The 112771-nt window shown below is 70.3% G+C and carries 103 protein-coding genes, 1 pseudogene and 2 riboswitches (1 of these 106 only partly in view); of the genes and pseudogenes, 59 read left to right on the top strand and 45 right to left on the bottom strand.

Annotated features, from left to right (window positions below):
• The 5 genes from urtB to E0493_RS02815 all read left to right on the top strand — a co-directional run.
• Positions 1-1121, top strand: the 3' portion of a protein-coding gene (urtB, locus tag E0493_RS02835; RefSeq protein ID WP_160935401.1) for an urea ABC transporter permease subunit UrtB. It extends 445 nt beyond the left edge of the window; 1121 of the gene's 1566 nt are visible here — the last part of the coding sequence; its start codon lies beyond the left edge, outside the window; the stop codon is at positions 1119-1121.
• On the top strand, positions 1118-2218 hold the full coding sequence (urtC, locus tag E0493_RS02830; RefSeq protein WP_160935400.1) for an urea ABC transporter permease subunit UrtC: 1101 nt from the start codon (positions 1118-1120) through the stop codon (positions 2216-2218). The genes urtB and urtC overlap by 4 nt, the downstream gene beginning before the upstream one ends.
• Positions 2215-2952 carry an urea ABC transporter ATP-binding protein UrtD gene (gene urtD, locus E0493_RS02825; RefSeq protein ID WP_160935399.1) on the top strand — a complete coding sequence of 246 codons (738 nt, stop codon included), beginning with the start codon at positions 2215-2217 and terminating at the stop codon, positions 2950-2952. The genes urtC and urtD overlap by 4 nt, the downstream gene beginning before the upstream one ends.
• Before the next feature lie 3 nt (positions 2953-2955).
• Positions 2956-3648 (top strand): urea ABC transporter ATP-binding subunit UrtE, encoded by a 693-nt coding sequence (urtE, locus tag E0493_RS02820; RefSeq protein WP_160935398.1) that lies wholly within the window; start codon positions 2956-2958, stop codon positions 3646-3648.
• 127 nt (positions 3649-3775) lie between these two features.
• Positions 3776-5326 (top strand): DHA2 family efflux MFS transporter permease subunit, encoded by a 1551-nt coding sequence (locus E0493_RS02815; RefSeq protein WP_235913549.1) that lies wholly within the window; start codon positions 3776-3778, stop codon positions 5324-5326.
• A 16-nt stretch (positions 5327-5342) separates the two neighbouring features.
• On the opposite strand, the gene E0493_RS02810 is transcribed toward E0493_RS02815, so the two are convergent.
• A complete protein-coding gene (locus E0493_RS02810; RefSeq protein ID WP_160935397.1) occupies positions 5343-6875 on the bottom strand; it encodes a UxaA family hydrolase in 1533 nt (510 codons plus the stop codon).
• 125 nt (positions 6876-7000) lie between these two features.
• Here E0493_RS02810 and E0493_RS02805 point away from each other — a divergent pair, with 125 nt between their 5' ends.
• Positions 7001-7990 (top strand): sialic acid TRAP transporter substrate-binding protein SiaP, encoded by a 990-nt coding sequence (locus tag E0493_RS02805; protein WP_160935396.1) that lies wholly within the window; start codon positions 7001-7003, stop codon positions 7988-7990.
• Between the two features lie 87 nt (positions 7991-8077).
• Here the strand turns inward: E0493_RS02805 and E0493_RS02800 are convergent, their stop codons facing one another.
• A complete protein-coding gene (locus E0493_RS02800) occupies positions 8078-8716 on the bottom strand; it encodes a YqgE/AlgH family protein (RefSeq protein WP_160935395.1) in 639 nt (212 codons plus the stop codon).
• A gap of 103 nt (positions 8717-8819) precedes the next feature.
• Here E0493_RS02800 and E0493_RS02795 point away from each other — a divergent pair, with 103 nt between their 5' ends.
• Complete coding sequence (locus E0493_RS02795) at positions 8820-9302, top strand: peroxiredoxin (RefSeq protein ID WP_160935394.1); 483 nt, start codon at positions 8820-8822, stop codon at positions 9300-9302.
• A gap of 305 nt (positions 9303-9607) precedes the next feature.
• On the opposite strand, the gene E0493_RS02790 is transcribed toward E0493_RS02795, so the two are convergent.
• The gene (locus tag E0493_RS02790) at positions 9608-10240 is read right to left on the bottom strand and encodes an NUDIX hydrolase (protein WP_160935393.1); all 633 of its coding nucleotides are present in this window, start codon (positions 10238-10240) and stop codon (positions 9608-9610) included.
• A gap of 119 nt (positions 10241-10359) precedes the next feature.
• Here E0493_RS02790 and E0493_RS02785 point away from each other — a divergent pair, with 119 nt between their 5' ends.
• Genes E0493_RS02785 through E0493_RS02750 form a run of 8 tightly spaced genes read left to right on the top strand, consistent with a single transcriptional unit; the run spans position 10360 to position 16882 of the window.
• Positions 10360-10821, top strand: a complete 462-nt coding sequence (locus E0493_RS02785) for an SUF system Fe-S cluster assembly regulator (protein ID WP_160935392.1) — start codon at positions 10360-10362, stop codon at positions 10819-10821.
• A 14-nt stretch (positions 10822-10835) separates the two neighbouring features.
• Complete coding sequence (gene sufB / locus E0493_RS02780) at positions 10836-12332, top strand: Fe-S cluster assembly protein SufB (RefSeq protein ID WP_160935391.1); 1497 nt, start codon at positions 10836-10838, stop codon at positions 12330-12332.
• Between the two features lie 16 nt (positions 12333-12348).
• Positions 12349-13092 carry a Fe-S cluster assembly ATPase SufC gene (gene sufC, locus E0493_RS02775; RefSeq protein ID WP_160935390.1) on the top strand — a complete coding sequence of 248 codons (744 nt, stop codon included), beginning with the start codon at positions 12349-12351 and terminating at the stop codon, positions 13090-13092.
• Positions 13089-14396, top strand: coding sequence for a Fe-S cluster assembly protein SufD (sufD, locus tag E0493_RS02770; protein WP_160935389.1), 1308 nt, complete (start codon positions 13089-13091; stop codon positions 14394-14396). Before sufC ends, sufD begins: the two co-directional genes overlap by 4 nt.
• Positions 14396-15649, top strand: a complete 1254-nt coding sequence (locus E0493_RS02765; protein ID WP_160935388.1) for an aminotransferase class V-fold PLP-dependent enzyme — start codon at positions 14396-14398, stop codon at positions 15647-15649. Before sufD ends, E0493_RS02765 begins: the two co-directional genes overlap by 1 nt.
• Entirely contained in the window at positions 15649-16116 is a 468-nt protein-coding gene (gene sufU / locus E0493_RS02760; protein ID WP_160935387.1) for a Fe-S cluster assembly sulfur transfer protein SufU, read from the top strand. The genes E0493_RS02765 and sufU overlap by 1 nt, the downstream gene beginning before the upstream one ends.
• Positions 16109-16489 carry an SUF system Fe-S cluster assembly protein gene (locus E0493_RS02755; protein ID WP_367614445.1) on the top strand — a complete coding sequence of 127 codons (381 nt, stop codon included), beginning with the start codon at positions 16109-16111 and terminating at the stop codon, positions 16487-16489. The genes sufU and E0493_RS02755 overlap by 8 nt, the downstream gene beginning before the upstream one ends.
• A gap of 24 nt (positions 16490-16513) precedes the next feature.
• Complete coding sequence (locus E0493_RS02750) at positions 16514-16882, top strand: HesB/IscA family protein (protein ID WP_160935385.1); 369 nt, start codon at positions 16514-16516, stop codon at positions 16880-16882.
• Positions 16883-16978: 96 nt separating this feature from the next.
• On the opposite strand, the gene E0493_RS02745 is transcribed toward E0493_RS02750, so the two are convergent.
• From E0493_RS02745 to E0493_RS02730, 4 genes are all read right to left on the bottom strand, one after another.
• Positions 16979-17980 carry an MBL fold metallo-hydrolase gene (locus E0493_RS02745; protein ID WP_160935384.1) on the bottom strand — a complete coding sequence of 334 codons (1002 nt, stop codon included), beginning with the start codon at positions 17978-17980 and terminating at the stop codon, positions 16979-16981.
• 59 nt (positions 17981-18039) lie between these two features.
• Complete coding sequence (locus tag E0493_RS02740) at positions 18040-19341, bottom strand: class I SAM-dependent RNA methyltransferase (RefSeq protein ID WP_202396870.1); 1302 nt, start codon at positions 19339-19341, stop codon at positions 18040-18042.
• A 92-nt stretch (positions 19342-19433) separates the two neighbouring features.
• Positions 19434-20624: an acyl-CoA dehydrogenase gene (locus E0493_RS02735; protein ID WP_160935383.1), complete on the bottom strand. Its 1191-nt coding sequence runs from the start codon at positions 20622-20624 to the stop codon at positions 19434-19436.
• A gap of 137 nt (positions 20625-20761) precedes the next feature.
• Positions 20762-22453 (bottom strand): DEAD/DEAH box helicase, encoded by a 1692-nt coding sequence (locus E0493_RS02730; protein WP_408888409.1) that lies wholly within the window; start codon positions 22451-22453, stop codon positions 20762-20764.
• A 167-nt stretch (positions 22454-22620) separates the two neighbouring features.
• Here E0493_RS02730 and E0493_RS02725 point away from each other — a divergent pair, with 167 nt between their 5' ends.
• The 10 genes from E0493_RS02725 (at position 22621) to E0493_RS02680 (ending at position 38502) form a co-directional block, all read left to right on the top strand.
• Entirely contained in the window at positions 22621-23325 is a 705-nt protein-coding gene (locus tag E0493_RS02725; protein WP_160935381.1) for an alpha/beta fold hydrolase, read from the top strand.
• Between the two features lie 216 nt (positions 23326-23541).
• The gene (locus E0493_RS02720; RefSeq protein ID WP_160935380.1) at positions 23542-24594 is read left to right on the top strand and encodes a glycosyl hydrolase family 8; all 1053 of its coding nucleotides are present in this window, start codon (positions 23542-23544) and stop codon (positions 24592-24594) included.
• Positions 24595-25180: 586 nt separating this feature from the next.
• Entirely contained in the window at positions 25181-25579 is a 399-nt protein-coding gene (locus E0493_RS02715; RefSeq protein WP_160935379.1) for a hypothetical protein, read from the top strand.
• Positions 25580-25586: 7 nt separating this feature from the next.
• Positions 25587-26402, top strand: coding sequence for a cellulose synthase operon protein YhjQ/BcsQ (locus E0493_RS02710; RefSeq protein ID WP_160935378.1), 816 nt, complete (start codon positions 25587-25589; stop codon positions 26400-26402).
• A gap of 2 nt (positions 26403-26404) precedes the next feature.
• Positions 26405-31060, top strand: a complete 4656-nt coding sequence (bcsA, locus tag E0493_RS02705) for a UDP-forming cellulose synthase catalytic subunit (protein WP_160935377.1) — start codon at positions 26405-26407, stop codon at positions 31058-31060.
• Positions 31057-34836, top strand: coding sequence for a cellulose biosynthesis protein BcsC (locus E0493_RS02700; protein ID WP_160935376.1), 3780 nt, complete (start codon positions 31057-31059; stop codon positions 34834-34836). Before bcsA ends, E0493_RS02700 begins: the two co-directional genes overlap by 4 nt.
• 60 nt (positions 34837-34896) lie before the next feature.
• On the top strand, positions 34897-35367 hold the full coding sequence (gene bcsD / locus E0493_RS02695) for a cellulose biosynthesis protein BcsD (RefSeq protein ID WP_160935375.1): 471 nt from the start codon (positions 34897-34899) through the stop codon (positions 35365-35367).
• Positions 35368-35499: 132 nt separating this feature from the next.
• A complete protein-coding gene (locus E0493_RS02690; RefSeq protein ID WP_160935374.1) occupies positions 35500-36663 on the top strand; it encodes a Re/Si-specific NAD(P)(+) transhydrogenase subunit alpha in 1164 nt (387 codons plus the stop codon).
• A 17-nt stretch (positions 36664-36680) separates the two neighbouring features.
• Positions 36681-37085: an NAD(P) transhydrogenase subunit alpha gene (locus E0493_RS02685; RefSeq protein ID WP_160935373.1), complete on the top strand. Its 405-nt coding sequence runs from the start codon at positions 36681-36683 to the stop codon at positions 37083-37085.
• A gap of 4 nt (positions 37086-37089) precedes the next feature.
• On the top strand, positions 37090-38502 hold the full coding sequence (locus E0493_RS02680) for an NAD(P)(+) transhydrogenase (Re/Si-specific) subunit beta (RefSeq protein WP_160935372.1): 1413 nt from the start codon (positions 37090-37092) through the stop codon (positions 38500-38502).
• 66 nt (positions 38503-38568) lie between these two features.
• Here E0493_RS02680 and E0493_RS02675 read toward each other — a convergent pair whose 3' ends face one another.
• From E0493_RS02675 to E0493_RS02665, 3 genes are read right to left on the bottom strand one after another with little or no spacing between them, the layout of a single operon-like run.
• Positions 38569-40041, bottom strand: a complete 1473-nt coding sequence (locus E0493_RS02675; protein ID WP_160935371.1) for a M81 family metallopeptidase — start codon at positions 40039-40041, stop codon at positions 38569-38571.
• Positions 40038-41378 (bottom strand): aspartate aminotransferase family protein, encoded by a 1341-nt coding sequence (locus E0493_RS02670; protein WP_160935370.1) that lies wholly within the window; start codon positions 41376-41378, stop codon positions 40038-40040. The genes E0493_RS02675 and E0493_RS02670 overlap by 4 nt, the downstream gene beginning before the upstream one ends.
• A complete protein-coding gene (locus tag E0493_RS02665; protein WP_160935369.1) occupies positions 41375-42268 on the bottom strand; it encodes a MurR/RpiR family transcriptional regulator in 894 nt (297 codons plus the stop codon). Before E0493_RS02665 ends, E0493_RS02670 begins: the two co-directional genes overlap by 4 nt.
• A 78-nt stretch (positions 42269-42346) precedes the next feature.
• On the opposite strand from E0493_RS02665, the gene E0493_RS02660 reads away from it, so the two are divergent.
• Positions 42347-43351 (top strand): Bug family tripartite tricarboxylate transporter substrate binding protein, encoded by a 1005-nt coding sequence (locus E0493_RS02660; protein WP_160935368.1) that lies wholly within the window; start codon positions 42347-42349, stop codon positions 43349-43351.
• 66 nt (positions 43352-43417) lie between these two features.
• Here E0493_RS02660 and E0493_RS02655 read toward each other — a convergent pair whose 3' ends face one another.
• The 9 genes from E0493_RS02655 to E0493_RS02620 form a co-directional block, all read right to left on the bottom strand.
• Positions 43418-44794: an L-serine ammonia-lyase gene (locus tag E0493_RS02655; protein ID WP_160935367.1), complete on the bottom strand. Its 1377-nt coding sequence runs from the start codon at positions 44792-44794 to the stop codon at positions 43418-43420.
• Positions 44795-45945: 1151 nt separating this feature from the next.
• Positions 45946-46779 (bottom strand): Bug family tripartite tricarboxylate transporter substrate binding protein, encoded by an 834-nt coding sequence (locus E0493_RS02650; protein WP_235913548.1) that lies wholly within the window; start codon positions 46777-46779, stop codon positions 45946-45948.
• The gene (locus E0493_RS23845; protein ID WP_160935365.1) at positions 46721-47485 is read right to left on the bottom strand and encodes an FAD-linked oxidase C-terminal domain-containing protein; all 765 of its coding nucleotides are present in this window, start codon (positions 47483-47485) and stop codon (positions 46721-46723) included. The genes E0493_RS02650 and E0493_RS23845 overlap by 59 nt, the downstream gene beginning before the upstream one ends.
• 3 nt (positions 47486-47488) lie before the next feature.
• Positions 47489-47650 carry a hypothetical protein gene (locus E0493_RS02640; RefSeq protein ID WP_160935364.1) on the bottom strand — a complete coding sequence of 54 codons (162 nt, stop codon included), beginning with the start codon at positions 47648-47650 and terminating at the stop codon, positions 47489-47491.
• An 81-nt stretch (positions 47651-47731) separates the two neighbouring features.
• Entirely contained in the window at positions 47732-47947 is a 216-nt protein-coding gene (locus E0493_RS02635) for an FAD-binding oxidoreductase (RefSeq protein ID WP_160935363.1), read from the bottom strand.
• Positions 47944-48126, bottom strand: a complete 183-nt coding sequence (locus E0493_RS23025; protein WP_202396869.1) for a hypothetical protein — start codon at positions 48124-48126, stop codon at positions 47944-47946. The genes E0493_RS02635 and E0493_RS23025 overlap by 4 nt, the downstream gene beginning before the upstream one ends.
• Positions 48126-48542 carry an Ldh family oxidoreductase gene (locus E0493_RS23020; RefSeq protein ID WP_202396868.1) on the bottom strand — a complete coding sequence of 139 codons (417 nt, stop codon included), beginning with the start codon at positions 48540-48542 and terminating at the stop codon, positions 48126-48128. The genes E0493_RS23025 and E0493_RS23020 overlap by 1 nt, the downstream gene beginning before the upstream one ends.
• A 204-nt stretch (positions 48543-48746) precedes the next feature.
• On the bottom strand, positions 48747-50291 hold the full coding sequence (locus E0493_RS02625) for a UxaA family hydrolase (RefSeq protein ID WP_235913546.1): 1545 nt from the start codon (positions 50289-50291) through the stop codon (positions 48747-48749).
• Between the two features lie 14 nt (positions 50292-50305).
• Positions 50306-51829 carry a UxaA family hydrolase gene (locus E0493_RS02620; RefSeq protein ID WP_202396867.1) on the bottom strand — a complete coding sequence of 508 codons (1524 nt, stop codon included), beginning with the start codon at positions 51827-51829 and terminating at the stop codon, positions 50306-50308.
• A 149-nt stretch (positions 51830-51978) separates the two neighbouring features.
• Here E0493_RS02620 and E0493_RS02615 point away from each other — a divergent pair, with 149 nt between their 5' ends.
• Positions 51979-52875 (top strand): LysR family transcriptional regulator, encoded by an 897-nt coding sequence (locus E0493_RS02615; protein WP_160935361.1) that lies wholly within the window; start codon positions 51979-51981, stop codon positions 52873-52875.
• Between the two features lie 58 nt (positions 52876-52933).
• Here the strand turns inward: E0493_RS02615 and E0493_RS02610 are convergent, their stop codons facing one another.
• The 4 genes from E0493_RS02610 to E0493_RS02595 all read right to left on the bottom strand — a co-directional run bounded on the left by E0493_RS02610 (position 52934) and on the right by E0493_RS02595 (position 59268).
• Positions 52934-54487 carry an aldehyde dehydrogenase family protein gene (locus tag E0493_RS02610; RefSeq protein ID WP_456316340.1) on the bottom strand — a complete coding sequence of 518 codons (1554 nt, stop codon included), beginning with the start codon at positions 54485-54487 and terminating at the stop codon, positions 52934-52936.
• Positions 54488-54520: 33 nt separating this feature from the next.
• Positions 54521-56260, bottom strand: coding sequence for an L-arabinonate dehydratase (gene araD / locus E0493_RS02605; protein ID WP_160935360.1), 1740 nt, complete (start codon positions 56258-56260; stop codon positions 54521-54523).
• A gap of 28 nt (positions 56261-56288) precedes the next feature.
• Complete coding sequence (locus E0493_RS02600) at positions 56289-57365, bottom strand: mannonate dehydratase (protein WP_160935359.1); 1077 nt, start codon at positions 57363-57365, stop codon at positions 56289-56291.
• 247 nt (positions 57366-57612) lie between these two features.
• Positions 57613-59268, bottom strand: coding sequence for an IclR family transcriptional regulator domain-containing protein (locus E0493_RS02595; protein WP_202396866.1), 1656 nt, complete (start codon positions 59266-59268; stop codon positions 57613-57615).
• Between the two features lie 133 nt (positions 59269-59401).
• On the opposite strand from E0493_RS02595, the gene E0493_RS02590 reads away from it, so the two are divergent.
• The 4 genes from E0493_RS02590 (at position 59402) to E0493_RS02580 (ending at position 61684) form a co-directional block, all read left to right on the top strand.
• The gene (locus tag E0493_RS02590) at positions 59402-60196 is read left to right on the top strand and encodes an RraA family protein (protein ID WP_160935358.1); all 795 of its coding nucleotides are present in this window, start codon (positions 59402-59404) and stop codon (positions 60194-60196) included.
• A 5-nt stretch (positions 60197-60201) separates the two neighbouring features.
• Positions 60202-60654, top strand: a complete 453-nt coding sequence (locus E0493_RS02585; RefSeq protein ID WP_160935357.1) for a nuclear transport factor 2 family protein — start codon at positions 60202-60204, stop codon at positions 60652-60654.
• 118 nt (positions 60655-60772) lie between these two features.
• Positions 60773-60952: a hypothetical protein gene (locus E0493_RS23015; RefSeq protein ID WP_202396865.1), complete on the top strand. Its 180-nt coding sequence runs from the start codon at positions 60773-60775 to the stop codon at positions 60950-60952.
• Between the two features lie 6 nt (positions 60953-60958).
• Positions 60959-61684, top strand: coding sequence for an MFS transporter (locus E0493_RS02580; protein ID WP_367614444.1), 726 nt, complete (start codon positions 60959-60961; stop codon positions 61682-61684).
• Here the strand turns inward: E0493_RS02580 and E0493_RS02575 are convergent.
• From E0493_RS02575 to ispH, 4 genes and pseudogenes are all read right to left on the bottom strand, one after another.
• A pseudogene (locus tag E0493_RS02575) lies at positions 61681-62472 on the bottom strand (IS5 family transposase). The gene E0493_RS02580 and the pseudogene E0493_RS02575 overlap by 4 nt on opposite strands.
• 234 nt (positions 62473-62706) lie before the next feature.
• Entirely contained in the window at positions 62707-63192 is a 486-nt protein-coding gene (rnhA, locus tag E0493_RS02570; RefSeq protein WP_160935356.1) for a ribonuclease HI, read from the bottom strand.
• Complete coding sequence (locus E0493_RS02565) at positions 63182-64156, bottom strand: homoserine kinase (protein ID WP_160935355.1); 975 nt, start codon at positions 64154-64156, stop codon at positions 63182-63184. Before E0493_RS02565 ends, rnhA begins: the two co-directional genes overlap by 11 nt.
• 20 nt (positions 64157-64176) lie before the next feature.
• Entirely contained in the window at positions 64177-65154 is a 978-nt protein-coding gene (gene ispH, locus E0493_RS02560; RefSeq protein ID WP_235913545.1) for a 4-hydroxy-3-methylbut-2-enyl diphosphate reductase, read from the bottom strand.
• Positions 65155-65250: 96 nt separating this feature from the next.
• Here ispH and E0493_RS02555 point away from each other — a divergent pair, with 96 nt between their 5' ends.
• The 5 genes from E0493_RS02555 to E0493_RS02535 all read left to right on the top strand — a co-directional run bounded on the left by E0493_RS02555 (position 65251) and on the right by E0493_RS02535 (position 70962).
• On the top strand, positions 65251-65784 hold the full coding sequence (locus tag E0493_RS02555; RefSeq protein ID WP_160935354.1) for a hypothetical protein: 534 nt from the start codon (positions 65251-65253) through the stop codon (positions 65782-65784).
• A 207-nt stretch (positions 65785-65991) separates the two neighbouring features.
• Positions 65992-66091: riboswitch (glycine riboswitch) on the top strand.
• Positions 66092-66094: 3 nt separating this feature from the next.
• Positions 66095-66191: riboswitch (glycine riboswitch) on the top strand.
• Positions 66192-66239: 48 nt separating this feature from the next.
• The gene (gcvT, locus tag E0493_RS02550) at positions 66240-67349 is read left to right on the top strand and encodes a glycine cleavage system aminomethyltransferase GcvT (RefSeq protein WP_160935353.1); all 1110 of its coding nucleotides are present in this window, start codon (positions 66240-66242) and stop codon (positions 67347-67349) included.
• 12 nt (positions 67350-67361) lie between these two features.
• Positions 67362-67739, top strand: coding sequence for a glycine cleavage system protein GcvH (gene gcvH, locus E0493_RS02545; protein WP_160935352.1), 378 nt, complete (start codon positions 67362-67364; stop codon positions 67737-67739).
• A complete protein-coding gene (gene gcvP / locus E0493_RS02540) occupies positions 67736-70636 on the top strand; it encodes an aminomethyl-transferring glycine dehydrogenase (RefSeq protein WP_160935351.1) in 2901 nt (966 codons plus the stop codon). Before gcvH ends, gcvP begins: the two co-directional genes overlap by 4 nt.
• Positions 70637-70773: 137 nt before the next feature.
• On the top strand, positions 70774-70962 hold the full coding sequence (locus tag E0493_RS02535) for a YgaP-like transmembrane domain (RefSeq protein ID WP_202396863.1): 189 nt from the start codon (positions 70774-70776) through the stop codon (positions 70960-70962).
• 77 nt (positions 70963-71039) lie between these two features.
• Here E0493_RS02535 and E0493_RS02530 read toward each other — a convergent pair whose 3' ends face one another.
• Positions 71040-72053, bottom strand: a complete 1014-nt coding sequence (locus E0493_RS02530; protein ID WP_160935349.1) for a DUF2891 domain-containing protein — start codon at positions 72051-72053, stop codon at positions 71040-71042.
• A gap of 131 nt (positions 72054-72184) precedes the next feature.
• On the opposite strand from E0493_RS02530, the gene E0493_RS02525 reads away from it, so the two are divergent.
• Positions 72185-72760: an NUDIX hydrolase gene (locus tag E0493_RS02525; RefSeq protein WP_160935348.1), complete on the top strand. Its 576-nt coding sequence runs from the start codon at positions 72185-72187 to the stop codon at positions 72758-72760.
• 16 nt (positions 72761-72776) lie between these two features.
• Here E0493_RS02525 and E0493_RS02520 read toward each other — a convergent pair whose 3' ends face one another.
• Complete coding sequence (locus E0493_RS02520; RefSeq protein ID WP_160935347.1) at positions 72777-73901, bottom strand: DNA topoisomerase IB; 1125 nt, start codon at positions 73899-73901, stop codon at positions 72777-72779.
• A gap of 170 nt (positions 73902-74071) precedes the next feature.
• On the opposite strand from E0493_RS02520, the gene E0493_RS02515 reads away from it, so the two are divergent.
• Complete coding sequence (locus tag E0493_RS02515; protein ID WP_160935346.1) at positions 74072-75094, top strand: SDR family oxidoreductase; 1023 nt, start codon at positions 74072-74074, stop codon at positions 75092-75094.
• Between the two features lie 12 nt (positions 75095-75106).
• Here E0493_RS02515 and E0493_RS02510 read toward each other — a convergent pair whose 3' ends face one another.
• The 3 genes from E0493_RS02510 to E0493_RS02500 all read right to left on the bottom strand — a co-directional run bounded on the left by E0493_RS02510 (position 75107) and on the right by E0493_RS02500 (position 78195).
• On the bottom strand, positions 75107-75838 hold the full coding sequence (locus tag E0493_RS02510; RefSeq protein WP_160935345.1) for a Crp/Fnr family transcriptional regulator: 732 nt from the start codon (positions 75836-75838) through the stop codon (positions 75107-75109).
• Positions 75839-75943: 105 nt separating this feature from the next.
• Positions 75944-77068: an FAD-dependent oxidoreductase gene (locus E0493_RS02505; protein WP_160935344.1), complete on the bottom strand. Its 1125-nt coding sequence runs from the start codon at positions 77066-77068 to the stop codon at positions 75944-75946.
• Positions 77069-77214: 146 nt separating this feature from the next.
• On the bottom strand, positions 77215-78195 hold the full coding sequence (locus E0493_RS02500) for a TerC/Alx family metal homeostasis membrane protein (protein WP_160935343.1): 981 nt from the start codon (positions 78193-78195) through the stop codon (positions 77215-77217).
• A gap of 336 nt (positions 78196-78531) precedes the next feature.
• Between E0493_RS02500 and E0493_RS02495 the strand changes: the two genes are divergently transcribed.
• From E0493_RS02495 to E0493_RS02470, 6 genes are all read left to right on the top strand, one after another.
• Positions 78532-78801: a twin-arginine translocase TatA/TatE family subunit gene (locus E0493_RS02495; RefSeq protein ID WP_160935611.1), complete on the top strand. Its 270-nt coding sequence runs from the start codon at positions 78532-78534 to the stop codon at positions 78799-78801.
• Between the two features lie 175 nt (positions 78802-78976).
• Positions 78977-79594 carry a methylthioribulose 1-phosphate dehydratase gene (locus E0493_RS02490; protein WP_160935342.1) on the top strand — a complete coding sequence of 206 codons (618 nt, stop codon included), beginning with the start codon at positions 78977-78979 and terminating at the stop codon, positions 79592-79594.
• Entirely contained in the window at positions 79591-80130 is a 540-nt protein-coding gene (locus E0493_RS02485) for a 1,2-dihydroxy-3-keto-5-methylthiopentene dioxygenase (protein ID WP_160935341.1), read from the top strand. The genes E0493_RS02490 and E0493_RS02485 overlap by 4 nt, the downstream gene beginning before the upstream one ends.
• On the top strand, positions 80127-80852 hold the full coding sequence (gene mtnC, locus E0493_RS02480) for an acireductone synthase (protein WP_160935340.1): 726 nt from the start codon (positions 80127-80129) through the stop codon (positions 80850-80852). The genes E0493_RS02485 and mtnC overlap by 4 nt, the downstream gene beginning before the upstream one ends.
• A gap of 28 nt (positions 80853-80880) precedes the next feature.
• Positions 80881-81870, top strand: coding sequence for a magnesium transporter CorA family protein (locus E0493_RS02475; RefSeq protein ID WP_160935339.1), 990 nt, complete (start codon positions 80881-80883; stop codon positions 81868-81870).
• Between the two features lie 310 nt (positions 81871-82180).
• Positions 82181-84583, top strand: coding sequence for an Ig-like domain-containing protein (locus E0493_RS02470; RefSeq protein ID WP_160935338.1), 2403 nt, complete (start codon positions 82181-82183; stop codon positions 84581-84583).
• A 53-nt stretch (positions 84584-84636) separates the two neighbouring features.
• On the opposite strand, the gene E0493_RS02465 is transcribed toward E0493_RS02470, so the two are convergent.
• A complete protein-coding gene (locus E0493_RS02465) occupies positions 84637-85818 on the bottom strand; it encodes a M20 family metallopeptidase (RefSeq protein WP_160935337.1) in 1182 nt (393 codons plus the stop codon).
• A 276-nt stretch (positions 85819-86094) separates the two neighbouring features.
• Between E0493_RS02465 and E0493_RS02460 the strand changes: the two genes are divergently transcribed.
• Complete coding sequence (locus E0493_RS02460) at positions 86095-86556, top strand: response regulator (RefSeq protein ID WP_160935336.1); 462 nt, start codon at positions 86095-86097, stop codon at positions 86554-86556.
• Here the strand turns inward: E0493_RS02460 and E0493_RS02455 are convergent.
• The 3 genes from E0493_RS02455 to E0493_RS02445 form a co-directional block, all read right to left on the bottom strand.
• A complete protein-coding gene (locus tag E0493_RS02455) occupies positions 86553-87422 on the bottom strand; it encodes an alpha/beta hydrolase (protein WP_160935335.1) in 870 nt (289 codons plus the stop codon). The two genes, E0493_RS02460 and E0493_RS02455, sit on opposite strands and share 4 nt — an antisense overlap.
• 78 nt (positions 87423-87500) lie before the next feature.
• Positions 87501-88922 carry an amidase gene (locus tag E0493_RS02450; protein WP_160935334.1) on the bottom strand — a complete coding sequence of 474 codons (1422 nt, stop codon included), beginning with the start codon at positions 88920-88922 and terminating at the stop codon, positions 87501-87503.
• 127 nt (positions 88923-89049) lie between these two features.
• Positions 89050-89241, bottom strand: coding sequence for a hypothetical protein (locus E0493_RS02445; protein WP_160935333.1), 192 nt, complete (start codon positions 89239-89241; stop codon positions 89050-89052).
• Between the two features lie 345 nt (positions 89242-89586).
• Here E0493_RS02445 and E0493_RS02440 point away from each other — a divergent pair, with 345 nt between their 5' ends.
• Positions 89587-90486: a polysaccharide deacetylase family protein gene (locus E0493_RS02440; protein ID WP_160935332.1), complete on the top strand. Its 900-nt coding sequence runs from the start codon at positions 89587-89589 to the stop codon at positions 90484-90486.
• Positions 90487-90608: 122 nt separating this feature from the next.
• Here the strand turns inward: E0493_RS02440 and denD are convergent, their stop codons facing one another.
• Positions 90609-91586 carry a D-erythronate dehydrogenase gene (gene denD, locus E0493_RS02435; protein ID WP_160935331.1) on the bottom strand — a complete coding sequence of 326 codons (978 nt, stop codon included), beginning with the start codon at positions 91584-91586 and terminating at the stop codon, positions 90609-90611.
• A gap of 68 nt (positions 91587-91654) precedes the next feature.
• Here denD and E0493_RS02430 point away from each other — a divergent pair, with 68 nt between their 5' ends.
• The 6 genes from E0493_RS02430 (at position 91655) to E0493_RS02405 (ending at position 98300) form a co-directional block, all read left to right on the top strand.
• On the top strand, positions 91655-92854 hold the full coding sequence (locus E0493_RS02430) for a diaminopropionate ammonia-lyase (protein WP_160935330.1): 1200 nt from the start codon (positions 91655-91657) through the stop codon (positions 92852-92854).
• A 68-nt stretch (positions 92855-92922) separates the two neighbouring features.
• Positions 92923-94263, top strand: coding sequence for an extracellular solute-binding protein (locus tag E0493_RS02425; RefSeq protein ID WP_160935329.1), 1341 nt, complete (start codon positions 92923-92925; stop codon positions 94261-94263).
• 73 nt (positions 94264-94336) lie between these two features.
• Positions 94337-95221: an ABC transporter permease subunit gene (locus E0493_RS02420; protein ID WP_160935328.1), complete on the top strand. Its 885-nt coding sequence runs from the start codon at positions 94337-94339 to the stop codon at positions 95219-95221.
• Positions 95222-95235: 14 nt separating this feature from the next.
• Positions 95236-96150: an ABC transporter permease subunit gene (locus tag E0493_RS02415; RefSeq protein WP_160935327.1), complete on the top strand. Its 915-nt coding sequence runs from the start codon at positions 95236-95238 to the stop codon at positions 96148-96150.
• A gap of 4 nt (positions 96151-96154) precedes the next feature.
• Positions 96155-97276: an ABC transporter ATP-binding protein gene (locus tag E0493_RS02410; RefSeq protein WP_160935326.1), complete on the top strand. Its 1122-nt coding sequence runs from the start codon at positions 96155-96157 to the stop codon at positions 97274-97276.
• A 31-nt stretch (positions 97277-97307) separates the two neighbouring features.
• Entirely contained in the window at positions 97308-98300 is a 993-nt protein-coding gene (locus E0493_RS02405; RefSeq protein ID WP_160935325.1) for a Bug family tripartite tricarboxylate transporter substrate binding protein, read from the top strand.
• 3 nt (positions 98301-98303) lie between these two features.
• Here the strand turns inward: E0493_RS02405 and E0493_RS02400 are convergent, their stop codons facing one another.
• Positions 98304-99533 carry an ABC transporter substrate-binding protein gene (locus E0493_RS02400; RefSeq protein WP_160935324.1) on the bottom strand — a complete coding sequence of 410 codons (1230 nt, stop codon included), beginning with the start codon at positions 99531-99533 and terminating at the stop codon, positions 98304-98306.
• 195 nt (positions 99534-99728) lie between these two features.
• Here E0493_RS02400 and E0493_RS02395 point away from each other — a divergent pair, with 195 nt between their 5' ends.
• The 3 genes from E0493_RS02395 to E0493_RS02385 are packed head-to-tail and all read left to right on the top strand — an operon-like array spanning position 99729 to position 102391.
• The gene (locus tag E0493_RS02395; RefSeq protein ID WP_160935323.1) at positions 99729-100745 is read left to right on the top strand and encodes an NAD(P)H-quinone oxidoreductase; all 1017 of its coding nucleotides are present in this window, start codon (positions 99729-99731) and stop codon (positions 100743-100745) included.
• Positions 100745-101608 (top strand): DMT family transporter, encoded by an 864-nt coding sequence (locus E0493_RS02390; protein ID WP_160935322.1) that lies wholly within the window; start codon positions 100745-100747, stop codon positions 101606-101608. The genes E0493_RS02395 and E0493_RS02390 overlap by 1 nt, the downstream gene beginning before the upstream one ends.
• A 12-nt stretch (positions 101609-101620) precedes the next feature.
• On the top strand, positions 101621-102391 hold the full coding sequence (locus E0493_RS02385) for an alpha/beta fold hydrolase (RefSeq protein WP_160935321.1): 771 nt from the start codon (positions 101621-101623) through the stop codon (positions 102389-102391).
• 123 nt (positions 102392-102514) lie between these two features.
• Here the strand turns inward: E0493_RS02385 and E0493_RS02380 are convergent, their stop codons facing one another.
• The 4 genes from E0493_RS02380 to E0493_RS02365 form a co-directional block, all read right to left on the bottom strand.
• A complete protein-coding gene (locus E0493_RS02380; protein ID WP_160935320.1) occupies positions 102515-103189 on the bottom strand; it encodes a DNA-3-methyladenine glycosylase family protein in 675 nt (224 codons plus the stop codon).
• Positions 103189-104466: a TRAP transporter large permease gene (locus E0493_RS02375; protein WP_160935319.1), complete on the bottom strand. Its 1278-nt coding sequence runs from the start codon at positions 104464-104466 to the stop codon at positions 103189-103191. The genes E0493_RS02380 and E0493_RS02375 overlap by 1 nt, the downstream gene beginning before the upstream one ends.
• Entirely contained in the window at positions 104463-105041 is a 579-nt protein-coding gene (locus E0493_RS02370; RefSeq protein WP_160935610.1) for a TRAP transporter small permease, read from the bottom strand. The genes E0493_RS02375 and E0493_RS02370 overlap by 4 nt, the downstream gene beginning before the upstream one ends.
• Positions 105042-105162: 121 nt before the next feature.
• On the bottom strand, positions 105163-106140 hold the full coding sequence (locus E0493_RS02365) for a TRAP transporter substrate-binding protein (protein ID WP_202396860.1): 978 nt from the start codon (positions 106138-106140) through the stop codon (positions 105163-105165).
• A gap of 140 nt (positions 106141-106280) precedes the next feature.
• Between E0493_RS02365 and E0493_RS02360 the strand changes: the two genes are divergently transcribed.
• Positions 106281-107732: an MFS transporter gene (locus E0493_RS02360; RefSeq protein ID WP_160935318.1), complete on the top strand. Its 1452-nt coding sequence runs from the start codon at positions 106281-106283 to the stop codon at positions 107730-107732.
• A gap of 119 nt (positions 107733-107851) precedes the next feature.
• Positions 107852-109072: an MFS transporter gene (locus E0493_RS02355; protein ID WP_160935317.1), complete on the top strand. Its 1221-nt coding sequence runs from the start codon at positions 107852-107854 to the stop codon at positions 109070-109072.
• A gap of 134 nt (positions 109073-109206) precedes the next feature.
• Here the strand turns inward: E0493_RS02355 and E0493_RS02350 are convergent, their stop codons facing one another.
• Positions 109207-109383, bottom strand: coding sequence for a hypothetical protein (locus E0493_RS02350; protein WP_160935316.1), 177 nt, complete (start codon positions 109381-109383; stop codon positions 109207-109209).
• 97 nt (positions 109384-109480) lie between these two features.
• Here E0493_RS02350 and E0493_RS02345 point away from each other — a divergent pair, with 97 nt between their 5' ends.
• Complete coding sequence (locus E0493_RS02345; RefSeq protein ID WP_160935315.1) at positions 109481-109870, top strand: GFA family protein; 390 nt, start codon at positions 109481-109483, stop codon at positions 109868-109870.
• A gap of 200 nt (positions 109871-110070) precedes the next feature.
• On the opposite strand, the gene E0493_RS02340 is transcribed toward E0493_RS02345, so the two are convergent.
• A complete protein-coding gene (locus E0493_RS02340) occupies positions 110071-110400 on the bottom strand; it encodes a YnfA family protein (protein ID WP_367614443.1) in 330 nt (109 codons plus the stop codon).
• A gap of 6 nt (positions 110401-110406) precedes the next feature.
• Entirely contained in the window at positions 110407-111840 is a 1434-nt protein-coding gene (locus tag E0493_RS02335) for an aldehyde dehydrogenase family protein (RefSeq protein WP_160935314.1), read from the bottom strand.
• Positions 111841-111971: 131 nt separating this feature from the next.
• Here E0493_RS02335 and E0493_RS02330 point away from each other — a divergent pair, with 131 nt between their 5' ends.
• Complete coding sequence (locus tag E0493_RS02330) at positions 111972-112760, top strand: enoyl-CoA hydratase-related protein (protein WP_160935313.1); 789 nt, start codon at positions 111972-111974, stop codon at positions 112758-112760.
• Positions 112761-112771 lie beyond the last annotated feature (11 nt).

Raw genomic sequence — 112771 nt, 5'->3', positions numbered from 1 at the left:
GCGAGACCGTGCCTGATCTGCGCGACCGGCTGGCGCTGGCGCTGGCCGCCACCCGCCTCGGCGCGCCGGACACAACGGCGAAGCAGCAGGGAATCGAACTGCTGGCCGAGAGCGGCTCGGCCGAGGCCCGCGCCGCGCTGCTCGAAGCCCGCGCCGCCAATCCCGACCTGGCCGGCGCGATCGAAAAGGCCGTGGCCGCCATCGACCGCAAGCTGGAACTGCGCCGTGCCGCCGAGACAGTGTTCCAGGGCCTCTCGCTCGGCTCCATCCTGCTGCTCGCCGCGCTCGGTCTTGCCGTCACCTTCGGCGTCATGGGCGTGATCAACATGGCGCATGGCGAGATGGTGATGCTCGGCGCCTATACCACGGTGGTGGTGCAGGAGGCGGTGCGCGGCATTCCCTGGCTGCAACCCTGGTCGTTGCCGCTCGCCGTCCCCGCCGCCTTCCTCGTCACGGCGGCGGTGGGCGTGGCGCTGGAGCGCGGGCTGATCCGCCATCTCTACGGCCGGCCGCTGGAGACGCTGCTGATGACCTTCGGCGTCGGCATGATCCTGCAGCAGGCGGTGCGGCTGATCTTCGGCGCGCAGAACCAGGAGGTGGTCAGCCCGGCCTGGATGCAGGGCACGCTCGCCTTGCCCGGCGGCGTGCTGGTGACGCAGAACCGGCTCTGGATCATCCTCTTCGGCCTGCTGGTGCTGGCGCTGGCGGTGGCCGCCATCCGCTTCACCCGCTTCGGGCTGGAAATGCGGGCGGTGGTGCAGAACCGGCGCATCGCCTCCACCATGGGCATCCGCACCGGGCGGGTGGACGCCATGACCTTCGCCTTCGGCTCCGGCATCGCCGGCATGGCGGGGGTGGCGCTGAGCCAGATCGACAACGTTTCGCCCAACCTCGGCACCGGCTACATCATCGACAGCTTCATGGTCGTTGTGTTCGGCGGCGTCGGCTCGCTGGCGGGCACCATGATCGGCGCCTTCACCCTTGGCCTTGTCAACAAGCTGCTGGAGCCCTGGGCGGGCGCCGTGCTGGCGAAGATCGCCGTGCTGGTCGGCATCATGCTGTTCATCCAGCGCCGGCCGAAGGGGCTGTTCGCGCTGAAGGGAAGGGCCGCCGAGCCATGAGCGCCACCATCACCGGGGCGCCTTGGCTGCGCCCCAGCCGCGCGCTGATCCTGCGCGGCCTGCTGCTCGCCGGGCTGGCATCGCTGGCCCTGCTGCCGGTGCTGAACCGCCTGCCGGCCGATTCCGCACTCCATGTCTCAGATTTCGTGGTCGCCGTGTCCGGCAAGTGGGTCTGCTACGCCGTGCTGGCGCTCGCGATCGATTTGGCCTGGGGTTATGCCGGCATCCTCTCGCTCGGCCATGGCGCCTTTTTCGCGCTCGGCGGCTATGTCATGGGCATGCACCTGATGCGGCTGATCGGGCCACGCGGCGTCTATGGCAACCCGATCCTGCCGGACTTCATGGTCTTCCTGGGATGGAAGGAACTGCCCTGGTACTGGTGGGGGTTTTCGAGCTTTCCCTTTGTCCTGCTCATGGCCCTTGTCGTGCCGGGACTGCTGGCGGGGGTGGTGGGCTACCTGGCCTTCCGCAGCCGCATCACCGGCGTCTATTTCAGCATCATCACCCAGGCCATGACCTATGCGCTGATGCTGGCCTTCTTCCGCAACGACATGGGCTTCGGCGGCAACAACGGCTTCACTGACTTCAAGGAGCTGCTCGGCCTGCCGCTGAACACCGCGGAGGCGCGCGCCGCGCTGTTCTACGCCGCGCTGGCGGTGCTGGCCGGCGCGCTCTGGCTCTGCCGCCACATCACGCGCTCCAAGCTCGGCCGCGTGCTGGTGGCGGTGCGCGACGCCGAGAGCCGCGTGCGCTTCCTGGGCTACGACACCACGCAGGTGAAGCTCGCCGTCTTCGTGCTTTCCGCCATGCTGGCGGGGCTCGCGGGGGCGCTCTACGTGCCGTTGATCGGCATCATCAACCCCGGCGAGTTCAGCCCGGGCAACTCCATCGAGGCGGTGATCTGGGTGGCGGTCGGCGGGCGAGGCACGCTGGTGGGTGCGGTGCTCGGCGCCTTCACCGTGAACGCGGTGAAGACCTGGCTGACCTCCTTCGCGCCGGACCTCTGGCTTTTCGTGCTGGGCGGGCTGTTCATCGCCGTCACGCTGTTCCTGCCGCGCGGGCTGGTCGGGCTGCTGCGCAAGGGGGAGGGGCGATGACGCCGGGCAGCCTCTACCTCGACGGCGTCTCTGTCGTGTTCGACGGCTTCCGGGCGCTGAACAGCCTTTCGCTGATCATCGAGCCCGGCGAGTTGCGCGCCATCATCGGCCCCAACGGCGCCGGCAAGACGACGATGATGGACATCATCACCGGCAAGACGCGCCCAAGCGAAGGCACCGTCAGCTTTGGCGACCACGACTTGACCAGGCTGGACGAGGCCACCATCGCCAATCTCGGCATCGGCCGGAAGTTCCAGAAGCCCACCGTCTTCGACGCGCTGACGGTCTTCGAGAACCTGGAGCTGGCCCTGAAGGCGCCGCGCGACCCCTGGTCCTGCCTGCGATGGGCGCTGAGCCAGGAGGCGCGTCGCCGCATCGAGGCCGTGCTGGCCGAGATCGGCCTCCCCGAGCGGGCGCAGGACCGCGCCGCCATCCTCTCGCATGGTCAGCGGCAATGGCTGGAGATCGGCATGCTGCTGATGCAGGACCCGCAGCTCTTGCTGGTGGACGAGCCGGTGGCCGGCATGACCGACCAGGAGACCGAGCACACCGCCGCCCTGCTGCGCCGCATCGCCGGGAACCGCTCGGTGGTGGTGGTGGAGCACGACCTCGAATTCGTCCGCGCCCTCGGCCAGAAGGTGACGGTGCTCTGCGAGGGCAGCGTGCTGTCGGAGGGGTCCATCGACCATGTGCAGAACGATCCGCGCGTGATCGAAGTCTATCTGGGGCGCTGAGCCATGCTGCGTGTCGAGGGGATCGACCTGTTCTATGGCGCCAGCCGGGCGCTGCGCGGCGTCTCGCTGGCGGCGGACCCGGGGCGCGTCACCTGCGTGCTGGGGCGCAACGGCGTCGGAAAGTCGTCGCTGATGCGGGCCATCGTCGGGCTGGAGCGCATCCGCGGCGGCAGGATCCTGTGGGAGGGAAAGGACGTCGCCGGCCTTTCCCCCGCCGACCGCGCCCGGGCCGGCATCGGCTACGTGCCGCAGGGGCGGGAGATCTTTCCCTTCCTGACCGTGCGCGAGAACCTGGAAACGGCGCTGGCCGCCGCCCCGCGCGGCTCCAAGGTGCCGGAGGATGTGTTCGAGCTCTTCCCCATCCTGAAGCAGTTTCTGCGGCGCCGCGGCGGCGACCTCTCGGGCGGGCAGCAGCAGCAGCTCGCCATTGCCCGTGCGCTGGCCGCGCGGCCGCGCCTGCTGATCCTCGACGAGCCGACCGAGGGCATCCAGCCCAACGTCATCAAGGACATTGCCCGGGTCATCGCGCTGCTGGCGCGCAGCCGTGGCATGGCGGTGGTCCTGGTGGAGCAGTACTATGAATTCGCCCGTGAGTTGGGCGACCAGCTCGCCATCATGGTGCGCGGCGAGGTGGCGCTGGCGGGGCCGTCCGGTTCGCTGGACGAGGACGCCGTGCGAAGCCTGCTGACCGTGTGAGCCGCACCCCCTCCGCATGACGCCAGGCTAAGAACCCGCAGATTTCATGGCACGGCCTCCTTCCTGTGGCGCCGATCTGCGTTACAGCCTTCCGGGCCAGGGTCTTCACAGGGGGGAGTGACGCCAGATGCTGCAGCGCCGGAGCGAAGCCGGAACCATGGAGCCGGTGGACGACGCCGCTCCGCCCGGCCGGCTTCCCACGGCCCAGCTCCGCATCGTCATGGGCGGCGCGCTGCTGACGATGGCCCTGGCCGCGCTCGACCAGAACATCGTCAACACCGCCCTGCCGCGCATGGTGGGAGACCTCGGGGGGATGGCGCACATCTCCTGGGTGGTGACGGCCTTCATGCTCACCTCCACCGTCACCTCGCCGCTCTATGGCAAGCTGTCGGACCTGTTCGGGCGACGGCGGCTGTTCTTTGTCGCCGTGCTGACCTTCCTGGCCGGTTCGCTGCTCTGCGGCATGGCGCAGTCCATGGCGCAGATCATCGGCTTCCGCGCCTTGCAGGGGCTGGGCGCGGGCGGGCTGCTGGTGCTGGCCCAGGCGGCCATCGGCGACGCCGTAACCCCGCGCGAGCGGCCGCGCTACCAGGGCCTGTTCACCGGCACCTTCGCGCTGTGCAGCGTGGCCGGCCCGCTGCTTGGCGGCGTCATCACCTCAGCGCTGTCCTGGCGCTGGGTGTTCTACGTGAACCTGCCGATCGGCATCCTGGCGCTGGCGCTGATCGCCGCCGGGCTGCGCACCCCGGTGGAGAGCCGCCGCCGGCGGATCGACTATCCCGGCACGCTGCTGCTGGCCGCCACGACCACCACCCTGCTGCTGCTGATGGCCTGGGGCGGCAGCGAGTTCCCCTGGCTCTCCGCCGCAAGCCTCGGGATGGTGCTGGCGATTCTGGTGCTGTTCGCCCTCTTCCTGCTGCAGGAGGCGCGCGCGCCGGAGCCGCTGATCCGCCTCCGGCTGTTCCGCAACAAGGTCTTCGCCCGCGGCGTGGTGGTGGGCGGGATGATGACCTTCGCCATGCTGGGCTCCACCGTCTTCCTGCCGCTCTACTTCCAGCTCGTGCTCGGCATGAGCCCGGCGCGGGCGGGGGCCATGCTGCTGCCGCAGGTGATCGGCATGGTGCTGACCTCGGTGCTCGGCGGCCGGATGGTCTCGAAGCTGGGGCGCAACAAGGCTTTCCTGCTCGCCGGCCTGGGGCTGGAGGCGGTGGCGCTGGCGGGCCTCGCGGTGCTGGCCTGGTGGGCGGCCCCGGCGGTGGTGTTCCTGGTGCCGATGGGCCTGCTCGGCCTCGGCATGGGAATGGGCATGCCGAACCTGACCACCGCCGTGCAGAACGCGGTCCATCATGCCGAGCTGGGCGCCGCCACCGGGGCGATGACCTTTCTGCGCTCGCTCGGCGGCTCGGTGGGGGTGGCGGCCTCGGGCGCCATCATGTCGGCCAGCCTGGCGGAAACCAGGGCCACGCTGGGCGGGCGGCTGGACATGGAGGCCATCACCCGCCAGGGCGCCGAGGCGCTGGCGGCGCTCACCCCGGCGCAGCACCAACTGTTCAGCGACGCCTACCGCACTGCGCTGACCGGCTGCTTCACCATGAGCGGCGTGGTGATGAGCCTCGCCTTCCTGTTGGTGCTCGGCCTGCCCGAGCAGGTGTTGCAGGGCCGCGCGCCCGGCCGCTGACCAGGCGCGGCGGCGGTCACATCGTCGCGCCGATCGGCCAGGGCGCGAACTCCGCCGATCCGGCGTCGTAGCTCTCGCTCTTGGTCCGCTCGCCGCTGGCGACGCGCAGGATCAGCTCGAAGATGCGCTGGCCGCATTCCTCGACCGTCTCGCGCCCGGAGAGGATGGTGCCGCAGTTGACGTCCATGTCCTCCTCCATCCGCTCATACATGGCCGAGTTGGTGGCGAGCTTGATGGAGGGCGCGGGCTTGCAGCCGAAGACGCTGCCGCGCCCGGTGGTGAAGCAGACCATGTTGGCGCCGCCCGCGACCTGGCCGGTGGCGGCCACCGGGTCGTAGCCAGGCGTGTCCATGAAGACGAAGCCCTTCTCCGTCACCGGCGCGGCGTAGTCATAGACGGCAGTGAGGTTGCTGGTGCCCGCCTTGGCCATGGCGCCGAGCGACTTCTCCAGGATGGTGGTCAGCCCGCCCGCCTTGTTACCGGGGGAGGGGTTGCTGTTCAGCTCGGCCTGCCCGCGGGCCGCGTAGTCCTCCCACCAGCGCATCAGCGAGACCAGCTTCTCCCCCACCTCGCGGGAGACGGCGCGGCGGGTCAGCAGGTGCTCGGCGCCGTAGGTCTCCGGCGTCTCGGAAAGGATCACGGTGCCGCCGTGGCGCACCAGCAGGTCCGAGGCGGCGCCGAGCGCAGGGTTCGCGGTGATGCCGGAATAGCCGTCCGAACCGCCGCATTGCAGCGCGATGGTCAGGTGGCTGGCCGGCACCTTCTGGCGGTGCACCTGGTTGGATTCCGCCAGCACCTCCTTCACGAAGGCGATGCCCGCCTCGACCGTCTTGCGGGTGCCGCCCATGGACTGAATATCCATGTTGCGCAACCGCCCGGCGAGGTTCTGCTCCTCCAGCAGGCCGGAGATCTGGTTGACCTCGCAGCCCAGGCCGATGGCGATGACATGGCTGAAGTTCACGTGCCGCGCATAGCCGGCGAGGGTGCGGCGCAGGATGCGCAGACCGTCATTGTCGCCCATGCCGCAGCCGGTCTTGTGGGTCAGCGCCACCACGCCGTCCACGTTGGGGAACTCGGCCAGCGGATCGCTGCCGATGAAGGGGTTGCGCTTGAAGGCGTCGGCGATCAGCGAGGCGACATGGGCCGAGCAGTTCACGCTGGTCACGATGCCGATGTAGTTGCGCGTCGCCACGCGCCCGTCCGGCCGGACGATGCCCATGAAGGTCGCGGGCTCCGGCACGTAGAGCGTCGGCTTCGCATCCTGCCCCCAGGCGTAGTCCTTGGCGAACTCGCCCATGCCGCAGTTGTGGGTGTGCACCCACTCGCCCGGCGCGATGGGCTGGGTGGCGAAGCCGATGATCTGCCCGTAGCGCCGCACCGCCTCGCCCGGCGCGTGGGGCCGGATGGCCACCTTGTGCCCGGGCGGGATGCGGTTGCGGGCGACGATGTTGGGCCCCACCGGCGTGCCCTCGGCAGCCGCCCTGCGCGCGATCAGGACGCTGTCTTCCGGGTGCAGGCGGACGAAGGGGGTCTCGGCGACGGCATCCATGTTGGGTCTCCTCCAGCGAGGGGCTATCCTACCGCAGCGGAGAGGCTTGCGAAGTGCAAAGCCCGCATCGTAGTGTCATCGTACAACAACATGTGCGCCTTTTAGGGCGCCGGAAGGGAAACGGAATGATCCGAGGGCTTCTCGCCGCGGCCACGCTGGCCGCCTGCGCCCTGCTGGGCAGCGAGGCCCAGGCGCAGCAGAAGCTGCGCTGGGCGCATGTTTACGAAACCAACGAAGCCTACCACACCGAGGCGCTCTGGGCCGCCGAGCAGATCAAGCAGCGGACGCAGAACCGCTGGAACATCGAGGTCTTTCCCGCGAGCGCGCTGGGCAACGAGCCGACCATCAACCAGGGCCTGACGCTCGGCACGGTGGACATCATCTACACCGGCGTGGCCTTCGCCGGCGCCACCTACAAGCCCATCTCGATCGGCAACGCACCCTATGTTTTCCGCGACTACGGGCACTTCGCCGCCTACCGGCAGAGCGACCTGCTCAAGGAGCTGATGGGGGGCTACGACAAGCAGACCGGCCACCATTCCGTCGCGCTGACCTATTACGGCGCCCGCCACCTCACCGCCAACCGGCCGATCATGAAGCCGGAGGACGCGCGGGGAATGAAGCTGCGCGTGCCGCAGGCGCCGCTCTTCCTGATGTTCACCAAGTCCATCGGCGCCAATGCCACGCCGATTGCTTTCGCCGAGGTCTACCTGGCGCTGCAGCAGGGCACGGTGGATGGGCAGGAGAACCCGCTGCCCACCATCCAGGCCAAGAAGTTCTACGAGGTGCAGAGCCACATCATGCTCTCCGGCCACATCACGGAGAGCCTGCTGACCATCATCAGCCGGTCCACCTGGGCGCGGCTCAGCGATGATGACAAGAAGGTCTTTGAAGCCGTGCTGCGTGAGGCCTCAGACCGTGCATCCAAGGAGATCCGCGATTCCGAGCTGAAGCTGCCGGACTGGTTCCGCCAGCAGGGCAAGACGGTTGTCACGCCCGACCTGGCCGCCTTCCGCGCCGCCGCCCTGCCGCTGCACAACGATGCATCCGCTGGTGCCGGCTGGACCAAGGAGCAGTACGACCGGCTTCAGGCGATCCAGTCCAAGGCGGAGTAGGAAGGCCTCCGGACCGGCTTCAACACGGTGGAGCGGGGTTACAGCCCCGCTCTCCTCGCATCCCCGCCCAATCCGGGCGAAGCAAGCTCAGGCGTGTCCGGCACTGCCGGACAGCAGCAGCGGATCGATATGCAGCTTGGCCAGCGCCATGCGCCATTTCTCGTTCAGCGCACCTTCGAAAAGCAGGGCTTCATCCGCCGGCACGTTCAGCCAGGAGTTGCGCTGGATCTCCTCTTCGAGCTGCCCCGGCCCCCAGCCGGCATAGCCAAGCGCCAGCAGCCCGTGCCGAGGGCCGCCGCCGCCGGCGATCGCCTTCAGGATGTCAACGCTGGCGGTCAGTGCCAGGTCGCCGGTGACGCTGAGGCTGCCTTCGCTGGACCAGTCCGTGGTGTGCAGCACGAAGCCGCGCCCGCCCTCGACCGGGCCGCCGGCCAGCAGCCGGATCTCGCGCTGCGGCGGCAGCGGCTGCACGTCGAGCTGCTTCAGCAGGTCCTCGAAGCTGAGATTGTCGAGCGGCTTGTTCAGGACGATGCCCATCGCGCCGTCAGCGGAATGGGCGCAGAGGCAGATCACCGAGCGGGTGAAGCGCGGGTCCTGCATGCCTGGCATGGCGATCAGCAGTTGCCCGCTGAGATAGCCGCTCTGCAGCCCACGGCTGTGGCCACCCCCCGCACCGGCGGTGCGGAAGCTCTCGGGAAGTTCGTTCTCGCGTGCGCGTCGTGCCATCGTGCCATCAAGATGGCGGTGGGAGGGGAAGGGTGCAAGCACCGCGGTTGACAGCGCCGGCGCCAGCGTGAAATGCCGGAGCCTCCACCTGGAGAGCACGTCCATGTCCATCAAGGCCGGCGATACCATTCCTGCGATGACCTTGACCCAGGCCACCGCCGAGGGGCCGCGCGAGCTGAGCACCGAGGCGCTGTTCGGCGGCAAGACCGTGGTGCTGTTCGGCGTGCCGGGCGCCTTCACGCCCACCTGTTCGGCCAAGCACATGCCGAGCTTCCTCAGCAACATGGCGTCGCTCAAGGCGAAGGGCGTGGACGCCGTCGCCTGCATGGCGGTGAACGACGCCTTCGTCATGAACGCCTGGGCCAAGGACCAGGGCGTGGGCGACGAGGTGGTGATGATCGCCGACGGCGCCGCCGCCTTCACTCGCGCGCTGGGGCTGGAATTCGACCTGACCGCCCGCGGCATGGGGGTGCGCTGCCAGCGTTTCGCGCTGGTGGCAAAGGACGGCAAGGTGACCCATGTCGGCATCGAGGCGCCGGGCGCCTTCGAGGTATCCAGCGGCGAGGCGGTGCTCGCGGCGCTCTGAGAAGCGGCTGGAACGACGGGCAGAGGGGGCCGGGGAGGCGACTTCCCGGCCCCTTGCTCCGGCTTCCGGCAGCGGCATGGCGGCAAGGGTCCCGTTCCTTGCCTTGAGGTAGCCAGAGCTTGCCGCCGGCTCGCCAAGCCCGGCAGGGCGTTGATCCGCTCCGCCGCGGCGTCCGGAGGCATGCAGGGTGCCTGCTCGGGCGGCAGGAGGACGCAGGCGCGCGGTGCCGCGCGTGCCCCGGGCCTGAACGAGCTACGCCTGTCCCAGCGTCGTCGTCGTGCGCCGCGCGCCAGCCTCTCGCCAGTTCAGGATGGTGGGAGCGGCTCCGGGCAGCGCGTGCCGGCACCTTGGAGGCAGATCAGCGGCCGGGCTGTTCGCGCCGCGGGCGGCAGCGCCATCCAGTCGCCGAACTCGGCCAGCACGCAGGCGGTGATCGGCGCCACCGGCAGGTGGCGCGCCGCCTCAGGGGTGACCCAGGCCAGCCGCTCCAGTTCGCCCGAGCCCGCCAGGGTACCTGTGACCGCCTCGGCCGGGGCGGTGAGGAAGCGGGCGTTGAAACGCAGGGAGAAACTGCGCGGCGTCACCGCCCGGCAGAGATAGTCCAGCCGGTCCAGCGTGGGATGCGGGCTGCCCAGCATCAGTCCGGTCTCTTCCTCCAGCTCGCGCGCGGCGGCCATGGCCAGGGCCCGGGCGAGGCGGGGCGGGGCACGGCGTTCCAGCGCGGCGCGGGTTTCCGGGCGCAGTTCGGTGAGGGCGGGGGCGCTGCGGTCGGCGAGGTCCACCCGGCCGCCGGGAAAGACCATGCGGTTCGGCATGAAGCGATGCCCGGCGGCACGGACCCCCATCAGCACCTCCACGGCACCGGAACGGGCCTGCCGCCAGAGAATGAGGCTGGCGGCATGACGGGGGTGAACCAGGCGCAGGCGGATCGTGGGCATCCGGCCAGCTTCGCATCCTCGGCGCCATGCGGAAAGGAGGGGGCTCCTTGACAAGCGAGGGGCGCGGGCGCATCTGCCCGAAACTGGACAAGACAGGTCCGCTTTAAGGAGAGGCTCGCGTGTTGCGGCTGTCGAAGCTGACGGATTACGCCGTGGTGGTGCTGGCCCGGCTGGAGGCCGAAGGGGGCCTGCAGACCGCGCCTGGCCTCGCCGCCGCCACCGGAATCGCCGAGCCCACGGTGGCCAAGGTGCTGAAGCACCTCGGTCATGCCGGGCTGGTGGAAGGCTTGCGCGGCGCGCGGGGCGGCTACCGCCTGGCACGGCCGCTCGCCGCCATGCCGCTGTCCGAGGTGATCTGCGCCATTGATGGCCCGATCGCCCTGACAGCCTGCGTGGATGGCGCCAGCGGGAGCTGCGAGACGGAGACAATCTGCCCCGTCCGCGGCCGCTGGGACAAGGTGAACGAAGCCATCCGCAGCGCGTTGTCCGACATCACCCTGGCCGACCTGGCGCCCCCCGCCGCCACCGCCTGCCGCCGCCTCACCCTGCCGGCCCAGCCGGCCCACCTGCCAGCCGAGTAGGGAAGCAGAACACCATGCCCGCCGTCACCGAAACCATCGACGCCGTCCAGTCCGTCACGCACAGCACGTACAAGTACGGCTTCGAGACGGAAATCGACATGGACTTCGCCCCCAAGGGGCTGAACGAGGACATCGTCCGCTTCATCAGCGCGAAGAAGGGCGAGCCCGCGTGGCTGCTGGAATGGCGCCTGAAGGCCTTCGCCCTGTGGAAGACGATGGCGGAGCCGCGCTGGGCCGCGGTGAAGTTCCCGCCGATCGACTACCAGGACGCCTACTACTACGCCGCGCCGAAGAAGAAGGACGGGCCGAAGTCGCTGGACGAGGTCGATCCCGAGCTGCTCCGCACCTATGAGAAGCTCGGCATTCCGCTAAAGGAGCAGGCCATCCTGGCCGGCGTCGAGGGCGCGGGCGAGAGCCCGGCCGAGGGGCGCATGCCCGTCGCCGTGGACGCGGTGTTCGACAGCGTCAGCGTGGCGACCACCTTCAAGGACCGGCTGGAGAAGGAAGGCATCATCTTCTGCTCGATCTCCGAGGCGGTGCGGAACCACCCGGAGCTGGTGCGGCAGTATCTCGGCTCCGTGGTGCCGCAGGGGGACAACTTCTATGCGGCGCTGAACAGCGCGGTCTTCACCGATGGCAGCTTCGTCTACATCCCGAAGGGCGTGCGCTGCCCGATGGAGCTGTCCACCTACTTCCGTATCAACGCCAAGAGCACCGGCCAGTTCGAGCGGACGCTGATCATCGCCGATACCGGCGCGCATGTCTCCTACCTGGAGGGCTGCACGGCGCCGATGCGCGACGAGAACCAGCTCCACGCGGCCGTGGTCGAGCTGGTGGCGCTGGATGACGCCACCATCAAGTACAGCACGGTGCAGAACTGGTACCCGGGCGACGAGAACGGCAAGGGCGGAATCTACAACTTCGTCACCAAGCGTGGCGCCTGCCGCGGCGCGCGCTCCAAGATCTCCTGGACGCAGGTGGAGACCGGCTCGGCCATCACCTGGAAGTACCCGTCCTGCATCCTGCAGGGGGATGACAGCGTCGGCGAGTTCTACAGCGTCGCCATCACCAACAACTGGCAGCAGGCCGATACGGGAACCAAGATGTTCCATATCGGCAGGAACACGCGCTCGACCATCATCTCCAAGGGCATCAGCGCCGGGCAGGGGCAGAACACCTATCGCGGCCTGGTGAAGATCAGCCCGAAGGCCAGCAACGCCCGCAACTTCACCCAGTGCGACAGCCTGCTGATCGGCGACAAGTGCGGCGCCCACACGGTTCCCTACATCGAGAACCGCTGCATGACCGCCAAGGTCGAGCACGAGGCGACGACCAGCCGCATCGCCGAGGACCAGCTCTTCTACTGCCGCCAGCGTGGGCTCTCGGAGGAGGACGCGGTCGGCCTCATCGTGAACGGCTTCTGCCGCGAGGTGCTGAAGGAGCTGCCGATGGAGTTCGCGGTGGAAGCGCAGAAGTTGCTGCAGATCAGCCTTGAAGGCTCGGTGGGTTAAGGACGGATTTAAGACGATGCTGAAGATCGAAGGGCTGACCGCCGAGGTCGAGGGCAAGGAGATCCTCAAGGGGATCGACCTCGAGGTGCCGACGGGCGAGATCCACGCCATCATGGGGCCGAACGGCTCGGGCAAGTCCACGCTCTCCTACGTGCTCTCGGGGCGCGAGGGCTATGAGATCACCGGCGGCAGCGCCACGTTCAACGGGCAGGACCTGCTGGCCATGGAACCGGAGGAGCGCGCCGCGGCGGGCCTCTTCCTGGCCTTCCAGTACCCGGTGGAGCTGCCGGGCGTGGGCAACGCCAACTTCCTGCGCACCGCGCTGAACGCCATCCGCCGCGGCAAGGGCGAGCCCGAGCTGGACGCGATGCAGTTCCTGAAGCTGGCGCGCGAGCGGATGAAGGCGCTCTCGATGCCGGAGGATATGCTGAAGCGCGGCGTCAATGTCGGCTTCTCCGGCGGCGAGAAGAAGCGCAACGAGGTGCTGCAAATGGCGCTGCTGAACCCCAGCCTCGCCATCCTCGACGAGACCGATTCCGGCCTCGACATCGACGCGCTGAAGATCGTCGCCGAGGGCGTGAACGCCATGCGCGGCCCGAACTTCTCTTCGCTGGTGATCACCCACTACCAGCGCCTGCTCGACTACATCGTGCCGGACCGCGTGCACGTCCTGATGAACGGCCGCATCGTGCAGTCCGGCGGGCCCGAGCTGGCCAAGCAGCTCGAGGCGGGCGGCTACAACTCGGTGCAGGCGGCATGAGCGCAACAGGCGACATCGTGACGGCCGGCAACGCGCTGACCGAACCCGGCGCGGCCGGCTTCCTGCAGCGTTACGAGGGGCTGCGCGCCCGCTTTCCGGGGCAGCGGCTGCCCTGGCTGGCCGCCCGCCGCGAGGCGGCCGCCGAGGCCTTCCGCGCCCAGGGCTTCCCGACCCGGCGTGTCGAGGCCTGGAAGTACACCGACCTCGCGCCGCTGACCCAGGCCGGCTTTGGCGAGGCGCTGACCTCCGTGGACGGCGCCCTGCCGCTGCCCCGCGCCGCCGCGCCGCGTCGCGTGGTGTTTGTGGACGGCCGCTTCCGCGCCGACCTGTCGGACCCCGAGGCGCCGGTGCGCAACCTGGCGGACCATCTCGGCGCCGCCGAGGGACTGCTTGGCAGCCTCGCCCGCACCGAGGACCTGCCTCTGGTGGCGCTGAACACCGCCATGTTCGAGGACGGCGCGCTGATCGACCTGGCCGCCGGCGAGGATGGCGGCGTGGTCGAGTTGCTGCACGTCACCCTGGCCGACCGTCCGGTGGCAGTGCATCCGCGCCATCTGGTGCGGCTGGGTGCCGGCGCGAAGCTGGTGCTGATCGAGCGCAACTGGGGCCATGGCGAGGGCCGCTACCTGAACAGCCCGGTGCTGGAGTTCGAGGTGGCCGCCGAGGCGCACGTCACCCATGCGCGCCTCCAGCAGGAAGGGAAGGGTGGCATCCATCTTTCCACCGTCTTCGCCCGCGTGGCGGAGGGCGGCACCTATGACAGTTTCCTGCTGCATGCCGGGGCGAAGCTGGCGCGCAGCGAGGCGCATGTGACGCTGGCCGGCCCCAAGGCGGCGGCGCATCTGAACGGCGCGCAGCTCCTCGGCGACGGGCAGCATGGCGACTGCACCACCTTCCTGGAGCATTCGGCGCCGGATTGCCCGAGCCGCCAGACGGTGAAGACGGTGCTGGCCGGCAAGTCGCGCGGTGTCTTCCAGGGCAAGATCCTGGTGGACCAGATCGCGCAGCGCACCGACGGCTACCAGATGAACCAGGCGCTGCTGCTCTCAGACCAGGCCGAGATCGACAGCAAGCCGCAGCTTGAGATCTACGCCGACGACGTGAAGTGCAGCCATGGCGCCACGGTGGGCGAGCTGGACGAGAATCAGGTCTTCTACATGCGTTCGCGCGGCATTCCGGAGGCCACGGCACGCTCGCTGCTGATCGAGGCCTTCCTGCAGGAAGCCGTGGAGGGCGTCACGGACGAGACGGCGCGCGCCGCGCTTGCCGAGGCGGTGGCCGGCTGGTGGGAGAAGGTGGCGTGATGGACGGGGCGGTGGCACCGAAGGGCACGGGCGGCTTCGACGTCGCGCGCATCCGGCAGGATTTCCCGATCCTGTCGCGGAAGCAGCGCGGCAAGGATCTGGTCTTCCTCGACTCCGGCGCCTCCGCCCAGAAGCCGCGCCAGGTCGTCGAGGCCATGACGGCAATGATGGAGACGGGCTACGCCAACGTCCATCGCGGCGCCTATCTCCTCTCCGAACGCGCCACGGAAGCCTATGAGGCGGCGCGCCGTGCCGTCGCCGGCTTCCTGAACGCGCGGAGCGAGCGGGAGATCGTCTTCACCGGCTCCTCCACCGCCGCCATCAACCTCGTGGCGCACAGCTATGGGCGCGGCGTGCTGAAGCCGGGGCAGGCGGTGCTGATCTCCGAGATGGAGCACCATGCCAACCTCGTGCCCTGGCACATGCTGCGGATGTCGCACGGCATCGAGCTGCGCGTCGCGCGCGTGACCGATGCCGGCGAGCTCGACCTGGCCGACCTGGAGGCCAAGCTGGCCGATGGCAAGGTCGGGCTGGTCGCCGTCACGCACATGTCCAACGTGCTGGGCACCGTGACGCCGGCCGAGCGCATCGCGAAGCTGGCCCATGCCCACGGCGCGAAGCTGCTGCTGGACGGTTCCCAGGCCGCCGTGCACCGCCGCGTGGACGTGCAGGCGCTCGATTGTGACTTCTACGTCTTCACCGGCCACAAGCTCTACGGCCCGACCGGCATCGGCGTGCTCTGGGGCCGGATGGAGCTGCTGGAGTCCATGCCGCCCTTCCTCGGCGGCGGCGACATGATTTCCGAGGTCACGCTGGAGGGCTTCCTGCCCGCACCCGTCCCCGCTAAGTTCGAGGCCGGCACGCCGCCGATCGTCGAGGCGGTCGGGCTGCACGCGGCGATCGACTACGTGCAGGCCATCGGCATGCCGGCCATCGAGGCGCATGAGCGGCACCTCGTGGACCATGCCATGCAACGGCTCTCGGCGGTCGAGGGGCTGACCCTGCTGGGCCACGCGCAGGACCGCGGCGGCGTCTTCGCCTTCGCGCTCGACAACGCCCACGCCCATGACCTCGCGACATTGCTGGACCGCGCCGGCATCGCGGTACGCTCCGGCCGCCATTGCGCCGAGCCCCTGCACGCCCGATTTAACGTGGAAAGCACCTGCCGGGCCTCCTTCGGCCTCTACACGACCGAAGGCGAGGTGGACTACCTCGCGGAGGCGCTCGGAAAGGCACGGGAGTTCTTCCGCTGATGTTCGACGACCTGCGCGACCTCTACCAGGAGGTCATCCTCGACCACGGCCGCAAGCCGCGCAACTTCCGCCGGCTGGATGATGCCGATCGCTCCGGCCGTGGCGACAACCCGATGTGCGGCGACCGCATGCAGCTCTGGGTCAAGCTGGCGCCGGATGGCCGCCTCGCCGACGTCGCCTTCCAGGGCAAGGGCTGCGCCATCTCCATGGCCAGCGCCAGCCTGATGACCGAGACGGTGCGCGGCAAGACGCAGGACGAGGCGCGCGAGCTGTCCGGCAAGTTCCGCGAGCTGGCGATGACCGGCACCTGCCCGGATTGCGGCGCCTCCCTGGCCGACGAGATGGAGCGGCTGCAGGTGCTTGGTGGCGTGTCCGAGTTTCCGAGCCGGGTGAAATGCGCCACGCTGGCCTGGCACACGCTGAATGCCGCGCTGGACAACGAGGGCAAGGAGGTCAGCAGTGAGTGACGGAATTCCTGCCACCGACGCGCCGCAGGAGGCCCATGGCGCCTGGACGCCGGAGGGTGAGACCACGCCGCGCGTCTCCGAGGACGGCGTGATCGGGGCCATCGCCCAGGTCTACGACCCGGAGATCCCGGTCAACATCTACGAGCTGGGCCTGATCTACGCCATCGAGATTGGCGAGGACGGCGCCGTGAAGGTGGAGATGACGCTGACGGCGCCTTCCTGCCCCTCAGCGCAGGAGTTGCCGGCGCAGGTGGAGGAGATGGTCCGCACCGTTCCCGGAGTCTCGGACGTGAAGGTCGAGGTTGTCTGGGACCCGCCCTGGGACCCCTCGCGCATGAGCGAGGACGCCCGGCTGGCGTTGAACATGTACTGAGCCCTCGCCACTTTTGAGGCCAAGATGAGCACCACCACGACGACGCCCCGTCCCGCCCGCGCCCTGCCTCCGCTGATGCAGCTTTCCGAGGCCGCCGCCGAGCGCCTGCGCAAGCTCTATGCCGGCGCGCAGGAGGGCAAGCTGCTGCGCATCAGCGTCAGCACCAAGGGCTGCTCGGGCATGGCCTATGATCTCACCTGGGCCGACGCCCCCGGCCCCGCCGACGAGGTGGTGAAGGACAAGGGCCTGGCGATCCTGGTGGACCGCAAGGCCACTCTGTTCCTGATCGGCACCACCATGGACTACGAGGTGAAGGCCATGTCCGCCGGCTTCACCTTCACCAATCCGAATGAGAAGGGGCGCTGCGGCTGTGGGGAAAGCTTCCACGTCTGACGGCGGAAGCCTTTCCGAAGGCTCCAGGGAAGGGGCGCCGCTCCTCTGGGCCGCCGACGGGGCGACGGTGTCGCCCCGCAAACTGCCGCCGGTGTTTCAGGCCTCGCTCGACCAGTTCGCCGGCACGAAGCGGTAGCCCTCCGCCTCCTTGGCAACATAGCCATTCGCCGGGAAGGGGAAGTGGTAGCCGATGCAGCGCATGCGCTCCTCGGCAATCCGGTCGAAAACCTTGCGGCGCGTCGCTTCCGCCTGTGCCGCATCCATGTCGAAGACCAGGTGCCAGCCTGGATGCGCCAGGTTCAGTTCAGGCCGGTTGGTGACGTCGCCCAGCAGCATGACCTGCTCGTTGCCGTCCGAGAGCAGGTAGCTGGTATGGCCCGGCGTGTGCCCGAAGGTCGGCTGCGCCTGGATTCCCGGCGCCACCTCGGCCGTGCTTTCGATCTGGCGGAGGCGCCCCTGGTAGGGTGCGAAGCGCTTGCGGACGTTCTCGAAGGCGCCCTTCATGCCCTGCGGCGCCCGGCTCATCTGGCCGTCGTCCATCCAGAAGTCCCACTCCATTTTCGGCACGACGATCTCGGCCTTGGTGAAGGTGGGATTGCCGGCGGCATCGGTCAGGCCGGAGATGTGATCGCCGTGGAAATGCGTCATCACCACCATGGCGATGTCATCCGGGGAGAAGCCGGCAGCGCGCATGTTCGCCGGGATGTTGCCCGCCGTCCGGCCGAGCTGCCCGCCGGTGCCGGTGTCGAACAGCACCAGCCCCTGCGGCGTTTCCAGCACCGTGGCGGTGTAGGGAATGGGCATTTGCTCGGTGGGCAGGAAGGCCTCGCGCAGGGCGGCCTCCACCTGGGCGGGCTCAACGTTGCGCACGAAGCCCTGGGTCGGGTTGGGACGGCTGCCGAAGCCGTCGTTCAGCAGCGTGACCACCCGGCTGCCCAGGCGAAAGCGGTAGAAGCCCGGCGCCTGCGCGGAGGGGCCGGAAGAGGGTGTGGAGGGCGCGCCCTGCGCCAGCGCCTCCGCCAGGCCAAGGCGAAGAAGGGCGGGTGCCGCCAGCGCCAGGCCGGCGGCTTGCAGCAGGCTGCGTCGGTCGAATTCCATCGAGACCTCCCTTGGGGCGCGCTGCCCCTTTCCCAAGGGTGGGGAGGCTGCGGCCGCGGTCAAGACGCGCGGGCTTCTCGGCGCTCCCGTTCGAAGGCGACCACCGCTTCCAGCTGGGTGGACCAGAGGAACTGATCGATCGGCGTGGCCTGCGCGACCCTCCAGCCGGTGGCGTGCAGCAGCCTGGCATCCCGGGTCAGTGCCGCCGGGTTGCAGGAGACATAGACGATGCGCTGCAGGCTGCTGCGGGCGAGCGCCGGCATCTGGTCGGCCGCCCCGGCGTAAGGCGGGTCCAGCACCAGCGCCGCGAAGCCATCCAGCTCCCTGGCCATCAGCGGCTGCCGCGCCAGGTCGCGCCGCACCGCCGCGACGCGTCCACCCGCCTTGCGCGCGGCGGCGTCCAACGCCGCCACGGCGTCCGCGGAACCCTCATAGGCCGTGACGCGGGCGCGCGTGGCGAGGGGAAAGGAGAGGGTGCCCAGCCCGGCATGCAGCTCGGCGATCCGCGTCTTGGCGGTGAGCTTCTTTGGCAAACCGTTGAGCACCGCCTCGACAATGGCGGTCTCCCCCTGCGGCGTCGCCTGCAGAAAGGCGCCGGGCGGCGGCGCCACCGGCACGCCGCCCAGCGCGATGGAAACCGGGCCAAGCTGCGCCAGTGTCTCCGTGGCGCCCCCCTTCGGCGAAGCGCCGGCGATGCGCGGCACCCCCTGTGCGCCCGCGAAGGCGGCGAGGCTGGCGCGGTCGGCAGTGCCGGGCGTGCCGTCGAGGCGCAGCAGCAGGTCGGGGCCGGTGTCCAGCAGGTTCAGCACCGCCGAGCCCTCGCGCCGGAAGGCCTGCAGCCCTCGCAGCAACGCCCGCAAGGGCTCGAACAGCGCCACCAGGGCGGGGTCGAGCACCAGGCAGGTGGCGAGGTCCACCACCGCGGCTCCCCCCGCCTCGTGGAAGCCGAGCACGACGCTGCCATCGGCGCGCCGCCGCAGGGCGAGGTCGGCGCGGCGCCGTGTGGCGGGAGGGGTGACGCGGGTTTCCGCCACCGGCGCATCCTCGAAGCCGGCGCGGGCCAGCGCCTCGCCGAGCCGAGCCCGCTTCCACGCCGCATAGGGCGCGGCGGCGAAGTGCTGCATCGCGCAGCCGCCGCAGGCCGGGAAATGGGGGCAGGGGGGCGCCACGCGGTCGGGACTGGGCGCGAGCACCTCGTCCAGGGTGGCGAGGCTGCCCTCGCCGCGGCGGCCACCCGGAGTGGCGCGCACCGCCTCGCCGGGCAGCGTGCCGGGCACGAAGAGCGGACGGCCCTCCGCGTCGCGCGCGATGCCGTCGCCTCCCGCGCCGAGGCTCTCGATCGTCAGGGAAACGGCGTTCATTGTGGTCGTGGGTTTTCCTGTGACGGCGGGCGCGCCAGCAGGCGGATCCGGCGGCGGAAGCGTCACCCTTCCGCCGCCGGGCCCCGGCAGGCTCAGCCGAAGGCGTTCAGGCCGGTCTGCGCGCGGCCCAGAATGAGGGCATGCACGTCGTGGGTGCCCTCGTAGGTGTTCACCGCCTCCAGGTTCATGACGTGGCGGATCACATGGTACTCGTCGGCGATGCCGTTGCCGCCGTGCATGTCACGCGCCACGCGGGCGATGTCGAGCGCCTTGCCGCAGGAGTTGCGCTTGCAGAGCGAGATCATCTCCGGCGCCACGCGGTGCTCGTCGAACAGCCGGCCGAGCCGCAGCACGGAGTGCAGGCCGAGGGTGATCTCGGTCTGCATATCCGCCAGCTTCTTCTGGATGAGCTGGGTCGCGGCCAGGGGGCGGCCGAACATCTTCCGATCCATGGTATAGTTGCGGGCGGCGTGCCAGCAGAACTCGGCGGCGCCCAGCGCGCCCCAGGCGATGCCGTAGCGGGCGCGGTTGAGGCAGGAGAACGGCCCCTTCAGCCCCTTCACGTCGAGCTTGTTCTCCTCCGGGCAGAACACCTCCTCCATCATGATCATGCCGGTGGTGGAGGCGCGGAGCGAGAACTTGCCCTCGATCTTCGGCGCGGTCAGGCCCTTGGCGCCCTTCTCCAGCACGAAGCCGCGCACGTCGCCGGCCTCGTCCTTGGCCCAGACGACGAAGATGTCGGCGATCGGCGAGTTGGTGATCCAGGTCTTGGAGCCGGAGAGCAGGTAGCCGCCATCCACCTTCCTGGCGCGGGTGCGCATCGAGCCCGGGTCGGAGCCGGCATCCGGCTCCGTGAGGCCGAAGCAGCCGACCAGCTCGCCCTTCTGCATGCCAGGCAGCACGCGGTCCTTCAGCGCGTCCGTGCCATAGGCCCAGATCGGGAACATGGCGAGCGAGGACTGCACGGAGAAGGCGGAACGGTAGCCGCTGTCCACCCGCTCGACCTCGCGGGCGATCAGGCCGTAGGAGACGTAGTTGACGCCGGCGCAGCCATGGCTGTCGAGGGTCGCGCCCAGGAAGCCCATCTCGCCGAACTCGTTCATGATCTCCCGATGGAAGACCTCATGGCGGTTGGCTTCCAGCACGCGGGGGAAGAGCTTCTCCTGGCAGTACTGATGCGCCGCATCGCGGATCATGCGCTCGTCTTCGGAGAGCTGGTCTTCCAGCAGCAGGGCGTCGTCCCACACGAAGCTCGGTCGGGCGCTCTGGGTCACGACATTCATAACGTTCTCTCCTGGAAGGGCCGGCAGCCGGCGAAACATCAGCGGAACGGCGCCGCCGGGGCGGCGCCAGGGGCCGGAGATTGACGCCGCCGCGGCCGCGCGGCAACCGGCTGGCGGCCGGCCGCGCGGCGCAGCGCTCAGGCCGCCGCGCTGTCCGCCGGGTCCTCCGGCGCGGCAGCGGGAACGGCGGTGGCCGCCTCGCGCTGCGGACGCGGGATGGGGATCAGCATGAAGGCCGGAATCGCGTCGCCGAAGCCGCGCACCGGCGGGCCAAGATCGTCGCGCCGGTCCTCGCGGCGCTCCTGCCGGTCCTCGCGGCGGTCACGGCGCCGGTCCTCGCGGCGCGGCGGGCGCACCTCCTCGGCCGGGCGCAGCTCGGCGGGGCGTGCCTCGGCCTCGGGGCGGGCCGGACGCTCCTCGCGCACGCGGCTCGGGCCACGCTCGCCGCCGCGGGCCTCCCGTCGCGGGCGCTCCTCCCGCTCACGGCCCTTGGCGGCCGGCCTGCCGCGGCCACGGCCGCGTGGTGCGCTGGCCGCCTCCGCCAACTCCTCCGCGGTCACCGGGTCGAGGCCCGGGATTTCGATGCGCGGGATCGGCTTGCCGGTGAGGCTCTCGATGGCGCTAACCAGCTTCACGTCGTCCGCCGTCGCGATGGTGAAGGCGCGCCCCTCGCGCCCGGCGCGCCCGGTGCGGCCGATGCGGTGGACGTAGTCCTCATCGCGGAACGGCACGTCGAAGTTGAAGACATGGCTGAGACCGCCGATGTCGATGCCCCGTGCCGCCACGTCCGAGCAGACCAGCAGCCGCAGCTCGCCCGCCTTGAACTTCTCCAGCGTGGCGAAGCGCACGGACTGGGCGAGGTCGCCATGCAGCGCGCCCGCCTGGAATCCATGCTTGGTCAGGCTCTTGTAGAGCACGTCCACGTCGCGCTTGCGGTTGCAGAAGATCAGGGCGTTCTGCACGTCCTCGCTGCGGATGAGCCGGCGCAGGGCCTCGCGCTTGTCGTGCGGCTGCACGAGGGCGACGCCGGCGGTGATCGTCGTCGCCACCGAGGCGGGGGCGGAGACGGTGATCTCCTTGGGGTTCTGCAGGAAGGCGTCGGCCAGCTTGCGGATCTCGGCCGCCATGGTGGCGCTGAAGAACAGCGTCTGGCGCAGCGGCGGCAGCAGCGAGACGATGCGCTCGACATCGGGGATGAACCCCATGTCCAGCATGCGGTCGGCCTCGTCGATCACCAGCACCTTGCAGTCGGCCAGCATGACCCGCCCCCGCTCGAACAGGTCGAGCAGGCGGCCTGGCGTGGCGATCAGCACGTCCACGCCCTGGTTCAGCGCGTCGGTCTGGTCGGACATGCTCTCGCCGCCGATCAGCAGGGCATAGTTCAGCTTCATGTGCTGGCCGTACTTGGCGAAGTTCTCCGCCACCTGCAGGGCCAGCTCGCGCGTCGGCTCCAGGATCAGCGAGCGCGGCATCCGGGCCTTGGCGCGGGAGCCGGCCAGGATGTCCATCATCGGCAGCACGAAGCTGGCGGTCTTGCCGGTGCCGGTCTGTGCGCAGCCCAGCACGTCCCGCCCCATCAGCACGACCGGGATGGCCTGCTCCTGGATGGGCGTGGGGTGGATGTAGCCGACCTCGACGACGCCACGCAGCAGGGGCTCGGACAGGCCGAGATCCTCGAAGGTGGCGCGCGGGGGCGCGGGGGCGGCCGACTCGTCGGGCCGCGCGATATCCACGGCCGGCGCGGCGCCGGCCGAGGTGTTCAGGTCATCGTAATGTTCGGTCTCGGCCACGCTGGGCGCGGTCGCGTCAGGCTGATCGCTCAAGGGCAGTCGGTTCCTTCGCCGGCACGCGGCGGGATGTGCATCAGGAGGCCCCGCGCAAGCCACGCGGCCCGTCCTCCGGCCATTCAGCGGTGGATATGCGCCGCCCGCACCGGATTGGCAAGGTTTTCGACCGGTTGCGGTGGCTTTCCAGGCGGCGTAACTGCATCTGCGCCATGCACGAGCCCCACGACCTGCTGCTTCTTCCCGGCCTGCTTTGCGATGCCCGGCTCTGGCGCGACCCGGTGGCGATCCTCGGGAACCTGGCCGAGGCGCGGATCGCCGACCTGACGCTGGACGACAGCGTGGGTGCCATGGCGGCCCGGGCGCTGGCGCTCGCGCCGCCCCGCTTCGCGCTGGCGGGGTTGTCCATGGGCGGCTACGTCGCCCTGGAGATCATGCGGCAGGCGCCGGAGCGGGTGACCCGGCTGGCGCTTCTCGACACCTCGGCGCGGCCCGACGCGCCGGAGGCGGCCCGCCGCCGCAAGGCGCTGATGGCGTTGACCCGCAGCGGCCAGTTCCGGGGGGTGACGCCTCGGCTGCTTCCCAGCCTGCTGCATCCGGACGCGGTGGACGGCCCGCTCGGCGACGAGGTGCGCGCCATGGCGGAGCGGGTCGGGCGCGACGCCTTCCTGCGCCAGCAGCACGCCATCCTGCACCGGCCGGACTCGCTTTCCCTGCTGCCGGAGATCCGCCAGCCCACCCTGGTGGCGGTTGGCGAGCAGGACATCCTGACGCCGCCCGAGCTTGCCGAGGAGATGGCCGACGCCATCCCGCAGGCGCGGCTGGTGCGGATCCCCCGCTGCGGCCATCTGCCCACCATGGAGCAGCCCGAAACCGCTGCCGCCCTGCTGCGCGAATGGCTCACCGCCGCCGGCTGAGGCGCCGGGCCGGGGCGTCCTGCCGCGTCAGGACCGGAAAGTGCCGCCGGCCCGCCCCGCAAGCAGCCGCACGCGCCGGCTCGACCCGCCGCATCACGGGATCGGCCGGCATGCCCGAGGGGAGGGGCGAGAACCGGGGCGGGAGGAAGGCAGGCTGAGGCCGTCCTGGCCCCTTCCATCAACCTCCTGGCAAGACTTCCCACCTAGGGTGCCGGCATGTCGCCGCTCCTGCCCCGTCGTGTGCTGCTTGCCGCCCTGGCCGCGCCGCTGACGATTCCCGTCGCGGCGCCAGCGGTCGCGGCGCAGCCTTCGGCGACCTTCCTCGCCGCCTGGAATGCCTTCCGGCAAGGCTTCATCCGGCCGGAGGGAAGGGTGGTGGACACCGGCAACGGCGGTGTCTCTCACTCCGAGGGGCAGGGCTGGGCGATGTTCTGCGCCGAGCGTTGCGGCGACCGCGCCAGCTTCGACCTGCTCTGGAACTGGACGCAACATGTCCTGCAACGCCCGCAGGACCGGCTGCTGGCATGGCGCTTCCAGCCAGGCGCCGCGGACGCGGTGCCCGACCGCAACAACGCCGCCGACGGCGACCTCTTCGTGGCAGCAGCGCTGCTTCTGGCGGGCAGCCGCTGGGGAGAAGCCGGCTACACCGAGGTGGGCGCCGCCATGGCGCGCGACGTGCTCCGGCTGCTGGTGCGCGAGGTCGCGGGCCTGACGGTGCTGCTGCCGGGCGTGCATGGCTTCGAGGAGGTGGAGGACGTGGTGCTCAACCCGTCCTACTACGCCTTTCCCCTGGTTGGCGTGCTGGCGCGCGCCGTGCCCGACCCCGCCTGGTTGCGGTTGGCCAGGGACGGGTTGGTGCTGCTGCGGCGGGCCCGCTTCGGCCGCTGGAACCTGCCGCCGGACTGGCTGGCGCTCGGCCGGAACGATGGTGCGCTGTCGCTGCCGCGCCGGTGGCCGCCCCGCTTTTCCTATGATGCGGTGCGGGTTCCCCTCTACCTGCGCTGGGCGGGCCTGGAGGCGGAGCCGGCCGCGCAGGCGGCCATGGGCTTCTGGCGCGATCACGCGCATCGCGGTGTGCCAGCCTGGGCCGATCTGCTCAGCCAGCGCGTCGCGCCCTACCCCGCGTCCGCCGGGATGCGGGCCGTCGCCGGCTATGTCTGCGACGGCACAGTGCCCGATTCGGACCCGGAGCGAAGCGGCGGAGGTGAAGATTACTACTCGGCCGTGCTTAAGCTTCTGATTCTGAGTGCTCTTTCCACCACACCATGAGAAAAGCAGCAAAACTCCCGGAGCGATATGAAATCTCCGGTTTCATCCCGGCTCCCGAAAGGGCATTTTCTCGTGAGGAACTAACGTGAGAGTGCGCAAAATGGGCCAGGACACGGACATAGCTCGCGTCGTTTCGGTATTGCAGACGCCGGGCATCCGCTACCGCTCCTTCGGGAATCAGCCCGTCCGCGAAACCTCCGAGGTGACTGAGCCGGATTTTCCGGCAGGCTTCCCTGCTGGCGCCGCTCCAGGGGAACCCCCATTTGTCTCCGCCGGTGAGGCGACACTACCACTGGTTCCTGGAGTTGAAAACCTCCTCAAAAAGCAACCTGAGATAGAAGTTTCTCCTCAGGCCGCATCTGGTAGCGATGTTCCTCACAGGCCAAATCCTCTTTCCATGCCGCAGTTGGGCATGGCGGCGGTGGAGCGGCATGCGGCGCTTCTGCCACCACGCCCCGAAGCTCCGCCCGCGCTCGGAGGGCCATCGCGGGACGCTGCTCCGCCGTTTACCGCCCCCTTGCCGCCTGCGGCGCCATCGGTGTTGCCGGCCGCTTCAACGCCGTCCCCGCTGGGAGGCGCCGCCTCGTTGCTGGCGGCCTTGCGGACGGCCGAGGCGCAGCAGGCTGCCGGCATTCCCTTTCAGCCATCCTTACTGAACCAGGCGCTTTCCAGGCCATTGGTCGCCCCCGCCGCGCTGCCGCCCTTGCTGAACATGCTCGGGACAGTCCAGCCGCCCTCCGGCCTTCCGGCTTCGGCACCCGTCGGCCCGCCTCCGCTGCTGGCCGCGCTCTCCTCTCCGCCGCAGCCCGTGACCACCTCCTTGGCCGGTGAGCCTGCGGCCGCCCCCATCGCTGCGGCCTCCACCGGCCTCGGCGACCTTTTGCGCCGGATCGGGCAGCCGGCGGCTCCACCGGCGCGGCCGGCGCCGGTGGAGAATGCCGTTCCAGACGTGTTGCGGGCGCTGCGCCTGACGGGGCTGGGCTGAGAATTCGATGCCGCTGATCGCTTTCGCATCGCCCAAGGGTGGAGTGGGCAAGACGACGCTGGTTGCGAATGTGGCCGACGCGCTGCGGCGCGCCGGTCGATCCGTCCTGGTGATCGATCTTGATCCGCAGAATGCCCTTCGGCTGCATTTCGGCATTCCCTTGCATGACACCGCCGGCTTCATGGCCGAACTTCTCCGGCAGCCCGACTGGCGCCGCCTGGTGCGGCCCACGAGCTCGGGGGTGGCGCTGCTTCCGCATGGCGCCGCCGACCTGCGCGCGGCGCTGCACCAGGCTGCGGCCCTGGAGCGCGACCCGCTCCTGCTGAGCGGCCCCCTGCGGGAGATGCTGTCCGATCCGCGGCTGCTGGTGCTGGCCGACCTGCCGCCGGGACCCTCGCAGCCGCTGGCGGTGGCCGCGCCGCTTGCGACGGTGGTCGTCACGGTGCTCCAGAGCGATGCAATCAGCGCCGCGGTGCTGGGCGAGGTGGAGAGCGGCCGCTTTCTTGGCGGCGGCACGATGTCCGCCCTGCTCACGGGACGCCTTCAGTTCGTGCTGAACGGCGTTGACATGCACTCGCGCCTTTCGCGCACGGCGGCGGAAACCTTGGCGCGCCACCTGGGCGCGCGCCTGCTCGGCGCGGTGAGCCGCGACGACGCTCTGAGCGAGGCGCAGGCGCATATGCGCCTGGTTCATGAGATGGCGCCGGGCAGCGCCGCGGCGGCGGACATCGCCCATGTGGCGCGGGCCATCGAGGCGCTGCTGCCGATGACGCAAGAAGTCAGCGAGGCCAGCATGACGGCCGGGATGCGGACGAGGTGGTGACGATGATTGGCCTTCTGCACCGAATGGTGCGGCGCTGGACTGCGCTGAACGTGCTGCTCGCCGCGGTCGGCGTGCTGCTCGGAACGATTTTCATCGTCGCGCCTCTGGAAGCGATGCAGCAGGCCTGGCTGGCGCTTGGCAGCTTCCTGATCTTTCTGATCGTCGCGCGCATGCCGGGCCGGGGCGCGATGTTCTTCCTGGTCGGCCTCTCCTCGCTGGTGTCGCTGCGCTACGTCTACTGGCGCATCACCGAGACGCTTGATTACTCCGGTTTCTTCAGCACCTTCTTCGGAACCGGCCTGCTGCTGGCCGAACTCTATGCCGTGATCGCCCTGCTGCTGTCCTACTTCCAGCAGCTCTGGCCGCTGGATCGCAAGCCCGTGCCGATGCCGGACGATCCGGACCAGTGGCCGGTAGTCGACGTGTTCATCCCGACCTACAACGAGCCGCTCGAGGTGGTGAAGCCGTCCGTCTTCGGCGCGCTCTCGATGGATTGGCCACGCGACAAGATGAACGTCTACATCCTCGACGACGGGCGGCGGGAGGACTTCCGCAAGTTCGCCGAGGAGATCGGCTGCGGCTACATGATCCGCCCTGACAACAAGGGCGCCAAGGCCGGCAACATCAACCACGCCACGACCAAGACCAACGGCGAGTACATCGTCATCTTCGACTGCGACCACGTGGCGACGCGCGGCTTCCTGCAGTTCACGATCGGATGGATGCTCCGCGACCGCGGCATCGGCATGTTGCAGACGCCGCACCATTTCTACTCGCCCGACCCCTTCGAGCGGAACCTGGCCTCCGGGAAGCGGGTACCCAACGAGGGATTGCTGTTCTATGGGCTGGTCCAGCAGGGCAATGACCTCTGGAACGCGACCTTCTTCTGCGGCTCCTGCGCCGTGCTGCGGCGGACCGCCCTGGAGCAGGTGGGCGGCGTACCGACCCAGACCGTCACCGAGGACTGCCACTGCTCGCTGAAGATGCAGCGGCTGGGCTGGCGCACGGCCTATCTGCGCGTGCCGCTCGCCGCCGGCCTGGCGACGGACCGGCTGATCTCGCATATCGGCCAGCGCATGCGCTGGGCGCGCGGCATGATCCAGATCTTCCGCGTGGAGAACCCGCTGCTGGGCCCAGGGCTCAAGCTGTACCAGCGCCTCTGCTACCTCAATGCGCAGTGGCACTTCCTGTTCCCGCTGCCGCGCTTCGTCTTCCTGACCGCGCCGCTGGCCTTCCTGCTGCTCGGACAGAACCTGATCGCCGCCTCGCCGCTGGCCATCGCCGCCTTCGCCGGGCCGCACATCATCCATTCGGTGGCGACCAACAGCCGCCTGCAGGGCAGCGTGCGCCACAGCTTCTGGTCGGAAATCTACGAGACGGTGCTGTCGCTCTATCTGCTGCCCGTCGTGCTGACCACGCTGTTCGATCCCAAGAAGGGCAAGTTCAACGTGACGGACAAGGGCGGCACGCTCGACGAAGGCTATTTCGACATGCGCGCGGTGGGGCCGAACTTCGCGCTCGCGGTGTTCCTTATGCTCGGCCTGCTCTCCGGCATCTACGGCATGGCCGCCAACCCGCCCTCCAGCCTGGAGTTCCAGGCGAATGCGCTGAACGCCATCTGGGTGGTGCTATCGCTGATGACCGTGATGGCCGGCCTCGCGGTTGGCCGCGAGCGCCGCCAGGTGCGCGAGCGCCATCGCATCAGCGCGCGGCTGCCGGTGACGGTTGCGTTGCCGGACGGGCGGCAGGTCGATGGCGAGAGTATCGACGTCTCCCTGGGCGGCGTCGCGCTGATGTTGTCCGAACCGCTGGACCTCCCGCCCGAGACGCCGACGATGCTCGCCTTCCGGATCAGCGACGAGCAGGTGGTGTTGCCGGCCGAGATCCTGCGCAGCCAGAACCAGCGCATGCATGTGCGCTTCACGCCACAGGGCGTGCTGGACGAGGGCAACATCGTTCGCGTGGTGCTCGGCCGCGCCGATGCCTGGATCGACTGGGACAATGTCCGCCCCGACCGGCCCATGCGCGCCCTGCTTGAGGTCGTTGTCAGCATCGGCGGCCTGTTCCGCGGGGACAGCCAGTTCTCGCTGCGCAAGCGCGCGGAGCGACGGGCACGCAGGCAGGCGGCCGCGGCCGCGGCCAAGGCGGCCCCGTCCCCGGCCGGGCCAGGGGCGGCGTCGCCCTCCACCGTGGCTGCGCTGCCCGTTCAGCCGGCAAGGGAGGGCGGCCAGGAAGGCAAGGTGCGCCGGGCGGCCGCGGTGCTGCTGCTGATCTGCGCGGGCCTGGCGTTGCCCGGTGCCGCCTGGGCGCAGCGCCCGCAGGCGCCTCTGCCGCCGCCACCCTTGTCGAGGTCGCCGCTGCCGGATGCCGGCACGCCGCGCGTCCCGGGCTGGGCACCGCTACCGAATGCGGCGCCGGAGCTGCCTGGCCTTGCGCCACTCCCCGGCGGGCCTGCCGCCGCGATGCGGCCCGCGGGCCCCGCTCTGCCCGACGAAGCCGCGGCAGCCGCCGGCACCGCGCGGGTCGAGACCCGCACCCTGCGGCAACTTGGCCTCAGCGGGCCCATGCAGTTGCATGGCGTCTCGGACCTCCAGGGCGTTCTCTTCGGCATCCGTTCCGACGAGGTGGTCACCGGCGGCAAGCTTGTGCTGCAGGGTGCCACCAGCCCCGCGTTGATCCCCGAGCTCAGCCAGATCGCCGTCACTCTGAACGAGCAGTTCATCGGCACCATCACGCCGGACCGCGCAAGGCCGAGCTTCGGCCCCATCGAGTTTCCGGTGAATCCTGTTTTCTTCACCGAGGCCAACCGGCTCAATTTCCGGTTCACCGGCCGCTATGCGGCGGAGTGCAACGACCCGCTCTCCGGCCTGCTCTGGTCCACCATCTCCGAGCTTTCCACGCTTCAGCTCACCGTCGAGAAGCTCCCCCTGTCACGGGATCTCGCGCGCCTGCCGGAGCCGTTCTTTGATCGCCGCCTGCGCAACCAACGCCTCATGCTGCCGGTGGTGCTGCCGGATGGCGCGGGCACCGACCTGGTGCGCGCCGCCGCCATCGCCACATCCTGGTTCGCGGTGCAGGCCGACTATCGCGGTGCCGTCTTCCCGGTGAGCACCAGCGTGCCCTTGCGCGGCGATGCCATGGTGCTGGTGGCCGGCAGCGAGACTGTCCCCGGCCTCGCCCTGCCGCGGATGGAGGGACCAACCCTTGCCGTGGTGCCGAACCCCTCCGACCCTGAATCCCTGCTGCTGGTGGTCGGCGGGCGCAGCAGCGCCGAGGCGGCGGTTGCCGCGCAGGCGCTGGCTGTCGGCAAGCACGCGCTGTCCGGCGAGATCGCGCTGGTGCAGCAGCCGGAGATGCCCGCGCGCGTGCCCTATGACGCCCCGCGCTGGATCCGTGACGACCGGCCGGTGCGCTTCGGCGAGCTTGTGGACCCTTCCGAGCTGCAGAGCTTCGGCTTCGCCCCGGGCGCCATCTCCATTCCCTTCCGGACGGCTCCGGACCTCTACACCTGGCGCGACCGCCCCCTGCCGGTGGACGTGAAGTTCCGCGCGCCACCCGGCCCGGTGGTGGACGTGGCCGTTTCGCGCCTCGATGCGACGCTGAACAACCACTATCTCAAATCCTTCCCGCTGCGGGAAACCGAGCCGAGCTGGCCCTGGAGCTGGGTGGCGCGGCAGACCGGCCTTGGTGCCGTGCCGGACCGCGCCGCGGGGCAGGTGGGCCTGCCGCCCTATCTGGTCTTCGGCCAGAACGAGTTGCAGCTGCGCTTTGACATGCGGCCGCTCAACCGTGGCGACTGCACGGCAATCCCGGGCGATGTGCGCGCTTCGGTGGACCCCGACAGCACCATCGACCTTTCACGCGCCTACCACTTCGCCGAGTTGCCGAACCTTGCCTATTTCGCCGGTGCCGGCTTTCCGTTCACCAGGATGGCGGACTTCTCCGGCACGGCCGCCGTGCTGCCGGAACGCGCCAACACCCTGGAGCTGTCGAGCTTCCTGACGCTGATCGGCAAGATGGCCGCCATTGTCGGCTCCCCCGCCACAGGGATCCAGGTGGTACGGCCGAGCGCCATGGAGCAGGTGGCGGACCGGGACTTGCTGGTGGTGGGTGCGGTTGGCCGGCAACCGGCGCTCACGACGCTGCTGGGCCGGGACGGGCCGTTGCGGGTGGAGGGCAACCGCGTCGCGGTGGCGCTGCCGGATATGCTGGAGAACTTCCGCAACCTGTTCCTGAGCGATGATCGTCGCCTGCAGCGGCAGCAGCTGGAAGCCGTGCTCACCGCGCCTGGCGAAGGAACCGGCATGCTGATCGGGTTCGAGAGCCCGCTCAAGAGCCACCGCTCGGTGGTCGCGCTGACCGGCACCAACCCGCAGGGCATGGAAGCCATGGTCAACGCCCTCGGCGACAGCAAGCAGCTTTCGCAGATCCAGGGGGACCTGGTGATGGTATCCGGCGGGCGACTCTCGGCCTTCAAGATCAAGCCGAACTACACGGTCGGCAACCTGCCGCTGCACCTGTGGCCGCAGTACTGGCTGGGCAAGCGGCCCGATCTTCTGCTGCTGCTGGCCGCCATGGCGGCGATCTGCATCGCCGTGCCGACCTATTGGGCGCTGCGCCGCCGTGCCGCCCTCCGTCTGAGGACCAGGACGCAATGACTCCTCTCCGCGCCCGCCTGCTGGCCAGTGTCTTCTCGGTGGCGGCAGCCCTGCCGCTGCTCGGGCCGGCATTGGCCAGCGCGCAGGAGAATGCCATTTCCGTCCTGCTGGAGCAGGCGAGCTACTGGCGCACCCAGAACCGCCCGGACCGCGCGCTGCAGACGCTTGAGCGTGTTCTGACGGTGGAGCCGAACAATGTGGACGCGCTGGCCGCCGCCGCCGCCGCGGCGGCCGAGGCCGGCAATCCAAGCGAGGCCAACGGCTATCTCGTGCGGCTGCGCAAGGCCGCCCCGGCCGACCCGCGCAACACCGAGGCCGCGCGCACGGTGCGTGGCGCGACGGTTGATCAAGGTGCCGTCGCGGAGGCGCGGCGCATGGCGCAGAACGGGCAGGCGGCTGCCGCTGTCGAACGTTACCGGCAGCTCTTCGGTGGCGGCACGCCGCCCGATGCCTATGCCATCGAGTTCTACCAGACCCTCGCCGGCACCCAGAACGGCTATGCCGAGGCGCGGGACGCGATGGAGCGGCTGGCCGAGCGCAATTCGAAGGACCCGCGCCTGGCGCTCGCCTATGCGCAGATCCTCACCTACCGTGAGGGGTCGCGGGCCGAGGGCATCCGCCGGCTGCGCGACCTGACGCAGCAGCCCTCGATCGCCAATGCCGCCACGGCGGCCTGGCGGCAGGCGTTGCTCTGGCAGGGCCCGGATCCGGACGCCGTCCCCGGCATCGAGGACTTCCTGCGCACGCATCCCAACGATCCTGCCCTGCAGAAGCGGCTGGAGGAGGCCCGAAATCCGCCGGCCGGCCCTGTGGACGAGGTCGGTTCGGCCCGCATCCGTGGCTTCGCGGCGCTGGACGCGGGGCGCCTCGGCGAGGCGGCGCAGGCCTTCGAGGCGGTGCTGGAGAAGGATGCCCGGGACAGCGATGCGAAGGGCGGCCTTGGCATCGTCCGGCTGCGGCAGGGCCGCAATGCGGAGGCCCGTAGCCTCCTGAACCAGGCCATCACGCTCGACCCGCGGGACGGGTCCCGCAAATGGGGAAAGGCGCTGGAGGGCGCGCATTTCACCGGCGAGCTGAACCAGGCGCGGGCCTTGCTCAACCGCGGCCAGCTCGACGCGGCCGAAACCCTGCTGCAGCGCACGGTCCGTCGTGATGGGGGCGATCGCGCGGATGCCGAGGTGCTGCTCGGTGACATCGCCCTGCGCCGCGAAGACGCCGCGGGCGCCGAGCAGCACTATCGTGCCGCACTGAGCCGGCGGCCGAACCTCGCCGCTGCGCTCGCCGGCCTCTACGACTCGCTGCAGCGCCAGGGACGCTTCGCCGAGGCCGAGCAGATGGCGCAGCAGCGTGGCGCCGCCTTCGCCGCCACGGCCGCTGCGCAGCGCGCCGAAGCCCTGCGCGCCGAGGCCAACCGCGCCGGCGATCCGGAAGCGGCGCTGGCCCTGCTGCGGGCGGCGCTCGCCGCCGATGCCGACAACCCCTGGATCCGGCTGGATCTCGCCCGCGCACTGGCCCGGACGGGGCAGGCGGAGGAAGGGCGCGCGCTGGTCGAGCAGCTGGCCGCCAGCGGCAATGCCGAGGCGCTGCACGCGGCCGCTCTCTTCGCCGGCGAACAGGGCCGCACGCAGGATGCCGCGCACCTGGTCGAGCGGATCCCGGAGCGGCTGCGCAGCGCGGACCAGAACCGGCTGCTGCGGAGCGTCCGGGTGCAGCGGGAGGTCGCCGCCGCCGCCGAGCCGGCACGATATGGCAGGCCGGACGAGGCGCGCCGCCGCCTGCTATCGCTCGCCGCGCGCCCGGACCCGAGCGGCGAAATGGCGGCGCTGGTGGTTGATGCGCTCTCTGACATCGGTGACCGCACCGGCGCGGCCGAGGCCGCGCGGGTGGCGCTGGCGGTGAACCGGGGCGCGCCGCCTTCCGGCCGCATCGGCATCGCCCGGGCCTTGCTGGAGGCGGGGCTCGACCAGGAGGCTGCGCTGCTGGCCAGTCAGCTCGCACAGGACAGCCGGCTCACCGCCGACGAGCGGCGCCAGCTCGCCGGGTTGCGCAGCGGCTTCGCCATCCGCGCCAGCGACAAGCTGAACGAGCAGGGCAACCAGGCCGCCGCCTATGACCAGCTGGTGCCGGTGCTGCAGCAGAACCCGCAGGACCCCGGCGCCAACATGGCGCTGGCGCGGCTCTACCAGGGTGCGCGCGAGCCGCGTGAGGCGCAGCGCATTGCCGAGGCGGTGCTCAGCCGCGACCCGCGCAATGCCGAGGCACGCTCCGGCGCCATCGAGGCCGCCATCGCACTGAGCCAGTGGGGCCGCGCCGAGGCACTGCTGGCGGAAGGCCGTGCATTGGCGCCCAACGACCCGCGGATGACGCTGCTGGAGGCCCGGCTGGCGCGCGCCAGCGGGGATACGCGCCGGGCCCGTGCGGCCCTGCAGCTCGCGGCCGAGCAGCGGCGCAGCCAGCTTGGCGTGGACCGCGGGCTGGGCAGCTTCCCCGGCGGCTCCGGTGCCTCGGGTGCGGCCGGGGCAGCGGAGAACCCCTTCCGCCGCGTCTCGCTGGCCGGGCAGGGGCTGGCGACAGCCGCCTACGCCGGCGGCGCCCCGGCAGACCCGCTGCTGGCCGAGATCAACCGCGAATACGCCGCCGTGCAGGACCAGTCGGCTTCCTACGCGACGCCCGGCGTCAGCTTCCGCAGCCGTTCGGGCGAGGCCGGGCTGGACCGGCTGGTCGAGGTCGGCGGCGGGGCCGAGGTTTCCACCAGCATGCCCGGGGTCGGCGGCCGGATCGCGTTGCGTGCTCAGGCGGTCAGCATTGACTCGGGCGGCATGGAGCAGAACGCCGCCACACTGCGCCGCTTCGGCTCCAACGCGCTTTCCCTGCCGGGACCGCAGAGCAGCATCAACTCCAGCCAGGCGCAGGCGCTCACCCCGCGCGACAGCTCGGCTGCCGGCGTCTCCCTTGGCCTCGGCTACACGCGGGACAATTTCTCGCTGGATATCGGCACGACCCCGCTGGGCTTCCGGCGGCAGAACCTGGTGGGCGGCATCGAGGTGGCGCCGGCGCTCAACGATAACCTCCGGGTGCGCGTGACCGGCGAACGGCGGGCGATGACCGACACGCTGCTCTCCTGGGCCGGCCAGCGCGATCCCGCCACGGGTCAGGTCTGGGGCGGGGTGGTGCGCAACACCGCGCGCGGCCAGTTCGAGTACGGCGTGGGCAACACCAACTTCTACGCCGGCGGGGGCTACTCCACGCTGGAAGGCGATGGCGTGGCCGACAACACGCGCATCGAGGCCGGTCTGGGCCTGAGCCACGCCATCTTCCGCAACCCGAATGACGAGCTGGTCGCCGGGCTGGACCTGTTCTACCAGTCCTATGACAAGAACCTGCGCCTCTTCACGCTCGGGCACGGCGGCTACTACAGCCCGCAATCCTATGTTTCCGCGACGGTGCCGGTGGACTACCGCGCGCGCGCGGGCAACCTGGCCTACCGCGTCGGCGCCAGCGTCGGCGTCGCGTCCTGGCGCGAGGATCGGGCGCCCTACTTCCCGACCGACGGTGCCCGCCAGGCCCAGCTTGAGGCCCAGGCAGCCGGGGATGCCACCGTGCAGGCCTTCTACCCGGGTCAGACGCAGACGGGCTTCATCGGCGGCCTGCGCGGGGACCTTGAATATGCGCTCACCCCGGCGCTGCGGCTCGGCGCGGCGCTGCGCTACGACAAATCAGCCGATTGGAGCGAGGCGCGCGGTCTGCTTTATGCGCGTTATCGGCTTGATCAGTGACGCCCGCCGCTTCGGATTCGCGCGGGCGGCAGGCAGGGAAATGGCAGGAGTACGGAACGGATGACCGAGGCAGACCAGGCGGCGCTTGCTTACTTGGCGCGCCGGGATGTCAGCATGCAGTGGCGTGGCTTCCTGCGGGCCCTGTTGGAGACACTGGGCGCCCGGGTGGATGAGGCCAGCCGCAGCGTGCTGCTGCGCTCCGTCGGGGCACAGATGGCGGCCGGGATGCCGCTCCAGCCGGCCAGCACGCTGGCGGAGCTGGAGGGGCGCATGAACGACGCGCTGGGCGCGATCGGCTGGGGCTATGTCGGCGTGGCGCTGGACGAGACCGACCGCAGCCTGCGGCTCACCCACCATGCCGCTCCGGCGGTCGGCGCCACGGGCGACGAGGCCGGCCGCTGGATCGCGATGGTGCTGGAAGGCCTGCATGGCGCCTGGCTGGGCGCGCAGCAGGGCGGTGGCGAGGGCGGCGCCAGCCTTCGCGCGGTGCGGTGCGACCCGGGTCTGGTCGTGCTGCGCTACGGCTCGTGAGGCGCGGCGGGCGCGCCCGCCTCCGGGCCGGAACGCCCAGGCAGGCCGCGCCCGGCCACTGACGACTTGCGAGGCCACGGCGCCACCGGCATCCTCCGGAACGATTGTGTTCAGGAACGAGGGGGAAGCCGGATGCGCCTTGCGGTGCTCAAGGAAAGGCGGGCGGGAGAAACCCGTGTCGCCGCGACACCGGAGACGGTGAAGAAACTGGCGGCCCTCGGCCTCAGCGTTGCGGTCGAAAGCGGTGCGGGCCTCGCCGCCGGCTTCCCGGATGCCGCCTACCGTGAGGCAGGGGCGGAGATCGCGTCCGATGCCGCGGGAGCGCTGGCAGGCGCCAAGATCGTGCTGAAGGTGCGGGCGCCGCTCGGGCGCGGCGAAGGGCCGGTGGACGAGCTCGGCCTGATCCCGCGCGGCGCGCTGCTGATCGGCACGCTGGAGGCGGTGGGCAATCCGTCCCGCGCGCAGTCCTATGCCGAGGCGGGGCTGGAGGCCTGCAGCATGGAGCTGCTGCCGCGCATCACCCGCGCGCAGAGCATGGATGTGCTCTCCTCACAGGCGAACCTCGCCGGCTACCGGGCGGTGGTCGAGGCCGCCGCCGCCTTCGACAAGGGCTTCCCCATGCTGATGACCGCCGCGGGTACCATCCCGGCGGCGAACGTCTTCGTCATGGGGGCCGGCGTTGCGGGGCTGCAGGCCATCGCCACGGGGCGGCGCCTCGGCGGCCGGGTTTCCGCCACCGACGTCCGTCCCGCGGCCAAGGAGGAAATCAAGTCCCTCGGTGCCAGCTTCGTGGGCGTCGAGAATGACGAGATGGCGCAGGCGCAGACCGCCGGCGGCTATGCCAAGGAGATGAGCGAGGACTACAGGCGCAAGCAGGCCGAGGTGATCGCCGCCGCCGTGGCGCGCGCCGACGTCGTCATCTGCACCGCGCTTGTCCAGGGCCGCAAGGCGCCGACGCTGCTCGGCGCCGAGATGGTGAACAGCATGAAGCCGGGCAGCGTGGTGGTGGACATCGCCGCCGACGCCGGCGGCAACTGCGCGCTGACCGTGCCGGGCGAGGCGATCACGACCGAGGGGGGCGTGAAGATCCTGGGCTGGCGCAACTGGCCCGGCCGCATTCCCGCCGCCGCCAGCGCGCTCTATGCGCGCAACCTGCTGACCTTTCTCTCCACCTTCTGGGACAAGGAAGCCGGCGCGCCGAAGCTGCCGCAGGAGGACGAGATCGTCCGCGGCGTGACGCTGACGCGTGGCGGGGCGGTTGTGCACCCGATGCTGGCCCAGGCCCCCGCGGCCTGAAGGGGGAGGAAACAAGAATGAACCCGACCGATCTCGCCAACCAGGCGACCGCCACGGCCGAGCGCGCGCTGGCCCTGGCCGCCGAGGCGCGCCGCATGGCCGAGGCCGTGGCGCCGGCCGTTGCCCATGGGGCGCAGCAGGCCGAGCCCTTCCTGCTGTTGCTGACCATTTTCCTGCTCGCCTGCTTCGTCGGCTACTACGTCGTCTGGAACGTGACGCCGGCGCTGCACTCGCCGCTGATGGGCGTCACCAACGCCATCTCCTCCGTCATCGTGGTGGGCGCCATCCTGGCCGCCGGCCTCGGCGACTCCTGGGCCGCCAAGTTCTTCGGCTTCCTCGCCGTGACGCTGGCCTCGGTGAACATCTTCGGCGGCTTCCTGGTGACCCGCCGGATGCTCAGCATGTTCCGGAAGAAGGGCTGAGCCGGTGGCGCATACGCTCTCGACCCTCGCCTACCTCGTCGCCGCCGTCCTCTTCATCCTGGCGCTGCGCGGCCTTTCCCATCCCGAGACCAGCCGGCGGGGCAATCTCTTCGGCATGATCGGCATGGGCATCGCCATCGTGGCGACGCTCTTCCGGCCGGGCATCGAGTTCTCCGGCCTGCTGCTGGTGCTGGCCGGCGTGCTCATCGGCGGCGGCATCGGCGCCGTGGTGGCCAACCGCATCCAGATGACGGCGCTGCCGCAGCTCGTCGCTGCCTTCCACTCGCTGGTGGGTCTGGCGGCGGTCTTCGTCGCGGCCGCCGCCTTCTACAACCCTGAGAGCTTCGGCATCGGCACGCCTGGGAACATCCATGGCGGCAGCTTGGTGGAGATGTCGCTTGGCCTCGCCATCGGTGCCATCACCTTCTCCGGCTCGCTGATCGCCTTCGCCAAGCTGCAGGCGCTGATGTCCGGCGCGCCGATCCTGTTCCGCTTCCAGCACTGGCTGAACCTCGGCCTCGGCATCCTGCTGCTGGTGCTGGTCATCGCCTTCGTCGCCACCGGCTCCGGCCTGCTGTTCTGGCTGATCGCGCTGCTGGCCTTCGCGCTCGGCTTCCTGCTGATCATCCCGATCGGCGGCGCCGACATGCCGGTCGTCGTGTCCATGCTGAACAGCTATTCCGGCTGGGCGGCGGCGGGCATCGGCTTCACCGTCGGCAACCTGCTGCTGATCGTCACCGGCGCGCTGGTCGGCGCCTCCGGTGCCATCCTCTCCTACATCATGTGCAAGGGGATGAACCGCAGCATCATCAACGTGCTGCTCGGCGGCTTCGGCAGCGATGCCGGCGCGGCGGCGGGTTCCGCCGGCGCTGGCGACGGCCCGGCCCGGCCGGTGAAGTCCGGCTCGCCCGAGGATGCCGCCTACATCATGAAGAACGCCGGCAAGATCATCATCGTGCCCGGCTACGGCATGGCGGTGGCGCAGGCCCAGCAGGTGCTGCGCGAGATGGCCGAGCTGCTGAAGAAGGAAGGCGCCGAGATCTCCTACGCCATCCACCCCGTGGCGGGCCGCATGCCCGGGCACATGAACGTGCTGCTGGCCGAGGCGAACGTGCCCTATGACGAGGTGCACGAACTGGAGGAGATCAACCCCGAGTTCGGCGAGGCCGACGTCGCCTACGTGATCGGCGCCAACGACGTCACCAACCCGGCGGCGAAGACCGACAAGTCGTCGGCCATCTATGGCATGCCAATCCTCGACGTGGAGCGGGCCAAGACCGTCTTCTTCGTCAAGCGCGGCATGTCCTCCGGCTATGCCGGCGTGGAGAACGAGCTGTTCTTCCGCGACAACACCATGATGCTCTTCGGCGACGCCAAGAAGGTGACGCAGCAGATCGTTCAGGCGCTGCAGAAGTAGGGAAGGGCAGGGGGCGCCGCCCCCTGGGCCCCTGCCGGGGGGATGGTGTCCCCCCGGGCCCCGCCCTCAGTTGTCGCTGAGCGGGTAGAGCGACGGCGGCGCGTGGCGGAAACGGAAGCCTCGGATTTCGAGCGCCGCAGGGCCTGGTGCGTCCACGTCGATCATCCGTGGCAGCAGCGGCGCGAAGGCGGCGCGGAAGTGGTTCTTCGCCTTGACGCACAGCAGGCCGGGCTGCGTCACATCCACCTCGTGCAGGTCGAAGAAGCCCGGATCGCTCGGCGAGATGCAGCGCGTGGTGACGATCACCCGCACCTGCCCGATGGTGATCACCGCCGTCGGGCCCAGGTCCACCGCCATGCCACCCAGCACCGGTCCGCGGTTCTGGAAGCGGCCCTCCGTCAGCAGCGCAACCGTGCCGGCGAAGGGCGCGGGCTCGCCGTAGTCGCTTGCCAGCCGGCCGCCCAGCGTGCCGCACAGGGCGCCGCCGAGGCCGGCCGCCCGCGCCCGCTGCACCAGCTCCGGGTCGCAGTAGAAGGCGACCACCGTGGGCACCTGCGGGGCCAGCGCCAGCACCGCCCGGATCAGCTCCGGCGTGTCGCCGATGCCGCCGGAATAAGGGTTGTCGCCGGCATCCACGATGGCGGCGGGGAGGGGCCCGCCGTCCAGCGCCTGCCGCAGGCCGTCCTCGACGCTGGGCAGGCGGATGAAGAAGCGGTCCCGCCGCGCCGCATAGTCCGCGATCAGGGCCGCCGCCGCCCGCCCGGCCACCGCCGCGTCGCCATCGGCAAAGACCATCACGCTTGCACCGGCGGAGGGCGTGTCGCCATAGGTGAAGCCGCCGAAGATGCTTGCGTCCAGCACGCCGGGCAGCGCCTCGGCGGCGCGTGCGGCTTCCTCCATCTCCGCCATCGGGCCCGCGGCGCTGCGCATGTTGATGCTGGGCAGGATGGCGCCCAGCTTCGCGATGATGCCGACCGGGCGGCTGCGGCCTTCCACCGCGTTCCGCAGCAGCTCCAGCGCGCGGCGGCCTGTGGGCCGCATGTCGATATGCGGATAGGTGCGGTAGGCGGTCCCGACATCCAGCAGCCGCGCGATGTCGGGGTGCATGTTGGCGTGCAGGTCGAAGCTGGCCGCCAGCTTCACGCCATGGCCTGTGGCGCCCCGCACGCGGCGGATCAGCTCCAGATCGGCGAGCGGCAGGTCCTCCACCACCATGGCGCCGTGCAGCGAAAGATAGACGGCATCGAAGCCGCCGCCCGCGAGCCCCTCCAGCACTTCCGAGCAGACCTGCTCGAAAACCGCCCGCTCTAGGATGCCGCCGGGCATGGCGGCCGCCTGGCGCAGGAACACCGCCTCCCAATCCGGATGCGCGTCGAGGAAGTCCAGCGCGCCGCCGATCTCCGTCTCCGTGCCGCGGTAGACCTCACGGGCCGCTTCGCCCGCCGTCCACTCGGACGCATGGAAGTCCTTGATGCTCGTGGGAACCGGGCTGAAGGAATTGCCCTCGTGCCAGAGCCGCGCGATGGCGAGCCGCGTCATGCCTGCGCCACCCCTGCCAGAGCCAGCTCCACGGCCGCCCCCAGGCGCTCGACGATCAGGTCGATCTCCTCATCCGTTGCAGTATAGGGTGGTGCGAGCAGGATGTGGTCGCCCGCGCGGCCATCCGCCGTGCCGCCGCCGGGATAGCAGGCCAGGCCCGCGGCCAGGGCAGCTTCGCGGATGCGGAGGTTCAGCTGCAGGGCTGGGTCGAAGGGCGCCTTGCTCTCGCGATCGGACACCAGCTCAATGGCGTGGAACAGCCCGCGCCCGCGGATGTCGCCGACATGCGGATGCTGGCCGAGCCGGGCCTCCAGCCCCTGCCGCAGCCGCTGCCCGAGCGCTTGGACCTGCCCTAGCAGCCCTTCTTCCCGGATCACGCGCTGCACCTCCAGCGCTGCGGCGCAGGCCACGGGATGCGCGACGTAAGTGTGACCGTGCTTGAAGCTGCCGGAGCCGTCCCGGATGGCCACCAGGATCTTTCCCTGGATCAGCAGGGCGCCGATCGGTTGGAAGCCGCCACCCAGCCCCTTCGCCACGACCTGGATGTCGGGCGCGATGCCCTCCTGCTCCCAGGCATGCAGCGTGCCGGTGCGGCCCATGCCGCACATCACCTCGTCGAGGATCAGCAGCGCGCCGTGCCGGTCGCAAACCTCGCGCACGGCGCGGAAATAGCCCGCCGGCGCCGGCACGCAGCCCAGCGTGGCGCCGACCACCGGCTCGGCGACAAAGGCGGCCACCGTGTCCGGCCCCAGGCGCTGGAACTCGGCCTCCAGCTCGGCGGCGAGGCGGCGCGCGAAGGCCTCCTCGCTCTCGCCCTCCTGCTGACCGCGATAGGCATGGGCTGGCGAGACATGGCTGAAGGCCGCCGCCAGCAGCGGCGCGTAGGGCGCGCGGCGCAGCGCGTTGCCGCCGGCCGCCAGCGCCCCCAGCGTGTTGCCGTGGTAGCTCTGCCGCCGCGCGATGAAGCGCTGCCGCCGCTCCTGGCCGACTTCCAGAAAATACTGTCGCGCCAGCTTCAGTGCGGCCTCGATCGCCTCCGACCCGCTTGAAACGAAATAGGCACCAGCCAGCCCGCCCGGCTCATGCCCGACCAGCATCTCCGCCAGCGCCTCGGCCGGCTCGCTGGAGAAGAAGCCGGAATGCACGTAGTCCACTTGCCCCACCTGCCGGCGGATCGCCTCCACCACGCGGGGATGGCCGTGCCCGAGGCAGGAGACGGCCGCCCCGCCGGAAGCGTCGAGCACGCGGTGCCCGCCGGTTTGGGTGATCCAGCTTCCCTCCGCCCGCACCGCCAGGGGCGGTTCGGTGCGCGAACTGCGATGCAGGATGCGGGTCATGCCGGAGGGTCCTCGCTGGGAATGTACTGGGAAAGGGCGGCCAGCCGCTCCTCCGCATCGCGCAGCCGCGCCATGGCGGCCTCGCCCCCGAGCAGGAAGGATGCGGCAACGAGGGCCTGCGCCGATGCGAGTGCGCCGGTCAGGCTCGGAAAGAAGCCCGGTGCGGCGGCGGCCTCGAAGGGCAGCAGGTGGTGGGCGCCCTCCACGGCGGGCGCGTCCGGCCGGTCGGCGAGGGCGATGATGACGCAGCCCGCGGCGCGCGCCGCCTGGGCGGCGAGGAGGCTGGCGCGCGAATAGGGCGCGAAGGTCACCAGAAGGACGGCATCCCCGGACTGGAAGGCGCCGAAGTCGAGGTCTTCCGGCCGGTCGGCACCGGCCAGCCGCACCGCGTGCGGGCGGAACAGGCTGAGCTGGTAGTGCAGCAGTTGCGCCACCGCGCGGCAGGAGCGGAAGCCGACCGCCCAGGCGCGCGGCGCCTCGTGCAGGGCCGCCGCCGCCTGGCCGATCCGCCCGGCATCCAGCCGCGCGAGGCCGGCGGCATCGGCGGCCAGCATCTCGCCGGCGAGGTCGGTCGCGGCCAGGGCGGGTTCGTGCGCTCCCGGCTGCGCGCGACGGATGCGGGTGGAGAAAGGCCGGCCCTGGGCTCGCCCGGCCTCCCGCTGCGCCTCGATCAACCCGTCGCGCAGCGCGTCCCAGCCGGAATAGCCCAGCGCCTGAGCCAGCCGGGTGAAGCTGGCGGGCTGCGCGCCGGCCGCCGCCGCCAGGTCGCGCATGGAGCGAGTGGCGGCGTCGAATTCGTGGCGGGCAACGAAGCGCGCCACCTCCTGCAGCCGTGGCGGCAGGTCAGGCAGGGCGCAGCGCAACCGGTCAATGGGGGAGGCGGCGGACATGAAATATTTGTTGCACGAAAACGCCATTATTGCAACGATTGGATCCTATCGTCACGCAATCACGGGAAACGCCATCGCATGACCGGACGCCGCGCCCTTCTGGCCACACCCTTTGCCGCCGGGCTTGCTTCCTTGGCCGGGCCAGCGCCCCTGCGCGCTCAGGAAGCCTTCCCAGACCGGCCGCTTCGCCTGGTGGTGCCTTTCACGCCGGGTGGAGCGGTGGACCTGACCGGGCGCCTCCTCGCGGACCTGCTGGCGCCGATCCTCGGCCAGACGGTGGTGGTGGAGAATCGCGGCGGCGCTGGCGGCAACCTCGGCGGCGACGCCGTCGCGAAGGCACCGAAGGACGGCTATACGCTCCTGCTCGGCACCGCGACCATTCTCGCGGCCAACAAGTTCCTGTTCCGCAAGTCGATGCCCTTCGACCCGACGGCGGACCTCGCGCCCGTGACCCGCGTCGCCACCGGAACGGTGCTTCTGGTGGTGAATGCCGATCGCCCCTGGAAGAACTTCGCCGAGCTGATCGCGGCGGCGAAGCAGGACCCTGGCAAGATCACCATGGGCTCGTCGGGCACCGGCTCGGTCAGCCACCTGACGCTGGCGGCGTTGAAGCGCGCGGCGGGGGTGGACATCACCCATGTGCCCTATCGCGGCGGTGCGCCAGCCATCCAGGACCTGCTGGCCGGCAATATCGACATGATGTTCGACGTGATTCCCGCCTTGATGCCGCATGTGCGCGAGGGCCGGTTCCGCCCGCTGGCGGTAGGCAGCGCCCAGCGCGTCACCTATGTGCCGGAACTGCGCGATGTTCCCGGCATGGCCGAGCTGCTGCCGGATTCGGGCATTGATGCGCAGTCCTGGTACGCGGTCATGGCGCCCGTCGGCACGCCGCAGGATCGCCTGGCGCTGCTGCACCGGGCGATCCGGCAGGTGGCGCAGTCCGAGGCGTTCCGCGCCAAGATGGAGCCGCTTGGCTTCGCGCCCGTCTCCGATGCCTCCCCCGCCGCCTTCGGCGACTACCTGCGCGCGCAGGAAAAGGTCTGGCAGGGCCTGGTCGAGGCTTCCGGCGCGACGTTGGACTGACGCCGGCTCAGGGGATCAGCAGCGGAGAGCCGGTCGGGCGTGGGAGAAGGCGCCTGAGGCCCGGGCTCAGCACTCCGTCACGTTCACCGCCAGGCCGCCGAGCGAGGTCTCCTTGTACTTCGACTGCATGTCGAGCCCGGTCTGCCGCATGGTGCGAATGACGTCGTCCAGCGAAACGTGGTGCGCGCCGTCACCACGCAGGGCGAGCCGGGCGGCGATGATCGCCTTGTTGGCGCCCACCGCGTTGCGCTCGATGCAGGGGATCTGCACCAGCCCCCCCACCGGGTCGCAGGTCAGGCCGAGATTGTGCTCCATGCCGATCTCGGCGGCGTTCTCCACCTGCGCCGGCGTGCCGCCCATGGCCGCGGCCAGCCCCGCCGCCGCCATCGAGCAGGCGACGCCGACCTCGCCCTGGCAACCGACCTCGGCGCCTGAGATCGAGGCGTTGCGCTTGTAGAGCACGCCGATGGCGCCGGCGGTCAGCAGCAGGTCGAGCACGCCCTCGGGTGTCGCGCCTGGAACGAAGCGCTCGTAGTAGTGCATCACGGCCGGAACGATGCCGGCGGCGCCGTTGGTCGGAGCGGTGACGACGCGGCCGCCCGCCGCGTTCTCCTCGTTGACCGCGATGGCGAAGAGGCTGACCCAGTCGGAAACCGTCATCGGGTCCGCCTCGCGCGGGCGTGCCAGAAGGTCGCGGTGCAAGGCGGCGGCGCGGCGGCGCAGATGGGTGCGGCCGGGCAGGTGGCCCTCGCCGCGCATGCCGCGGGCGATGCAGTCGCGCATGGCGTCGGCGATGCGGCGCAGCCCGGCTTCGACCGCCTGCGTGCCGAGGCCCCGCGCCTGCTCGTTGGCGCGCATCATGTCGGCGATCGAGAGCCCGCTTCGCGCCGCCATGGCCAGCATCTCGGCACCCGAGGCGAAGGCGTAGGGCAGGGCGACCGCGGTCGCCGGGCCGATCTCCCGCGCCAGGTCTTCCTCCGTCGCGACGAAGCCGCCGCCGATCGAGTAGCAGACCAGTTCCTCCAGCACCGCGCCGCCCGCGGCCAGGGCGGTGAAGCGCATTCCGTTGGTGTGGCCGGGCAGCGTCTCCCGCTGGTGCAGCAGCAGGTCCCGCGCCTCGGCAAAGGGCACGGGATGGCGGCCATCCAGCCGCAGCACACCTTCGGCGCGAATGCCGGCGACGAGGCGGGTGGCGTCGTCGGGGTCCAGGCGTTCCGGCCATTCGCCGGAAAGGCCGAGCAGCACCGCGATGTCGGTGGCGTGGCCGCGACCCGTGAGCGCCAGGGAGCCGAACACTTCCGCTCGGAGGCGGGCCACCTGCGGCAGCACGCCCTTTTCGCCCAGCGCGCGGACAAAGCCCGCCGCCGCCCGCATCGGCCCGACGGTGTGCGAGCTGGAGGGCCCGATCCCGATCCGGAAGATGTCGAAGACGCCGAACTCCATGCATTCCTCCCGTCTTTCGGGGAGCCTAGCGGGGCAGGAAGGCGCCGCACATCCCTTTGCGCCCTGGCACGCGCGACCGTGTCAGGCGCCTTGCCCCCATGGCTTCCACGGCCAGCGCCGAAGCGGGTAACCTGCCTTCCTGGTTGGCTGCCCGCCTGGTCCAGGCGATCGGGTTCTACCCCTGGAGCCTCCTGGACGTCGTGCGGCATCCCGCGAAAGCAGCCCTTCTCGGCGCGACGGGCGGCGCCTTGCGGGATCGAGTTGAACTCGAGATAGATGGAACTCGATCTGTCCCTGCCAGCCTGCGCCAGGCTGGGAGACGGGCTCCATGTACCCGGTCCGGCAACTTTGGCCCAGGGTCCGGGCATGGCGACGCTCGGGTGCCTGGACCTGCTGGCAGCGGGTGTCCTGAACCCGTACGTGACGAGCGGGCCCACCCCGCGGAACGCTTGACCTGGAGGCAGGCACGCATATGGTCGGAGCGTCGCCCCCATCCTCACCCGCCGAGCCTGGACCTGGCGGTCGGCCAGGAGGCGCAGTGGCGGTTCGACCCGCCCGCGGGAGGCGCGGAAGGGGGCGCCGGTCTCCAACGCCGCCCGCCCTCACCCAGCGACGGAAGCCTCCGCGCGTTCGGCGGCACGTCGTGACAGCGCAGCCTCGATCTCCTGTACGGTCAGGTGCACGTGGTAGGAGAGACAGGCGATGACGTCCTCACGCGGCACCGGCTTCGGGCCGTCCGGAGCGCCGGAAGGAACAGGCTCCGCATCAGGGCAAGGCGCCCGCTTCGCCAAGACGTCGAGGGCTTCGGACGGGTGGCTGGCGGGCAGGGAGGGCCAGACCGCCAGCACGGTGGCACGGGCGGCTTCCAGGGCTTCGTCGGGGCCGACGGCGCGCGCTTCGAAGATGCCGACCTGAGGGGCACTGATCTTGGCGGGCTCTCGATGGCCGACGTCGCGCGTCTCAAGGGCGCCCGCATCTCCCTGGATCAGGCGGCGCCGCTCGCGCGGGGACTTGGCCTCCAGGTGTCATGACGGAGGTGCCCTTACCCAGGCGACGCAGCTGCATGGATAAGGGTGGTGGCCGCAGGGTTCGGCGGCTCGGACGTGACGCCGACCAGTATCCTGTCGCCGACCAGGGCTGGAGCGAGTGCCTTACTCCGGCTTGATACCGGCTGCCTCCACAACCTCCTTCCACCTCGTTGTCTCGGACGCGACGAAGCTCGCGTAAGCCTCGGCGGAGATGCCGCCCGGCACGAGGCCGTTCGCGAGCAGCTTTTCCTTCAGGGGGCCCCGCACCGCTTTCGCCGTCTCGGCCTGCAGCCGCGCCACCATCGCGGCCGGCAACCCGGCGGGCGCGGACAGCCCTGTCCAGGACACCGCGATCACGTCGGGAGTGCCACTCTCGACGACAGTCGGCGTGTCCGGAAACAATGCGCTCCGTTCGGCGCTCGTCACCGCCAGCATCCGCAACCTGCCATCCTTGACGTGCGGGAGGAGCGCGTCGGCATTCGTGATGAGGACCGGCACCTGTCCGCCCAGCACGTCCGTCATGGCGGGGGCGCCACCACGGTAGGGAATGTGCTCGATGGCAACCCCGGCCTTCAGCTTGAACAGCTCCATGGCCAGGTTGCCGGACGAGCCGGTGCCGGAACTGGCGTAGCTGTGCTTGCCCGGCTCGCGCTTCGCGAGAGCGACCAGATCGGCCAGGGTCCGGGCGGGGAAATCAGGGTGGACCGCGATCCCGTTCGGCCCCGAGGCGATGAGGGTGATGTGCGTGAAGTCCTTCACCGTGTCGTAGGGCATCGACTTGTAAAGGCCAGCGTTGATGGCGTGGGAGCCGATCCCGGACAGGAGCAGGGTGTATCCGTCAGCAGCCGAACGCGCGACGGCCGCTGAGCCGATGTTGCCGTTGGCGCCGGCGCGGTTCTCAACGACGATCGTCTGGCCGAGGGCCTTCCCTACTTCCGAGGCGATCAGCCGAGCCATCGTGTCGCTCGTTCCTCCCGGAGGAAACGGAACAACCATGGTGATGGGACGGCTTGGCCAGGCCTGCGCCGCGGCTGGCGTGACGTGTGTCGTGGCGCCCGCGAGCGCTGCGGCGCCAAACGCCAGCACACCGCGTCGGGTAGTCCGATACTCGTTCATGGTTTCCTCCAGCATTTGATGATCTGGCCGCCTTTGGATGCGGTTCCCTGGAGACCGGTTTGCCGATATGCGCCACCCGGCCTCCAGCCTTTCCGAACGTCATTGCTGTAGCGAAACCCGTCGAGGCCGATCTACAGCCGAGTTCTCGCGCCTCGTGCCGTTGTCCCACCATGCGGGCCAGCGGCGCCGCTTTCAGTCCCGTAGCACCGCTCCGGGGTTCAGGATCCCGGCCGGGTCCAATGCGGCCTTCGCGCCGCATGGCTTGCACCCTGCCAGCCGGGATGCGCGCCGCCACGTGGCCTTTGTAGGGCCGCCCGACGCCATGCTCGGCGCTGAAGGATCCCCCATGCGCGTCCACGATGTCGTAGAGCGCGGTGCGGCTCGCCTCCGACACCGCAAGCTGGTTCGGCAAGGTCCGCGCCGTGGCCCGCAGGTTCCGGTGGAGGCTGCCGTCCCAAGCGTGGCCGTAGACGACCGGCGTCAGCATCGGGAAGCGTGCCGTCATCTCCCGCTCGGGCCGCTCGATGAAGTCGGCAAGCGAGGGCAAAGGCTAGGCGATGTCATGCTTGAGGCTCAGGCCCCCCTTGCCCTGCGCCTCGGGGAAGGACTCCCGCAAGGCCCCCAGGGTGGTGCGGCGATCCAGGCTCTCCGCCACCACGACATCCTCGGCGGCGCCATCCTCCAGGGCTTCCCCAAGCACGACGTCGTCCATTTCCGCCAAGGCTCAGGCGGCGTGCCGGTCGCCCACGGCGCCCTGCGCGGTGGGGACAGGGCGCGCCGCGAGCTGGGAGGATCACTCGCCGCCCTGCGGCACCACGCCCACGCCGTGCTCCGCGCAGAGGCGCAGCACCACCGCGACGGCTGCCGCGTCCGCCGGGCGCGCGACGGCCGATGGCCGCCCCTCGCGCTTGCCGAGCCAGTCGCGGGAATACGGCACAAGATCTGCCGGGTCCGTCAACACGGCGTCATCCAGCGCCGCACGCAACGCTTCGATCAGTGCGTGCATCATGGCAGGGCAACCCCGAGCTTGGCGGCCCAGGGCCGCAGGGCCTCCGGAATGCCGTCGCGCAGGCGGACGCCGTCGCGCTCCGCTGCCTCCCGCCGCTGGTCCTGGCCGCCCGCGGGCAGCACCGTGCCGCCGTCCCGCAGAACCGTAGGGGCGCCGCTCGCCTGTGCGGCAGCATCCATCAGCCAGGGGTGGTCGTATTGCCGTCCCTCGCGGGCCCGGCGCATGGCCAAGTTGTTGGTGGTGATGACGCGCTGACGTCGGTCATCACCGAAGCCCCCTCAGTCGGGAAGCCGATGGCGAACGGGGCCGGCGGCAGGGCGGCGCGCACACCGCCGAAGGGCGCCACCGTGGCCACGCCGGGCGCCGACGAATGCAGGCTCAGCACCATGCCGCGGGCCGCCACTCGTTCCAGGTAGGCTGCCAAGCAGTCGATATGGTGGCTGTTGCCGATGGGGATGCTCACAACCCCATGCTGGCCGACCCGCTCGAACGCCGTCTCCAATGCACGGGTCATCAGCCATGGGCCTGGCAGCCGCTTGCCGTCCCAGGCGAGGCAGGCTCCGCGGTCCGACAGCACCTCCGGCTCGCCAGACATCGCCATGTCTCCGGACGCTATCTCCCCCCAGGTCGCGCAGGGCCAGTTCCGGGCCGTGGGTCTCGTGGCCGAGCATGTCGGCCTCCACCAGGATGTCCGCCACGGCGGCGGCCTTGTCGGCGTCCAGCCCCGCCGCGCCGAACAACGCCGCCGCAAAGCGGCGCAACTCCGCGGGGTGGTGCAGCGTCGCAATCCCGGTCGCGCTCACGCCAGCACTCCGATCGGCCAAGGCACGAACTCGTTGGTGCCCATGCCGCTGAGCTCGCTTTTGGTGCGCTCGCCGGAGGCATGGCGCAGCAGCTGCGCGAAGATCCGCTGGCCCATCTCCTGCACCGTGGCCTCGCCGTCGATGACGATGCCGCAGTTGATGTCCATGTCTGACACCATCCGCTCGTACATCGGCGTGTTGGAGGCCAGCTTGATGGTGGGGGCGGGAAGGGAGCCGAAGCAGGAGCCGCGTCCGGTGGTGAACATCACCATGTTGGCGCCCCCCGCGATCTGCCCCGTTGCGGAAGCCGGGTCGTAGCCCGGCGTGTCCATGAAGACGAGGCCGTGCTGCGTCACCGGCTCGGCGTAGCGGTAGACCTCCATGAGCGGGGAGTTGCCGCCCTTCTTGGCGCCGCCGAGCGACTTCTCCAGCACGTTGGCCAGGCCACCGGCATTGTTGCCGGGCGAAACGCGGCCGTTGATCTGGCAGTCGCGGCCCTCGTTGTAGGCCAGCCACCAGCTCATGCGGTCGACCAGCTTCTGCCCGACCTCGGGCGTCACGGCGCGCGCCGTCAGCGTGTGCTCGACGCCGAAGATCTCCGAGGTTTCGGACAGGATCGGCGTGCCGCCGTGGCGCACCAGGATGTCCATGGCGGCGCCGAGGGCGGGGTTGGCCGACAGGCCAGAAAAACCGTCCGACCCGCCGCACTGCATGCCGATGGTCAGGTACTCGGCCGAAACCGGCTCGCGCGCCACGGCATTGGCGGCGGGGAGCATCTCCTTCACCTGGACGATGCCCGCTTCGACCGAGCGGCGCAGCCCGCCCTCGTCGCCAATCACCAGCGTCCGCAGCGTCGGGCCGCGCCGCAGCCCCTGCTCGACCAGGAACTCCTCAAGGTCATTGCTCTCCATGCCCGACGCGATGATCAGGGAAGCCGCGGAGTTGGGATTGCGGATGTACCCGCCCAGGGTGCGGCGCAGCAGCGCCATCGGCTCGCCGGAACGCTCCATCCCGTCGCCCATCTGGTGGATGAAGGGGGCGACGCCGTCAACCATCGGGTAGTCCGCCAGGCGGTCCGGCGTGAACCAGGCGGCGATCTTGCGCGCCGCCGTGCCGCCCGTGTTGCCCAGCACGAAGACGCCGACGTAGTTGCGCGTGCCCGCGCGGCCGTCGGCACGGCGGATGCCCTGGAAGGTGGCGCGCTCCGCTTGCGGCACGTACTCGGTCGGCACGTAGTTCTTCGAGAAGGCGTAGTCCTTCTCCACCGCGTCGAACAGGATGTTGTGGCTGTGCATCCAGGTGCCGGGCGGCAGGTCCTCGGACGCGTAGCCGATCACCGTGTTGTATTTCCGCACCGCCTCTCCCTTTGCGATGAAGCACGCGGCGATCTTGTGGCCGGAGGGCACGTCGTGCAGCGTCACCGTGTTCTCGGACGGCACCGGCGTCCCCGCCTGCACCGGCATCCGCGCGACGACGACGTTGTCCAGCGGGTCCAGGCGGATGAAGGGGTTGACGTTGGCGCGGGTCATCTGGTCGTTCATGGCGCTGTCCTCCCTCACGCCAGGACGCCGATGGGCCAGGGCACGAATTCGTTCTCGCCCGCGCCCTCGATCTCGCCCTTGGTCTTCTCGCCGGATGCGTGGCGCAGCAGCGCGTCGAAGATCTGCCGTCCCATCTCCTCCACGCTCACCACGCCGTCCAGCACCGGGCCACAATCCAGGTCGATGTCGTCCGCCATGCGCGCGAAGGTCTCGCTGTTGGACGCGATCTTCACGGTCGGCGCGGGCAGGGAACCGAAGGTGGTGCCGCGCCCCGTGGTCATGGCGATCAGGTTGGCGCCGCCCGCGATCTGGCCGGTGACCGATACCGGGTCGTAGTCGGGCGTGTCCATGAAGACGAGCCCCGGGCCGGTGACGCGGTCGGCGTAGCGCACGACCTCGGCGATGGGGGCGCTGCCCGCCTTGCGCGCGCCGTCGAGCGACTTCTCCAGCACACTGGCGAGACCAGCCGCGGCGTGACCGCGATCCAGCACGCCGTTCAACTGGGTGTCCTTGCCGCGGTTGTAGTCGCGCCACCAGTCCAGCCGAGCGCGGAGCGCCTCGCCCACCGCCGGGCTGGCGGTGCGGGCTAGGAAGGCGTCCTGCGCCAGCAAAATCTCGGGCGTTTCGGACAGGATGGCGGTGCCGCCAGCGGCGACCAGCAGATCCACCGCGACACCCAATGCGGGGTTGGCGGACAAGCCGGTGAAGCCATCGGGCGCGCCGCATTGCAGCCCGAGCACCAGATGCTCAGCCGAGACCTCCTGCCGCCGCGCGGCGTCGGCCAGCGGCAGCATGGCCTCCACCATGCCCTTGGCGGTGTCCACGGCGTTGCGGATGCCGCCGACCTCCTGGATGGTGACGGTGTGCAGGCGGTCGCCCACGGCCAGCTTTTCCTGTTCCAGGAAGCCCTTGAGGTTGTTGCGCTCGCAGCCCAACGCGACCACCACGGCGCCCGCCGTATTCTGGTTGTGGATGAAGCCGGAGATGGTGCGGCGCAGCAGGTCCATCGGCTCGCCAGTCATCTCCATGCCGCAGCCGATCTCGTGGACATAGGGCACCACGCCGTCGACGTTCGGGAAGGCCGCCAGGCGGTCCTCGTCGAACCAGTCGGCCGCCTGCCGCGCGGCGGTCGCGCCGCAATTTCCCACCACGAATACGCCGATGAAGTTGCGCGTGCCCACGCGCCCGTCCTCGCGCACGAAGCCCTGGAAGGTCGCGGTGGCAGCCGTCGGGCGCGTGGAAGTCACGTCCAGGCTTGGCAGCGTCACCCCTTCCACGGAGACGTCGCTCGCGCGCAGCGGCTGGCCAGCCTTCATGTCCTTGGTCGCGGTGCCGATCGCGATGCCGCCCCGCGTCACCGGCGTGCCCGCCACGATGTCACGGGTCGCCAGCTTGTGTCCGGCCGCCACGTCCTCCAGTGCCGTCAAGCCTTCGGACGGCAGGCGGGCGCCACGCGCGAGCGGATGCCTGGCGACAACAACGTTGTCCTGGGCATCCAGGCGCAGGATGGGGTCGTTCACCGCGTCGGCGGTGGACATGGACAGGAACACGGCTTCCTCCCTTTCCCGGGCTGGTGCAGGGGCCAGTCCGGCGCGGTTATGGAGTCACCTTAACTTTGCTGGGTGATATCGGTCTAACATCATCATAGCATTGTGGTTATACCGATTTTAGATCACCAGAGGCCGTCATGCTCGACCTCGCCCACATCCGGTCCTTTGTCGCCCTGGCGGAGGAGCTGCATTTCGGCCGAGCCGCCCGGCGGCTGAACATGACGCAGCCGCCGCTCAGCCGTCAGATCCAGCTCCTGGAGGCCGAGCTGGGCGTGGGGCTCTTCGACCGGTCCCGCCATGCCGTGGCGCTGACGGCGTCCGGCCACGCCTTTCTGCCGGAAGCCCGTGCGCTGCTGGGCGCCACCGAGCGGGCGGCACAGGTCGCCCGGCGCGCCGCTCAAGGTCGGGGACGCGGAGTGGTGAACCTCGGCTTCATTGGCGCCTCGACCTACGCCTTCTTGCCGAGATTGATCGAGCACACCCGGACCGAGCTGCCAGATATGGAGATCGTGCTGAAGGAGATGGACGGCGCCACGCAGTTGGAGGCATTGCGGGTGGGGCGCCTCGACATCGGCTTGGTGCGGCCCTTTCCCATGCCGGACATCGTGTCCTCCACCTGCGTCATGCACGAGGGGCTGGCGCTGGCGCTGCCGCTGGGCCATCCGCTGAGCACCAAGCGCCGCGTCGGGCTGCGCGACCTGAACGGCGAGGCCTTCGTCATGTACTCGACGGACGGGCCCTACATGCACGCCCTGCTGTCGAACACCTTCGCGGCGGCGGGCGTCCAGCCGCGCGTGGTGCAGGCGGTGTCCCAGGCGCACACCATCCTGTCCCTGGTCGGCGCGGGCACCGGGCTGGCCCTGGTGCCGGAGGAGGCGCGCAACGCCTCCTTCGACAGCGTGACCTTCCGCCCGATCGCCATCCCCGCGGCGCCGCTGGTCGAACTGCATGCGATCTGGCGGCCGGATAACGCCAACCCGGCGCTGGAGCCGCTGCGCGACCTGCTGCGCCGGATCGCGCTGCCGCGGCTCTAGAGGTCAGTGCTGGCCCAAGGCGCCGTCCACCCGGCGCCACAGGCCCTCCGGGTTGCCGTCACGCAGGGCGGCGGGGAGCAGCGCCTCCGGCACGTCCTGATAGCAGACCGGGCGCAGGAACCGCGCGATCGCCAGCATGCCGACGGAGGTGGAGCGGCCATCGGCCGTGGACGGGCCGCCATGCACCATGGCGTGGTTGACCTCCGCGCCCGTGGGGTAGCCCTTGACCAGGATGCGGCCCACGCGCCGCTCCAGCACGGGCAGGAGCCGCCGCGCCATGTCGACGTCGCCGCCGTCCATCTGGATCGTCGCGGTCAGCTGCCCCTCGAGGCTTTCGGCCAGCCGCAGCATCGTGTCCACGTCCCGGGCAGCGGATCACCAGCGACGCGGCGCCGAACACCTCCTCGCCCAGGACCGGGTCCTCTAGGAAAGGCGCGGCGCTGGCCTCGAACAGCGCGGCCTCGCCCTGGGTGCCCGCCGTGGCGAGCTGGCCGGACGCCACCTTGCGGACACGGTTGTTGCTAGCGAGGTGGGCAACGCCGCGCTGGTCGGCGTCGAGGATGCCGAGCGTCAGCATCCTTTGGGCGAGCGCGCCCGCCAGCGCGTCAGTGGCCGAAGTCAGGAACGTGTCCAGCCCTGGCCCGTCCAGCGCCAGCACCAGCCCGGGGTTGGTGCAGAACTGCCCGGCACCGAGGGTGAGGGAGCCGATGAATGCCTTGCCGATGGCAGATGCTCGCGCCGCCATGGCCTCCGGCAACAGGAACACCGGCTTGATGCTGCTCATCTCCGCGTAGGCGGGGATGGGCTCCGGCCGGGCGGCCGCGGTCTTCATCAAAGCGGTGCCGCCTGCGCGGGAGCTGGTGAAGTCCACGGCTTTGATGCGCGGGTCCGCCACCAGACCCTGCCCGACCAGTTCCGATGTGCCGGGATGGGCCGAGTGTGCCTTCACCACCACGGGGCAGCCCGCCACCAGCGCGGACGCGGTGTCGCCGCCGCCCACCGAGTAGGCCAGCGGGAAATCGGAGGCGCCGAGCACCGCCACCGTCCCCACCGGGATCATGCGCAGGCGCAGGCGCGGGTCCGGGCGGGGCAGGGGCGTGCGGTCCGGCAGCGCCGGGTCGATGCGGACGCCCAGGTAAGTGCCGTCCCGCACCTCCGGCGCGAATAGGCGCAGCTGACCCACGGTGCGCCCGCGCTCGCCCTTGAGGCGGCCGCGCGGCAACCCGCTCTCGGCCATGGCGCGGGTGATCAACTCGTCGGCGATGTCCAGGATCGCCTGGGCGCAAGCCTCCAGGAAGGCCGCGCGCACCTCGGGCGTGGTCTCGCGGTAGGCGTCGAAGGCCCTCCAGGCCAGGGCGCAGGCGCGCTCGACATCCGCGGCGGTTCCGCCGCCGAAGGCGGGTTCCGGCCGCTGGCCGGTGGCGGCCTCGACCGCGTGGAGGAGGTTGTCGGTGCCGCGCAGCGCGGGCGCTATCCCACCGATGGGTGAGAAGCGGGGCGGGGTCAGGATACGGTTCTCCATGCTCTCCAGCATCGGCTTCACCTTGGCGAGGCAACCCAGACACCGGGGCTCGGCGAACAGCCGCGCGCGGCGCTCCTGCCGGTCCTGCAGGCTGTCGTAGCCCCGACGATCATGGCAGCCTCCTCAGAACACGTCCGGCTCGGGCACGGCCCGGCCGTGGTCGGTGCGCAGCACGTCGAAGTCGCAACCGTCGTGCGCCTGGCCGACATGCTGGGCGAAAATGGCGCCGTAGCCCCGCTCGTAACGCGGCGGCGGCGCCGTCCAGGCGGCGTGGCGGCGCGCCAGCTCCGCCCCGTCGACCCGCATGTCGATGCGGCGATTCGGGACATCGACCGCCACGACGTCGCCGGTCCGGAGCAGGGCGAGCGGGCCGCCGACGTAGCTCTCCGGCGAGACGTGCAGGATGCAGGCTCCGTAGGAGGTGCCGGACATCCGGGCGTCGGAGATCCGCACCATGTCGCGGACGCCCTGGCGCACCAGCTTGGCTGGGAGCGGGATCATGCCGATCTCCGGCATCCCGGGACCTCCCAGGGGTCCGCCGTTGCGCAGCACCAGCACCGTGTCCGGCGTCACCTCCAGGTCGTCGCGGTCGATGCGGGCCTTGAGGTCAGGATAGTCCTCGAACACCAGGGCAGGTCCGGCGTGGACGTGCAGCCGCGGGTCGCAGGCGCTGGGCTTGATGACGCAGCCGTCCGGCGCGAGGTTGCCGCGCAGCACGGCCAGCGCGCCCTCGGCGTAGATCGGGTTCGCCTCGGTGCGGATCACGTCGTCATCGTAGACCTCCGCGTCCGCGATGCAGGCGCCCAGCGTCTCGCCACTGACGGTCATGGCGTCGAGATGCAGGTGCCGCGCGATGCGGGACATCAGTCCGCGCAGGCCACCGGCGAAGTGGAAATCCTCCATCAGGTACGTGCTGCCGGACGGACGCACGTTGGCGATCACCGGCACGGCACGGCTGGCGCGGTCGAAGTCGTCGAGGCCGATGTCCGTGCCCGCCCGACGCGCCATGGCGATCAGGTGGATGATGGCGTTGGTGGAGCACCCCATGGCCATCGCGACCGCGATGGCGTTCTCGAAGCTCTCGCGCCTCAGAATGCGCCGGGGCGCCAGGTCCTCCCACACCATCTCCACGGCGCGGCGCCCGGCGGCGGCGGCCATGCGGTGGTGGTTGACGTCCACCGCGGGGATGGAGGAGGCGCCGGACAGCGTCATGCCCATGGCTTCGGCGATGGCCGTCATGGTGCTGGCCGTGCCCATGGTCATGCAGGTGCCCGCGGACCGGGCGATGCCGGACTCGATCTCCTGCCAGTCCTTCCGGCTGATCCGGCCCGCGCGGCGCTCGTCCCAGTACTTGAAGGCGTCCGAACCGGAGCCGAGCGTGCGGCCGTGCCAGTTGCCGCGCAACATCGGCCCGGCGGGCACGAAGATGGCCGGAAGCCCCATGCTGATCGCGCCCATCAACAAGCCGGGCGTCGTCTTGTCGCAGCCGCCCATCAGCACCGCGCCATCGATGGGCTGGGAACGCAGCAGCTCCTCCGTCTCCATGGACAGAAAGTTGCGATAGAGCATGGCGGTCGGCTTCACCAGGCTCTCGAACAGCGAGATCGCCGGAAGCTCGATCGGCAGCCCCCCCGCCTGCAGCACGCCACGCTTCACGTCCTCCGCCCGCTCGCGGAAATGCCCATGGCAGGGGTTCATCTCCGACCACGTGTTGACGATCGCGATGATCGGCCTTCCCTCGTAATCGGAGTGGGACAGGCCGAGCTGCAGCACGCGCGAGCGGTGCAGGAAGGAGCGCAGGTTGTCCGGCGCGAACCAGCGCGCGCTCCGCAGCTCGTCAGGAGATTTCCTGCGCGTGACCATTGCTGATGTTCCTTGCCGCGACGTCGTTTCAGGCCGCCTGCAGCAGGCCCCTGGTATAGCCAAGCGCGAAAGCGAAGAAGCGTTCGCGGCCGGGGTCCAGGTCGCTTAGCGGCACGTGGTCGGGGCACAGGATGCCGTCGTAGCCGACGCTGCGGTAGCTGCGGATGGACGCGGCCATGTCCACGTCGCCTTCGTCCGGGAAAGCCTCACGGAAGTCCAGGTAGCCGCCCTTGATGTTGCGGAAATGGACCATGAAGATCCGCTTGCGGCCGCCGAACTCGCGGATGGCTTCCTGCACGATGCCGTTGGGATCGTCCGACATCTCGGCCACCGTGCCCTGGCAGAAGTTCAGCCCGTGGCTGGCGTTGGCCGGTGCGATGTCCAGGAAGCGGCGGATGCCAGCCAGGGAGCCGACCACGTGGTTCACGCCGTTCAGCCCGCCCGGCGGGTAGGCTGGGTCGTGCGGATGACCGGCCAGACGCACGCCTTCCTTCTCCGCCGTCGGCATCACCTGCTCGACGAAGTATTCCAGAGCCTGCCAGCCCTGCTCCTCGGTGACGCCGGGGATGCTGCTGCCCAGCACCTGGCCGCAGGCTTCGGGGGTGCCGATGGCGTTCACCGGCTCGTCGCTGTCCTCGCGGTTGCTGTCGGGGTGGCCGACGCCCCAGTAGGAGAACTGGGCGTCGCAGGCCGGATCGTACTCCGCGGCGTTGAAGGCGGAGCAGGAGACGCCGCCGCGGCCCTGTGCCACGCCAGTGCGCGTGATGCCGACCATCTGGACGTTGTACTTCAGGGTGGTCACGCCACCTGCCGCGGCGGCGCGGATGTCCTGGCGGATGCCCTCCGCGGTCGCCGCCGCGCGCTCGCGGTTGTAGAGGCTGTCGAGCAGGATGGAGCCGATGTCGACCGCCATCACCTCCAGGCGCAGGCCGAAGCGCTCCACGAACTTCCGCTGCTCGGCCACCTTCGCAGGATCCCACCGCCCGCTTGCGTCCAGCAACTGCACGTTGGGCCTGGTGTCGACGACGATGCCCTGGGCGCCAAGCTGGGCGGAGAGGCGCAGGCGGGCCTCGGTGGGGTTGATGAGCTGTTCGCCGATGTACATCCCGTTTCTCCCCTGTCGCTACCTACGGCAACCTGGGGAACGGACATGGAGGAGGCGCTGGTCGCGGGCAAGCCGAAGCGCCGGATGGTTAATCTCGGCGTCCCACATTCCGGGAAACCAGGTGAGATCGAAGGCTGGTGCCTCTAGAGCATTTCCCGTTCGCTCTGGCTCACGGGAAATGCTCTAGCCGTTTGTTTCGACAAACATCTTCACCCGTCCCGATGATGCCACCGGAACGGGATCTGCTCTAGAACCAGGCCGTCCCAACTTCCTCCACGCCGCAAACTCCGGCTCCCACGGCCAGCAGGCGCCCGGACAGCGGCGCGGCGGCCAGGGCGTCCAGCGCCATCCCGTCCCGCGCTGTGGCGACGTAGAGCGTGTCCAGGTCCGGCCCGCCAAAGCCGATGTCGGTGGGCCGCGGGACTGGCAGGGGCAGGATCCGGTCCACTTCCCCTTCCGCCCCGAGCCTTGCCACGCTCCAGCCATCGTAGAGAGCGGTCCAGACGCCTCCATCCCGGTCCACCGCCAGCCCGGCCGGACGGCCGCCGCCAGCGGGCAGCCGAGCGAGCAACAGCGGCGCCGTCCGCCCCACCTCGAGCCGATGGACCGTACCGAAGGCGAGGGTGGCGGCGAAGAGCGCAGTGCCGTCCGGCGCCCAGGCGAGGGCAGAGACGGTGCCTGGCAGACGCCAGGCTGGCTGGGTGATCCCGGCGGCGGACAGCACGCCGATGACGCTGCCTCCATCCGGCGTCGGCAAGGCCGCCCAAGCGTCGCCGTTCGGGTGGATGCGCAGCGCTGTCGGCGCCGCGGGAAGGGGGGTCAACGCCCGACTTTGCCCGTCGGGCGTCACTCGCGTCACCGCCCCTTCCATGTCGACCAGGATTGCCGCACCGCGCTCATCCAGAGTGAGGGCGCGAATAGGCACCTCCGTCCGGGTGACATGGCGATCAAGGCCGCCGGGAGGGAGACACCGCAGCTCGGGCGCCAGCATGTCGCACCACCAGACCAGCCCGGCCTGGGCCGACCAGCGGGGAGAGGCGCCGTGGAAGGCCGCCGCGGCGGACATGGGCTGTGCGGGCGTTCCGGAAGCCGCCTTTGGCACCGCCGGTCGGAGCTGCGCGCCGATGCGGCGACCGGCGGCGGCCACTTCGGGACCCAGGAGGTCGAGGCGTTCCCGCGTCATGCGCCAAGCAGGACCGGCGACGCTGACGGCGCCGACCACCGTCCCCTCGGGGTCCAGCACCGGGGCGCCGACGCAGCGGACGCCCTCGACGATCTCCTCGTCGTCGGTGGCGAAGCCCCGGGCCTGCACGATCCGCAGGGCCGAAGCCAGGCGACGGCGATCCGTAATCGTGTGATGCGTCAGTGGCGTCATGGGCAGGCGCTTCAGCAGCTTGTCCCGCTCGCCGTCCGGCAGGAAGGCGAGGATGGCCTTGCCCTGGCTGGTGCAGTGCAGCGGCTTGCGTTGGCCGAGCCGGGCGGCCGAGCGGACCTCGTGCGCGCCCTCGAACTTGCCCAGGGCCACCACCTCGCGCCCTTCCAGGACGGCCACGTAGGCGGTTTCGCCTGTGGCGTCGCGCAGGCTCCGCAGCTCCGGCGCGGCGACGGCGGGGAGATCGGGCGCGGACCAAGCCCCGTGGCCCATTCCCTGGGCGATCTCCATCAGCCGGAAGCCAACCGCGTAGACACGCCTGGCCGGGTCCTGCCGCAGAAGCCCGCGCGCCACCAGAACGCCGAGGATGCGGTAGGTCGTGGTGCGGGATAGCCCCAGCTGCGCCATCAACTCCGACTGCGCGATACCTCCCGGCGCCGCCGCCACCGCTTCCAGCACGTCGCAGGCCTTGCCCAGAAGGGCAGCTCCGTGGGGACGTGCGGGCTCGCGATCGGCATTCCGATCCATCATGTGGGACTGCTAGCGCGATTCTGCCCGCCGTGACAGCTCGAACCGGCGGAAGCTGGTTGACCCTCGCCCGGTCGGCGGCCCACCAGTTGGCCAGCCAAGAAATGCCCTGTTCCAATCCTCAGGAGGTCACGCCATGTCCGAGACCAACGACATCGTCATCACCGCCGAACACTTGGCGCGCCTGGCGAAGTGCAGCAGCGGCTCCATCACCACCGAACTGTTCCGGCTGGGCTTCAAGCAGTGCTTCCTGGTGGGGTTGAAGCCGCTGAATCCGGACGTGAAGTCCTTCGCGGGCGAGGCCTTCACCATGCGGATGATTCCGGCGCGGGAAGACAAGGAAACCTACGCCACCCTGACGCCCTCGCCCAACCCGGACAACCTCCAGTGGGTTGGCGTCGAGGACACCCAGCCCAACCAAGTCATGGTGATCGACAGTCGCAATGACCCGCGCGCGGCCTCCATGGGCAACATGCTGCTGACGCGCATGCAGAAGCGCGGCGTGGTGGGCGTGATCACCGACGGCTCCTTCCGCGACGGCTCCGAAATCGCGGAAATGGACCTGCCTGCCTACTGCCAGGCGGTGGTGGCCTCCACCCGCCTGTCCTACCACCACGTCGCCGACCTGAACGTGCCGATCGCCTGCGCGGGCGTGGCCGTCTACCCCGGCGACATCGTCCATGGTGAGAAGGACGGCATCACGGTCATCCCCCGTCACGTCGCGCTGCAGGTGCTGGAAGCCTGCGAGCGGCGCGATCCGCTGGAGAAGTACTTGGCGCTGCGCGTGCAGGCGGGCGAGGCGCTCTGGGGCGTCTATCCGCCCACCGAGCAGACCCGCGCCGACTTCGCCGCCTGGCAGGCGGCGGGCTCCCGCCCCGAGGACGCCGCGACCATCCGCGCCCCGAAGCCCGTGACGGCGGCGGCGGAGTGAGCGGCATGGACAAGCGCGAGGCCCTGATCCGCCGCTACTTCGACGCCTGCAATGCGGGTGACCACGACGCGCTGGTGTCCTGCTTCACGCCGGATGCGGTGCATTACTTCCCGCCCGGCCTGCCCGGCGCGCCCTGGCGCGGGGCGGGCGCCATCGCCGAGGGCTGGGTCTGGTGCGTGGAAACCCTGGGCAGCCAGTGGACCATCGAGCGCGTGCTCTGCGGCCCCGAGGAGGGCGGCCCGGACGGCGTGCCGGAGGCGGTGATCGAATGGACGCACTGGAAGGCGAAGCAGAACACCGCCCTGCGCGGCGACGAGTGGTACCGCTTCGACCCGCGGAGCGGCCTCATCTCCGAGATCCGCGCCTACTACGCCTCCCCGGCGCAACAGGGCGTCGCGATCAACGAGCTGCACGACTTCGACTACGCGGGCCGGGGATACCATCTGAAGTCAAGCTGACGGTCCATGGGAACCGGTCGCCAGACCGGTGCACCTCGAGCTGGCGGCGCGCGAACCTTTTGACGGGAGAGGCGCTGCGAACCGGCCAGCCAACAAAGCACAAAAGTCAGGTACGCCCATGGACTCGCATCCGACCAAGGCGGGCAACAAGCGCTTCGTCGCGCTTGGCCTCATCACTATTGTCCTCGCGCTCAGCACCGGCGACCGCGCTACCCTGTCCGTCGCCGGACCCGGCATGTCTCAGGAGGTCGGCCTGAGTTCCGTCGAGATGGGGCGGCTCTTCTCCTCGTTCGCCTAAGCCTATGTGCTGGGGCAGGTCCCGGCAGGCTGGCTGGTGGATCGGCTGCGCGCCAAGCGCAGCGTCCTGGTCGGCCTGGTCGGCTGGTTCCTCGCGACCTTCCTGATGAGCGGCGTCGGGTGGCTCCCCTTTCCGTTCCTGGAGCTGATGGTGCTGCGGTTCCTGCTGGGCATCCTCGAAATCCCCGTGGGGCCCGCCTCCGGCCGCGTGATCGCCACCTGGTTTCCGTCCACGGAGCGCGGCATCGCGGGTTCGATCTTCAACAGTGCGCAGTACGTCTCCCTGGTGATCTTCACGCTGCTGATGGGCTGGCTGGACCATGTATTTGGCTGGGAGCACATCTTCGGCATCATGGGTGTGCTGGGGCTGATCCTCGGCGCGGTCTGGGCCATCCAGCACTTCGCCCCTCCCGAGCATCCGACGGTCAGCCCGGCGGAGATCGACTACATCCGCGCCGGTGGCGCACTGGTGGACCTGGGCAGCAAACCCGCTGCGGAGACGCCGGAGACGGCAAGGTTCCCTGTCAGCGCGCCGTTCCGCAGCCACATGCTGGTCGGCATCTTCATCGCACAGTACTGCATCACTTCCATCACCTGGGTCTTCGTTGCCTGGCTTCCGTCTTACCTGGTCAAGGGGCGTGGTTTTGACATGCTGCAGGCCGGGTTTATCGCGGCGCTGCCTGCCATTTTCGGCTGTATCGGAGGCGTGACGAGTGGGTTCATCTCGGACTAGGCGGCGTGGGCAAAGCTGATCCATAGGCGGATGGCGGCGAGGTGGGCGAAGCTGAGGGAGCTGCTGGCGGCATGGTCGCACAGGGTGGCGACGCGGCGGCTATTCTTTAAGCGGTTGATGCAGCGCTCGATGCGGTTGCGGAGGGCGTAGAGAGGCCGCTGGACGCTGTGCTGGATGCGCCTGTTGCGCTTGGTCGGGATCTCCGGCTGCCCGCCGCGGTCGCGCACATCCTGGCGTAGGGCATCATTGTCATAGCCGCGGTCGGCGAGCAGAATGCCGGGCTCGCTGTCCCGTTCCTCCATCAGTTCGCCATAGGCCGTGCTGTCATGCGCCTCATTTGGCGTCAGCGTCAGGCTGATCGGCAGGCCATGGGCGTTGGTGCGGAGGTGGATCTTGGTCGAGAAGCCACCGCGCGAGCGCCCAAGAGCCTGACGATGAGTCCCCCTTTTGCGCCAGCCGCGCAGTGGTGGGCCCGAGCGATGGTGCTGTCGATCATCTGCAAGGCGTCGGCGTCACCGCTCCTGTCGGCCAGGGCTTGCAGCAGTACGTCCCACAGGCCGGAGGTGGTCCAGCGTCGATACTGCCGGTGAACCGAGTTCCAGTTGCCCAACTCGGGCGGCAGGTCGCGTCAGGGAATGCCCGTTCGTGCCACCCAGGAGATGGCGTCCAGCACCCGACGATGGCTGGCAGGCGGGCGGCCGCGGAACGGGCCGGTCTCGGTTACGAAGAGGTCAAAGAAGGCCCATTCCTCACACCGTCAGCAAGCCTCGCAGCACCAGCGCCTCCATTCAGGAGGCAGCCTTGAATCACCCCAGGCGCAGGGTGGGAAGGACCTTTGTCCACGCCGCCTAGCTCTGTATGCGCTACTTGCGCACGCTTTCCCGGCAGCGGTGCTGGGCTGCGGTTACTTGGAAACGCTCAACGATGTCTTGTCAGTGGTGCCGCAAGGATTTGACTCGGCGGCGAAGCTGTTCTTGTGCACCGGTGAGTTTTCTGGCGTCAGAGCTGGGCTTTGGGGGTCCTCACACGCCTTGCTGCCCCATCTGCCGCGCGGCGGTGGCGAGCTGGTCGGCGCGTTCGTTCATGGCGTCGCCGGCATGGCCGCGCACCCAGCGCCACTCCACCTTGTGCGGCTTGGCCGCGGCAAGCAGGCGCTGCCACAACTCCATGTTCGCCACCGGGTCCTTGGCGGCGTTGCGCCAGTTGTTGCGCACCCAGCCGTTGATCCAGCGGCTGATGCCGTTGCGGACGTATTCGCTGTCGGTGTGCAGCACCACGGTGCAGGGGCGCTTCAGCGTCTCCAGCGCCATGATGGCGGCGGTCAGCTCCATGCGGTTGTTGGTGGTGGCGGGATCGAAGCCGGAAAGCTCCTTCTCCGCCTGGCCGTAGCGCAGGATGGCGGCCCAGCCGCCGGGCCCGGGATTGGGCTTGCAGCCGCCATCGGTCCAGATCTCGACCAGCCGCGCCGATGCCTTGGGCGCGGCCTCGGTGAAGGCATCAGAGGCCATAGGCGGCAACATCCTTCGCCCCGGCATGGAAGCGCAGGCGGCGCAGGTACTCCAGCGGGTCCTTGCGCGTCACCAGCGCGCCGGCGGGCGTGTGGGTCCAGTCGTAGAGGCGGGTCAGCAGGAAGCGGATCGCGGCGCCGCGGCACAGCACCGGCAGCGCCTCCAGCTCCTCGGAGGTGAGCGGGCGCAGCGCGTGGTAGGCACCGATCAGCGCCCGCGCCTTGGTGACGTTGAAGGCGAGGTCCGGCTCGAAGCACCAGGCATTGAGGCAGATGGCAAGGTCGTAGGCCAGGAAGTCGGTGCAGGCGAAGTAGAAGTCGATCAGGCCGGAAACGCGCGGGGTGCCGCGCTCCTCCTCCAGAAAGAAGACGTTGTCCGGAAAGAGGTCGGCATGGATGTGGCCGCGCGGCAGGCCGCGTGGCCAGTCGCGCAGGATGCCGGCGAGGTGCTCGTCCAGCTCGGCGATCAGGCCGGGCTGCACGGCGTCGCCGCCGGCGCGGCAGCGGTCGAGCAGCGGCGCCCAGGCGCGCGGCCCGAGCGCGTTGGGCCGCTCGGCGCGGAAGCCCTCGCCGGCGCCATGCAGCTGCGCCAGCGCCGCCCCCACCGGGGCGCAATGCGCCTGCCGCACGCGGCGCGGCCAGACGCCGGGCAGAAAGGTGCAGATCGCCGCCGGTCGGCCGCAGAGGCTGCGCAGGGCGCTGCCGTCCCGTCCGGCCACCGGCAGCGGGCAGGAGAGGCCATGCGCCGCCAGGTGCCGCATCAAGCCAAGGAACCAGGGCAGCTCGGCCGGGTCCACCCGCTTCTCGTAGAGGGTGAGGATGAAGTCGCCCCCGCTGGTCTTGAGGGCGAAGTTGCTGTTCTCTACCCCCTCGGCAATGCCCCGGAAGGCCAGCAACTCGCCCAGTTCGTATTCGGCCAGGAAGGCGCGCAGCGCCTCGTCCGAGACCTCGGTATAGACCGCCATTGGCGCCCCGTCGTTGCAGTTTACTTCGCCAGCGCGGCCGGCAGCTTGAACGTCACAGTTTCCTGCGCCACGACCACTTCCTCAAGGGTCAGCGTGAAGCGCTCGCGCAACCGGGCGAGGATTTCCTCCACCAGCACCTCCGGCGCGCTGGCGCCGGCGGTGATGCCGATGGTGCCGAGCCCGTCGGCCAGGGCAGGGTCGAGGTCGCTGCCCCGCTGGACCATGATGGCGCGCGGGCAGCCGGCACGCTCCGCCACCTCGCGCAGCCTCACGCTGTTCGAGGAGTTGGGCGCCCCCACGACCACCACCACTCCGGCGCGCGCCGCGATCGCCTTGACCGCCGCCTGCCGGTTGGTGGTGGCGTAGCAGATGCTCTCCTTGGCGGGTTCGGCCATTTCCGGGAAGCGGCGGCGCAGCGCGGTGACGATGCCGGCCGTGTCCTCCACCGAAAGGGTGGTCTGGGTGGTGTAGGTGAGCGGCAGGTCGGGCACCGGCTTTCGCTCGGCATCCTCCACCGTCTCGATCAGCGTGAAGGAGCCGGGCGGCAACTGGCCCAGCGTGCCCACCACCTCCGGATGCCCTTCATGCCCGATCAGCAGGATATGCCGCCCGGCCGCGGCCTGGTGCTCGGCGGCGCGGTGCACCTTGGAGACGAGCGGGCAGGTGGCGTCCAGATATATCATGTTTCGCCGCCTGGCCTCGGCCGGCACGGCCTTGGGCACGCCATGGGCGCTGAACACCACCGGCGCGTCCTCTGGTACCTCGTCCAGTTCCTCGACAAAGATGGCCCCCTTGGCCCGGAGGCTGTTCACCACGAAGCGGTTGTGGACAATCTCATGCCGCACATAGACGGGAGGGCCGAAACGGCGCAGCGTCTCCTCGACAATTTTGATGGCGCGGTCCACGCCGGCGCAGAAGCCCCGGGGGCCGGCGAGCAGCACATGCAGGGTGGGCTTGACGGTCATGCTGGCCTGTCCGATGGGGTCGTGGTCGTTCATGCGGCGGTGCCCGGCATGATGGCCGGGGCATCAAGACGCGGCACTAAGGGGAAGAGTGGCAGCATGGTCAAGGCGCGGAACCTCCGGAACGGCGGGATGGCGGCAATCGGCGTGGCAGTTCTGCTGCTCGCGGCCTGCAGCGGCAGCGGCGGGACGTCGAGCGCCTTGCAGAACGCCACCGCGCCCTGTCCGCGGATCGCCATCCTCGCCGATGCCGCGGACCTGACCCGCTTCCACCCGGGCGGCGGGCAGGACCTCACGGCGATGGAGCTGAACGCCTCGCTTTCAGGCTTCCAGGCGAAATGCGACTACGCACCCCGCCAGGCCGGGCTGGACGTCACGCTCACCCCCAACTTCAACGCGGAACGCGGCCCTGCCGCCCAGGGCCGAACCTCCCAGTTCCCCTATATGGTGGCGGTGGTGGACAACGAGAACCACATCCTTTCCCGCGCAACCTATAACATGCAGGTTGAATTCCCTCCCAACGTTTCGCGCACCCGGAGCGAGGGCGAGGAGCTGAGCATCCGCATCCCGGGGCAGCCGCAGGCGGCGGCGCAGAGGCGCATCCTGCTCGGTTTCGTTCTCAGCCCCGATGAGTTGGCGCTGAACCGCCGCCGCGGCCCGCGCTGAGGAAGCGGCCGGGCCTGGCGGAGAGGTGAGGCACCGGGCCTGGGCGGCCGCTCCGTCCGGGTCTCGGGAGGGTTGAGCGGGCCTCCGCAGCGCGGTGCTCGGACGGGCCGCGATGCCGGCGGCGGAACGGATAGGGGGAATCGCGCGGCACCGCCGGCTCCACTCTTGCAAGCGGCGCGGCGCTCAGGCACCTAGGGGAATACCCGCTGATCCCGCGCGGGAGAGAACGGCTGCCGCTGGCGGCGGCCGTCGCCGAAGGCGCAACCGGCCCCCGGAAACGCTCAGGCAGAAGGGCCGCGCGGAGAAGGGGCCTCTGGAAAGCCCAGAGCCCGGAAACGGGGGCTGGCACCGACGGAGTAAGGCGCGTGATTGCCCGCGCTGAATCTCTCAGGTTCTCGGGACAGAGGGGGGCCACGAACCCTGTTTCCGCCGCCTCGCGCGGCGTTGGAGGCTGCGTGGCCGAGACCCTGTTAGAAACGCCCCTGGCGTCCCTGCACCGCGAACTGGGCGGCAAGATGGTGCCCTTCGCCGGCTATGCCATGCCGGTGCAGTACCCGGCCGGGATCCTGGCCGAGCACCTCGCCTGCCGGAGTGGCGCCGCGCTGTTCGACGTTTCCCATATGGGCCAGGCGGAGCTGGTGGGCGAGGGCGCGGCCGGGGCGCTGGAGCGCCTGACCCCGGCCGACGTGAAGATCCTGAAGCCCGGCCGGCAGAAATACGGGCTGCTGACCACCGAATCCGGCGGCATCCTGGACGACTTCATGGTCGCCAACCTCGGCGACCGGCTTTTCCTGGTGGTGAACGCCAGCCGCAAGGGCGTGGACCTGCCGGCCATCGAGGCGGTGCTGCCCGCCGGCGTGCGGCTGAACCGGCTGGAGGACCGCGCGCTGATCGCACTGCAGGGCCCGGCCGCCGTTCCCGCCGTGGCGACGCTGGCGCCGGCGATCGCCTCGCTCGGCTTCATGGGCGTCACGTCCACCGAGATCCAGGGCATTCCGGTGCTGGTCAGCCGCAGCGGCTATACCGGCGAGGACGGGGTGGAGATCAGCGTGCCGGCCGGGCAGGCCGAGGCGCTCGCCCGCGCCCTGCTGGCGCTGCCGGGCGTTTCGCCCGCCGGGCTCGGGGCGCGCGACTCCCTGCGGCTGGAAGCCGGCCTCTGCCTCTACGGCAACGACATCGACGAGACGACCAGCCCGGTCGAGGCCAACCTGGTCTGGACGGTCGGCAAGCGCCGCCGCACCGAGTGGAACTTCCCCGGCGCCGAGCGCGTTCGGGAGGAACTGGATAACGGCCCGAAGCGCCTGCGCGTCGGCCTGCTGCCGGAGGGGCGCCAGCCCGCCCGCGCCCATACCCCGATCACCGCCGGCGGCGCGGCAGCGTGGGAGACAGTGGGCGAGGTGACCAGCGGCACCTTCGGCCCCTCGCTGAACGGCCCCTGCGCCATGGGCTACGTGGCCCGCGAGCACGCCGCCGACGGCACCGCCCTCGACCTCCTGGTGCGCGGCAAGCCGCTCGCGGCCCGCGTCGCGCCTACCCCCTTCGTTCCTCACCGTTACGCCCGATAAGGACCTGCCCCGATGGCCGATCTGAAGTTCTCCAAGGACCATGAATGGGTGCGGCTGGAGGGTGGCGTCGCCACCGTCGGCATCACCGACCACGCGCAGACCGCCCTGGGCGACGTGGTCTTCGTGGACCTGCCCGAGGTGGGGCGCGAAGTGGCCGCCGGCGACTCCGTCGCCGTGGTCGAGAGCGTGAAGGCCGCCTCCGACGTCTACGCGCCGATCGCCGGCAAGATCACCGAGGTGAACACGGCCCTCCCGGACGACCCGGCCCAGGTCAACAGCGACCCGACCGGCGCCGGCTGGTTCTTCAGGATCGAGCCGGCCGACACAGCCGAGATCGACGCCCTGATGGACGCCGACGCCTATCAGACCTTCGCGGACAGCCAGGCATGAGCGACGCGCTCAGTGAGCTGAAGGCGCTGGAGGACCACGGCGCCTTCGCCGCCCGGCATATCGGCCCTTCCGAGGCCGAAGTGGCGGAGATGCTGGAGGCCCTCGGCCTGGAAAGCCTCGAGGCGCTGGCCGAGCGCACCGTGCCCGCCGCCATCCGCGGGCAGGAGTTTTCCGCGCTGCCGGCCCCGGTGAACGAGGCCGAGGCCATCGCCGAGCTGCGGGCGCTCGCGGAGCTGAACAACCGGGTCCATTCGCTGATCGGCATGGGCTATCACGGCACCCATGTGCCGCCGGTGATCCTGCGCAACGTGCTGGAGAACCCGGGCTGGTACACCGCCTACACGCCCTACCAGGCGGAGATCGCCCAGGGGCGGCTGGAGGCGCTGGTCAACTTCCAGACCATGGTGACCGACCTCACCGGCCTGCCGGTGGCCAACGCCTCGCTGCTCGACGAGGCCACCGCCGCCGCCGAGGCGATGGCGCTGGCGCTCGCCGCCACCAAGGCGAAGTCGAACACGCTGCTGGTGGCGGAGGACGTCCACCCGCAGACACTGGCGGTCATCCGCACCCGCGCCGAGCCGCTGGGCCTGACCGTCAGCGTCGTGGCGCCCGCGAAGGTCGCCGCGGCCTGCGCGGCGCAGAAGCCCTTCGCCCTGGTGCTGCAATATCCCGGCACGACCGGCGCGGTGCGGGACATCGCGCCGGAGATCGCTGCCGTTCAAGCCGGGGGCGGCCTTGCCATCGTCGCCGCCGATCCGCTCTCCCTGGTGCTGCTGACGCCGCCGGGCGAGATGGGCGCCGACGTGGTGATCGGCTCCTCGCAGCGCTTCGGCGTGCCGATGGGCTATGGTGGCCCGCATGCCGCCTTCATGGCGGTCAAGGATACCTACAAGCGGTTGATGCCGGGCCGCCTCGTCGGCGTTTCCGTGGATGCCGCCGGCCGGCCGGCGATGCGGCTCGCGCTGCAGACGCGCGAACAGCATATCCGCCGCGAGAAGGCGACCTCCAACATCTGCACCGCGCAGGTTCTGCTGGCGGTGATGGCCGGCATGTACGCCGTCTGGCACGGGCCGGAGGGGCTGAAGCGCATCGCGCGCCGCGTGGCCCTGCAGGCCCGGCTGCTGGCCGCCGCCGCCCGGGCTGCCGGCTTCACGCTTCGGCACGATGCTTTCTTCGACACCGTCGCCATCGAGGCCGGCGACAAGGCCGAGGCGCTGATGCACGCGGCGCTGGCCGCCGGCTTCAACCTGCGCCGCCTTGACGCCTCGGGCGTCGGCATCGCGCTGGACGAGACGGTCTCGCGCGCCGACCTGGACACCCTGGTCGCCGTGCTGGCCGAGGTGGGCCGGGCGAAGCTGGCGCTGGCCTCGCTGGCGCCCGCCGGCGGCCTTCCGGCGGCGCTGGAGCGGAAATCGGCCTTTCTCACCGCCGGGGTGTTCAACAGCCACCACGCGGAGCACAGCATGCTCCGCTACCTGAAGGTGCTGGAGGACAAGGACGTCGCGCTGAACCGCAGCATGATCCCGCTCGGGTCCTGCACGATGAAGCTGAACGCCACGGCGGAAATGATCCCCGTCACCTTCCCGGGCTTCGGCGAGATCCACCCCTTCGCCCCGGTGGACCAGGCGGCGGGCTACCTCGCGCTGATCCGCCGGCTGGAGGGGTGGCTGGCCGCCATCACCGGCTTCGCCGCCGTCTCGCTGCAGCCCAATGCGGGCAGCCAGGGCGAGTATGCCGGACTGCTGGCCATCCGTGCCTTCCACCAGGCGCGGGGGCAGGGGCAGCGCGACATCTGCCTGATCCCCTCCTCGGCGCACGGCACCAACCCGGCCTCGGCTGTCATGGCGGGGATGCGCGTGGTGGTGGTCGGCTGCGACCGCGACGGCAACGTGGACCTGCCGGACCTCGAAGCCAAGATCGCGCAGCACGCCGGGAAGCTGTCGGCGCTGATGATCACCTATCCCTCGACGCATGGCGTGTTCGAGGAGGAGATCATCCGCATCTGCGAGGCGGTCCACGAGGCCGGCGGGCAGGTCTACATGGATGGCGCCAACATGAACGCGCAGGTGGGCCTGACCGCCCCCGGCCGCATCGGCGCCGATGTCTGCCACCTCAACCTGCACAAGACCTTCTGCATCCCGCATGGCGGCGGCGGGCCGGGCGTCGGGCCGATCGGCGTGGCCAGCCACCTGGCGCCGCACCTGCCGAACCATCCGCTGCTGAAGGAAGCGGGGCCGGCGACGGGCTATGGCCCGGTCTCGGCGGCGCCCTTCGGCAGCGCCTCCATCCTGCCGATCTCCTACGCCTATATCCGCATGATGGGCGGGGCGGCGCTGAAGCGGGCGACGCAGGTGGCGATCCTCAACGCCAACTACATCGCCAAGCGGCTCGAAGGGCATTTCCCCGTGCTCTACAAGGGCGCGCGCGGGATGGTGGCGCATGAGTGCATCCTGGACTGCCGCGGGTTCCAGCAGGGCGGCGGCGTGCTGGTCGAGGACATCGCCAAGCGCCTGCAGGACTACGGCTTCCACGCGCCGACCATGTCCTGGCCCGTCGCCGGCACGCTGATGGTGGAACCCACCGAGAGCGAGCCGAAGGCCGAGCTGGACCGCTTCTGCGACGCCATGATCGCCATCCGCGGCGAGATCCGCGCGGTGGAGCAGGGCCGCATGGACAAGGCCGACAACCCGCTGAAGAACGCGCCCCACACCGCGGCGGAAGTCACCGCCGAGGACTGGACGCATCCCTACAGCCGGGCGGATGCTGCCTTCCCGCTGCCCTTCGTCGCCGCGCACAAGTACTGGCCGCCGGTGAAGCGCGTGGACAACGTCTATGGCGACCGCAATCTTGTCTGCACCTGCGCGCCGCTGGAAGACTACGCGCAGGCGGCGGAGTGAGCCGGTAGCCCGGGGGAGGAGGCCTTCCCCGGGCCTGCTGGCCGCGTGGGTCATTGTTGTTGATTCGAAATTACCAGCGTGCCCTCATCCCTCCTGGATGCCGCCGGGAAAGGGGATGAGCGATGACGCAGGAGAGGATGATTCTTCTGGTCGTGGGAGTCGTGGTGCTGGGCAGCGTGTTGCTGGCCGTTTTCCATGACCTGCGCTGGCTCTGGCTCACGGGCCTGATGGGGGTCCACCTCATCCAGGCGTCTTTCACGGGCATGTGCCCGGTTGTGGCGCTGCTGCGTCGGAGCGGGCTGCCCTCGCGCGCCGGCTTCGCCTGAGAAATGTGGGCGTCCGGGGGCATTCAACGCCCCTGGCAGGGTGATCCAGGAGGGGCGGTGCCCCTCCTGGCCCCGGCCTAGGCTTCTCCGGCTTCCAGCGCGAGCACGGCGAAGCTGGCCAGCCAATGCTCGCCCATGTAGTCGCCGGCGACATGCGGCAGGCCGGCGGCGAGATGAAGGTCGGCCACGCGGTCCATCAGCGCGCGGCGCGGATCCTCCGCCGGCAGCCCGCGGGCCAGCGCGCGCCAGCACCAGGCGCGGCTGAGGTTGAGCCCGTCGAGATGGGCGATCTTGCCGTCCGAGCGGTCGCTGACCTCGGCGGGGCGGAAGAGCGGCATCGGCTGGGCGGTGGCGAGACGCGGCAGGAAGCGGTCGAACCATTCGCCGAACCGCTCGCGCGGCAGCAGGCGCCGCATGCACTCGGCCTCGATCAGGGCAGGGGAGAGGAAGTCGTCGCCGCTCGGCTCTCCCCAGGCGGGGCAGTCCTCGTCATTGCCGTACCAGCGCTCGGCCGTGTCGCGCAGCAGGGCGAGGAAGGCGGCGTCCCCGGTGGCCTCCGCGTGGTCGGCGGCCAGCCGCAGGCCGAAGGCGGTGTTGAAGTGGGTGCCGACCCGCACCGGATAGGTCGCCTTGGGCAGAAAGTCGCGGAAGCGCTGCACGAAGGCTTCTGCAAGTGGCGCCAGATGGCCCGCCCAGGGCATGTCCGGAAGGCCATCCAGCTCCGCCGCCAGCTTCAGCAGCCAGGCCCAGCCATAGGGGCGCTCGAAGCCGCGCGCGCCGGGCTGGGCCAGATAGGCGCATTCGCCGGCGATCTTCTCCGGGGTGAGCTGGCGGTCAAAGAGGTCGCGCACGGCGGCGGCCGGCGCCATGTCGGGGAAGCGCCGCAGCAGGTGGGCCAGCATCCAGTAGGCATGCACGCAGGAGTGCCAGTCGAAGCTGCCGTAGAAGACGGGGTGAAGCGCGCTCGGGGTGCGGGCATCTTCCGGCCCGGCCAGGCCATGGGTGAGCTTGTTGGGATACTCCCGCGTGACATGGCCCAGGGCGATGCCGGCGAAGCGGCCCGCCAGGTCCTCGTTGAGTGTCGTTCGCATACGGGTTCCTCATCCTGTTGTGGCCTGGGCCGACCTTCATCCCGCCGCCGCCACGAGAAAAGCCCGAGCGAGCGTTTCCGGCGCGGCGGGGAGCGGTGGACCCGGCGCGGCTGGCGCCGCATCCTGGAGCCATGAGCGAAACCCCTCCCTGGCAGGTTCTGTCCAGCCGCACCGTGGTGCGGGACCGTTGGATCGACGTCACCGCCGATGCCTGCCGCGACGCACGCGGCAACATCCTCGACCCTTATTACACATTCGCCTACCCGGACTGGGTACATGTGGTCGCCATCACCCCCGCCGACGAGCTTGTCATGGTGCGCCAGTACCGGCACGGCGCGCGCGGCTCCTCGCTGGAGCTGCCCGCCGGCCGCATGGACGCGTCCGACACCGATCCGCTGGAGGGCGCCGCGCGCGAGCTGCGCGAGGAAACCGGCTTCGCTGCGCCGGCGCTTCGCCTGATCTCCAGCCTCAGCCCCAACACGGTGACGCACCGCAACCGCGTCCATACCGTGCTGGCGATGGATGCTGTGCCTGCCGGACCGACCGCGCACGAGGCGGGCGAGGACATCACCGTGGAGCTGTGGCCCCTGCGGGAGGTGCTGTCAGGCATCCCGCAGGGGCTGATGCTGCAGGCGCTGGACCTGCCCGGACTGTTCCTGGCGCTGCACGCCATCGGCCGGCTCAGCCTGGAACTGCAGCCGCGGTGAAGGGCAGGGGGGAGGGTCAGGCCACGGCCTTGGCCGCCAGAGCGAGGCGCTTGCGCAGAAAGGCCAGCACGGCGGCCTCCTCGGGCTTCAGCTCGGAAAGCTCTTCCCGTAGCTCGGCCTCGACCTCGCGCTGGACCTGCATGAGCAACTCGCCCTCCAGATAGCACTCCAGCACCTCGGGGTGGACGTAGCACTTGCGGCAGATGGTCGGCGTGTTGCCGAGGCGGGAGGCGGTGCGCTCGATGGCCTCCTTCACGTTGCGCTTGGCCGCCGCCTTGCTGTCGAAGCGCTCGAACTCCGCGAGCGCCATGGCGGCCAGCACCGTGCCGGCCCAGGTGCGGAAGTCCTTGGCGGTGATGTCGCGGCCTGTGGCCTCGCGCAGGTACGCGTTCACATCGGCCGAATCGATGGCCTGGCGCTCGCCCTCCTCGTCGAGATACTGGAACAGGGTCTGCCCCGGCAGGTCCTGGCAGGCCCGCACCACCTTCGCCACGCGCCGGTCGCGGATGGAAAGTCGCCATTCCTTGCCGCTCTTGGCGCGAAAGGCGAAGCGCAGGGCGCTGCCCTCGATCGCCACGTGCCGGTCGCGCAGGGTGGTCAGCCCGTAGCTCTTGTTGGCCTGGGCATAGTCCTCGTTGCCCACGCGGATCAGCGTCGTGTCCAGCAGGTACACCACGGTGGCGAGCACCTTCTCCCGCCCCAGGCCACGCTTGGCCATGTCCGCCTGCACGCGGGCCCGCAGGGCGGGCAGGCCGCGGGCGAAGTCCATGATGTGCTGGAACTTCGTGGCATCCCGCGCGGCGCGCCAGTCCGGATGGTAGCGGTATTGCTTACGGCCCTTGGCATCGCGCCCGGTGGCCTGGATGTGGCCGTCGGCATGGGGGCAGATCCAGACGTCGGTATAGGCGGGCGGGATGGCCAGGCTGCGGATGCGCTGCAGCACGACCTTGTTCTTCACCGTCCTTCCCTCCGCGTCGCGGTAGGTGAAGCCGCTGCCGCTGCGCCGCCGGGTGAGGCCCGGCATCTCGTCGGAAACGTAGCGCAGCCCGGCCGCGGCGGCCTCCGCCTGCGCCTCGGGGTCCGGGGCGGAAGGGGCTTGGCGCCGGGATGTCTCGACCGCCATGGCGGCTTCGGTCAGCATGATCGGAGGCTCTCGCTGGTTGTCGCCGGAGTTGCGGAAGCTGAACGCAGGAAAGCTCCAGCCGGTTCCCTCAGGCCGGGGAACCTCCTTTCTGTCCGGCGGTAGTGGAGGGGGAGGGCTGGCCCGGTGGCCTGCCCGTATCCGCACCTGGCCAGGAGGAAGCTCCGCCCATGTCCGACCGTCCCGTCACTTCCCGTCCTGTCCTGGCCATCACCGGGGGCTCATCCGGCATCGGCCGCTGCACCGCCGCCCTCTTCGCGCGGCGGGGCTGGAATGTCGGGCTGATCGCGCGCGGCGAGGCCGGGCTGGAGGCCGCCCTGGCCGACGTGCGCCGCGCCGGCGGCAGCGGCTGCATGGTCGCGGCGGACGTTTCGGATGCCGAGGCGCTGGAACGGGCCGCCGCCGAGATCGAGCAGAAGCTGGGCCCGATCCAGGCCTGGGTGAACGGTGCCGGCGCCAGCGCCTATGGCCGCTTCATGGATCTCCCGGAGGAGGATTATCGGCGCGTCACCCAGGTCACCTACCTCGGCGTGGTGAACGGCACCCGCGTGGCGCTGCGCCGCATGCAGCCGCGCAACCATGGCACCATCCTCAATGTCGGCTCGGCGGTGGCGTTGCGGGCGGTGCCGCTGCAATCCGCCTATTCCGCCGCGAAATACGCGGTGGCGGGGTTCACCGAGGCAGTGCGGGCCGAGCTGCTGCATGACAGCAGCCGGGTGCATCTCGGCATCGTCCACCCGCCCTCGACCAACACGCCCTTCTTCAACCACGCGGCCTCCCGCCTGGAGGACGGCGTGCCGCGCCCGCCGCCGCCGGTGTACGAGCCGGAGATCGTCGCCGACGCCATCCACCTCGCCATCACCGAGCGGCGCCGCGAGGTGCAGGTGGGCGGGCAGACCGTGGCCCTCGGCATGGCGAACACGGTGATGCCGGGCGTGCTGGATTGGGCGCTGGGCCGCTTCGGGCAAGGGATGCAGGTCTCGCATTCCGGGCGCGCCGGGGCGCGGCGCGAGGAGACGCTGTTCCAGCCCTCCGCCGTGCCCTCGCCGGTGCATGGCGCCTTCGGCCAGGAAGCGATGCGGCGCAGCGCGCAGATGTCGCTGAACCGCTCGCCCGGCCTGGCCACCATGCTGCTGGGGCTTGGAGCGCTGGGCGTGCTGGCCTGCCTCGCCGGGCCGGCGCGGCGGTCCTGAGGGGGAGGGGTCTCAGACCTTGACGGTGACCAGCGGCGGCTCGGCCGGCGCGCTCGACCAGCCGGCCAGCTCCTCCAGCTCGGCGCGGTCGAGGATCTCCAGGCGGCCCTTCTGCAGCGAGGCCACCCCCTGGCGCCGCAACAGGGCCAGGGCGCGGTTGGCGTGCTCCACCGAGAGGCCGAGCGCATCCGCCAGGTGCGCCTGTTTCAGCGGCAGCGGCGCGCCCGTGCGGTCGGCGCCGCCGCGGCGCAGCAAGCGGCCGTGCAGTTCGAGCAGCAGATGCGCCAGCCGTCCCACGGCATCGCGGCGGCCAAGGCTGGTCAACCTCTCGCGCAGCCGGGACCGGTCGCGCGATAGGCCTTCGGCATAGGACATGGCGAGGCCGGGATCCCGGCCCATAAAGTCGCAGAGCCGGTCGCGGGCCAGGACGCAGAAGCTGGCGTCGGTCAGCGCCGAAACCTCAGCGCCGTCCTCGCTGCGCTCGACGAGGTCGCCGGGAAGGTGGAAGTCCAGGATCTGCCGGCGGCCATCCGGCATGGTGGTCCAGGAGAAGGCCCAGCCGGCATAGAGGGTGAACACGGTGTCGCGGATCGTCTCGTTGGCCCGAACGAGCCGCACGGCCGAGCGGACGCGCGCGATCTCCCCCACCCGCGCCTGCGGCACCACCCGGAACAGGGCGAAGGGCCGTACGGTGCAGGCCGAGCAGGCGCCGGGCAGGGGCGTCAGGTTGGGCTTTGCCGACATGATGCTGTTTCTAAGCTGCTTCCCTGGCGTGTGCCAGCGCTCAAACCGCAGCTGGAGCGGCCTTCCGCCCGTTCCGCGCCGCTGCCGGCCGCAGGCGTTGCGGCCTCAGGATATTTCCAGGGGCTGGTCAATTCCGGCCAGGAAGTCGCGCATCCGGTGTGCCGCAGGCCCCAGGGAAGCGGCCAGGGGAAACAGCAGGTGCCGCAGGTGCCCCACCAACGCCGGCCGGCCACGCGCCAGCCGTGTCAGCAGCGCCATCCGCCGGACCACCCGGGCATGCAGGGGGTGGCGCAGGCGTGCGTAGTCGGCGAGGCGGCCGGGCCTGCCCTCCAGCGCGTCGGCGGCGCAGGCGGCGAAGACGAAGGCATCCTCGATGCCCAGGTTCATGCCGCGCGCGCCGGCCGGCGAGTGGATATGCGCCGCATCCCCCGCCAGCGCCACGCGCCCGGCGAGCACCTGCGCCGCGCGGCGGTGGGAGATGTGGAAGTTCGAGGTCCAGACGGCCTCCCCGGCCTCCGTCCCTGGCGGCAGATGCTCCAGCGGCGCCGCCACGTTGCCGAAGACGCGCCAAAGCCCCTGGCGCAAGGCGAGCATGAACACCAGCCCGCGCGGGACGAAGGCGATATGGGCATGGTCGAGATCCAGCGGATCGTTCAGTGCGACGTCGAAGAGCGGCCAGGCCTCGGGAAAGCTGGAACCTGGGAAGCCGAGGCCAAGCGCCTTCCGCACCGCGCTGTGGGCACCGTCGGCGCCGAGCAGCAGGCTGCTGCGCAACGTCTGCCGCCGCCCCGCCGTGTCGGTGACTTCCGTCAGCACAAGGCCCGCCTCCTGGCGCAGAGCCTCCAGGCGCAGGCCGCGTTCCGGGGCAAGGCCGTGCCTGGACAGAGCCTCCGTCAGCAGCGCCTCCGTGCGGGCCTGCGGCAACACCGACATGGCGTGGCGCGCGGGAAGGCCGGAAAAGTCGATCTCGCCGATGCGCCGCCAGCCCTCATAGAAGCGGACGCCGCGGATGGGCCGCGCTTCCCGCAGCACGGCGGCCGTCACCCCGGTGGGCTCCAGCAGTTCCAATGACCGCGGATTGATCACCTGGGCCCGGGAGGTGGCGGCGGGCGCCTCCGCCTGATCCACCAGCCGGACCCGCCGGCCTCGCCGGGCCAGGAAGAGCGCGGCCGCGAGGCCAGTGGGACCGGCACCGGCGATCAGGACATCCGCCTGGGAAAGGTTGTTCATGCGCGCTCCAGGGCGGCGCTTCGTCCGCCGCTTGCCACGCCGGAGACAACGTTTGGCGGCGGTCCGGTTTGCCGGCGCCGCCGCCTTCCGCGGAGACAGGGAAACATGCCGGGGCGGCGATGCCCGCCGGGCCGGCAACTTCCTGGTTACTTGGCCGGCGTCACGCCAGCCTCCTCCCCGCGGGTCTTCCACAGCGAGAGGGCGATGGAGCCGGCAATGATGCCGCCGGTGACCATCAGCGCGTATTCCACCGGCACCGCCTTTCCGCCTGCGTACCAGTTGGCGAGCATCTTGGCGCCAACGATCATCAGCACGAGCGAAAGCCCATGCTTCAGGTACTTGAAGCGGTGGATGATGCCGGCCAGGGCGAAGTACATCGCCCGCAGGCCCAGGATCGCGAAGACGTTGGCCGTGTAGACGATGAAGGGGTCGGTCGAGACCGCGAAAATGGCCGGGATGCTGTCCAGCGCGAAGAGCAGGTCGGTCAGCTCGACCAGCACGAGGACCAGCAGCAGCGGCGTGACCATCAGCCGCCCTGCTTCCCGCACGGTGAAGGCGTTGCCGCGGAAGCCGTCGGTCACCGGCAGGTGACGGCGCAGCCAGAGCAGTACGGGGTTCGTGGTCGGGTCCGTTTCCTGCTCGACGGAGCGCAGCATCTTCCAGCCCGACCAGATCAGGAACAGGCCGAAGACCACCATCAGCCAGTCGAACTCGCGCAGCAGCGCCGTGCCGACCAGGATCATCACGCCGCGCATCAGCAACGCGCCCAGAATGCCCCAGAACAGCACCCGGTGCTGATAGGCGGGCGGCACGCCGAACTTCGCGAAGAGCAGGACGAAGACGAAGATGTTGTCGACCGAAAGCGACCATTCGATCAGGTAGCCGGTCAGGAACTCCAGGCTCTTGGCGCTGCGCTCGTCCGACGTGCTGCCGTAGCTCAGGCGCAGCCAGGCGAAGAAGGCGAGGGCAAGGCCGACATAGGCGGCCGACTTGATGAGGGCGGTGCGAACCGGCACCGGGGCGGGGTCACCATTGGCCTCCTTCTTCGCGAAGACGCCAAGGTCCAGCAACAACAGGCCGAGAACGGCCGCGTTGAAGACGAGCCAGAAAACGGGTGAGGCTTCCATGCCGAACGGCTCTCCTCTCTGAGGCCCGGCCGGACGGAAAACCATTCTCCAGAATGCCAGCGCGCCGGGCCCGATTGCGCGATCAGTCGATCCGACATCGCGAAGGCGGGCAGCGCCCGCCGGGTCGCCAGAGGGGCCCGGATCACCGTTAAGATGGACAAATTGTCACGGAATGACAAGAGGCGGTTGTTTCCTTCCGCGATTCACGCCATCTGCTCATTTGCGTGATGGCGGTCGGGACACTACTGTCCTCCATCGAGGCGAGGAGACGCGGTCAGGCCGGCGGGGCCATTCCTTCCAGGCCGCTGGCCGCCCAAACTGGATCGAGGCGTGGCTATGGGTTCCTTCAGCATCTGGCACTGGCTTGTTGTGCTGCTGGTCATTCTGCTGCTGTTCGGTGGCGGCAAGATCAGCGGCCTCATGGGCGATCTCGCCAAGGGCATCAAGTCCTTCAAGCAGAACATGAAGGAGGACGACGAGAAGGATGCCTCCATGGCGGCGGAAGCCAACCAGCCGCCGGCCGGCAACCTGCCTGGCCCGGCGCCGACCCGCCCCTCCGGCAGCGCCCAGCCGAACACCTCCAACTCCTCTCACCCCGCGGCCTGAGCCGCGGCCGGGAGCGACCGGACCACGGACAGCAGCACGGCCAGGGCGGCGAGACCGTCCTGGCCGTGGCTGTTTTCACTGAGGCGGGCTTGCTCCGGCCTTGCTCATCCCCTGGCGCGACCGGCCAGGGCTGCGCTATCAGCGGCGCGACCGCCCGCCGCTCCGGAGCGCCCGCATGACCCTGCCCCTTCCCCAACCTGCCATCGAGGCCATCATCGGCGCCGGCCGCCGGATGGATCGGCGCAACTGGGTCCCGGCGACAGCCGGGAACTTCTCGGTGCGGCTGCCCGAGGGCCGCGTCGCCGTGACGCGTTCCGGCGTCCACAAGGGGTATTTGACGCCTGAAGCCGTCATGGTGGTGGACCTCGACGGCCGTCCCGAGGATGCGGCCCTGCGTCCCTCGGCCGAAACGCTGCTGCATTGCGGCATCTATCGTCGCTTCGCCGAGGCGGGCGCGGTTCTGCACGGGCACTCTATCGCGAACACCGTGCTCTCCCGGCGCGCGGGAGAGAGCCTGGAACTGGCCGGCTACGAGCTGCTGAAGGCCTTTCCTGGCCTGGCCACCCACGACGCCAGCGTGGCGCTGCCGGTCTTCGACAACGATCAGGACATCGCCCGGCTGCAGGCGGCGGTGGAAGGCCGCTGGGCGGCCATGAATGTCGTTCCTCCGGGCTATTTAATCCGCGGCCACGGAGTCTATGTATGGGCGCGCGATATGGAGGCGGCTCTGGCCCGGCTGGAGGCGCTCGAATTCATGTTGGAATGTGAACTTCTGCAGGGGAGGATCGGATGAGCCTTCTGACCGTCAGGGATGCCGCGACCGGCGCCGAGCTGCTCCGCAGCAGCGACGCCGCGGAAATCGCCGCCGCGCTGGCCCCGATCAATGTCCGCTTCGAGCGCTGGGCGGTGGCACCGCTGCCCGCCGGCGCCGCGGCCGAAGAGGTGCTGGAGGCCTACCGGCCGCAGCTCGATGCCTTCATGCACGGCACCGGCGCCGGCACCGCGGACGTGATCAAGCTGACGCCCGACCACCCGCAAAAGGAGGCGATGCGCCAGAAGTTCCTCGCCGAGCACACCCATACCGAGGACGAGGTCCGCTTTTTTCACGAGGGCGCGGGCAACTTCATCATCCATGCCGCGGGCAAGGTGTTCGACGCCCACTGCACCCAGGGCGACCTGATCAGCGTGCCGGCCAATGCCCAGCACTGGTTCGACGCCGGCCAGGAGCCGTCCTTCACCGTGCTGCGCGTCTTCACCGAGACCAGTGGTTGGACGCCGCATTACACGGGCACCGACATTTCCGAACGCTTTCCGGCGGTGACGGAGTGACGGCGGCGCCGGTCAGCGCCGTTCTGACCGATATCGAAGGCACCACCAGCGCGATCGCCTTCGTGAAGGAGACCCTGTTCCCCTTCGCGGAGCGGGCGCTCGATGCCTTCCTCTTGGCGCATGGCACGGACCCCGAGGTTGCCGCCTGCCTGGAGGCCACCCGCCAGGCCGCCCGCCCAGGCGAGGAGCCTGCCGCCGCCTTGCGCCGCTGGATGGCGGAGGACGCCAAGATCGGCCCGCTGAAGACGCTGCAGGGCGTGATCTGGCGCGACGGCTTCCTCAGCGGCGAGGTGCGGGGGCATCTCTGGCCGGATGTGGCACCCTGCCTTCGCGCCTGGTCGCGTGCAGGCATCAGTCTCTACGTTTATTCCTCCGGCTCGGTGGCGGCGCAGAAGCTGCTTTTCGGGTATTCGGTCGCCGGAGACCTCGCCGGCCTGTTCAGCGGCTTCTTCGACACGGCCGTGGGCGGCAAGCGGGAGGCGGCCAGCTATGCCGCCATCGCGCAGGGGCTGCACCGGCCGGCGGGCGAGATCCTGTTCCTTTCCGACGTGGCGGAGGAGCTGGATGCCGCCGCCGCCGCCGGGATGCAGGTCTGCCAGCTGGTGCGGCCGCAGGACGGCACCGAGCCCAGCCCGCGCCACCCGCAGGCGGCGGACTTCCCGGGCGTCGCCGCGCGCTTCGGCCTGCCCGCTGCAACCCGTCCGGCCGGCGAGGCCGCCTGAGACCCTTCAGCCCAGGAGCCCGCACCGCATGATGACCATCTACACGGTGCGCGAGGGGCGGACCGTCCGGGGCGAAGGCATTCCCACCGCTGACGAGCTGCGGGCGGCCATCTGGATCGACCTGCTGGCGCCCACGCGCGAGGAAGAGCAGGCGGTCCAGGCGGCGCTCAACCTGGAGATCCCGACCCGCGAGGAGATGCAGGAGATCGAGAGCTCCTCGCGGCTCTACAAGGAGGAAGTGGCGCTCTTTCTGACGGCGAACTTCCTCTACGGCGTGGACGAAGGGGAATATGGTTCGACCGCCATCACCTTCGTGCTGGCGGAGAGCCACCTTGTCACGGTGCGCTACGCCACGCCCAAGGCCTTCGCGGTCTTCTCCAACCGCGCCTTGCGCACGCCGGCGCTTCTGCAAAGCGCGGATGGCGTGATGCTCGGCCAGTTCGAACAGGTCGTGGACCGGCTGGCCGACGTGCTGGAGCGCGTCGGCGCCGACATGGATCGCGCCAGCCGGGCCGCCTTCCGCAACGCCCGCAGCCATTCCAAGGTGAAGGTCAAGGCGCGGGACGCCGAGATGAAGGACGTGCTGATCGCGCTTGGCGAGGTCGGCGAGGTGACCAGCCGCGCCAACGAAACGCTGCTCGGCCTTTCGCGCATCCTCACCTTCGTGGGGGCCGAGAAGTCCACCGCCGTGCGCAAGGAAGCCAAGAACTCGATCAAGACGCTGATGCGCGATGTCCGCTCCCTCGTCGAGCATGCCGCCTTCCTCAACAACAAGGCAAATTTCCTGCTCGATGCTGTGCTCGGCATCATCAACATCGACCAGAACGGCATCATCAAGACCTTCACGGTCGCCAGCGTGGCGCTGATGCCGCCGACCCTGGTGGCCAGCATCTACGGCATGAACTTCGCCCATATGCCGGAGCTGGGATGGCATCTCGGCTATCCTCTGGCATTGCTGGTGATGGTGGTGAGCGGCGTGCTTCCGGTCTTCTACTTCAAGCGGAAGGGCTGGCTTTAAGGGCCGCGCCTGGCACTCCCACCACGCATTAACGAAAGCTTACTGCCCCGTAATCCACTGAAGTTGCTCTCGTTTTAGTTTTCAGGCGTCTGCTTGACCGCGGATGTCTCAAAATGGAAACGTAAGCGGACGGCGCGACAACTCTCCTGTGAGGGGTCGCGCCGGCTTCTGCCAGGGCGGACACGCGGCGCTGTGGGAACTCCGATCGGTATCGTGGCTCCCGTTTCCTGGCGGCATCTGTTCATCGCAGGCGCCGGCCCTGGCGTTCGCGCTGCAATGGCCGCACGGCCGCCCGAGAGGAAACCTTCGCGTGACCGCTTCTCCTCCGCCCACCAGCCTCACGCTTGAAAGCTGGGACAATGCCAGCCTGACAGGCGATTACGCCAGTTACGCGAATCTGACGCTGACCGGTAACGGCTGGCGCACCGCGACAGGCAACGCCTACGACAACACCATCACCGGGAACAGCAGCCCGAACACTCTCGATGGCGGCGCCGGTGACGATACCTTGATCGGTGGCGGAGCGCTGCAGCATGCGGCGGGCCATGTCATCCCGCGGGGCGACACCTTCATCATCCGTGCCGGCGAGGGCAACGACACAATTCTCGACTTTACCCCCGGGGTGGATGGCGGCGACGTCATCAGCCTGCCCGGCTTCGACTTCCGCAGCTTCACCCAGGTGATGGCGACCGCCACCCAGGCCGCCGGCGGAGGCGTGCTCTTTCATCTCTCGCCCAGCCAGACGCTAACGGTTCACGGCTCGGTAACGGATGCGAACGGCGCGCGGGACCTGCTGGTCGGCGACTTCGTCGCCGCCGGCGCGGATTTCGACTACACTGCCGCCATCACCGACATCACCCTCCAGCCGGACGGCCAGGGCGGCACCCGCGCCGTGCTGACCGGCACGGCGGAAGCCAACGCCAAGGTGTTGATCAAGGATCTCGCCACCCAGGATCCGCACGACCCGAACATCGCCGTGGACCCCCAGGTCCAGGCGGATGCAACGGGTGTCTGGCACTTCACAACCGGGCCGCTCACGGGTGGCGTGCACAGCTTCGCCGCCACCTCCATACAGTCGGCCTTCAGCGACATCGCGCAGGAATGGCACTACTTCGAGTTCAGCACCTCGGCGCCCAGGCAAGTGACGGTGAGCGCCGGCAACCCGGGCGACATCACGCCGCCTGAAGCGCCGACGCTGCTGCTCGACGCCGCCAGCGACACCGGCCAGGCGGGCGACGGCATCACCGGCGACACCACGCCGACGCTGGTCGGCACCGCCGAGGCCGGCAGCACCGTCAGGGTCTATGACACCGATGGCACCACACTGCTCGGCACCGTCACGGCGGCCGATGGCGCCTGGAGCCTGACCACGGGCGCGCTTTCCGGCGGCTTGCATCACCTGATCGCCACCGCGACCGATGCGGCGAACAATGTCTCCGCCGCCGCCGCGCTGGATCTGACCATCAACCTGCCGCGGAACTCGGCCGACTTCCCGGCGGCGGGGTTCGACCGCGCCTTCTACCTGGCGCATAATCCCGACATCGCGCAGGCGGGCATCGATCCGCTGCAGCACTACGAGCAGCATGGCTGGCGCGAGGGGCGCGACCCCAACGCGCTGTTCCATACCGCATACTACCTGAACCAAAACCCGGACGTGGCAGCGGGCGGCATCGAGCCGCTGCAGCACTACGAACAGCATGGCTGGCGCGAAGGGCGCGATCCCTCGGCGAGCTTCAGCGCCGGCAAGTATCTGGCCGCGAACCCGGATGTCGCGGCCTCCGGCATGGAGCCGCTGACGCACTACCTTCTCATCGGCGAGGCGCAGGGACGGGCGACCTTCGCCGCCACGCCCCACGCGACCGGTCCGCAGGACCCGTTGGTGGACAACAGCTTCTACTTCACCGCCTACCCGGATATCGCGCAGGGCGGGCTCGATCCGTCCGAGCATTTCGCCGCCCATGGCTGGCGCGAGGGACGCAACCCGAGTGTCTGGTTCGACACCGCCTTCTACCTGGCGCATAATCTCGACATCGCGCAGGCGGGCATCGATCCGCTGCAGCACTACGAGCAGCATGGCTGGCGCGAGGGGCGCGATCCCAACGCGCTGTTCCATGTTGCGTATTACCTGAACCAGAACCCGGACGTGGCAGCGGGCGGCATCGAGCCGCTGCAGCACTACGAACAGCATGGCTGGCACGAGGGGCGCGATCCCTCGGCGAACTTCAGCGCCGGCAAGTATCTGGCCGCGAACCCGGATGTCGCGGCCTCCGGCATGGAGCCGCTGACGCACTATCTTCTCATCGGCGAGGCGCAGGGGCGGGCGACCTTCGCCGCCACGCCCCACGCGACCGGTCCGCAGGACCCGCTGGTGGACAACAACTTCTACTTCACCGCCTACCCGGATATCGCGCAGGGCGGGCTCGATCCGTCCGAGCATTTCGCCGCCCATGGCTGGCGCGAGGGGCGCAACCCGAATGCCTTCTTCGACACCGCCTTCTACCTGACGCATTATCCCGACATCGCGCGGGGCGGCATCAACCCGCTGCAGCACTACGAGGAGGCCGGCTGGAAGGAAGGGCGCGACCCGAGCGCGAACTTCTCCACCAGCGGCTACCTGGCGGCCCACCCCGAGGTTGCCGCGGAAGGCATCAACCCGCTGCAGCACTTTCTGCAGGCCAGCATGGCCGGGCACGGTGATCTCAGCTTCGGCTGAGCCGGCGTCGGCCATCGGCCGGGAGGAGCCTTCCTCCCGGCCGCTTCATGGCCTCAGAGGCCGGCGCTCTCCAGCTTCAGGATGGCCCGTGCGAGGGCCTGGGCGCGCGGCACAAGGGTCGCGACCTCCAGGTATTCCTCCGGGCTGTGCGCCTTCCCGCCCACCGGGCCCACGGCGCAGAGCGTCGGCGCGCCGACCGCCGCGGTGAAGCCGCTGTCAGCGCAGCCGCCGGCGAACTCGCCCATGGTCTCGAAGCCGCTTTCCGCCGCGGCCGCCTTGTAGATGCCGAAGACCGCATCGGTGCCGGGGTTCTGCGCCAGCGGCAGGAACTCGCCGCGGATCGCCAGCCGCGCGCGCGTGCCGGGAACGAAGCTCTTCTCCACAATGGCGTGGATGCGGCCCATGACGTCGTCGCGGTCCTCGGGATGGATGTAGCGCAGGTCGATCTGTCCCTGCGCCCAGGGCGCGACGGTGTTGACCGACTGGCCACCCGAGACCAGGCCGACATTCAGCGTGATGCCGCGGGGGATGTCAGTCAGCGCATGGATCGCTTGCACCTTGCGGGCCAGTTCCTCGATGGCGCTGATGCCTGCCTCGAAGTTGCCGCCGGAATGGGCGGCCTTGCCCTCGATGTCCATCACCATGAACACGCCGCCCTTGCGGCCGGTGACCACGGCGCCGGAGGGGCGGCCGGGCTCGGAGTTGAAGACGACGCGGGCCTTGCGGGCTTCCGCCTCGATCACCGGGCGGCCCTCGGGGGAGCCGATCTCCTCATCGCCGGTGAACAGGCCGACCAGCGGGCCGGGCGCGCCGCCGAACTGCGCGAAGGCGGCCAGCACGAACATGTTCTGCACCAGGCCGGCCTTCATGTCGCAGACCCCCGGGCCGGTGGCGATGCCGTTCTCGACGCGGAAGGGGCGCCGCTCCGGCTCCCCCTTGGGGAACACCGTGTCGCGATGGCCCATCAGCACGATGTTGCGCTGCGCATTGCCCGAGCCGGCTGCTTGCTCGCCCGCCACCGTCGCCCGCAGGCAGTCGCCGTGCTGCTGGCCGGGCACGACCTCGACGGCGATGCTGTGCCGCGCGCAGAAGGCCCTCACGCGCTCGCCCACCGCATCGACGCCCGCCTTGTCGTAGCTGCCGCCATCGATGTTTACCATGGCCTCCAGCTCGGCCAGCATGGCGCCCTGCTGGGTCGCCAGCCATTCCGTGATCCGTGCTTCGCTGGCGCTCATACGCCACTCTCCTCGATGCTGCGGTTGCGGCGCCAAGGTGCCGCGTTCGCCGCTCGCCGTGAAGCCGGCGCGCAAAGATGTTCCACGGGGAATGGACAGAGGCGGGGAAGTTGGCTACCGCATTCCAGGATCGGATCGTGGAGAGCAGGCTGCGCCCGCTGCGTCGGCGTGGCCGCGCATCCGTGATCCTCGCCCCCATTCTCGACTGGACGGCACAATGTGGAGGTGCGCCCCTTGAGTCAGGCTGACCGTCCGCTTTCCCCGGAAGGAACCACCATGCATCTGGCCAAGGCCGTGCCGCGCAGCCTCTCCGCCGCAGCCACCGACATGCCCGAGGAGGGTCAAGGCTGGCCTGTCGGCAGCGTCGTGCTGGTCGTCGAGGACGAGCCGCTGATCTGCATGAACCTCATTCAGATGCTGGAGATGATGGACTTCGAGGCGATCGGCGTCGGCCGCGCCGAGCAGGCGCTGGACTGGCTGAAGTCGAACCCCGCCCCGGCCTTGATGATCACCGACGTCAGCCTTCCCGGGATGAACGGCATCGTGCTGGCGGCCGAGGCCCGGCAGTTGCATCCGGGCCTGCCGGTGCTGCTGGCCAGCGGCCATGCCGAGGCCGCCGTTTCGCTGCCACCCGCCCTGCAGCAGGGTGTCGGGTTCCTGGCCAAGCCCTATTCCATGCGGCAGCTTGAAAGCGCCGTTCAGGGGATGCGCGGGCACGCCGATGCCGGTAACGGCTAGGCAGGGCGGGCGGGCTCGCGCAGCCCGTAGTCCCTGAGGAAGGCGCCGATATCCGCCAGCACGGGTGCGCCGGCCAGGCCGAGCTGCCGCAGCGGCGCCGCCAGGGCGGCAACAAGGCCGATATGTCCGAGGCCGGCATACTCGATCTCCCGGACCGGACAGCCGGCGGACTGCAGCCGCGCCGCCAGCACGCGGGATTGCCCGGGGCTGACCAGGTCGTCCGCCAGGCCGTGCATCAGCAGCGTGGGCGGGCTGCCCGCCAGCTCCCCCGCATCCAACGGCGTGGCGCGGGCATGCCGGCCGGGCGCGCGGGCAAAGGTGGCGAGATATTCCGGCGCCTCGGGCTGGAAGTCGTAGGGGCCGGCAAGGCCAATGGCGGCGGCCAGCCGGCTCCGCGCCGCATCGCCCAGCCAGCGCGGATCGGTGGCGAGACCGAGCGCAATGAAGGCGCCGGCGGAGTGCCCCATCAGCACCATCGGCCGGCCGGCGGCTGGACCCTGCCGCAGCCACCGCACCGCGGCGGCGCCGTCCTCCATGAAGGCAGGCCAGGGGCCCTCCGGCATCAGCCGGTAGTCCGGCACGGCGACGGCGCAGCCCAGCGTGGTCAGCGCCTGCGCAACGAAGCGATAGGCCTCCCGGTCGCCGGAGCGCCAGCCGCCTCCGTAGAAGAAAACCAGCAGCGGCGTCGCGGGCGAGGCTCCCGCCGGCTCGTAGACGTCGAGGCCGCCACGCGGCCCGGGCTGGTAGGTCAGGCCGGCCTCGAGGCGGTAGCCGCCGGAAGGGGTCAGTGCGTTGGCCAGCCGGGCCGGAGTGCAGCCGCTGATCAGCGGCGCGAGGAAGGGCAGGGCCCGTCGTGTAAGGCTCATGCGGTGCTAACGCCGCAGCCCCCACAGAAGCTGCGGCGTGGCAGGGCGAGGTGCCTGCCGCGACACTGGCGGCTTCCGTCAGTGCGCATGGTGCGCGCAGGCCTGCGCCTCGGGCTTCGGCGGCGGCAGCGTCACCGCCTGCTCGATCACCCGCGCCGCGCGGAAGCAGAGGTCGTCCCGCAACTGCGCCGCCGCGAACTGCACGCCACGCGGCATGCCGTCCTCGTCGGTCCCGAAGGGCACGGTGATGGCGGGCTGGCGGGTCAGGTTGAAGGCGAAGGTCCAGGGTGCCCAGTCCCGCCACAGCGCCTCGGTGGGCTTCAGCGTCGGGGTGTCGGCGGCAAAGGCGGCGGTGGGGGTCGTTGGGCAGAGCACCAGGTCGTATTTCAGGTGGAAGCGCGCCATCGCATGCGCCGCCTCGCCACGCATCGCCTCGGCGCCAAGAAAGTCGATGGCGGACATGCCGCCCTCGCGCTCCGCCACCTCCTCCAGCCCCTTGTCCAGCAGGTCGCGCTTCTCCGGTGCCATGGTCCTGACCAGCCGCGCCAGCGCCACGCCCCAGACCCGCCCGAAGATGTGGCGGGTGTCGGGCAGCGCCGGGTCGGCGTCCTCGACGATCGCGCCCGCCTCGGAGAGGATGCGCGCGGCGGTCAGCACGGCGGCCTCGCCCTCGGCGTCGATCGGCGGGGCATAGCCCAGGCGGCGCACCACGGCGACCCGCAGCCCGGCCACGCCCTCCTCGATGCCGGCGCGCCAGTCGCGCGGCTCGTCATGCAGGCAGAATGGGTCGCGGACGTCGCCCTGCGCCATGGCGGAGAACATCAGCGCGGCGTCCCGCACGGTGCGCGTCATCGGCCCGGCGCAGGAAACCTGGCCGAAGGCGCTGTGCGGCCATTGCGGGATGCGGCCATAGGTCGGCTTGAAGCCCACCAGCCCGCAATAGGCGGCGGGAATGCGGATGGAGCCGCCGGCATCGGTACCGACATGCAGCGGCCCGAAGCCTGCGGCACCTGCCGCGCCGGCGCCGGAGGAGGAGCCGCCCACGGTGCGCTGCGCGTTCCAGGGATTGCGGGTGATGCCGTGCAGCGGGCAGTCGCCCGGAGTCTTCCAGCCGAACTCGGTGGTGGTGGTCTTGCCGAGGATGACGGCGCCCGCAGCCTTCAGCCCGACCACGGCGGGGGCGTCCTCCATCGCGGGGGCGGTGTCGGTGGTCTTGCTGCCGCGGCGGGTGGGAAAGCCTTGCAGGTTCAGCAGGTCCTTCACGGTGGCCGGCACGCCGTCGAGCGGCCCGATCGGCCGGCCGGCGGCCCAGCGCGCCTCCGATTCGCCGGCCTGGGCGAGCGCCTTCGGGTTCAGCACCGCGAAGGCGTTGACCCAGGGATTGTAGCGCGCGACCCGCTCCAGCACGGCCTGCAACGCCTCGACCGGGGAAAGGCGGCGGCGCGCGTAGAGAGCCAGGAGCTGCTCGGCCGACATCAGGGCCGGATCGGTATCGGACATGCTGGATTCCGCCTTAAGAAGTCTGAGCCGGGGCGATGGGCGCCCGGCCCGCGCCCAACTTGCCCCGGCAGGCGCCTTGACGCCAGAGCGGCGCGCTCGGGCCGGCTCCGGCACCCGCCGCCGCGTATCAGGGCCCGGCTGCGCGGCCGAACGGATCGAGGCCGGGCGGGAAGTCCTGCAGGAACGGCCCGGGAGCCTTCACGTCGGGCGATGCGGCCGCCGCCTCCGGCCTCCGCGCGGCGCTGGCGGTCAGCAGCGTCAGCACAAGGCTGGAGGCGAGGCGCTTGATGTGGGGGGTGACGGCGGCCAGACTGCCCATCAGCGCGAAGCTCTCCAGCCCATGGCCACAGAACCTGGTCGTTCCGCCGAGGCCGTGCGGCCTGAACCCCGAGAGGATGAAGGCCGGGCGCTCGGCCCTTGGCCCTCTGCACGATCCGCCGGATCCGCCTGAAGCGTGGCATGCCCTGCGGTGCGCCCCCCGAGACCAGCCGACCGCTGTTGCTGACCGGGATGAAGACCCCGGCATTCGTTGAGCGGTTCCGCGGCGCTTGCCGGATCGCTTCGCAACCGCGGCAGCTCCCGTGCCACCACCGGGGCAGGGGGGTTTCCATGCCGTCCGGGCGGACGCAGGATCGGCGCCGTTCCTGCCACACGGAGTCCCGCGATGACCGATCAGCCCGCCAAAAAGCCTTGGGAATTGCCGGAGGAGCAGTGGCGTCACATCGTCGGCCGCGCCTATGCCGGCCGCAGCCTGGCGCCGAAGGCCTGGCCGAACGGGGCACGCTGCTGCGTCGCGCTCTCCTTCGACGCCGACCATGAGACCATCCCGCTGCGCGATGCCGACGAAAGCCCGATGCGCATCAGCCAGGGCCAGTACGGCTCGCGCCAGGGGGTGCCGCGCATCCGGCGGCTGCTCGACCGGCACGGCATCAAGGCCAGCTTCTTCTACCCGGCCGTTTCGGCGCTGCTGCATCCCGAGGAGGTGCGCGCGGTGGCCGGGGAGGGCCATGAGATCGGCGTGCATTCCTGGATCCACGAGGCCAACACCGCGCTGCCGCCGGGCGTGGAGCGCGAACTGACGCTGCGTGCCGCGGACACGCTGGAGAAGGCCGCGGGCCGCCGCCCCGTCGGCATCCGCACGGCGAGCTGGGACTTTTCCGTGGACACGCTCGACATCATCCGTGAGATGGGGCTGCTCTACGACAGCTCGCTGATGGCCGATGACGAGCCTTACGAGCTGCTGGCGCAGGGCGAGCCGACCGGCATCGTCGAGCTGCCGCCGGAGTGGATCCGCGACGACGCGCCCTACATGAACATGCTGCGCTTCTCCGCGATCCGGCCCTACACGCCGCCCTCCGGCGTTGAGGAGATCTTCCGCGCCGAGTTCGACGGCGCCTATGCCGAGGGCGGCACCTTCCTGCTGACCATGCACCCGCACATCATCGGCCACCGCAGCCGCATCGCGCTGCTGGAGCGGCTGGTCGAGCACATCAAGGGGCATCAGGGCATCTGGTTCGCCACGCATGCCGAGCTGGCGCAGTGGTGCAAGGATCAGGCGAAGTAAGCAGGCTGGGGGCAGGGCTTCCGCCAGGCTCCCATCCGCGTTCCCCGAGCTTGCAGCACGGGCTTAACTGAAAGAAAAAGGATGGGAGGCTCGGGGGGAATTCCTTCCCCCCGAACTTTTCCTTACCCCGTGGCGCGCTCGGCTCGGGTGGCCTCCAGGTCATCCTCGATGAAGGCGCGAACCACCTCCGTCAGCGGTTCCTGCTCCGAGAAGCCGAGGCGCCGCGCGCGCTCGGCGGTGAAGGCGGCGGGCCAGCCGGAGACGATGGCCTGGATGGTCGTATCCGGCACGAAGCTGACCAGCCTGCGGGCTTCCTGCGGCAGGGCGGCGAGCATCTGCGCCACCGAGACCGACGCGCCGGGCGGGTTGATGCCACGGTCCAGGCCGAGCGGCGCGGTGTCCATCGTCGCGGCGTAGAGGAACCATTCGACCGCGCGGCGCGGCGAGCAGATCCACACGGCGAAATCCTCCTCCACCGGACAGGTGGCGGGGAGGCCGAGCAGCGGCTCCCGCAGCACCGCCGAGACGAAGGAGGAGGCCGCCTTGTTCGGCCGCCCGGGCCGCACCATCACCGTGGGCAGGCGGATGCAGACGGCGTCGAGGAAGCCGCGGCGGGAGGCGTCCTGCAGCAGCAGCTCGCCGATCGCCTTTTGCGCGCCGTAGGAGTTGGCGGGCACCTGGCGGCCGTCATCCGGCACCATGGCACCCTGGCCGCCGCCGAAGCTGGCCACCGAGGAGGTGAAGACCACGCGCGGCGGCTTCGGGAGCGTCCGGCAGGTGTCGAGCACCGCCAGCGTCCCATGCAGGTTGACCTTCATGCCCAGGTCGAAATCGGCCTCCGCCGCGGCGCTGACCACGGCGGCGAGGTGGAAGATCACTTCGGTCTGCGGCGGAATGGCCTCGGCCAGGGCGGCGCGGTCAGTCACGTCGCCGGCCAGGGTGCGGATGGGGAAGGGCGCCTCGGCCGGCGGGACGGGCGTGTTCAGGTCGAACAGGGTCAGCGCGGTGACGCGGCGGCCATCGAGCTGGCCCTCCCGCGCCAGCCGTGCCGCCAGCTTGCGGCCGAGGAAGCCGCCCCCGCCGAGAATGGTGATGTGCATGGTTTCCTCGCCTTGGTTGCCGATTCCGCCAGATTGCCGCGCGCCGCGCGCCGGGCCAAGCTGCGGGGATGATCCCGCACCGTCCCTCCCGCCTTTTCACCAATCCGCACCACGGCACGCCCGGCGTGGTGGTGCTTTCCGAGAGCGGGTACCGCCGCGCCGCCGCCGAGATCGCCGCCTGGCCCGGCTATGCCGTCACGCCCTTGCACCCGCTGCCGGAAATTGCGGCAGCCTGCGGCATCGCGGCGCTCCACTACAAGGACGAGGGCAGCCGCTTCGGCCTCGGCAGCTTCAAGGCGCTGGGTGGCGCCTATGCCGTGGCGCGGCTGCTGGTGGCCGAACTGGCGAAACGGGGCGTGGCCCACGCGGCGCGTGTCAGCGAGATCCTTGAAGGCCGTTATGCCGAGGCGACACGCGCCATCACCGTCACCTGCGCCACGGATGGCAACCACGGCCGCTCGGTGGCCTGGGGCGCGCAGCGCTTCGGGGCGCGCTGCGTCATCTTCGTGCATGAGGGCGTGAGCCAGGGGCGGCGGGATGCCATCGCCGCCTATGGCGCCGAGATCCGCGTGGTGCCGGGCAACTATGACGACGCGGTGCGCGAGGCCGCTGGCGCGGCGGAACGGGAAGGCTGGTTCGTCGTCTCCGACACCTCCTATCCCGGCTACACCGAGGTGCCGCGCGACGTCATGCAGGGCTATCGGCTGATGGCCGAGGAAGCCCTCGCCGCGCTGCCGGCGCCGCCGACGCATGTCTTCATCCAGGGTGGGGTGGGCGGCGTCGCCGCGGCGGTCTCGACGCAGTTGCGCAGCCGCTTCGGCACCGCGGCGCGCCTGATCGTGGTGGAGCCGGAGCAGGCGGCGTGCCTGCTGGCCAGCGCCGAGGCAGGGCAGGCGGTGGCCGTGACGGGCGAGCTGGACACGCTGATGGCGGGCCTCGCCTGTGGCGAGCCGAGCTTGCTCGCGTGGCAGGAGCTGGAGCGCAGCGCCTTCGCCTTCATGTCGGTGAGCGACAGCACGGCGGTGGACGTGATGCGCCTCCTGGCCGCGCGCAGCCCCGCCATCGTGGCCGGGGAGAGCGCCGTGGCCGGGCTTGCGGGCCTGTTGCTGGCGGCGGACGATCCGGCGGCGCGCGGCGCGCTCGGCCTGGATGCGGGCAGCCGGGTGCTGGTCTTCGGCACCGAGGGCGCGACCGATCCGGCGCTCTACGGCCACCTCGTCGGCGCGTCGTCTCCGGACGGTCATGCGAGCGTCAAGCCGGTGTCATGAGGCGCCGTTAATCCCCCGCTCGACAGGGCCGGCCTCGCCGTGCCCGCTCGGGAAGATCGGGGGATCGCATGAAGTTTCGTCTGACGGCGCTGGCGGCCGGCCTCGCGCTCACGCTCGGCGCGCCGGATGCCCGGGCGCAGCAGCGCCAGAACTTCACCTTCTGGTACGGCCTCACCGGCCAGCTGAGCGACGTGGTGCAGGAGGTCTGCAAACGCTTCAACAACAGCCAGGATAGGTATCAGATCACCTGCACCAGCCAGGGCGACTATGCCAAGGCGCTGCAGAACACCATCGCCGCCTTCCGCGCCGGCGAGCAGCCCACCGTCGTGCAGGTCTATGACATCGGCACCGCCGACCTGATGCTCTCCGGGCAGTACCTGCCGGCGCGCGAGCTGATGTCCGAGCAGAGCCACGAGGTGGACTGGAGCAACTACATCGCGCCGATCGCCGCCTATTACGCGAACTCGAAGGGCGAGATGCTCTCCTTCCCCTTCAACTCCTCGACGGCGGTGATGTACTGGCACCGCGGCGAGGGCCGGAAAGTCGGCTTCGAGAACCCGCCCGCCACCTGGGAGGAGCTGCACAAGGCGCTGGTGGCGCTCAAGCAGGCCGGCAGCCAGTGCCCGATGTCCATGGACTTCGACAGCTGGGCGCTGTTCGAGCAGTTCACCGCCGCGCACAACATTCCCGTCGCCAGCAAGGACAACGGTTATGGCGGGCTGGACGCGGAATACGTCTTCGACAGCCAGCCGCTGGTGAAGCAGCACCTCAACAACCTGCTGAACTGGTACCAGGACGGCCTGGTGAAGGTGCGCACGGCCGAGAGCGGCCAGAACGTCATCGCCTCCTTCGCCAGCGGCGACTGCGCCGTGACCTTCGGCTCCATCGCCAGCCACCAGACGGTACGCCTGACCGCGAAGGAAGGCCTCGACTGGACCCCGGCGCTGCTGCCGGTCTATGCCGGGCACGAGCGCTACAACACCCGCGTCGGCGGCGCCTCGCTCTGGGCGCTGAAGGGCCGCCCGCAGGCGGAGTACAAGGGCGCGGCGGCCTTCTTCGCCTTCCTGGCCACGCCGGAGAGCGAGGAATTCTGGTCCACCAGGACCGGCTACGTTCCCGTCACCCGCGCCGGCTATGAGCGGATGAAGGACGAGGGCTTCTTCGAGCGCCCAGAGAATGTCGGCCGCGAGGTCGCCATGCAGAGCCTGCTGCTGCGCGAGCCGACACCGCTGACCAAGGGCCTGCGCCTCGGCAACCTGACGCAGTTCCGCGCGGCTTACGCCAACGAGATGCAGGCCGCCTTCGCCGGGCAAAAGACCATGGACCAGGCGCTGGCCTCGCTGCAGGAGCAGGGCAACCAGCTGCTGCGCCGCTTCCAGCAGACCTATCGCAGCAAGACGCTGCCCTGATCATGGCCTGAGCCTTCCCTTCGCGCACCCTCCGGTGCGCGCGGGTTTTCCCGTTCGCCGCACGAGGTCGCCTTTGGAACGCCGCGCCACCTTCCGCTCGCCGCTGCTGCCCTGGCTGCTGGTGCTGCCGCAGCTGCTGATCATCTTCGTCTTCTTCTACTGGCCGACCGGCGAGGCGTTCCACTGGGCCTTCACGCTGGAGCAGCCCTGGGGCGGCGGGCGGCAATGGGTCGGCTGGCAGAACTTCCAGGAGATCTTCTCCAGTTCCGCCTACTGGTCGTCGGTCCGGGTCAGCCTGTTCTATGCCTTCGGCACCTCGGCGGTGGCCATCTTCATCGCCCTGCTGCTGGCGCTGTTCATCGACCGCGAGGTGCGCGGCAGCCGCGGCTGGGGCGTGGCGCTGATCTGGCCCTATGCCATCGCCGCGCCGGCCATCGGCATGATCTTCCGCTTCGTCTTCGATCCCCGCGCCGGCGTATTCAGCGCGCTGAACGCCCTCTGGCCCGGCGCCTGGAACCCGGCGCTGAACGGCGCCCACGCCATGCTGATGCTCATCCTGGCCGGCGCCTGGCAGCTCGTGGCCTACAACTTCGTCTTTTTCCTCGCCGGGCTGCAATCCATCCCGCGTTCGCTCACGGAGGCGGCGGCGATGGACGGCGCCGGCCCGATGCGGCGCATGCGCGACCTCCAGGTGCCGCTGCTGGCGCCCACCTTCTTCTTCCTCGTGGTCATCAACCTGACGGACAGCTTCACCAACAGCTTCGGCCTGGTGGACATCATGACCGCCGGCGGCCCGGCCCGCGCGACGGAGATCATGGTCTACAAGATCTACGCCGACGGCTTCAAAGGCCTCGACTATTCCGGCGCCGCCGCCCAGAGCATCGTGCTGATGGGCCTCGTCATCCTGCTCACCGTCATCCAGTTCCGCTTCGTCGAGCGGAAGATGCATTACCGCTGAGGGGAGGGAGCGCCATGGTCGAACGCCGTCCCTGGCTCGACATCTTCACCCATGCGCTGCTGCTGCTCTCGGCGGTGGCGCTGCTGGTGCCGGTCTGGCTCGCCTTCGTCGCCGCCACAAAGGATGTGGTGGGCGTGAACAGCGTGCCGATCCATTGGCTGCCCGGTCCGCGCCTCACCGAGAACGTGGCGGAAGCCTGGCGGCGCGGCGGCTTCGCCTCGCGCTTCACCACCAGCCTGATCGTCGCGGTGGGCGTCACGCTGGGCAAGATCGTGCTGGCCATGCTGGCCGCCTTCGCCATCGTCTTCTTCAGCTGGCGCGCGCGGGTGCTGGTGTTCTGGGCCATCTTCATCACGCTGATGCTGCCGCTGGAGGTGCGCATCGTGCCGACCTACGCGGTGGCGGCCAACGCGCTCGCCCCCTTCCAGGCGATCCTGGACGCCGCCGGCCTCACCGGATTGATCGAGGCGGTCAGCGGCATCCACGTCGCGCTGCAATGGCGCCTGCTGAACTCCTATCCCGGCCTGATCCTGCCGCTGATCGCCACAGCCACCGGCACCTTCCTCTACCGCCAGTTCTTCCTGACCATTCCGGAGGAGCTGGTGGAGGCCGCCAAGATGGACGGCGCCGGCGCGCTGCGCTTCCTGTGGGACGTGCTCGTGCCGCTCTCCCGCACAACCATGGCGGCGCTGGCCACCATCATGTTCGTCTATGCCTGGAACCAGTATCTCTGGCCGCTGCTGGTCACCACCGAGCCCGAGCGCAGCACGGTGATGGTGGAGCTGTCGCGCATGGTGCCGCGCGGCGACGGGCTGCCGGAATGGAACATCGTCATGGCCGGCGCGCTGCTGGCCATGCTGCCGCCGCTCGCCGTCGTGGTGCTGATGCAACGCTGGTTCGTGCGCGGCCTCGTTCAGACGGAGAAGTAACGCCATGGCCGCCATCGAACTCACCGGCGTCAGCAAGACCTACGGCACCAACATGGCGGTGCGCGAGGTGGACCTCGCCCTGCCGGAGGGCGCCTTCGTGGTCATCCTCGGTCCCTCGGGCTGCGGCAAGTCCACGCTGCTGCGCATGGTCGCCGGGCTGGAGGCGATCAACGCCGGCGAGCTGCGCATCGGCGGCGCGCGGATGAACGAGCGCGAGCCGAAGGACCGCGGCTGCGCCATGGTGTTCCAGAACTACGCGCTCTACCCGCATATGAGCGTGGCGGAGAACATCGGCTATCCGCTGAAGGTGGCGGGGCTGAGCCGCGCCGAGCGGAAGGCGCGCGTCGCCGAGGTGGCCGGCGCTCTGGAGCTGGCCCCGCTGCTTGACCGCCGCCCCGGCCAACTCTCGGGCGGCCAGCGGCAGCGCGTCGCCATCGGCCGCGCCATGGTGCGCCACCCCAAGGTCTTCCTCTTCGACGAGCCACTTTCCAACCTCGACGCCAAGCTGCGCGTGCAGATGCGGCTCGAGCTGCGGCGCCTGCACGAGCGGCTCGGCGCCACCTCCGTGCTGGTTACGCACGACCAGCAGGAGGCGATGACCCTGGCCGACCATCTTGTGGTGATGAACGCCGGCCGCATCGAGCAGCAGGGCACCCCGCGCGAAGTCTATGCGCGCCCAGCGAGCCTCTTCGTGGCAGGCTTCCTCGGCGCCCCGGCCATGAACCTGTTGCCCGCCGAAGTGCTGGCGAGCGGCGACACGGTCCGCCTCATCGACGGCACGCTGCTGCGCCTGCCCGAGCCAGTGGAGCGCCGCGGCGCCGTGATGCTGGGCATCCGGCCGGAGCACGTCGCGGCGGGCGGCCTGGCGGCCAAGGTGGAGATGGTGGAGGATCTTGGCGCCTCGGCGCTGGTGCATGCGCGCCTCGCGGGATTGGCACCCCTGGCCTTCCACAGTCCGGCCGAGGCGCCGCCCCTGCGCGGCGCGGAAGTTGGCCTTGACCTGCCGCCATCGCGCCTGCACCTGTTCGACCCGGCTGGCGGTGCGCGCCTGCCTCTCGGCGTCGGCCAGATCCGCCAGCGGGCGAGGGCGGAAGGTGGACTTTCCGTAACCTCGGCGAGCCTCTAAATGGTGCCCCGAACCTCTTCGGGGACCTGACATGACGCGACTTCATCGCCGCCACCTCCTGGCGCTCGGCGCCACCCTGGCGGCGCCAGCCCTTCTGCCGGCTGCCGCCCGCGCCCAGGCCAACTGGCCGGACCAGCCGATCCGCCTGGTGGTGCCCTTCTCCGCCGGCGGCCCCACCGACATCCCGGCGCGGCTGATCGCCGACGAGCTGTCCAAGGCGCTGCCGCAGCGCGTCATCGTGGAGAACCGGACCGGCGCGGGCACGGTGGTGGGCGCCGATGCCGTCGCCAAGGCGCCCAAGGATGGCCACACCTTCCTCTACACGACCATCGCCCAGGCGGCGATCCGCGCCATCTATCCGAACCTGCCCTTCGATCCGGTGAAGGACTTCACGCCGGTCGCGCTCACCGGCGTCATTCCGATGCTGCTGATGGTCAACAAGGATGTGCCGGTCAAGAACCTGCAGGAGCTGATCGCGCTCATTAAAAAGAACCCGGGCGAGTACGACTATGCCAGCACCGGCAGCGGCGCGGCGCTGCACCTGGCCACCGAGCTGTTCCTGAAGCAGGCGGGGGGGCTGAAGGTGAACCACGTGCCCTATCGCGGTTCCGCCGCCGCCATGCCGGACCTTCTGAACGGCACCGTGACGATGATGCTGGACGTCGCCAACAGCGCGCTGCCCTTCGTGCAGAAGGGCGAGGTCAAGGGCTTGGCGATCTCCTCCGACAAGCGCCTGCCGCAAGTGCCCGAGATCCCGACCTTCGGCGAGGCGGGGGTGCCGGGCTATGAGGCTTATACCTGGCACATGGTGCTGGCCCCGGCCGGAACGCCGGACGCCATCGTCCAGCGCATGAACCAGGAGATCAACAAGGTCATGGCCAGGGACGAGGTTCAGAAGAAGCTCGCCGACCTGACCATGACGCCACGCAGCGACAGCACGCCGGCCAGCACGAAGCAGTGGCTGGCCGACGAGATGGCCAAGTGGGAGCCGATCATCAAGGAAGCCGGCATCAAGGTGGACTGAGGCTCAGCCGAGTTCCGGCCGTGGCGCGCCCGCCGCGGCCGGCTCGGGAAAGACCGGCACCAGCCGCCCGCCCTGCCATTGCGCGAGCACCGGCAGGGCGCGCAGGTTCTGGCCGGCTTCGTCGAATCCGGCGCCCCAGCCCAGCGGCGCCTCGCGCGCGTCCAGCACGGTGGCCAGCACCGCGGCGCGGATGCGTTCCTTGTCCGGCGAGCCGGCGCGGTGCAGCGCCTCCAGGAACAGGCGGGCACCCGCGAAGTTCGCCAGGCTGTGGCCCGACCGCGGGTCGTGCCCGTATTTGCCGCGATAAGCCTCGGCGAGCTGGCCTGCCTCCTCGCCAGCGCGGCCTGCGGCCAGATAGGGCGGGAAGCCGGCCGTCATCACGCCCTCGACCTGCGGGCCCAAAGCCTGGGCGGTATCCGTCAGGCTGTACCCGGCGCCGGCGCCGAGCACCATGCGCGGCCGCCAGCCGATCTCGCGCATGGCACGGAACAGCAGCAGGACGTCCGCCTGCTGGCCGGCATGCAGCACGAGCTGCGTTTCCGCCGCCCGGAGGCGCGGCACCAGCGCCTGGATGTCCTGGCCGCCCGAGGCATAGCCGAAGCGGCCGAGCAGCCGCGCGCTATCCTTCAGCATTGCCTCCTGCGCCATTCCCACGCTTTGCCCGTAGAGCGTGTTCTCATGCAAGATGGCGACCTGCATCGCCGCCGGTGCGTGCCGCCACAGCGTGGGCAGCAACCCGAGTGCGGCGCGCAGCGTCAGCGCCGCATAGTCGGCGCTGCGCGGGCAACTGCGGAACAGATAGCGGAAGCCGCGCGCGGTGATCGTGTCGGCGATCGCGCCCAGCTCGAAGTAAGGGACCCCTTCCAGCTCGGCCACCTGCGTGGCGGCGAAGGAGACGGAGGAGGCACAACTGCCGAACAGCGCGGCGACCCGTTCCGGTCCCGCCAGGAGGCGGCGTGCCGCCTCGCCGGCCTGGGTGGCATCGCTGGCTTCCGCCTTGACCAGGCGCAGGGGGCGGCCGAACACGCCGCCCGCCGCATTGCGCGCCTCCACGGCGAGCTCCAGGCCGCGAAAGCTCTCGTCGCCGTGCAGCGCCAGAGGGCCGGCCGCCGGGAAGATGGCGCCAATCCGCAACTCCGGCGCGCCGGCCGCGCGCGTCTGGGCCGCCGCCGGCCGCGCGGTGAGCGCAAGCGCGGCCTGGCCGAGCAGTGTTCGGCGGCTGGTGCGGACCATGGCGGACTCCGGCGGGCAACGCGGCAGAGGGATGCCGGATGGTCCACCCAAGCAAGGCATTGCGCAACCGTGCTCCTTCCCGGGCGTGACAAATTCGGCGCAACTTGCCGGCAGGTTTTGCCATGCCTTGACGGCGGACGACGCGCCGCCGACCTTGCGGCACCTTGGGCCGCGACTGCCGCGAAGGAGGAAGCCATGACTGAACTGCCGAGCGCGATGACCTACATCGACCACGGCGCGGGAGGCGGGCCGGATGTTCTCGTTCCCGCCACCGGCCCGCTGCCCGCGCCAAGGCCGGACGAGGTGCTGATCCGCGTGCTTGCCGCCGGCGTCAACCGGCCGGATGTGCAGCAGCGGATGGGGCTTTACCCGCCGCCGCCGGGCGCCAGCCCGATCGCCGGCCTGGAAGTGGCGGGCGAGGTGGTCGCCGCCGGAGCGGATGTGCGCCGCTACAAGGCCGGCGACCGCGTCTGCGCGCTGGCCAATGGCGGTGGCTATGCCGAATACTGCACGGCGCCCGAGGCACAGGCGCTGCCCTGGCCTGCCGGCTTCGACGCGGTGCGCGCGGCGGCCCTGCCGGAGACCTATTTCACCGTCTGGGCCAACCTGTTCGGCCATGGCCGGCTGAAGGCGGGCGATACCGTGCTGATCCATGGCGGCACATCGGGCATCGGGGTCACCGCCATCCAGCTCGCCAAGGCCTTCGGCGCGAAGGTGCTGACCACCGCCGGCAGCGCCGAGAAATGCGAGGCCTGCCGCAGGCTCGGCGCCGACGTCGCGATCAACTACCGCGACGAGGATTTCGTCGAGGCGGTGAAGCAGCACACCGGCGGCAACGGCGTGGACGTGCTTCTGGACATGGTCGGCGCCGCCTACTTCCAGCGCAACCTCCGCTGCATGGCGAAGGATGGCCGGCTGGTGATCATCGCCTTCCTGCAGGGCCATGAGGCGGAAAAGGTGGACCTGCGGCCGATCATGCTGAAGCGCCTGACCGTGACCGGCAGCACCATGCGCCCGCGCACCACGGCCGAGAAGGGCGCGATCGCCGCCGAGCTGGAAGCGAAGGTCTGGCCGCTGCTCGCGCGCGGCGAGTGCGGCCCGGTGATCCATACCACCTTCCCGCTGCGCGAGGTGGCCGCGGCACACCGCCTGATGGAGAGCAGCACGCATATCGGCAAGATCATGCTGACCGTCGCCGAACCGGCGGCCTGATGCTGCGCCTCGCCGACCTGCGCCTGCTGCTGATCGCCGTCACGCTGTTCGGTGGCGCCTGGCCGATCACCAAGGCCGCGCTGCCCTACGCCACGCCGCTCTGGTTCGCCGTCTCGCGCACGCTGCTCGGGGCGCTGGTGGCGGCGGCCGTGCTGGCGGCGACGGGCCGGCTCGCCTGGCCGGCGCGGCAGGACTGGCCGGCGATGCTTGGCGTCGGGCTGCTGCAACTCGGCGGGTTCTTCGCGCTGACGCACCTGGCGGTGGCGCTGGTGCCGGCGGGGCGTACGGCGGTGCTGGCCAACGTCACCATCTACTGGCTGGTGCCGATGTCGGTGCTGGTGCTGCGGGAGCGCGTCTCCCCGCTGCGCTGGCTGGCGGCGGCGCTGGGGCTGGCGGGGGTGGCCGCGCTGGCCGGACCTTGGGCGGTGGACTGGCGCGAACCGGGCATGCTGCTCGGCCACGCCATGCTGGTGCTGGCGGCGCTGCTGTGGTCCTGTGCCATCATCATCACGCGCTGCTTTCCGCCCAGCCGCACCATGCTGGACGTCCTTCCCTGGTGCTTCCTGCTGGGCGGCGTGGTGCTGGTGCCGATGGCATTGCTGCTGGAGCCGCACGGCGGCATCGGGCGCGGTGCCTGGCCGCATATGCTGGTGATCGGGGGCATCGTCGCGCCGCTCGGCACCTGGGCGGTGATCGAAGCGGGGCGGCGCCTGCCGGGGGCGGTTTCCTCGGTCGGCTTCCTGCTGGCGCCGGCCATCGGGCTGGTCGTCTCCACTCTCTGGCTCGGCGAGCCCTTGGGCTGGGACGTGCTGATCGGCGGTGGCCTGATTGTCGCCAGCGTGCTGGTGGCGACGCGCGGCTAAGGAGAGGCGGGCATGCGGCTGCGGGCGATCGAAGCGGGAGAGGGGCCAAAGCCCCCGCTGGTGCTGCTGCACGGCCTTTTCGGCCAGGCTCAGAACTTCGCCACGGTGCAGAAGGCGCTGGCCGCCGCCCGGCGTGTGGTCGCGCTGGACCTGCGCAACCACGGGCAGTCGCCGCACGGCCCGGCGATGGACTATCCGGCCATGGCCGCTGACGTCGCGGAAACGCTCGCGGGACTTGGGGTCGGCTCCGCCGTGGTGCTGGGCCATTCGATGGGCGGCAAGGTGGCCATGACCCTGGCGCTGGCCGAGCCGGCCCTGGTGGAGCGGCTGGTCGTGGCGGACATCGCGCCGGTGGACTATCCGCCGGCCTTTCGTGCCTACGCCGCGGCGATGCGTGCCATGCCACTGTCCCCGAGCCTGACCCGGCGCACCGCGGATGCGGCGCTGGCCGCGGCGGTCCCCGATCCCGGCGTGCGTGGCTTCCTGCTGCAGAACCTGCGGCTCGATAGCGATCCGCCGGCATGGCGCATCGGCCTTGATGAAATCGCCGAGGCGCTGCCAGCCATCGAAGCCGCGCCGCCGCTGCGTGAGGGGGTGCAGTACGGCGGGCCCACCCTGGTGCTGTCGGGCGAGAATTCCGATTACATCCGCGCCGAGCACCGTCCGCTGTTCCGCCGCCTTTTCCCGGCGGCGCGCTTCGCCACGGTGAAAGGCGCGGGGCACTGGGTCCATGCGGAACGGCCGGAGGGCTTCCTGGCGGCGGTGGCGGCTTTCCTGGGGTAAGGGCAGGAGGCCTTCAAGGCTAGAGCTGACCCCGTTCCGACTGCATCATCGGGACGGGTGAAGATGCTTGTCAAAACAAACGGCTAAAGCATTTCCCGTGAGCCAGTGCGAACGGAAAATGCTCTAGAGTGCCACCGGTGCCTTGAAGCGGCCTTCCTTGGCCAGGTCCGCCGCGCGCCAGAGATACCAGGCGGCCGCAGAACGATAGGGTGCCCAGGGCAGCCCGATCTCCGCCAGCTCCTTGGGCTTCGGCTGGGTGTCGCGTCCGGCGGCGAGGCGGTAGCCCTCACGCACGCCGAAATCGTCCACCGGCAGCACGTCGGGGCGGCCCAGCGTGAAGATCAGCAGCATCTCCACCGTCCAGCGGCCGACGCCGCGCAGCGCCACTAGGCGCTGGATCAGCTCCTCGTCCGGCAGGCGGGCGGCGGCGTGGCGGCTGGGCACCAACCCGCCGACCGACTTGTGGGCGATGTCCAGAATAGCCGCGCATTTCGCGCCCGAGAAGCCGCAGCCGCGCAGCGCCTCCTCCGGCAGGGCCAGGATGCCGGCCGGGGGTGGGAAGTCGTGCCCTGGGAACAGCGCCAGCAGGCGCCCCAGCATGGCCTCGGCGGCGCGGCCATGCACCTGCTGGTGGGCGATGGCGCGCACCAGCGCCTCATAGGGCTCGCGCTTCGCCGGCTTCAGCGTGATGGCGCCGACCTGGCGGACCACCGGGCCGAGCACCGGGTCGGCGGCGAGATGCGCGCGCGCCGCGCGGGGGGAGAGCCCGCGCGCGGCGGGGCGGGAGGGCGCCAGCATCAGCGGAAGACGAGCGCCGGCAGTGCCAGCGTCAGGCCGGGAAGGTAGGTGATGAGCATGAGGCAGACGAGCACCACGGCAATGAAGACGGCAAGGTAGCGCATCATCGATTCGATGCCGCAGCCGGCCACCTGGGCGGCGGCGAAGAGGTTCACGCCGAAGGGCGGCGTGATCATGCCGAGCGCCAGGTTCACCACCATGATGGTGCCGAAATGCACCCCGTCGATGCCGACCCGCTGCGCCGCGTCCGCCAGGATCGGCGCCAGCACGATGATGCTGGCGCTGGTTTCGACGAACATGCCGACAATGAACAGGAAGATGTTCGCCCCGAGCAGGAACATCACCGGCCCCTGGAAGGTCTGCACCATCCAGGCCGCCGCCGCATCCGGCACGCCCTGCCGGTTCAGCAGGTAGGAGAACAGCGCCGCGCAGGCGATGATGAACATGATGACCGAGGAGGACACCACCGACTTGCGGAAGATCGGGTAGAGGTCCCGCAGGCCGATTTCCCGGTGCAGCAGCATGCCGACAATGATGGCGTAGAACACCGCGATGACGCTGGCCTCGGTCGGCGTGGTGACGCCGCCATAGATGCCGCCCAGCACGATCACGGGCATCAGCAGCGCGAAGCCCGCCTGCTTCAGCGCGGCGAGGAAGGGCAGGCGGCCGTCGCCGTCCTGCTTGCCCCAGCCCTTGATGCGGCACCAGACCAGCACCGTCGCCACCAGCGCGGCGGCCACCAGCGCGCCCGGCACGAAGCCGGCGATGAATAGCTCGGGGATCGAGACCTGCGTGGTCACGCCGTAGAGGATCATCGGGATGGAGGGCGGAATGATCACGCCGAGCTCGGCCGAGGTGGCCTGCAGCGCCGCCGCGAAGCCGACGGGGTAGCCGTGCTTCACCAGCGCCGGGATCATGATGGTGCCGATGGCGAAGGTGGTGGCCACCGAGGAGCCGCTGATCGCCGCGAAGATCATGCAGGTGACGATGCAGGTGGCCGGCAGCCCGCCCTGCACCCCGCCGACGATGGACTTGGCGAACTCGACGAGCCGGCGCGAGATGCCGCCGACATCCATCAGGTTGCCGGCCAGGATGAAGAAGGGGATGGCGGCCAGCGGGAACTTGTCGAGTGCCACGAAGATCTGCTGCGCCGCCACGATCATCGGGAAGCGCGTCCAGCCCTCGATGCCGATGATGGCGGCGAGGCCGATGGCGACGGCCACCGGAACGGCTGCGGCGAAGCCGATCAGCATCACCATGAGCATGGCGCCGGTCATATCGCGACCTCCAGCTCCGCCGAGCGGCGGTCGAGGAAATGCGCGAAGGCGCCGAGCATGGCGAACAGCGCGCCGATCGGGATGGCGGCGTAGCCCCAGGACATGGAGACCTCCAACCCCGCCATCTCCTGGAACTTCACGCGCTGCGCCATGCCCCAGCCGAACCAGAACAGCACGCCCATCAGGGAGAGGCTGGTGGCCAGGGAGGCCGCCTCCAGCGCCCGCTGGATGGCGCCGGCGCTGTAGCGGTGCGCCACGTCGATGGAGACCAGCGCCCCCATCCGCAGCGCCACGGCGAGTCCGAGCAGCGCCATCCAGATCAGCGCCGTGCGCACGAGCGCCTCGCTCCAGACGGCCGGCGTCTCGGTGGCGAAGCGCGAGAACACCTGCCAGAGGCCGGCGACGGCGGCGACGGCCAGCGCGAGGCAGGCGAGGGCGGCGGCGAGGCCGGTCAGTGCGCGGTCGGCCGCCAGCACGGCGCGCCGCAGCGGCGCGGCGCGTGCGGCGATCCAGAGCGCCACCAGCGTGGCGAGCAGGCTGGCCGCGGCGATGGTCGCCAGCGGCACGAAGTTCACGCTCAAGGGCGCCATCCGGCGCCCCCGGTCACGGGGAGGAAGCGCAAGGCAGGGTCACTCCTGCGGGGATGGCGTTCGGCCGGGCCCCGGCGCGGTGGCCGCGCCGGGAGAAGCGGGTGGATTACTGCGCCGGCTTCCAGTCGCGCAGGCGGCGCAGGGTGTTGGCGTCCAGGTCCTTCTCATACTGCGCGAAGGCCGGCGCCAGCGCCTTCTGGAACTCCTCGGTGTTGACCTTGGTGGTGACGTCCATGCCGCGGCGGCGCAGCTCGGCCACGCCGTTCTGCTCGTCGGCCGTGACCTTGGCGCGGTTGGCGTCGCGCGCGGCCGTCGCGGCCTGCACGAACATCGCCTTGTCGGCGTCCGAGAGCCGGCCCCACAGCGCCGGGGAGCCGATCAGCAGCGCCGGCGAGTACACGTGGCCGGTCAGCGTCAGGAACTTCTGCACCTGGTCGATATTGTTGGCGACGATGACGGGAATCGGATTCTCCTGCCCGTCCACCGTGCCCTGCTGCAGGGCGGGGATCAGCTCGGAGAAGGCCATCGGCGTCGGCAGCGCGCCGAGGGTGGAGAAGGCGCGCATGTGCACCTGGTTCTCCATCGTGCGCACCTTGAGGCCCTTCACGTCGGCCGGGTTGTGCACCTCGTGGCGGCTGTTGGTCAGGTGGCGGAAGCCGTTTTCCATCCAGATGACGCCGATCAGGCCCTTGGAGGGGAACTTCGCCAGGATGTCCTGCCCGACCTTGGAATCGAGCGCGCCGCGTGCATGCGCGTAGTCGCGGAACAGGAAGGGCACGTCCACCGCGCGCACCTCCGGCACGAAGTTGCCGACCGGGCCGGTGGAGGTGATGGTGAAGTCCAGCGTGCCGATCTGCACGCTCTCGATCATCTCACGCTCGTTATCGTTGCGCTGGATGGTGACGTGATACTTGCCGTTGGAGAGCTTCTCCAGCGTCTCCTTGAACGCCATCGCCCCCGCGCCGTAGTGGCTGTTCGCCGTCGGCAGCGGGTGCTGGATGGTGATCTCGGTCTGGGCTCGGGCGGCGAGCCCGGGCGCGGCGGCCAGGATTGCGGCCAGCACCGTGCGGCGCAGCATCTGCATGGTCAGTCTTCCCCCCTTGGCGCCGGAATGGCCGGCGCCCCGTTGCATCCTTCTTAAGGGAGCGGCCTGCGGCTTTGCAACATGGGCAACACCTGGGCCAGACTGGCGTTCACCGGGAGCAGGGCAGGGGGGAGAACGGGATGCGGCAAGGGCAGCAGGCGGCGGCACAGGTTTTCGAGACCAGCGTTCCCGCCCGCATGGACCGGCTGCCCTGGGACCGCTTCCACTGGCTGATCATCGCCGCACTCGGCATCACCTGGACGCTGGACGGGCTGGAGGTCACGCTGGTCGGGTCGCTGGCCGGCGCCATCCATGAAAGCCCGAGCCTGGCGCTCTCCGAAACGCAGGTCGGCCTCTCCGCGTCGGCCTACCTGATCGGCGCGGTGCTCGGCGCCCTGTTCTTCGGCTGGCTCACCGACCGGGTGGGGCGCCGCAAGATTTTCTTTGTCACCGTCATCGTCTACATGATCTCCAGCGTCGCCACCGGCTTCTCCTGGGACTTCTGGTCCTTCGCCTTCTTCCGCGCGCTGACCGGCGCTGGCATCGGCGGGGAATACGCGGCGGTGAACTCGGCGATCCAGGAGATGATCCCGGCCCGCCGGCGCGGCACGGTGGATCTGGCCGTGAACGGCACCTTCTGGGCCGGCGCCGCCATCGGCGCGCTCTCCGCGCTGGTGGTGCTGGACCCTGCGATCATCGATCCCGAGATCGGCTGGCGTGCCGCCTTTGTCGTCGGTGGTGCGCTCGCCTTCGTCATCATGCTGTTGCGCAGTTGGGTGCCGGAAAGCCCGCGCTGGCTGATGACGCATGGCAAGCCCGGCGAGGCCGATCACGTGGTCTCGCAGATCGAGGCGCAGGTGGAGGCCCGCCAGGGTCCCCTGCCGCCGCTGGAATACGGCCCCGTCCGGCTGAGCCGGCGGGGCAAGGCGACGATGCGGGAGGTGCTGCACGTCATGCTGCACCGCCAGCGCCGGCGCACCGTGCTCGGCGTCACGCTGATGGCCTGCCAGGCCTTCTGCTACAACGCCATCTTTTTCACCTATGCGCTGATCCTGACCACCTTCCAGGGCGTGCCGGCGAACGAGGTGGGCTGGTACATCCTGCCCTTCGCGCTCGGCAACCTCCTCGGCCCGCTGCTGCTCGGCCCCTTTTTCGACAGCATCGGCCGGCGGACCATGATCACCGCGACCTACGCCATCTCGGGCATCCTGATGGCGCTGTCCGGCCTTGCCTTCCAGCAGGGCTGGCTGAACGCCTGGGAGCAGACGCTGGCCTGGACGGTGATCTTCTTCTTCGCCTCCCCCGCCGCTTCCGCGGCCTACCTGACGGTGGGGGAGAGCTTTCCGCTGGAGATGCGCGCCATCGCCATCGCCATTTTCTACGCCTTCGGCACGGGGATCGGCGGCGTTGCCGGTCCGGCCTTGTTCGGCTGGCTGATCGAAGGCGGCGAACGGACCGACATCACGCTCGGCTTCCTGCTGGCCGCCGCGCTGATGGTGCTGGCCGCCTTCGCCGAATGGAAGCTGGGCTTCGCCGCGGAAGGGCGCTCGCTGGAGTCGGTCGCCGCGCCGCTCTCCACGCACGAGGGATGATCCAGGGCGCTGGGCACCGCCCATGCCCGGGCAGGGCAGCAGCCCTGATGAGCCGCTGGCGAGACGCCGAGGGGAAGATGGGCCATGCTGCGCCGCGATAGCCTTCGCCGGACCCCGCCATGAACTCAGCTCCCGCCTCCGAGGCAACGCCCTACATCCAGCGTGGCACCGCCGCCTTTCGCCGCACCAACCTGGCTTTTGTTTGCGCCGGCTTCGCGACCTTCGCGCTGCTCTACTGCGCGCAGCCGCTGCTGCCGGCCTTCTCGGCCGCCTTCCGGGTCAGCCCCGCCGCGAGCAGCCTCGCGCTCTCCGTACCCACCGCCGTGATGGCTTTCTGCATGCTGGTGGCGAGTGCGGTTTCGGAGGCCCTGGGGCGCAAGCCGGTGATGATCGCCTCCGTGGTCGTCTCTGCGCTGCTCACGGTGGCGGCCGCCTTCGCGCCGGGCTGGGAGAGCTTTCTGGTGCTGCGTGCGCTGTTCGGGGTGGCGCTCAGCGGGCTGCCGGCGGTGGCGATGGCCTTCATCTCGGAGGAGGTGGAGCCGCAGTCCAGCGGCTTCGCCATGGGCCTCTACATCAGCGGCACCGCGCTGGGCGGCCTCAGCGGGCGCATCCTCGCCGGCCTGCTGCTCGACTTCGGCGGCTGGAACTGGGCGGTCGGCGGCATCGGAGCGCTGGGCGTGGCGGCGGCATTGGTGTTCTGGCAAAGCCTGCCGGATTCACGTCACTTCCGCCCGCGCCCACTCTCCTGGAGCGGGCTGGCGACAAACTTCGCCGTGCACCTGCGCGATGGCGGCCTGCGCTGGCTTTTCCTGGAAGGCTTCCTCTTCATGGGAAGCTTCGTCACGATCTACAACTATGTCGGCTTCCGCCTGCTCGCGCCCCCGTTCTCACTGGCGCACAGCACGGTGGCGATGGTCTTCGGGGTGTATCTGGTCGGTATCGGCAGCTCGACCTTCATCGGCGGGCTGGCGGACCGCTTCGGCCGCCGCCGGATGCTCTGGGCCACCGTGCTGATCATGCTCGCCGGTCTGGCGCTGACCTTGCCGGCCTCGCTGCCGCTGATCATCCTCGGCATGGCGCTGCTCACCTTCGGCTTCTTCGGCTGCCACTCCCTCGCCAGCTCATGGGTCGGCCGGCGGGCGCTGACGGCGAAGGCGCAGGCGTCCTCGCTCTATCTCTTCGCCTACTACATGGGGGCGAGCGTGATGGGGGTCCTTGGCGGCCTGGCCTGGGCTTCCGGGCGGTGGGCCGGCGTCGGGGCGCTGGTCGGGGGCTGCCTGCTGCTGGCCTTCCTGGTCGCCGTGCTGTTCCTGGCGCGCCTTCCCCCGGTCAAGCAGTGACGAAGGAAGCTCGGCGGCAGGGAACCGCGCGGGCGCTGATCTTCTGACGACCTCGCGGCATGCTCCTCAATCAAGACGGCAGAAACTGAAGGAAAAAAGGAGGTCTGGGGGAATTCATTCCCCCAGCCTTGCCTTCACTCGTAGCCGCCGGTCTTGCGGCGCTCCTCGGCCGCGTCCTTCTGGGCCTCCTGGTCCACCGGCTTGCTGCCTTCCTGAGGCCGCGGCGTCTCGGGATTGGGCGGGGTGCCCATCTCCTGATGGACCTTCTCGGTACCGGTGCGGTCGGCGTTCGGGTTCTTGTCCTCGGCCATCCGTGCTCTCCTGTTTCTGCTCGCCTGGAGGAAACGGGCCGCGCGGCGCCGGGTTCCATGCCAGGCTGATGCCGCCATGCAGAGAGGAGCCGGGACCATGCTGACGGGAGGATGCGCCTGCGGCCGCGTGCGCTACGAGGCCGAGGGCAAGCCGTTCAACGCAACGATCTGCCATTGCGGGGACTGCCGGCGCAGCAGCGGCGCGCCGCTGGTCGCCTGGTTCAGCGTGCCGGCCGCGGGGTTGCGCTTCACCGCCGGCACGCCGCGCCACTTCGCCTCCAGTGCCCGGGCGGAGCGCGGCTTCTGCCCGGACTGCGGAACCAGCTTGACATACCAGTCCCGGGACATGCCGGAAGAGATCGACATCGCCACCGCCAGCCTGGACGATCCGGAGAAGGTGCCGCCGCAGGACCACACCTGGGTGCGGAGCCAGCTTTCCTGGATTCGGCTCGCCGATGACCTGCCGCGGCACGTGAAGGTGCGCTAGGGCCCTGACCTCGCAGCCCTTCGCACTTAGAAATCAGGACACCAGGCTTTGTTTTCAGCGGCCTGCTGGTCCGCGGCCTTCGTGGGTAGACCGACGAACTTCGCGGGCCGGACACTCGCCCTTGATTTCAGCGGCCTGCTCGCCCGCGGCCTTCGTGGAAAATCCCACCAAATTCGCGGGCCGGATACGAGCGGCCATCATCATCCGCTGCGCGGCGCCAGCAGGATGATGCCGGCGCCGAGCAGGCAGACCGCGCCGCCGAGCAAGTCCCAGCGGTCGGGGCGCAAGCCCTCTACCGCCCAGAGCCAGCCCAGCGACGCCGCGATATAGACCCCGCCATAGGCGGCGAAGGCGCGGCCGGCGGCGCTGCTTTCCACCAGGGTCAGCAGCGCCGCGAAGGCGGCGAGGGAGGCGAGGCCGGGCAGCGCCAGCCAGGCCGGCTTGCCCAGCCGCAGCCAGGCCCAGAAGGCGAAGCAGCCGCCGATCTCCGCCAGGGCGGCAGCGAGGTAGACCAGCGCCGTCCGCCCCACGGAACCTCAGCCGTGCCTGATGGCGATGGTCTTGAGCGAGGCGAAGCCAGCCAGCGCCGCGAAGCCCTTCTCGCGGCCATGGCCGCTGCGCTTCACGCCGCCGAAGGGCAGCTCCACGCCGCCGCCGGCGCCGTAGTTGTTGATGAAGACCTGCCCGACCTTGATGCCGCGCGAGAGGCGCATGGCGCGGCCCACATCGGCGGTCCAGACGCCGGCCACCAGGCCGAACTGCGTGCCGTTGGCGATGGCGAGCGCCTCCGCCTCGTCGGTGAAGCGGATGGCGGTGAGCACGGGGCCGAACACCTCCTCCTGCGCGAGCCGGTGGTCGGGCGCGACGTCGGCCAGCAGCGTGGGCTTCACGTAGAAGCCGCTCTCCGGCGCGTTGGAGGCGATGCGGCCCTCGCCGGCGAAGCGCAGCCCGTCCTTGCGCGCGAAGTCGAGGAAGCCGTTCACCCGCTTCTGCTGCTCGGCGTTCACCACCGGGCCAAGGTCGAGGTCGCGCTCCGCCGGCCCGGCCTCCAGCTTGCCGAAGCGGGCGGCGAGGTCGGCCACGAAGCGATCGAAGACCGGCGCCTGCACCAGCACGCGGCTGCCCGCCGAGCAGGTCTGGCCGGCGTTCTGGATGATGCCGTTCATCACCGTGGTGGCGGCGGCGTCGAGGTCGGCGTCCTGGAAGACGAGCTGCGGGCTCTTGCCGCCCAGCTCCAGCGTGACGGGAATGGTGTGCTTCGCCGCCGCCGTCTGCACCAGCGTGCCCACCTCCGGGCTGCCGGTGAAGGAGACATGCGCGATGCCCGGATGCGCCGTCAGCGCCGCGCCGGCTTCCTCGCCGAGCCCGGTGACGACGTTCCACACGCCTTCGGGGAAGCCCGCCTCGGCGGCCAGTTCCGCCAGCATCAGCGAGGAAAGGGAGGCGTCCTCCGCCGGCTTCAGCACGCAGGCATTGCCCATCGCCAGCGCCGCGCCGACCGAGCGGCCGACGATCTGCATCGGGTAGTTCCAGGGCACGATATGGCCGGTGACGCCATGCGGCTCCCACACCGTCATCACCGTCATGCCGTCGGCATAGGGGATGGTGTCGCCGTGCATCTTGTCGGCGCTGCCGCCGTAGAACTCGAAGTAGCGGGCGCAGGCGAGGGCGTCGGCGCGGGCCTGGCGGATCGGCTTGCCGACGTCCCGGCTTTCCGCCTGGGCCAGCGCCTCGGCGTCGCGCTGCACCAGTGTCGCCAGCTTGCCCAGCAGGCGGCCGCGCTCGGTGGCCGACATGCGGCCCCAGGCGCCACCCAGCGCCGCCTCGGCCGCCCGCACGGCGGCATCGATCTCGGCCGCGCCGCCGCGGGCGATGCGGGCGATGGTGCCGCCATCGGAGGGGTTGATGACGGGCAGATGCCGCTCGGCGGCGACGGACCTGCCGCCGATCCAGTGGCCATGGGTCTGCATGGAGCTTCCTCGGTTTGACGCGCTGGCGCTCGTACTAGGACGGATCGCGCGCCGGATGAAGGGCATGGCGTCGCCCGGACGGGCGCTTCGTGCCAGGATGGCCCCGCAAGCAAACAGGGGAAGGAAACCGCATGTCCGACCAGCCCGTCCTGCTCGACATCGACAGCCGCGGCATCGCCACGGTCATGCTCAACCGGCCGCAGCGCGGCAACGCCTACAACGGCGCGCTGCTGGCCGCCCTCATTGAGGGGCTGGACCGGCTGCGCGGCGATGCCGGCCTGCGCGCCCTGGTGATCCGTGGTGCCGGCAAGCACTTCCAGGCCGGCGCCGACATCGACTGGCTGGCCCAGGCCGCCGGCGCCGCCCCCGAGCAGGCCTACCGCGCCTCCATGGCCACCACCGAGGCCATGGCCAAGCTGAACGAGTTCCCCCACCCGACCTTTGCGGTGGTCCAGGGGGCCTGCTTCGGCGGTGGTTGCGGCGTGGTCTGCTGCGTGGACGTGGCGCTCGCCACCCCGGCGGCAATCTTCGGCCTGACCGAGGTGCGGGTAGGCGTGGCGCCGACGCCGATCTCCACGCACATGGTGCATGCCATGGGGCTGCGGCAGGCGCGCCGCTACGCCATCACCGGCGAGCGCTTCGGCGCCGAGGAGGCGCTGCGCATCGGCCTGGTGCACGAGGTGCTGGTGCCGGAGGCCATCGAGGCGCGGCTGGAGGCGATCCTGGCGGAGACCATGCTCTCGGCGCCCGGCGCCATCGCCGTCACCAAGCGCTCGCTGCTGGAGGCGAACGGGCTGGCGATGACGCCGCGCGAGATGGCGCAACTGGCGAACGAATCCTGGATGCAGCGCGCCTCGGCCGAGGGCAAGGAGGGGCTCGCCGCCTTCCGGGACAAGCGGCGCCCTGGCTGGGCAGGCTGAGGCGTCCTGCG

The organism is Teichococcus coralli, from assembly GCF_009829925.1.
In the GTDB taxonomy this organism is placed as follows: Bacteria; Pseudomonadota; Alphaproteobacteria; order Acetobacterales; family Acetobacteraceae; genus Pseudoroseomonas; species Pseudoroseomonas coralli.
Note: the sequence above shows the minus strand (reverse complement) of the source record. Positions and strands in the feature narration are given on the sequence as shown.

Bases quoted from the DNA above. Each gene is read 5' to 3' on its own strand.
- E0493_RS02525 (WP_160935348.1), top strand. From the start codon at position 72,185: ATGAGCGAAACCCCTCCCTGGCAGGTTCTGTCCAGCCGCACCGTGGTG.
- E0493_RS02450 (WP_160935334.1), bottom strand. From the start codon at position 88,922: ATGTCCGATACCGATCCGGCCCTGATGTCGGCCGAGCAGCTCCTGGCT.
- E0493_RS02660 (WP_160935368.1), top strand. From the start codon at position 42,347: ATGACCGGACGCCGCGCCCTTCTGGCCACACCCTTTGCCGCCGGGCTT.
- bcsA (WP_160935377.1), top strand. From the start codon at position 26,405: ATGATTGGCCTTCTGCACCGAATGGTGCGGCGCTGGACTGCGCTGAAC.
- urtC (WP_160935400.1), top strand. From the start codon at position 1,118: ATGAGCGCCACCATCACCGGGGCGCCTTGGCTGCGCCCCAGCCGCGCG.
- E0493_RS02710 (WP_160935378.1), top strand. From the start codon at position 25,587: ATGCCGCTGATCGCTTTCGCATCGCCCAAGGGTGGAGTGGGCAAGACG.
- E0493_RS02590 (WP_160935358.1), top strand. From the start codon at position 59,402: ATGTCCGAGACCAACGACATCGTCATCACCGCCGAACACTTGGCGCGC.
- sufD (WP_160935389.1), top strand. From the start codon at position 13,089: ATGAGCGCAACAGGCGACATCGTGACGGCCGGCAACGCGCTGACCGAA.
- E0493_RS02805 (WP_160935396.1), top strand. From the start codon at position 7,001: ATGATCCGAGGGCTTCTCGCCGCGGCCACGCTGGCCGCCTGCGCCCTG.
- E0493_RS02385 (WP_160935321.1), top strand. From the start codon at position 101,621: ATGCGGCTGCGGGCGATCGAAGCGGGAGAGGGGCCAAAGCCCCCGCTG.
- E0493_RS02455 (WP_160935335.1), bottom strand. From the start codon at position 87,422: ATGAGCCTTACACGACGGGCCCTGCCCTTCCTCGCGCCGCTGATCAGC.
- E0493_RS02535 (WP_202396863.1), top strand. From the start codon at position 70,774: ATGATTCTTCTGGTCGTGGGAGTCGTGGTGCTGGGCAGCGTGTTGCTG.
- E0493_RS02765 (WP_160935388.1), top strand. From the start codon at position 14,396: ATGGACGGGGCGGTGGCACCGAAGGGCACGGGCGGCTTCGACGTCGCG.
- E0493_RS02375 (WP_160935319.1), bottom strand. From the start codon at position 104,466: ATGACCGGCGCCATGCTCATGGTGATGCTGATCGGCTTCGCCGCAGCC.
- denD (WP_160935331.1), bottom strand. From the start codon at position 91,586: ATGCACATCACCATTCTCGGCGGGGGCGGCTTCCTCGGCCGCAAGCTG.
- E0493_RS02445 (WP_160935333.1), bottom strand. From the start codon at position 89,241: ATGGGCAGTCTGGCCGCCGTCACCCCCCACATCAAGCGCCTCGCCTCC.
- E0493_RS02460 (WP_160935336.1), top strand. From the start codon at position 86,095: ATGCATCTGGCCAAGGCCGTGCCGCGCAGCCTCTCCGCCGCAGCCACC.
- E0493_RS02665 (WP_160935369.1), bottom strand. From the start codon at position 42,268: ATGTCCGCCGCCTCCCCCATTGACCGGTTGCGCTGCGCCCTGCCTGAC.
- E0493_RS02640 (WP_160935364.1), bottom strand. From the start codon at position 47,650: ATGGACGACGTCGTGCTTGGGGAAGCCCTGGAGGATGGCGCCGCCGAG.
- gcvH (WP_160935352.1), top strand. From the start codon at position 67,362: ATGGCCGATCTGAAGTTCTCCAAGGACCATGAATGGGTGCGGCTGGAG.
- E0493_RS02635 (WP_160935363.1), bottom strand. From the start codon at position 47,947: ATGATGCACGCACTGATCGAAGCGTTGCGTGCGGCGCTGGATGACGCC.
- araD (WP_160935360.1), bottom strand. From the start codon at position 56,260: ATGGTCACGCGCAGGAAATCTCCTGACGAGCTGCGGAGCGCGCGCTGG.
- E0493_RS02615 (WP_160935361.1), top strand. From the start codon at position 51,979: ATGCTCGACCTCGCCCACATCCGGTCCTTTGTCGCCCTGGCGGAGGAG.
- E0493_RS02720 (WP_160935380.1), top strand. From the start codon at position 23,542: ATGTCGCCGCTCCTGCCCCGTCGTGTGCTGCTTGCCGCCCTGGCCGCG.
- ispH (WP_235913545.1), bottom strand. From the start codon at position 65,154: ATGAACGACCACGACCCCATCGGACAGGCCAGCATGACCGTCAAGCCC.
- E0493_RS02595 (WP_202396866.1), bottom strand. From the start codon at position 59,268: ATGATGGATCGGAATGCCGATCGCGAGCCCGCACGTCCCCACGGAGCT.
- E0493_RS02335 (WP_160935314.1), bottom strand. From the start codon at position 111,840: ATGCAGACCCATGGCCACTGGATCGGCGGCAGGTCCGTCGCCGCCGAG.
- E0493_RS02410 (WP_160935326.1), top strand. From the start codon at position 96,155: ATGGCCGCCATCGAACTCACCGGCGTCAGCAAGACCTACGGCACCAAC.
- E0493_RS23020 (WP_202396868.1), bottom strand. From the start codon at position 48,542: ATGTCTGGCGAGCCGGAGGTGCTGTCGGACCGCGGAGCCTGCCTCGCC.
- sufC (WP_160935390.1), top strand. From the start codon at position 12,349: ATGCTGAAGATCGAAGGGCTGACCGCCGAGGTCGAGGGCAAGGAGATC.
- E0493_RS02500 (WP_160935343.1), bottom strand. From the start codon at position 78,195: ATGGAAGCCTCACCCGTTTTCTGGCTCGTCTTCAACGCGGCCGTTCTC.
- E0493_RS02655 (WP_160935367.1), bottom strand. From the start codon at position 44,794: ATGGAGTTCGGCGTCTTCGACATCTTCCGGATCGGGATCGGGCCCTCC.
- E0493_RS02690 (WP_160935374.1), top strand. From the start codon at position 35,500: ATGCGCCTTGCGGTGCTCAAGGAAAGGCGGGCGGGAGAAACCCGTGTC.
- E0493_RS02620 (WP_202396867.1), bottom strand. From the start codon at position 51,829: ATGTCCACCGCCGACGCGGTGAACGACCCCATCCTGCGCCTGGATGCC.
- E0493_RS02365 (WP_202396860.1), bottom strand. From the start codon at position 106,140: ATGCAGATGCTGCGCCGCACGGTGCTGGCCGCAATCCTGGCCGCCGCG.
- E0493_RS02810 (WP_160935397.1), bottom strand. From the start codon at position 6,875: ATGGATGCCGTCGCCGAGACCCCCTTCGTCCGCCTGCACCCGGAAGAC.
- E0493_RS02350 (WP_160935316.1), bottom strand. From the start codon at position 109,383: ATGGCCGAGGACAAGAACCCGAACGCCGACCGCACCGGTACCGAGAAG.
- E0493_RS02585 (WP_160935357.1), top strand. From the start codon at position 60,202: ATGGACAAGCGCGAGGCCCTGATCCGCCGCTACTTCGACGCCTGCAAT.
- E0493_RS02400 (WP_160935324.1), bottom strand. From the start codon at position 99,533: ATGGTCCGCACCAGCCGCCGAACACTGCTCGGCCAGGCCGCGCTTGCG.
- E0493_RS02490 (WP_160935342.1), top strand. From the start codon at position 78,977: ATGACCCTGCCCCTTCCCCAACCTGCCATCGAGGCCATCATCGGCGCC.
- E0493_RS02685 (WP_160935373.1), top strand. From the start codon at position 36,681: ATGAACCCGACCGATCTCGCCAACCAGGCGACCGCCACGGCCGAGCGC.
- E0493_RS02530 (WP_160935349.1), bottom strand. From the start codon at position 72,053: ATGCGAACGACACTCAACGAGGACCTGGCGGGCCGCTTCGCCGGCATC.
- E0493_RS02510 (WP_160935345.1), bottom strand. From the start codon at position 75,838: ATGTCGGCAAAGCCCAACCTGACGCCCCTGCCCGGCGCCTGCTCGGCC.
- E0493_RS02745 (WP_160935384.1), bottom strand. From the start codon at position 17,980: ATGGAATTCGACCGACGCAGCCTGCTGCAAGCCGCCGGCCTGGCGCTG.
- E0493_RS02505 (WP_160935344.1), bottom strand. From the start codon at position 77,068: ATGAACAACCTTTCCCAGGCGGATGTCCTGATCGCCGGTGCCGGTCCC.
- rnhA (WP_160935356.1), bottom strand. From the start codon at position 63,192: ATGGCCTCTGATGCCTTCACCGAGGCCGCGCCCAAGGCATCGGCGCGG.
- E0493_RS02405 (WP_160935325.1), top strand. From the start codon at position 97,308: ATGACGCGACTTCATCGCCGCCACCTCCTGGCGCTCGGCGCCACCCTG.
- E0493_RS02475 (WP_160935339.1), top strand. From the start codon at position 80,881: ATGATGACCATCTACACGGTGCGCGAGGGGCGGACCGTCCGGGGCGAA.
- E0493_RS02495 (WP_160935611.1), top strand. From the start codon at position 78,532: ATGGGTTCCTTCAGCATCTGGCACTGGCTTGTTGTGCTGCTGGTCATT.
- urtD (WP_160935399.1), top strand. From the start codon at position 2,215: ATGACGCCGGGCAGCCTCTACCTCGACGGCGTCTCTGTCGTGTTCGAC.
- E0493_RS02355 (WP_160935317.1), top strand. From the start codon at position 107,852: ATGAACTCAGCTCCCGCCTCCGAGGCAACGCCCTACATCCAGCGTGGC.
- E0493_RS02465 (WP_160935337.1), bottom strand. From the start codon at position 85,818: ATGAGCGCCAGCGAAGCACGGATCACGGAATGGCTGGCGACCCAGCAG.
- gcvP (WP_160935351.1), top strand. From the start codon at position 67,736: ATGAGCGACGCGCTCAGTGAGCTGAAGGCGCTGGAGGACCACGGCGCC.
- E0493_RS02740 (WP_202396870.1), bottom strand. From the start codon at position 19,341: ATGAACGCCGTTTCCCTGACGATCGAGAGCCTCGGCGCGGGAGGCGAC.
- urtE (WP_160935398.1), top strand. From the start codon at position 2,956: ATGCTGCGTGTCGAGGGGATCGACCTGTTCTATGGCGCCAGCCGGGCG.
- E0493_RS02345 (WP_160935315.1), top strand. From the start codon at position 109,481: ATGCTGACGGGAGGATGCGCCTGCGGCCGCGTGCGCTACGAGGCCGAG.
- E0493_RS02565 (WP_160935355.1), bottom strand. From the start codon at position 64,156: ATGGCGGTCTATACCGAGGTCTCGGACGAGGCGCTGCGCGCCTTCCTG.
- E0493_RS02600 (WP_160935359.1), bottom strand. From the start codon at position 57,365: ATGTACATCGGCGAACAGCTCATCAACCCCACCGAGGCCCGCCTGCGC.
- E0493_RS02425 (WP_160935329.1), top strand. From the start codon at position 92,923: ATGAAGTTTCGTCTGACGGCGCTGGCGGCCGGCCTCGCGCTCACGCTC.
- E0493_RS02380 (WP_160935320.1), bottom strand. From the start codon at position 103,189: ATGCTGGCGCCCTCCCGCCCCGCCGCGCGCGGGCTCTCCCCCCGCGCG.
- E0493_RS02700 (WP_160935376.1), top strand. From the start codon at position 31,057: ATGACTCCTCTCCGCGCCCGCCTGCTGGCCAGTGTCTTCTCGGTGGCG.
- E0493_RS02390 (WP_160935322.1), top strand. From the start codon at position 100,745: ATGCTGCGCCTCGCCGACCTGCGCCTGCTGCTGATCGCCGTCACGCTG.
- E0493_RS02795 (WP_160935394.1), top strand. From the start codon at position 8,820: ATGTCCATCAAGGCCGGCGATACCATTCCTGCGATGACCTTGACCCAG.
- sufU (WP_160935387.1), top strand. From the start codon at position 15,649: ATGTTCGACGACCTGCGCGACCTCTACCAGGAGGTCATCCTCGACCAC.
- E0493_RS02440 (WP_160935332.1), top strand. From the start codon at position 89,587: ATGACCGATCAGCCCGCCAAAAAGCCTTGGGAATTGCCGGAGGAGCAG.
- E0493_RS02750 (WP_160935385.1), top strand. From the start codon at position 16,514: ATGAGCACCACCACGACGACGCCCCGTCCCGCCCGCGCCCTGCCTCCG.
- E0493_RS23025 (WP_202396869.1), bottom strand. From the start codon at position 48,126: ATGGATGCTGCCGCACAGGCGAGCGGCGCCCCTACGGTTCTGCGGGAC.
- E0493_RS23015 (WP_202396865.1), top strand. From the start codon at position 60,773: ATGGACTCGCATCCGACCAAGGCGGGCAACAAGCGCTTCGTCGCGCTT.
- E0493_RS02520 (WP_160935347.1), bottom strand. From the start codon at position 73,901: ATGCTGACCGAAGCCGCCATGGCGGTCGAGACATCCCGGCGCCAAGCC.
- E0493_RS02485 (WP_160935341.1), top strand. From the start codon at position 79,591: ATGAGCCTTCTGACCGTCAGGGATGCCGCGACCGGCGCCGAGCTGCTC.
- E0493_RS02415 (WP_160935327.1), top strand. From the start codon at position 95,236: ATGGTCGAACGCCGTCCCTGGCTCGACATCTTCACCCATGCGCTGCTG.
- E0493_RS02670 (WP_160935370.1), bottom strand. From the start codon at position 41,378: ATGACCCGCATCCTGCATCGCAGTTCGCGCACCGAACCGCCCCTGGCG.
- E0493_RS02815 (WP_235913549.1), top strand. From the start codon at position 3,776: ATGCTGCAGCGCCGGAGCGAAGCCGGAACCATGGAGCCGGTGGACGAC.
- E0493_RS02675 (WP_160935371.1), bottom strand. From the start codon at position 40,041: ATGACGCGGCTCGCCATCGCGCGGCTCTGGCACGAGGGCAATTCCTTC.
- E0493_RS02725 (WP_160935381.1), top strand. From the start codon at position 22,621: ATGCACGAGCCCCACGACCTGCTGCTTCTTCCCGGCCTGCTTTGCGAT.
- E0493_RS02650 (WP_235913548.1), bottom strand. From the start codon at position 46,779: ATGGCTCGGCTGATCGCCTCGGAAGTAGGGAAGGCCCTCGGCCAGACG.
- E0493_RS02395 (WP_160935323.1), top strand. From the start codon at position 99,729: ATGACTGAACTGCCGAGCGCGATGACCTACATCGACCACGGCGCGGGA.
- sufB (WP_160935391.1), top strand. From the start codon at position 10,836: ATGCCCGCCGTCACCGAAACCATCGACGCCGTCCAGTCCGTCACGCAC.
- E0493_RS02735 (WP_160935383.1), bottom strand. From the start codon at position 20,624: ATGAATGTCGTGACCCAGAGCGCCCGACCGAGCTTCGTGTGGGACGAC.
- E0493_RS02515 (WP_160935346.1), top strand. From the start codon at position 74,072: ATGTCCGACCGTCCCGTCACTTCCCGTCCTGTCCTGGCCATCACCGGG.
- E0493_RS02430 (WP_160935330.1), top strand. From the start codon at position 91,655: ATGATCCCGCACCGTCCCTCCCGCCTTTTCACCAATCCGCACCACGGC.
- E0493_RS02800 (WP_160935395.1), bottom strand. From the start codon at position 8,716: ATGGCACGACGCGCACGCGAGAACGAACTTCCCGAGAGCTTCCGCACC.
- E0493_RS02555 (WP_160935354.1), top strand. From the start codon at position 65,251: ATGGCGGCAATCGGCGTGGCAGTTCTGCTGCTCGCGGCCTGCAGCGGC.
- E0493_RS02330 (WP_160935313.1), top strand. From the start codon at position 111,972: ATGTCCGACCAGCCCGTCCTGCTCGACATCGACAGCCGCGGCATCGCC.
- E0493_RS02790 (WP_160935393.1), bottom strand. From the start codon at position 10,240: ATGCCCACGATCCGCCTGCGCCTGGTTCACCCCCGTCATGCCGCCAGC.
- bcsD (WP_160935375.1), top strand. From the start codon at position 34,897: ATGACCGAGGCAGACCAGGCGGCGCTTGCTTACTTGGCGCGCCGGGAT.
- E0493_RS02625 (WP_235913546.1), bottom strand. From the start codon at position 50,291: ATGAACGACCAGATGACCCGCGCCAACGTCAACCCCTTCATCCGCCTG.
- E0493_RS02360 (WP_160935318.1), top strand. From the start codon at position 106,281: ATGCGGCAAGGGCAGCAGGCGGCGGCACAGGTTTTCGAGACCAGCGTT.